Raw genomic sequence first — 110,135 nt, forward strand, 5'->3', positions numbered from 1 at the left:
CATGGCGCTGCTGGCCGACCGCTGGGCCGGGCAGGGGCGGCTGCGCGGCGGCGCGCTGGTCGCCACGGTGATGTCGAACCTCGGGCTGGAACGTTTCCTGCAGGGGCGCGGGCTGCGGCTTGAGCGCACCGCGGTGGGCGACCGCTATGTGGTCGAGCGCATGCGCGGCCAGGGCTTCAACCTGGGCGGCGAGCAGTCGGGCCATATCGTGATGACCGATTATGCCACCACCGGCGATGGGCTGATCGCCGGGCTGCAGCTGTTGGCGGCGCTGAAGGACAGCGGCCGGCGGGCCTCGGAACTGGTGGCGCAGTTCGAGCCGGTGCCGCAACTGCTGAAGAACGTGCGCTATCAGGCCGGGGCCGATCCGCTGGCCGCCGATGCGGTCCAGGCCGAGATCGCCCGCGCCGAGGCGCGGTTGACCGGCCGCGGCCGGGTGCTGATCCGCAAATCCGGCACCGAACCGCTGATCCGCGTCATGGCCGAGGCCGAGGACGAGGGCATGCTGCGCGAGGTGGTCGAGAACATCGTCGCCGCGGTGGAACGCGCCGCCTGAGCCGCAAGAGCCCGTGCGCCCGCCACGGCGCCGGCAGGACCGGCGTCTTGCCACCCGCAGCGGTGGCAAGAGCGTTTTTTCCCGTTGACCCCATGGGGCGGCGCATGAGGCGGCGCGGCGGCCGCCTACAGCTGGCTGTAATGCTGGGCCTCGGCCGTCACGGGGGGGATTTCCGGGCGCCGGCCCCAATACCGCCGCGCGGCATAGGCCACCAGCAGCACGAGCAGGCTGACCACCCCCAGCAGCAGCGGAGTGCGCTGCGAGGGGATGAAGGCCATGGCGACGACGATGCCGACCATGCCGCAGATCGCCACATAGGTCAGATAGGGATAGGCCCACATCTTTACCAGCAGCCGCTCGGGGGCCTCGCGTTCGAGCCGCGCGCGCAGGCGCAGTTCCGAGATCGAGATCAGCACATAGACGAAGATCGCCACCGTGCCATAGGAGTTGACGAGGAACGCGAACACCGTGTCGGGGGACACATAGGACATGATCACCGAGGCATAGCCGAACAGCGTTCCGAACAGGATCGCCCGCACCGGCACGCCGTTTCTGCTGAGCTTGGCCAGGCTCCTGGGCGCATCCCCGCGCTTGGTCAGGGCAAACAGCATCCTCGACGACGCATAAAGCCCCGAGTTCAGCGCCGAGAGCACGGCGGTCAGGACGACCGCATTCATGATCTGCGCCGCGGCCGGGATGCCGATCGCGTTCAGCGCGCTGACATAGGGGGTGGCGATGCCCGGATCGTTCCACGGCACGATGCACACGACCAGGAAAACCGAACCGACATAGAAGAACAGCACCCGGGTGATGACCGAATTGGTCGCCCTGGCCACGGCCTTTTCCGGCTCGGCACATTCGGCCGCGGCGATGGTCACGATCTCGGCGCCGAAATAGAAGCCCGTCGCGGCGACGGCGCCGGTAAAGATCGGCGCGATGCCGTTGGGGGCGAAGCCGCCGTGGCTGGTCAGATAGGAAAAGCCCGGCGTCTCGCCCGGCCACAGCCCCAGCACGAAAAGGGTCCCGAGGAACAGGAACACCACGATGGCCGCCACCTTGATCGAGGCGAACCAGAACTCGAACTCGCCAAAGGACTTGACGGAAAACAGGTTCGTCACGGTCAGCAGCATCATCAGCACCAGGCTGATGATCCACCCCGGCAGATGGGGCAGCCAGAACTGGATGAGCATGGCCCCTGCCACCGCCTCGAGCGCGACGACGATCACCCAGAAATACCAATACATCCAGCCGGTCAGGAACCCGGCCAGATCGCCCACGGCGGTGCGGTCCCCCCAGGCCAGCCGGGCATATTCGTAGAAGGACCCGACCGCCGGCATGGCCACGGCCATTTCTCCCAGCATGCGCATCACCAGCACCACCAGCAGGCCGGTGATCAGGAACGAGATGATGGCGGCCGGCCCGGTGGCCTGGATCAGCACGCCGCTGCCGACGAACAGGCCGGCGCCGATCACCCCGCCCAGGGCGATCATCGTCATGTGTCTTTGTTTCAGGGCGTGTTGCAGTCCGGTATGTTCCGGCACGCTGCCGCCGTGATCACTGTCTTGAGAACGCATGTGTTTTCCCCTTGCAAGAGAAACGGGGGTCCGGCCCCGGATGCGGCAAGAATCCTGTGACGGCGGTATGCCGCCATGTGTGCAGGGTCCGCCTCTTGCCCTGCGGGGTCAAGAAATCCCTGCACCACGTGGCCAGAAAAATGGTGGTGCGGCATCGTCAGCTTGTCGGCGAGACGGTGATTTTATGCGTGAAACCGATCACTTGGATCGCCGCGCGCAGTGCTGCCCGGCTGCAGGCCAGTCGCTTTCCGCGCGCCCGGCCGGCCTGCGATCCGGACGGATCGCCGATTCGCCCAGGGCGCGCGGATCAGCTGTCGTGCCGTTCCAGTGCCGCGGCGATCGCCTGCGGGATCGGCTGGCCGGTGCGATCGCAGACGAACAGGAACTCGCCGGCCGAGTTGATCTCGAAGAAGACATGCTCGCCCTCGGGGGTCAGGCGGAAATCGGCGGCGCCGAACTTCAGCTCCATGCGCGTCATGAGCCTGAGCAGCGCCTCGGCCACCTCATCGGGCAGCGGGTAGGGCCTGACCTCGGCGCTGCCGATGCCGGGGCGGTAATCGGTCTCGAAACCCGCCTCGCTGCGAAAGGAGGTGGCAAAGATCTCGCCATCGACCACGGTCACGCGCAGGTCCAGCGCCAGCGGGACATATTCCTGAAAGATCACCGGCGCAAAGCGTACGCTGTCGATCAGCGCCAGTTCCTCGGGGCCGATGCGCAGCGTCACCCGCGGCGCCTGCGGGATATTGCGGAACGCCTTGCGGACCACGCCCTGCGCGGCATGGGCCTCAATGAAGGCCCGGGCCTCGTCGGGGCCGTTGGTGACCAGCGTTTCGGGCACGCGCAGCCCGGCCTGGCGGGCCAGGCGGTGCTGTGCCACCTTCTTCATCGCGCGCTCGTCGGCATGGGGCGGGTTCATCCAGAAACAGTCCATCGCCGGCCACAGGCCGGGCAGCGCCTCGTTGCATTCCGAGAAGGCGAAGGTGCGCGCCGTGTCGTCGCTGAGCCCGGGATCGAGGGTGAAGGAGCGGATCCGCCGGTGCCAGACCGCCCCCACGCGATCAAGATCAAGCCGGCGGCCCGAGGGCAGGTCGAGAAACAGCGCGTCGCGTTCGCGGCCGGCATGGGCATGCATGCGCATGCGTTCGGGAAACCAGGCCAGGTCGACAACCTCGAAGTCATGCGTCAGGTGCCGGGTGACCCGGCGCACGTGCTCGTTGTCGAGAAACGAGATGATGAGGATCATGGCGCCTCCTGCGCAGGGTGGGGCGGGCCCGGCGGCATGCCGCCGGACCCGGAGCCACGCTATTGCCCGCCAAGCTCGCGGTAGGCGGCATAGGCCTGCTGCCAGGCGGCAAGCCCCTGTGCGTCAAGCAGCCCGCGCTGATAGAGCCCGGCATAGTGCTGCAGGATCTGCGCGTAATGGCCAAGCAGCGGCCCGGCAGCCGGAGCCTCGGGCTTTCCGGTCGCCATGACGAAGGGCTGCTGGCCCACCATCGGGCCGCCGGGCAGCTCGAACGGCGGCTCGAAGCCCTTGGGATCGGGGAAGGGCGGCTCGAAGACCGGCTTGTGCGGGCCGGGGTCGAGGATCGGGTCCTTGCCGCCGTCCTTGAAGATTTCCTTGGGCGGATCCTTCGGAAAGTCCTTCGGGGGATCCTTGGCAAGGTCCTTGAACGGCTCCTTCGGCAGGTCCTTGATCTGGTCCTTGGGCCGGTCCTTGGGGATATCCTTCGGGGGGTCCTTGGCGAGGTCCTTGAACGGCTCCTTCGGCAAGTCCTTGATCAGGTCCTTCGGCCGGTCCTTGGGGATGTCCTTCGGAGGATCCTTCGGAGGATCCTTGGGGGGGTCCTTGGCAAAGTCCTTGAACGGCTCCTTCGGCAGGTCCTTGATCAGGTCCTTCGGCCCCTTCGGTGGCAGGGTGATCCCTCCGCACGAGACCGAAGCGCCGATCGAGCTGCGCGGCCCGTCAAGGCAGGCGTGCATCCGGGTGATCTGTCCCTGCGAGAACATCACCATGGTGTCGTCATCGACATAATCCATGTAGTTCATGAACATGTCGCCATTCGGGCCATTGTTGCACGAGACGGTCGGGAAGCCGGGCTTGCCATAGTTGGGGCCGCCCTGGTTCGGGGTGTCGTCGACGAAATCCGACCCCGAGCAGCCGTCGCCGTCATCGCCCCAGATATGGCGCAGGTTCAGCCAGTGGCCGATCTCATGCGTGGTGGTGCGGCCCAGGTTGAAGGGTGCGGTCGCGGTGCCGGTGGTGCCAAAGCCGGTATGGGTGATGACGACGCCATCGGTATCGGCGGCGCCGCCGGGGAACTGGGCATAGCCCAGCAGACCCCCGCCCAGCTGGCAGACCCAGAGGTTCAGGTATTCGTCCCTTGGCCAGGCATCCGATCCGCCCTGGGCCGAGAACTTCACCCTGTCATCGGTATCGAAGCTGTCGACATTGGTCTGCACCCGGATCACGCCATCGGTCGGGCTGCCGTCCGGGGCGGTCTTCGCCAGTTCGAACTGCAGCCGCGCATCCCCGGCAAGTGGCGCGAACGGCGCCGGGGCATTGGCTGCATCGGCGTTGGTCTTGCGGAAATCGCGGTTCAGCACCGCGATCTGGCTGGTGATCTGGTCCATGGCGATATTCTGCTCGGCGGTCTTGTAGACCACATGCACGACCACCGGGATCAGCGTGCAGCCGGCACGGGCGGCCAGCATGCCCGAGCGCGCCCGGAAGGCCTGTTCCTCGATCCGAGCCAGACGCCGGGCATAGCCGGGATCGGACGCCAGCAGCCGGCGATGCACCTGCATCGTGCCGCATTCGCGTCGGCGTGGAGTTTCATCAGACATGGGACTACTCCTTGATGAAATGACGGCCGCGGGCTGCGGGCCCCGGCCCTGTATGGCGGCCCCCGGACTGGTTTCGGGGGCCGGAATGGCTTGCCCCGGGTGCGCCTAGCGGCGGCGCAGCACCAGGATGTCCGCGCCCAGTTCCTCGATGGCGTAGCTGCCCTGCCAGCCGGCCAGATCCAGCACCAGCGCGTCGCCGGTCAGGCTCCAGCCGCCCTGGTCCTTGCATTCCAGCGCATCCGCCGGGCCCGAACCCAGGGCGCGCACCTGCCCGGCCGGCTGCAGGTCCAGATGCCGCCTGCCGCCGCGGCTGCGCGGCATCGGATAGTCCGGCGGCCGCAGCACGATGCGCCCGTCCCGGCATTCCTCGCTGATCTCGACCCAGCGCCGGGCCAGTTTTGCCTGATCGGTCATCGACGGTCCTTTCGCTCTTGGTGCTGCGGGCCGGCCATGTCACTGCCGCCCCGGTCTGCCGGGCAGGGCGTCATAGGCACGCCATGCCTGCTGTTGCCGCGCCAGATCCGCCGGCCCGATGCGGCCGTCCCGCTGCAGCCGCGCATATTGCGCAAACAGCGCGTGGTAATGGCCCGCCAGCTGGCGCAGCGCTGCCGCCCCGTCCGCCGTCCCGTCCGCCGCCGCCTCTGCCGGGGCGCCGCAGCAGCCGCAGGGCCGCGGCACCGCCGTCCCGTCCGCCGCCGCCCCGGCGCCGGCGCCCGCGGCCAGCGCCAGAAAGCCTGCGTTCATCCGCAGGATCTGCGTGGCAAAGCCGGGGTCGAGGCGATCGGGCGTGTCATTGCCGGAATGGATGGCGTCATTGGCGCTGTCGCCGCCCTCGATGGTCAGCACCGCCGGGATGCCCGCCTCGATGAAGGGCACATGGTCGCTGGCGAAGGGGTTGAGCGATGTCTGCACCGCGAGCCCGGTGAAGGCCGCCGCCGCCGCCGCCAGATCGTCGATCATCGCCTGGCTCAGCGCCGCCCCTTCGAGCATCACCGTCGGGGGCTGGGTGTTCACTGCGCCGATCATGTCCATGTTCAGCACGGCGTCGATGCGCTGGCGCTCGGGCTGGGGCAGGGCGGCGACGAACTGTTGCGATCCGAACAGGCCCTGCTCCTCGCCGCCGAACAGCACGAAGCTGACATCCTGCGCCAGTGTCGCCCCGGCCAGGGCCCGCGCCAGCACCAGCACCCCGGATGCGCCGCTGGCGTTGTCGTCGGCGCCCGGCGCCGGCGCCGCCGGCCCCTCGGCATGGTTCACGGAATCCAGATGGGCGGTGACCAGCAGATGCCGGCGCGCAGCCGCGGTTCCGGGCCGGTGGGCGATGACATTGTGGCTGGGCGCGCCGTTCACCTCGATGGGCTCAAGCCGCGTGGCCAGGCCAAGCGCGGTCAGCTGCGCGCGCATCCATTCCGCCGCCTCGGCATAGCCGGGTCCGGTGGACAGCCGCGAACGGATCGCGGTCAGCCGCGTCAGCGTGGCCAAGAAATCCGCCTGCGACACCGCCGCGACCACCGCCGCCACCTCGGGTGCGGCGCGGCTGCCGGGGGCCTCGCGCGGCAGGTCCCGAAAGACGGTGCGGTTTGCGCCCAGGGGCTCGATGTGAAAGCAGGGCTCGCGCCGCCCGGCCAGGGCGCGGGCGCGACCGGGCGGCAGATCGACGACCAGGAAGCGGCCCTGGTCCAGCAGCACCCGCACCTCGGGGTTTTCCTGCTGAAAGCGGCGACCCTTCTGCACCACCAGATGCAGATTGCCCTTGCGCACCTCGCCGCCGGCCGGCGCGCGACTGACCGCATCCAGGCCGCGCCAGCCGGCGCCGCTGCCAAAGACGAAGGCCCGGCGCCCGAAGCGCACCCAACTGCCCGCCTCGGCGAGGCCAGCCAGTTCGCGCCGTGCAGCCGCGGCTTCGGCCGGAAGATCGAAGATCAGATAGTCCATGACACGCCTCCTGTCGCCAATCGCTGCCGGGGACCGCGCCGCTTCAAATACGCCTGTTCAATGCCGTGCCGGCGGCCTTGGGCCGACTCGTCGCAGGGCGCCGGGACAGGCGCATTATACACCAAGACAGGGCTTTCTGTCTGCCGGATCGGCGGGGGCGGGCGCGAAACCAGTCGACAGCCGGGGGGCTTTCCGGATAGAATGGCCGCAGCTTTGCAGTCATTTCCTGTGCCATGGCCGATCAGCCGGCACGCAACGGACCCGTCCCGACCGAGATCTCCGCCAGCGCGCTGCGGCCAGGAGCCATCGCGCCCGGACCATCGTTTGCGCAAGGAGGCAGCCATGGCGCAGGACCGCTTCGATTTCGCGACAGTCGAGCAGTTTCCCGAGGTGGTCACGCTGAAGGCGGCGCTGATGACGCGCCGGTTGAACGGGGTGCATCTGCACCACAGCTTCATGCCCGACCAGGCGCTGTATCGCGACCTCGCCGGGCCGCAGGACCGCAACGGCGAGGCCGCCGGCGCCGAGATCTGCCGCCGCATCTGGAGCCAGCAGACCGAGCGGCAGGGCTGGGTCGACATCGCCCAGCATGTCACCATCGACCCGGCCGGGCGCATCTGGATCGGCCGCGACTGGAACCTGCCGCCGGCCAGCGCCGCCGGGCACAATGGCAATGCCACGCTGGGCCCGTTCATGCTGGTGCTGGTGGGGAATTTCGAACCCGGGGCCGATCGGCCGGGCGAGGCCCAGCTCGAGGCCGCGGCGGTGGTGATCGCCGCGGTGCAGGCCGCCTTCGACCTTGCCCCCGAGACCCTGGCCACGCATGTCCAGCTTGACGGGCACCGCAGCTGCCCGGGGCAGATCGACCTGGCGGCGCTGACCCGCAGGGTGGCGGCCTTGCGCAAGGCGCAGCCCGCAGCGGCGGGGCGCGGGCCGCTGGGCGACACGCAGCGCGAGGCTTACCGCCTGCTGAACGCCCGCCGCGGTGAGGCGCAGGCCAGCCGCCCGGCGCGCGCCCTTGGCGACGAGGCCGCGACCTGCCGCCCCTGGGAGCCGCCGTCGCCGGTGCTGGCCTCGGCGCGGGGCGCCGCCGCGCGGGGCGGCGACGGTGCCCTGACCCCCGAGATGTTTCGCCTGCTGCGGCCCCATGTCGTGCATCTGGAAAATGGCCGTTTCGTGGACAGCGGCTCCCATGCCACCACGCGGTCGGATGTGCAGCAGCTGGTGGCGGCGATCGGACGCTGGGCCGCGGGCCGGGACAGGCCGCGGGTGCTGATCTGGGCGCATGGCGGGCTGGTGGACGAGGAACGCGCCCTCGCCTACGCTTGGCACAGCCATCGCTGGTGGCTCGACAGCGGCATCTATCCGGTCTTCTTCATCTGGGAGACCGGGGCACTGGAAACGGCGCTGCAGATCGTCGAATCGCAGCTGGGCGCCAGGGCAAGGGACCGGGGCATCGGCGATTGGGTGGTGGAATCGCTGGTCCATGCCGTCGGGCGGCCGTTCTGGCGCCAGATGAAGGGCGCGGCCGCGAATGCGGCGATGGCGCTGCCCGACCGCGGCGCCTTCGTGCTGGCGGAGCTGCTGGCCGGGCTGGCGGCCAAAAAGGGGCCAAGGCCCGAACTGCATGCGGTCGGCCATAGCGCCGGCGCCTTTTTCCAGGGCGATTTCCTGACCGCGGCGACCGGGGCGCCGGGGCTGGCATTCGACAGCCTGACCTTTCTGGCCCCGGCCTGCACCGTGCGCTTCTTCGATGCCTCGGTGGTGCCGCTGCTTGATGCCGGCAAGGTCGGGCGGTTTCGCATGTTCACTCTGGACCGCAGCCACGAGCTGGCCGATCCGACCGTGCCCTTCTACGACAAGTCGCTGCTTTACCTGATCAGCCGCGGCTTCGAGGACCGGCGCGGCGAGCCGATCCTTGGCCTTGAGGAATGCATCCGCCAGGACGACGGGCTGATCGCCCGCTTTGGCCTGGACGGCGGCACGCCTGCCAGCACGCTGGTTCTGTGCCCGACGCCGGCGGGCGCGCCGGCGGCGCTGGCATCGGGGGCGAAGGTGCATGGCGGTTTCGCCCAGGATCCGCAGACGCTTGAGGCGATCCGCGCCGATATCCTGGGCGCGGCGCTGGCGCTGGACGCGCCGCCTGCGCCGGTGCCGATGCAGGCGCAGGGGCGCGGCGACGGCGCGATGTTTCGCAGCTTTCGCGAGGCGCATCCGCTGGTCTTCGACGCCTTGCCGGTGGCCGCGCACATGCCCGCGTCCATGCCCGCCGCGCCGCCGGCCCCCCCGGCGCCCGCGATCCTGCCCTCGCGCGGCATGCGGCGGGCGCTGTCGATCGGCATCGACGCCTATGAGGGCGGCAATGCGCTGGCCGGTTGCGTCGCCGATTCGCAGCTTTGGGCCGGGGTTTTCGCCGGGCTGGGCTTTGAGGTCGCGACGCTGCACGACGGGCAGGCGACGCGCGCCGGCATCATGGCCGCGCTCGAGGCGATGATCCTTGCCGCCCGGCCCGGCGACGTGCTGGCGCTGCATTACTCGGGCCATGGCACGCAATTTCCCGATCTTGACGGCGACGAGGTGGGCGACGACCAGGACGAGGCCTTCGTGCCGATCGACGGGCTGTCGCATGGCGAATACCTGATCGACGACGATGTGCGCATGCTGTTTGGTCAGCTGGATCCGCAGGTCGATTTCACCTTCCTGGCCGATTGCTGCCATTCCGGCACCATCTCGCGCCTGTCGATCGGCAGCGGCGCGGCGCCGCGCTATCGCGAACGCTATATCCGCGCCACGCCCGAGATGGTCGCCGCGCACCGGCAGATGCGCCAGGGCCTGGGCCGCACCCGCGCGCTGCCCCAGGGCGGCGAAGAGCGCATGACGCATCTGCTGTTCTCGGCCTGCAAGGCCAGCCAGACCGCCAAGGAATCGGATGGCAACGGCTGGTTCAGCCGCGCCGCCACCGAGGTCCTGCGCGCCGCGCGCGAGCCGCTGAGCAACCGCGAGTTGCTGCGCCGCATCCAGGCCCGCTTTGCCGAACTGGGCTACGCCGACCGCGAACAGGACCCCCAGATCGAGGGCCGGGACGAGGCCAAGGATCGGCCGGTGCTGGGCGGGCTCTTGCAGGCGCGGCGATGAGTGGGGCGCCGGGTCCAGCCGGCCGGGCCTATGTGATCGGGCCGCAGCTGGCGCGCGATGCCGAGGTCAGGCCCTATGTCTCGCGCGCCGACCTGCCGCTGGGCTGGCGCAGCCTGCGCGTCTTTGCCGTCGACCCATCGCTCTCGGCCAGCGAGGGCGAGGTGCATGTGATCCGCGTGCCCTATGAGCCGCTGGCCCCCGGACCCGAGGGCGGGCTGTTCGCCGTCGACATGCGGGTGGGCGAGGGCGGCACCTGCTATCGCAAGGTGGACCTTGACGACCCGGACCTGCTGCGCCGCCAGGGCGTCACCCCCGACGAGGCCGATGCGCGCTTTCACGGGCAGATGGTCTATGGCATCGCCTCGCTGACCTATGAGGCGTTTCGCAAGGCGCTGGGGCGCCAGCCCGGCTGGGCCTTCGATCCGGCGCGGCCGGGCCAGCCCAGCCGCCTGCTGCTGGTGCCCTTTGCCATGGCCGAGGCCAATGCCTATTACAGCCGCAGCCGGGGCAGCATCAGTTTCGGCTATGCGCAAAGCGGCGGCGGCCGCTGGAGCGGCGATCTGCCGCCGGACGTGACCTTCTTCACCTCGCTTTCGAGCGACATCGTGACGCATGAGGTGACCCATGCCATCCTCGACGGGTTGCGACCGCATTTCGCCGAGGCGACCAGCGCCGACGGCCCGGCCTTTCACGAGGCTTTCGCCGATCTCATGGCGATCTTCCAGCGCTTCGAGTTCGAGCCCTTCGTGCGCTCGCAGATCCGGCGCGCCAATGGCGATCTGGCGCTGGACACGCTGCTCAATGTCATCGCCCCCGAGATCGGCTATCTTGAAGGCGAGCCCTTTGGTGTGCGCCGCTTCATGGCGCAGCGTGGTGAGGAGGCGGCCAATGCCGGCGGCGGCAGGGCGATGCCGGTCGGGCTGGACAGAGTGGGCGAGGACACGCATGCGCGCGGCGCGGTGCTGGCCGAGGCGGTGTTCGAGGCCTTTGTCACCATCGCGCGCCGGCGCACGGTGCGGCTGATCCGCCTTGCCACCGGCGGGCGCGAGCGTCTGGCCGAGGGCGAGCTGTCGCCGGAGCTGCTGGACGAGATCTGCCTCGTCAGCCGCAAGGTCGCCGAGCAGTTCCGCCGCATCTGCATCCGGGCGATGGATTACTGCCCGCCGGTGGACATCACCTTCGGCGACTATCTGCGGGCGATGATCACCGCCGATGCGGTGCTGGTGCGCGACGATCCGCTGAACTACCGCGAGGCGCTGGTCGACGCCTTTCGCCGCCGCCGCATCTATCCCGGCAATGTCGCCACCATGTCGGCGCATTCCCTGGTCTGGAACCCGCCGCAGCGGCCGCTGCCGGCGATCGCCGAGCTGAGCCTGGACCGGCTGCGCTTTGACGGCGACCCGGGCGCGGTGCCAAGGCCGCAGGACGCGGCCTATCACGCCGGCTGTCTGGGCGACGCGATCGCGGCCAGCCCGGCGCTGCGGCGCGAACTGGGGCTTTTGCCGCCCGCCGAGGCCGGGCCCTTCGAGATCGCCTCGCTGCGGCCGACGCGCCGCGCCGGGCCGGACGGGCAGATCGCCTTCGATCTGGTGGCCGAGGTGGTGCAGCGGCGCATGGTGGCTCTGCCCGACGGGCGCGAGGCGCCGTTCCGGGGCGGCGCCACGCTGATCCTGGATGCCTGGGGCCAGATCCAGTTCGTCATCCGCAAGGGCGTCGCCAGCCGCGAGCGTGAGGAAAAGGCGCTGGGCTACATGACTGGTGCCGGGGCCGGCTACTGGACCGGGGCGCAGCGGCTGCAGGCGGTGGAGGACCTGTTCCACCGCTTCTGCCTGCGCCGCCCCGAGGACGGCGCGCCGTGACGCGGCCCCGGGCCTATGTGTCACATCCCGGCAGGTAGTATGGCCATTTCCTGAACAGGCTCGGCTTGAGTTTGTGCCAGTCCTTCATTGCCTGCAATGGCGACTTGCTGCCCAGGGCTGATTGCGGGATCTGCTGGTTGTAGAGCCAGACATAGCGGTGCAGCGTGGCCTCCAGCTCTTCGTCGGACCGGAAGTGGTGGCTTTGCAGCACCTCCTCGATCCGGCCGTTGAAGCGCTCGACCGTGCCGTTGGTCTGCGGCGATTTCTGCGGGGTCAGGCGGTGCTCGATATCAAGGTCAGCGCTGAGCCGGTCGAATTCGTGCCCCCGTCGCGGCGCGCTTGCGCAGGCCGAAGAGCCGGTCGGTGAACTCCTTGCCATTATCGGTCAGGATGGTGCGGATGCGGATCGGGCAGGCGCGTTCCAGGTCACGCAAGAAGCGGCGGCATTGGCCGCAGTCCTGGCCTTGAAGATGCGGATGAACACCCAACGGGTGGCGCGGTCGATGGCCACGAACAGGTAGCACCGCGAGGATTCGTCACGCATCTGCGGCAGATACTTCACGTCGATATGGAGGTAGCCGGAGAGTGCCAGGTATTCTGTGTATCGCTGAACCGGTCCATGCTTCCTGAAGGGAGCACTGACGATGACAATTTCCAACGAACTGCTGGAAGAGTTGCTGAAGGGCTGCACGCGGCCTGAGGATCTGCTTGGCGATGCCGGGTTGGTGAAAGAGCTGAAGGTCCGGCTGATGGAACGGATGCTTGGGGCCGAACTGACGGCGCATCTGGGCTATGATGCCGGCGCGGAGCCGCCGCCCGAACAGGCCAACCGCCGCAACGGGGTTGCCACGAAGCGTGTGAAGGGCTCGGACGGCGAAGTGGCCCTGTCGGTGCCGCGCGACCGGAATGGTAGCTTCGAGCCGGAACTGGTGAAGAAGGGCCAGACCCGGACCTGTGGCATCGACGACAAGATCATCGGCCTTTACGCCGCCGGGCTGATCAGGTCGCGCGACATCCAGGCCCATCTCGAGGAGATCTGCGGGCTTCGGGTGTCGCCCGACCTGATCAGCCGCGTCACCGACGCCGTGCTGGACGAGGTCCGGGACTGGCAGCACCGGGCGCTGGACCGGATGTATCCCATTGTGATCTTTGACGCCCTGCGGGTGAAGATCCGTGACGCCGACAGCCGGATGGTCCGGATCGAGCCAGCGAGTCGCCATCGGTTCGAGACCGCTGGCGAGGGGCGGTCTACCCCGAAGCGCTCCGCCAGCGCCGTGCCGGCCTCGTCGCTCGCCTGGATCGCCGCGCGCACCTTCGGTGTCGTCGTCGCCTGGCTGTGAAGATGGATCAGCATGTTCGCGCCGCGCCCCGAATGCCCCTCAGGACCGACCTTGCCATGAAGAGCGTCGATCGCCGAGGGGAAGGGTGATCATCCGGGATGGAACAGTTATGCCTCGCGCAGCGGGGCCAGCGCCTTGGGAAGCTGGGCCTGCTGGAAGAACTCGTCCAGCAGGAAGGACGACTGCCTGCCCACCTTCTCCAGATTCTGGTCCAGCCAGTCCTGTGCCCAGATGCGGCCGCGCTCGAACAGATGCTGCAGATAGCGCCATTCGGCGTTCAGCTTGCTCGAGGCCGAGAGTTCCTGCACGTCCGTCTCGCAATGGATCATGTGCAGCCGCAGATCGGCGCTTTCGTCCAGTGCCAGCGTGCCGGCGTCGCGCAGCTGGCGCAGCTGGTCGAGCGACTTCAGTTCCTTGATCAGGCTGGTGTTGAAGCTGATCTCGTTCACGCGGTTGATGATGTCGCGCGCGGTCCTGGGCAGTTCGTTGCGGCGCAGCGGGTTCAGGTTCAGGATCAGCAGGTCGCGCGTCGGACTGTCCACGGCCAGCGGCTTCAGCGCCGGATTGGCCGAGAAGCCGCCGTCCCAATAGGCCTCGCCATCGATCTCGACGGCGCGATACATCTGCGGCAGGCAGGCCGAGGCCATGACCGAGTCGACGCTGATTTCGCCGGTCGAGAAGATGCGCGCCTGACCGGTGCGCACATTTGTCGCGGTCAGGTGCAGCCGCACCTGCTTCGAGGCATTGATCGCGTCGAAGTCGATCATCGCCTCGACCAGATTGCGCAGCGGGTTGTAATCCAGCGGATTGAGCACCTGCGGCGGAAGGATCTGGCTCAGCCCGGACATGATCAGATAGCCCGGCGAATTGTCGAGCGTATAGTTGCCCTGCATCCGGTCCCAGAGCGAGCGCTGGATGGGCGAGAATCGCGCCGCGTCGCTGACGGCCTTCCAGAACTGGCGCAGCGCCTGCTTGGCGCCGTCCCGCCCGCCCAGGGCCAGGCCATGCGCCAGCACGGCGGCATTCATCGCCCCGGCGCTGGTGCCGCTGACCTCGGGGAAATGCAGGTGCTTTTCCTCAAGCAGGCGGTCGATGACGCCCCAGGCCAGCGCGCCGTGCGAACCGCCGCCCTGCAGGGCCAGGTTGATCGGTAGACTTGAGCTCGCCATCGGATTCTCCCTCGGGTCGATTGTGGGTCGGGTATCTTGTTGCGCCGCAACATCGACCGGATGCCGCCGCGACGCAATGTGTTTGCGCTGGCCTGACCAGGATTCAGCCGCATTCAGGTCGCGGGCGGCGACCAGGCGCCGCAGGGGTCGTCCAGCAGCCGGTCGCCGCCGACCAGCGCGCCCAGGCGGCCGGGGTCGGTGATGATGACCCGCCGGCCGTCGATCTTGACCCCGTCCGGCTCGAGCGATTTCAGCGCCCGCGACAGGTTCTCGGGGGTCATGCCCAGCCATGAGGCGATGCGCCGCTTTTCAAGCGGCAGCAAAAACCCCTGGCGGTCGCCCTGCTGGCGCGACAGCTGCAACAGGCAGGCGGCGACGCGTTCGCGCGAATTGCGCAGCTTCAGGCTTTTGGCGTGGCGCACCATGCTGCGATAGCTGCCGGCCAGCTCGTCGATCACCGAGACGGCAAAGGCGGCATCCTGGCGAAAGACCGCCTTCAGTTCCTGCGCCGGCACCAGCACGATGCGCGAGCGCGCGACCGTGCGCGCCGACATCAGATAGGGCTCATCGGTGATGCAGGCGGCGATGATGAACGAGGCCACCGGCTCGACGATGGCCATGGTGGTCTGGCGCCCGCCCCGCGTGGCGAAAAGCTCGACCCGGCCCTCGACCAGGACATGCAGGAAATCCGCCGGGTCGCCCTGTTGCAGCAGGTCCAGCCCGGCAGGAAACACCTGGGCATGGGCATGGTTCATCAGCGCCCGGAAATGCGGTTCGGACATGGCGCGAAACAGTGGCAGCGGGCGGATGTCGGGCAGATCGGCCGGGCGCATCATCGGAGCGATTCCTTCGCGGTTTGATAATTATCAATCTAACACGCGGAAAAATTCATGAGCTTGATTGCAAATTTCGTATCACGGCCGGTCGATTATGTCAAACCATGCCGCTTTTCCCGGACCCCGCACCCGAGTTTGATGCAGATCAACCTCGGCGCCGGCCTGTCCGGGCTTCTTGCAGGACAAGGGAGCATTCCCACTGCAGGAGACATGCATGGCATCTCATCCAAGCTTCGATGCGGGCGACCAGAAACGGGCGCTGGGCCTGTCCACGATCGCCTTCACCACCTGTTTTGCGGTCTGGACGATCTTCTCGATCATCGGCGTCGAGATCCAGAAGGAATTGAACCTCAGCGAATTCCAGTTCGGCCTGCTGGTCGCGACGCCGGTGCTGACCGGTTCGGTCGTGCGCCTGATCCTGGGCGTCTGGACCGAGCGCTGGGGCGGTCGCCTGGTCTTTACCCTGCAGATGCTGGCCGCGGCCGCGGCCACATTCGCGCTGACCTATGCCAATTCCTATGTCGGTTATCTGATCGCGGCGCTGGGCGTGGGCCTGGCGGGCGGTTCCTTCATCATCGGCGTGGCCTATGTCAGCCGCTGGTACGAGGCCGGGCGTCAGGGCCTGGCGCTGGGCGTCTTCGGCGCCGGCAATGTCGGTGCGGCGGTGACCAAGTTCCTTGCCCCCTTCGTCATGGTTGCCATGGACTGGCGCGGCGTCGCGGTGGTCTGGGCGACGGCGCTGACCATCATGGCGGTGGTGTTCTTCCTGATGGCCAAGGACGACCCGCAACTGGCCGAGCGCCGCGCCAAGGGCGTCAAGGCGCCGACGCTGGCCGAGCAGTTCGCGCCGCTGAAAAAGCTGCAGGTCTGGCGGTTCTCGCTTTACTACTTCTTCGTCTTCGGCGCCTTCATGGCGCTGGCGCTGTGGCTGCCGCATTACCTGATCAAGGTCTATGATGTCGATGTGCGCACCGCCGGCGTGGCGGCGGCGATGTTCTCGCTCTCGGCCTCGGTGTTTCGCGCCTATGGCGGCTCGCTGAGCGACCGTTTCGGCGCCCGCACCGTGCTTTACTGGTGCTTTGGCTTCAGCCTGGTGCTGCTGTTCATGCTGTCCTATCCGCCGTCGGATTACACCATCCACGGCCGCGACGGCTCGATCACCTTCTCGACCTCGATGGGGCTGTGGCCCTTCGTGGTCACGCTGTTCGCGCTGGGCTTCTTCATGAGCCTCGGCAAGGCCGCGGTGTTCAAGCACATCCCGGTCTATTACCCGCAGAACGTCGGCGCCGTCGGCGGTCTGGTCGGCATGATCGGCGGACTTGGCGGCTTCTTCCTGCCGCTGGTCTTTGGCGTCGTCCTGGACGTGACCGGGATCTATACCTCGTGCTTCATGCTGCTGTTCCTGCTGGTCGGCGTGGCGCTGGGCTGGATGCACCTGTCGATCCGCGTCATGGAGCGCCGTGCCATCGGCCGGGCGCTGGACACGCTGCCCGACCTGCCCGAGATGGCCGAGATCCACCAGCCCGGCAAGACGGTCATGCGCCGCGTGATCGAGGACTGGCAGCCCGAGAACCTCGAGTTCTGGGAAAGCCACGGCCGCAAGATCGCCAGGCGCAACCTGTGGCTGTCTATCCCGGCCCTGACGCTTGGGTTCTCGGTGTGGATGGTCTGGTCGATGGTGGTGGCCAAGCTGCCGCAGATCGGCTTTGCCTTCGACGCGGACCAGCTTTTGTGGCTGGCGGCGGTGCCGGCGCTTTCGGGGGCGACGCTGCGCATCTTCTACGGCTTCATGGTGCCGATCTTTGGCGGTCGGCTGTGGACGACGCTGTCGACCGCCTCGCTGCTGATCCCGGCGCTGGGCATCGGCTATGCGGTGCAGAACCCGAACACGCCCTATGTGATCTTCCTGGTGCTGGCGCTGCTGTGCGGCCTTGGCGGCGGCAATTTCGCCTCGTCCATGGCCAATATCGGCTATTTCTTCCCGAAATCGGAAAAGGGCCATGCGCTGGCGATGAATGCGGGCCTGGGCAACCTTGGCGTCTCGCTGATGCAGTTCCTGGTGCCGATCGTGATCACCATGGGCGTCTTCGGGGTATTCGGCGGCAATCCGCAGCCGCTTGAGGATGGCGGCAAGCTGTGGCTGCAGAACGCGGGCTTTGTCTGGGTGCCCTTCATCCTGGCCTCGACCATCGCGGCCTGGGCGGGCATGAACGACCTTGCGGACGCCAAGGCCAGTTTCGCGCAGCAGGCGGTGATCTTCGGCCGCAAGCAGAACTGGCTGATGTGCGTGCTCTACACCGGCACCTTCGGCAGCTTCATCGGCTTTTCCGCCGCATTCCCGCTCTTGAGCGAGATCACCTTCCCCGAGATCAACGTGCTGCCCTTCGTCTTTCTCGGGCCGCTGGTCGGTGCGCTGGCGCGGGCGGGCGGCGGCGGCATCTCGGATCGCTTCGGCGGCGCGCGGGTGACGCTGTGGGTCTTTGCCGGCATGGCGGTGGCGACGCTCGGGGTGATCCTCGCGCGTGAGGCGCACAGCTTTGTCGGCTATTTCGCCGCCTTCATGTCGCTGTTCCTGTTCACCGGCGTCGGCAATGCCTCGACCTTCCAGATGATCCCGCAGATCATGGCGCGCGAAGTGCCGCGGCTGATGCCGCATCTGTCGGGGGCGGATCTGAACCGCCAGATCACCATGGAATCCTCGGGCATCGTCGCCTTCACCAGCGCCATCGGCGCCTATGGCGGCTTCTTCATTCCCAAGTCCTACGGCACCTCGATCGCGATGACCGGCTCGCCGGCCGGCGCGCTCTGGGCGTTCCTGGTCTTTTACCTCCTCTGCCTTGTCCTGACCTGGGGGATCTATTCCCGGCGCGGCGGGCTGCTTTACGACATCGAGCAAGGGCCCAGCGCAGCCGCGCGGCCCGCCTGAAGAAAGGAAGCGACATGAGCCACCTGCTTGATCGGCTGAATTTCCTGAAGTCCGTCCGCAAGGACACGTTTTCAGGGGGGCATGGCCAGACCACGATCGAGAACCGCGACTGGGAGGACACCTATCGCAACCGCTGGCGCCACGACAAGATCGTGCGCTCGACCCATGGGGTGAACTGCACCGGCTCCTGCAGCTGGAAGATCTATGTCAAGAACGGCATCGTCACCTGGGAAACCCAGCAGACCGACTATCCGCGCACCAGGCCCGACCTGCCCAACCACGAGCCGCGCGGCTGCGCCCGCGGCGCCTCCTACAGCTGGTATCTCTACAGCGCCAACCGGGTGAAGACGCCGCTGATGCGCGGCAGCCTTTATCGCATGTGGCAGGATCTGCGCAAAACCATGTCGCCGGTCCAGGCCTGGCGCGCCATCCAGGACGACGCCGAAAAGCGCGCCAGCTATACCAGGATTCGCGGCAAGGGCGGTTTCGTGCGCGTCAGCTGGGATGACGCGCTGGACATGGTGGCGGCGGCCAATGCCCATACCACGAAGAAATACGGCCCCGACCGCGTGTTCGGCTTTTCGCCGATCCCGGCCATGTCGATGGTGTCCTATGCCGCCGGCGCGCGCTACCTGTCGCTACTGGGCGGCACCTGCCTGTCCTTCTATGACTGGTATTGCGACCTGCCGCCCTCGAGCCCGCAGACCTGGGGCGAACAGACCGACGTGCCGGAATCGGCCGACTGGTACAATGCGGGCTATCTGATCCTCTGGGGTTCGAACGTGCCGCAGACGCGCACGCCGGACGCGCATTTCTATACCGAGGTGCGCTACAAGGGCACGAAATCCGCGGTGGTCTCGCCGGACTATGCCGAGGCGACCAAGTTTTCGGACATCTGGCTGAACGTCAAGCAGGGCACCGATTCGGCGCTGGGCATGGCCATGGGCCATGTCATCCTGCGCGAGTTCCATCTCGATCGCCAGGTCGACTATTTCGAGGATTACTGCCGCCGCTACACCGACATGCCGATGCTGGTCTGCCTCGATGAGCAGGACGGCAACCTGGTCCCCGGCCGGCAGCTGCGCGCCTCGGATCTGGGCGGCCTGGGCGAGACGAACAACCCCGACTGGAAGACTCTGGCCATCGACGAGACCAGCGGCAAGATCGTGGTCCCGAACGGCTCGATCGGCTTCCGCTGGGGCGAACAGGGCAAGTGGAACCTGGAATCCAAAGCCCAGGGCGCCGAGTCGCGGCTGAAGATGACGCTGATCCTCGACGGCGAGAACGACGGTGTGCGCGAGGTGGCCTTCCCGTGGTTCGGCGGCGCCGCCACGAACGGCTTCAAGGTGGACGAACGCCAGCCGATCCTTGGCCGCAACGTGCCGGTGAAGGAAGTGAAGCTGGCCGACGGCCGCACGCAGCTGGTCGCCACCGTCTTTGACCTGCTTTGCGCCAATTACGGGCTGGACCGCGGGCTGGGCGGCGGCAATGTCGCCCGCGACTATGACGAGGACGTGCCCTTCACCCCCGCCTGGGCGGAAAAGATCACCGGCGTGCGTCGCGACAAGATCATCCAGGTGGCGCGCGAATTCGCCGACAATGCCGAAAAGACCAATGGCCGCTCGATGGTGATCATCGGCGCGGGCATGAACCATTGGTTCAACATGGACATGAACTATCGCGCGGTCATCAACATGCTGACCTTCTGCGGCTGCGTCGGCCAGTCGGGCGGCGGCTGGTCGCATTACGTCGGCCAGGAGAAGCTGCGCCCGCAGACCGGCTGGACGGCGCTGGCATTCGCGCTGGACTGGAACCGGCCGCCGCGGCACATGAACGGCACCTCGGCCTTCTATGCCCATTCCGACCAGTGGCGCTACGAGACCGTCAGCTCGAAAGAGATCCTCTCGCCCATTGCGCCCAAGGGCGAATGGGACAAGCTGAGCCTGATCGACTACAACATCCGCGCCGAACGCATGGGCTGGCTGCCCTCGGCGCCGCAGCTGAAGCAGAACCCGCTCGAGGTCGGCCGCGCCGCCAAGGAGGCCGGCGTGCCGGTCAAGGATTACGTGGCCGAACGCCTGAAGTCGGGCGCGCTGGAAATGTCCTGCGAGGACCCGGACGCGCCGGAAAACTGGCCGCGCAACCTGTTCGTCTGGCGCTCGAACCTGCTGGGCTCCTCGGGCAAGGGGCATGAATATTTCCTGAACCACCTCTTGGGCGCCGATCACGGGCATCTGGAGCACGACCTGCACGAGCAGGGCAAGCCCATGCCGGTCGAGGCGCGCTGGCGCGACGACGCGCCCGAGGGCAAGCTGGACCTCTTGGTGTCGATCGATTTCCGCATGTCCACCACCGCGGTCTATGCCGATCTCGTGCTGCCGACCGCCAGCTGGTACGAGAAGGACGACATGAACACGTCCGACATGCACCCGTTCATCCACCCGCTGCAGGCGGCGGTGGACCCGGCCTACGAATCCAAGACCGACTGGGAGATCTTCAAGGCGATCGCCAAACGGTTCTCGGAGGTGGCGCCGGAAATCCTGGGCGTCGAGCAGGACGTGGTGCAGCACCCGCTGCAGCACGACACCCCCGGCGAACTGGCGCAGAACGTGGTCGCGGACTGGAAGCGCGGCGAATGCGACCTGATCCCCGGCGTCACCGCCCCGGATTACATCGCGGTCGAGCGTGACTATCCGAACCTCTACAAGCGCTTCACTTCGATCGGGCCGCTGATGGAGAAGATCGGCAATGGCGGCAAGGGCATCGGCTGGGACACCAAGGAAGAGGTGCACCACCTGCAGGCGCTGAACGGCACCGTCACCGACGAGGGCATCAGCAAGGGCATGGCCAGGCTTGATACCGCCATCGACGCCGCCGAGATGATCCTGATGCTGGCCCCCGAGACCAATGGCGAGGTCGCGGTCAAGGCCTGGGAGGCGCTGGGCAAGGCCACCGGGCGCGATCACACGCATCTGGCGGCCGTCAAGCAGGACGAGAAGATCCGCTTCCGCGACATCGCCGCGCAGCCGCGCAAGATCATCTCCTCGCCCACCTGGTCGGGCATCGAATCCGAGGAGGTCTGCTACAACGCCGGCTATACCAACGTGCATGAGCTGATCCCGTGGCGCACGCTGTCGGGCCGTCAGCAGCTTTACCAGGACCATGAATGGATGCGCGCCTTCGGCGAGACCTTCGTGACCTGGCGCCCGCCGGTCGATCTCAAGACCATCTCGCCGGCGATCAGCCAGCTGAAGTCGGGCGAAAAGCATGTGGTGCTGAACTTCATCACCCCGCACCAGAAATGGGGCATCCATTCGACCTATACCGACAACCTGTTGATGCTGACGCTGAACAGGGGCGGTCCGGTGGTCTGGATTTCCGAGGTGGACGCGCGAAAGGCGGGCATCGTCGACAACGACTGGATCGAGGTCTTCAACTCGAACGGCGTGCTGACGGCGCGTGCGGTGGTCAGCCAGCGCGTCAAGGAAGGCATGACGCTGATGTATCACGCCCAGGAAAAGATCGTGAACACCCCGGGCAGCCAGATCAGCGGCAAGCGCGGCGGCATCCACAACTCGGTCACTCGGGCGGTGATCAAGCCCACGCATATGATCGGCGGCTATGCCCAGCTGAGCTACGGCTTCAACTATTACGGCACCGTCGGCTCGAACCGGGACGAATTCGTGATCGTCCGCAAGATGGAAACCGTGGACTGGCTGGACCGTCCGATCAGTGAACAGACCGCAACCCAAGCTCCGGAGGCAGCGGAATGAAGATTCGTGCACAAATCGGCATGGTGCTGAACCTCGACAAATGCATCGGCTGTCACACCTGCTCGGTCACCTGCAAGAACGTCTGGACCTCGCGCGAAGGTGTCGAATACGCCTGGTTCAACAACGTCGAGACCAAGCCCGGCATCGGCTATCCCAAGGACTGGGAAAACCAGAAGCGCTGGAACGGCGGCTGGACGCGCACGCGTTCGGGCAAGCTGCAACCCAAGCAGGGGGCGAAATGGCGCATCCTGGCCAATATCTTTGCCAACCCGGACCTGCCCGAGATCGACGATTTCTATGAACCCTTCGATTTCGACTATGACCACCTGAAATCGGCCCCGGTGATGGAGGCATTCCCGACCGCGCGCCCGCGCTCCAAGATCTCGGGCGAGCGGATGGAAAAGATCGAATGGGGCCCGAACTGGGAAGAGATCCTCGGCGGCGAATTTGCCAAGCGCAGCAAGGACTACAACTTCGAGGGCATCCAGAAGGACATCTACGGTGAATATGAAAACACCTTCATGATGTACCTGCCGCGCCTGTGCGAGCATTGCCTCAACCCGGCCTGCGTGGCGTCCTGCCCCTCGGGCGCGATCTACAAGCGCGAGGATGACGGCGTCGTCCTGATCGACCAGGAAAAATGCCGCGGCTGGCGGATGTGCGTCTCGGGCTGCCCCTACAAGAAGATCTATTACAACTGGTCCACCGGCAAATCCGAGAAATGCACGCTCTGCTATCCGCGTCTGGAATCGGGCATGCCGACGGTCTGTTCGGAAACCTGCGTCGGCCGCATCCGCTATCTGGGGGTCATGCTCTATGACGCCGACAAGATCGCCGAGGCCGCCGCGACCGAATCGGAAAAGGATCTCTATGACGCGCAGCTGGGCGTGTTCCTTGACCCCAACGACCCCGAGGTGATCGCCGAGGCCCGCGCCGCCGGCATCCCCGAGGACTGGATCAAGGGCGCGCAGAACTCGCCGATCTGGAAGATGGCGATGGAGTGGAAGATCGCCTTCCCGCTGCATCCGGAATACCGGACCCTGCCGATGGTCTGGTATGTGCCGCCGCTGTCGCCGATCCAGAACGCCGCCGAGGCGGGCAAGATCGCGGCGCAGGACAACATGCCGGACGTGAAGAGCCTGCGCATTCCGGTGCGCTACCTCGCCAACATGCTGACCGCCGGCGATGAGCAGCCGGTGATCTCGGCGCTGGAACGGATGCTGGCCATGCGCGCCTACATGCGCTCCAAGACCGTGGACGGCGTGGTGAACCTCGGCGTCGCCAAGCGCGTCGGCCTGACGCCCCTGCAGATCGACGAGATGTATCAGCTGCTGGCCATCGCCAACTACGAGGATCGCTACGTCATCCCGACCACGCATCGCGAACTGGTCGAGGATGCCTATGACCTGCGCGGCGGCTGCGGGTTCACCGACGGCAACGGTTGCTCCTCGGGCAGCGACGGCAAGTCGCTGTTCGGCGGCGGCCGCCGCTTCCGCTCGCCGACGGAGTTCCTGTCATGATCAGCTTCAAGGCACTTTCAGCATTGCTGAGCTATCCGGGCACCGAGCTTGGCGCCGCCATCCCCGAGATCCGCAGGGTTCTTGTCGCCGAGGGGGTCATCCCCCCCCGGCGCCTGCCCGCGCTCGAGCCGCTTCTGGCGCGGCTGGCGACCCAGGACGAGATCGACGCCCAGGAAAACTATGTCCTGCTCTTCGACCGCTCGCGCACGCTCTCGCTCAACCTGTTCGAGCATGTGCATGGCGAGGGCCGCGACCGCGGCGGCGCCATGGTGGACCTGCTGGATACCTATCGTGCGGGCGGCTTTGATCTTGCGGGCACGGAACTGCCCGACCACCTGCCGGTGCTGCTGGAGTTCCTCTCGACCCGCCCGGTCGAAGAGGCGCGCGCCATCCTTGCGGATGCGGGCGCGATCCTGGTGGCATTGTCCGAGCGGCTGGTGCGGCGCGACAGCGACTATGCCGCGGTGCTGCTGGCGCTGGTCGATTTCGCCGGCGCCACCGCGACCAGCGACGAGGCGCAGGCGCTTCTGGCCGAGCCGGTGGACAACCCGCACGACCTCGAGGCGCTGGACGCCGCCTATGCCGAGGCCCAGGTGGTCTTTGGCCCCGACCCGAATGCAGGCTGCCCGGCCACGCGCGACTTGCTGGCCCGCATGGATCCCAACCGCCCGCTGGCGGCAGAATGACCGGAGGCTCGGATGCATAACTTCATTTTCGGCATCTATCCCTATATCGCCATCACCGTGATGGTCATGGCGTCGATCGCCCGCTATGAGCGCGATCCCTTCACCTGGAAGTCGAAGTCCAGCCAGATCCTGCGCAAGCGCCAGTTCGTCATCGGCTCGGTGCTGTTCCATGTCGGCGTGCTGATCATCTTCTTCGGCCATCTGGTCGGGCTGCTGACCCCGGTGGCGGTGTTCGACGCCATCGGCATCTCGCATGGGGCCAAGCAGCTCCTCGCGGTGGTGGTCGGCGGCCTCGCCGGCATCATGGCGCTGGCTGGCGGCGCGATCCTGCTGCAGCGGCGCCTGAACGATCCGCGCATCAAGGCCAATTCCACCTTCGCCGATACCGGCATCCTGGTGCTGCTGATGGTGCAACTGGTGCTGGGCGTGCTGACGATCTTTGTCTCGCTGCAGCATCTGGACGGCGAGGAAATGGTGCGGCTGATGGGCTGGGCGCAGGCGATCATCTATCTGCAGTCCGATCCCGCCAGCTACATGGTCGGCGCCAGCTGGCTGTTCAAGCTGCATATCTTCATCGGCCTGACCATTTTCCTGCTGTTCCCCTTCACTCGGCTCGTGCATATCGTCTCGGCGCCGGTGCGCTATCTGTGGCGCCCGGGCTACCAGATCGTGCGCACGCGCCGTGGCGCGCGCCAGCCGGTCGCCGGCGTGCAGCCGCGGCCGCTGGACCAGCAGCGCCGTCCGGCGAAGTGAGGTGCAGATGAACGCGCTCATGCCCGAGGTCACGGTGAACGGCGTGACCATTTCCTCGGCCCTGATCGGGGCCGAGGCGCAAAACCACCCCGCGCCCAAGGGCAAGCCCGGCTTTGCCTGGCGTGCCGCAGCGCGGGCGCTGGTCACGCGCGAGCTGCTGTTGCAGCAGGCGCGCGCCCATCACCTGTTGGCCGAGCCGGTGGAACTGGCCCCCGGCCAGGTCGAGACCGAAGAGGAGGCGCTGATCCGCCAGCTGCTGGAAACCGCCGTGGTCCCGGCCGAGATCGACGAGGCGCGGCTGCGCGAGATCTATGACAGCAACCCCGACAGGTTCCGCGCGCCCTCGCTTTACGAGGCGGCGCATATCCTGTTCGCCGCCGATCCTTCGGACAAGGCGGCGCGTGCCACGGCGCGGGCCGAGGCCGAGGCGGTGCTGGCGGAACTGCGCCGCCAGCCGCGTCGCTTTGGCGAATTGGCGGCGCAGTCCAGCGCCTGCCCCTCGCGCACGAATGGCGGCATGCTGGGGCAGCTGGCCTCGGGCGATACCGTGCCCGAATTCGAGGCGGCGCTGGCGGTGATGGCCGAGGGCGCGATCTCGGAGCAGCCGGTGGAAAGCCGCTACGGCTATCATCTGATCCGGCTTGACGCCCGCGTGCGCGGCGAGGTGCTGCCCTTCGAGGCCGTGCTGCCGCATCTGCGCGAGGCGCAGGAAAAGGCCGAATGGGTGCGCGCGAGCCAGGCCTATGTCCGCGCCCTGATCGCGGCGGCCGAGGTGACCGGCATCGATCTTGCGCAGCCGGTCGGGGAGCGCCCCACGGCCTCGGCCTGAGCCGCGCGTAGATGCCGCCCGGCGGCGGGAACGGCCCGCCGCCGGGCCAGCGCAGGAAGGAAAAGCGATGAGATTGGCATATGTCAGCCTGCCCGGCCGCGGCCGCATCGACGAGCTGCTCTCGGCGGTGGTGGAGCGGCTCGAGGCGCGCGGTACCCGGCTGGCCGGCACGGTGCAGAGCAATGTGATCCGCCCCGACCGGCCGCGCTGCGACATGGACCTGCGGCTGCTGCCCGACGGGCCGACCATCCGCATCAGCATCGACCGCGGCGCCGAGGCGCGCGGCTGCCGGCTGGATGCGGGCGCGCTGGAACAATCGGTGCTGTGGGTCGGCGGCGCGCTGGAGCGGGCCGAGCTGGTGGTGATCAACAAGTTCGGCAAGCGCGAGGCCGAGGGCAAGGGTCTGGCCGGCATCATCGCCGAGGCCATGGCCCGCGGCCTGCCGGTGCTGGTGGGGGTGAATGCGCTGAACCTGCCGGCCTTCCTCGCTTTCGCCGAGGGCATTGCCGAGCCGCTGGCCGCCGATGTCGAAAGCATCGCCGCGTGGTGCGAGACCGCGCTTGGCCGGCAGCCATGCCCGGCCTGACCGGCCCGGGGCGGCGCTGATGGCGGCGGCCGAGGCAGGGCGACCCGGTCTTGCCGAGATGTCTCCGGCCTATTTTGGCCTGGTCATGGCCACCGGCATCGTGTCGCTGGCGGCGCAGATGATGGACCGGCCGGGGCTGGCGCTGGCGATGTTCTGGCTCAATATCGGCCAATATGCGGTGCTCTGCCTGCTTTACGCGCTGCGCGCCTGGCTGTATCCGCGGCGCTTTTTCGGCGACATGGTGGCCCATGCCACGGGTCCGGGCTATTTCACCACCGTCGCCGGCACCAGCATCCTGGCCAGCCAGTTCATGGTGCTGGCCGGCAATGTCGCAGTGGGCAAGGCGCTGTGGTTGCTGGCGGGGCTGCTGTGGCTGGGGCTGACCTATACGATCTTCACCGCCCTGACCGTCCGGCGCGAAAAGCCGTCACTGGACAAGGGCATCAGCGGCGGCTGGCTGCTGGCGGTGGTGGCCACGCAGTCGGTGGCGGTGGCCAGTGCGCTGCTGGCCGGGCATCTGCAGCAGCCGCACCGGATGGAGCTGAACCTGCTGGCGCTGTCGATGTGGCTCTGGGGCGGGATGCTTTACATCTGGATGATGTCGCTGATCTTTTACCGCTACACCTTCTTTCGCTTTCTGCCGGGCGACCTGTCGCCGCCCTACTGGATCAACATGGGGGCGATGGCGATCTCGACGCTGGCTGGCTCGCTCTTGATCCTGAACGCGCCGCATGCGCCCTTTCTTCTGTCGGTACTGCCGTTTCTCAAGGGCTTTACCGTGTTCTACTGGGCGACCGGGACCTGGTGGATCCCGATGCTGCTGCTGCTGGGCGTCTGGCGCCATGTCTTCCAGCGCTTTCCGCTGCGCTATGACCCGCTTTACTGGGGGGCGGTGTTTCCGCTGGGCATGTATGCCGCCTCGACCTGGCAGATGATCCGGGCCATGGGCTTTGCCTTTCTCGAGCCGCTGCCGCGCGCCTTCCTGCTCATTGCGCTGGCGGCCTGGGGGTTGACCTTCCTCGGCATGGTCTGGACGCTGGCCGGAAACCTGCGCCGGGGTTAGGCCGCGCCGGTCACTGCCGCTGCAGCAGCCGGAAGCCGGCCGAAGCCCCCCAGCCGGCGGCGATGGCCAGCGCCAGCGACATGATGCCATAGACAAAGGGCCGTTCCAGCGCCAGCCGGTAGAGCCAGCGTTCCAGCCCGACCTTGCGCACCTCGATGGGCGCGCGATAGGTGTCGATCACCATGCCCTGGCGCAGCAGGAAGATGCGCACGCTATAGGCGCCCTCGACCAGATTCGCGGGCAGGCGGACATCGGCGCGAAACAGGGTCTGCTCGGCCAGATGCACGGCGCCGTCGTCCTGGCGATAGCTGCCATCCTGCTGGCGCAGACGCACGAAGGCCTCGGTATAGGGCACCACGTCCGGCACATCCGCGACACCGGCGAAGGCGCGCATGGCCAGCGGCACCGAGATACGATAGCGCTGGTCCTGCTCGGGGGTCAGCACCAGCACCAGCGGCCGCGTGCTGGCCACGGCATAGAAGCTGGGCGCGGCGCCGATGCCCACCCGGCCGGTATTCACCCAGATGCCCAGCCGGCGTTCCTTGTGGCGCACGGTGATCGCCTGCGCCGGTCCCTCGACGGTGACGACGACATCCAGCGGCTCGCCGGGGGGGATGGGGGTCTGGCGCTTGACGGCGCCATAGATGATGATCTCGGATCCGTCGAAGCGGGTGGTGATGTCGACATCCTCGCGCGAGAGGCCGGCGACGATCTTCTCGGCCGGATCCTCGGACGGTTCGGCCGGGACCTGGGGCACTGCGACATGGCCCGGACCCGGCACCTGCGCCTGCGCCGGCAGGGCAAGGGCAAGCGCGATCAGGGCGGCGCGCAGGATCATTTCAGGATCCCCTGGGTGATCGAGAACAGGTCGTCGGGCGGCAGGAACAGGTCCAGCGCCAGCTTGCCGCAGACCGCAAGCACCAGCAGCGCCAGCAGGATGCGCAGCTGCTCGGCCCGCAGGCGCGCACCCAGTTGCGTGCCGATCTGCGCCCCGGTGACGCCGCCGACGATCAGCAGCACCGCCAGCATGATGTCCACCGTGTTCGAGGAAACCGCATGCATGAGCGTGGTATAGGCCGACAGGAAGGTGATCTGGAACAGCGAGGTGCCGATGACCACCTTGGTCGGCATCCCCAGCAGATAGATCATCGCCGGCACCATGATGAAGCCGCCGCCGACCCCCATGATCGCCGCCAGCACCCCCACGACCGCGCCGACCAGCAGCACCGGCAGCGCACTGATGTAAAGCCCCGAGATGCGAAAGCGCATCTTCAGCGGCCAGCGGTGCACCCAGCCCTGCTGCTGGCGCCGCTTGGGCACCACCGGGCCGCTGACGCGGCTGCGGCGCAGCGCGCCGAGGCTCTCCTGCAGCATCATCGCGCCGATCAGCCCCAGGAAGACGACATAGCAAAGCTGTACCACCAGGTCGATCTGACCCAGCCGCGACAGGATGTTGAAGATCAGCACCCCCAGCGACGAGCCGACCAGCCCTCCGGCCAGCAGCACCCAGCCCATGCGGAAATCCACGGTCTTGCGCTTGACATGCGCCAGCACCCCGGAAAAGGACGAGGCCACCACCTGGTTGGCGCCGGTGGCTACCGCGATCGGCGGCGGGATGCCGATGAAGAACAGCAGCGGCGTGATCAGAAAGCCGCCGCCCACGCCGAACAGGCCCGACATCAGGCCGACGATGCCGCCCAACCCGATCAGGGTCAGTGAATTGACCGCCACCTCGGCAATGGGAAGATAGATCTGCATGTCCTGCCGCGCCGCCTGCCCTGATCCGATCCTGCCCCGACACCGGCCCGGCGTCAAACGCTCGCACAGCGGCGCATGCGGGTTGTCGCAGGGCTGTGGCGCGGATAATCATTGCGCGACGGGCGGATGCGCGGCAATCCTGCCCGCGGAGCCATGGCGGACATGCACGGAAACGGACGGGAATGCGGATTCTGATCACCAATGACGACGGCATCAACGCGCCCGGGCTTGTGGCGCTGGCCGAGATCGCCGCCGAGGTCGCCGGTCCCACGGGCGAGGTCTGGACCGTGGCCCCGGCCTTTGAACAGTCCGGCGTCGCGCATTGCATCAGCTATGTGCATCCGACGCTGATCGCCGAACTGGGCCCGCGCCGCTTTGCCGCCGAGGGCACGCCCGCCGATTGCGTGCTGGTGGCGATCGCCGACGTGATGCGCGACAGGCCGCCGGACCTGGTGCTGTCGGGGGTGAACCGCGGCAACAATTCCGGCGAGAACGTGATGTATTCCGGCACGATCGGCGCGGCGATGGAGGCGGCGCTGCAGGATCTGCCGGCCATCGCGCTGTCGCAATACATGGGCCCACGCACGGCGCAACTGGCCGACCCGTTCGAGGCGGCGCGCCGGCACGGGCCGCGGCTGATCCGGCAGTTGCTGGATCATGGCGACTGGAGCTCGGGGCCGGATTTCCGGCTGTTCTACAATGTGAATTTTCCGCCCTGCGATGCAGGCTCGGTCCGCGGCACGCGGGTGGCGGCGCAGGGACGCCGGCGCGGCGTGCGCTTCGAGGCCGAGCCCTGCCTGTCGCCGAACGGCCGGCGGTTCCTGTGGGTCATGGGCGGGTCGCAGACCGCCGAGGCCTCGCCGGAAAGCGATGTCGATGCCAATATGCACGATTATGTGTCTCTGACGCCGATGCGCCCCGATCTGACCTGCCATGCGACCCTGGCCGAACTGCGCGGCGTGCTTGAGGAAGGCTGAGCCCCGATGAGCGACGATCCCGAGACCGCCGAACGCAAGATGCGTTTCCTGTTCGCGCTGCGCCAGCACGGGGTCACCGATCCGCGTGTTCTGGAGGCAATGGAGAGCGTGGACCGCGGCGTCTTCGTGCGCGGCCATTTCGAGGATCGCGCCTATGAGGACACGCCGCTGCCCATCGCCTGCGGGCAGACGATCAGCCAGCCCTCGGTCGTGGGGCTGATGACCCAGGCGCTGCAGGTCGGGCCGCGCGACAAGGTGCTCGAGGTCGGCACCGGTTCGGGCTATCAGGCGGCGATCCTGTCGCTGCTGTGCCGCCGCGTCTATACCATGGACCGGCACCGCCGCCTGGTGACCGAGGCCGAGGCGCTGTTTCGCCAGCTGGGCCTGTCCAATATCACCGCGCTGGTCGCCGACGGCTCATACGGGCTGCCCGAACAGGCGCCCTTCGATCGCATCATGGTGACCGCGGCGGCCGAGGACCCGCCCGGCCCGCTCTTGGCGCAGCTCAAGATCGGCGGTATCATGGTGCTGCCGGTCGGGCAGACGGATGCGGTCCAGACCCTGATCCGCGTCCGGCGCGGCGAGAACGGCTTTGATTATGACGAATTGCGGCAGGTGCGCTTCGTGCCGCTGGTCGAGGGGTTGGGGCAGACATGACCCCCGGCAAGACAGAATGAGGAACGGGCAGATGATGAAATTCAGGCAGTTGGCGCTGGCCGCCGGCGCCGCGGCGCTTGTGGCGTCCTGCGGGCCGCAGGGCGAGGTGGATTTCAGCAAGTTCGACCCCGACCTGCGCGGTTGGGGCGGGGGGGGCCTGGACACCGCCCCGGCGGCAGCGCAGGCGGCACCAAGGCCGACGCCCGACCAGCGCGGGGTGATCAGCTATCCCGGCTATCAGGTGGCGATCGCGCGCCAGGGCGATACCACCGCCACCGTTGCGACCCGCCTGGGGCTGAATGCCGGCGAGTTGGCCCGCTACAATGCCGTCGAGCCCAATACCGTGCTGACCCCGGGCGCGGTGATCGCCCTGCCGCGCCGCGTCGCCGCCGCCCCGGCGGTCCCGGGTGCGCCGGCGGCAGCGCCCTTCTCGACCGGCAAGGTCGTCGATCCCTTTGCCGGCCAGGGCATGCGCAAAGCCGCGGTCCCGGCCGCAGCCGCGCCCCAGCCTGCCGCAAGCCAGCCGCGCCAGCATGTCGTCGGCGCGGGCGAGACTGCCTGGTCCATCGCCCGCAAATACAATGTCCCGGTCAAGGATCTGGCCGAGTGGAACGGGCTTGCGGCCGGCATGGGCCTGCGCAAGGGCCAGCGGCTGCTGATCCCGGTCGCGGGCCAGGCGCCCTCGGCCATGGCGACGGTGACCGCGCCCGGCGTCGGCAGCCCGACGCCCCGTCCGCCATCCGCGGCCCAGCCCCTGCCGGGGGAAAGAACCACGCCGATCAGCACCCCGGTCGCAACCCCCGCCAGCCCGGATCTGGGCAAGACCCGCACCGCGGCCTCGGGCAGCGGCAGGCTGCGGATGCCCGCCAATGGCGCAATCATCCGCCCCTATGAGAAGGGCCGCAACGAAGGTATCGACATTTCGGCCGCGCCGGGCAGCAGCGTGTCCGCGGCCGGCAGCGGCACCGTGGCGGCGATCACCCGAGATGTCGACCAGGTGCCGATCATTGTCGTCAGGCACGACAACAACCTGATGACCGTCTATGCCGGGCTGGACGATGTTGCGGTCAGCAAGGGCCAGAAGGTCGATGCCGGCACCATGCTTGGCAAGGCGCGGGACAAGGGTGTGGTGCATTTCGAGGTGCGCAACGGTTTCGACAGCGTCGATCCGGTGAAATACCTGAACTGAACCCGGGCCCATCCCGCGCGTCAGCCGGTCTGGGGTTCAGTCCTGTTCGCACATCTGGCGCAGGGTCAGTTCGACCTCCTGGCGGATCATCGCCTGCAGGTTGCGGCTCAGCCGGTTGCCGATCTCGCCCTGAAGCTCCTGGCGGATCGCCTCGCGGATCATGCCGCGCAGATGCGTGCCCTTTTGCGCGGTCTTTTCGTCCGGGGCAAAGAGATGCACCTCGGAATTGTCGCGACCCTGCGCCTCGGCCGCGAGCGGCAGTTCGGGCATCGGGGCGGTGATCGGGGTCACGGAAGCGTTGGCGTGCAGCATGGTTTCCTCCTCGGTCGGCTGCGCAAGAGGCGGGGCATCGGGCGATGCGCCGCGCAGGGGTTCGTCTGGCAGGCTGGCGCCGGCGTTCACCGGGGACCTGTCTTGCGGTTCAGCCGGGGCGGCATCGCCGGCCGCGGGCACGGGCCAGACCTGCAGCAGCGGCCCCTGCATCTCGCGCAGGGGTGCCGGCCGGATGGTGACAAGGTCGCTGCGGTCAAGCATCAGCGGGGCGAGGCAGGGCACTTCCGGCCCGGGCCCCGGCAGGGGCACGGCCGGGGATACCGCGTTCAGGGTCGCGTCGCTGAGGCGGCATCCGGCCGCATCCTGGGCGATGAGCTGGCGAATCGAGGCCAGCACATCGCCGATCCGGTCCGAGGCGCCGGGCATGGCCGGCAGGCGCATCATCTCATGGTGCATGATGCGCCCCCGGGTCCGGGGTGGGCTCAGTCCTTGCCGATCGCGCGCAGTACGCGGTCGAGGCTTTTGCCCTGCCTGCTGGTGAAGGGTGCGTCGCGCACCGCGTTGTAATAGGCCGAAGGGTCATAGGTCGGGATTCCCAGTTTCAGGTTTTCCACCGTCAACAGACCCATAGCAGACAGAAGTTGATAATGTGCTAACTGCAGATTCGCCTCGGCCGAGATCTTGCTGGCCCGTGCCTCGAGCAGGGCCTGCTCGGCGTCCAGCACATCAAGCGTCGTGCGCGCGCCCAGCGTCGCCTCCTCGCGCACGCCGTCATAGGCCTGTTTCGCGGCGGCGATCTGTTCGTCGATGGCGCCGATCTGGGCCCGGGCCACGTCGATGCCGGCCCAGGCGGTGCCCACGGCCTCGTTGACCTGGCGCGACACGTCCAGCAGGCTGGCGCGCGCCTGGTCGCGCCGGGCCATCGCCCGGCGATGCGCCGAGGGCAGGCGCCCGCCGGAATAGATCGTCTGCGACAGTTCCACCGAAACCGAGCCGCCGGTGATGTCGCTGTGCTGCCCGGTCATGGCCGAGCGGCCGCGGTCGCGGCTGATGCCGGCGCTGCCGCTCAGCAGCGGGCTGCGCTCGGCGGCGGCGGCGGCCACGCCCTGTTCGGATGCGGCGGCCAGGCGCTGCGACTGGTGGATGGCCGGGTGGCTGCGCTGCGCGATTTGGCGCGCCGAATCCAGCGAGGCCGGCAATTTTGGCGTGGGCGGCGGCGGCGCCAGCGTGCCCGGCATCGCGCCGGTGGCGGCAAGATAGGCCTCGCGCGCCACCTGCAATTCGCCCCGGGCCGCGGCCAGGCTGGCGCGTGCCGCGGCCAGCGCGGCATCGGCCTGCGAGACATCGGTGCGGGTGATCTCGCCCACCTCGAAACGGTCGGTGGCGGCTTCCTGTTCCTGGCCGATCACGCGCACGGAATTGGCCTGCAGATCGACCTGCTCAAGCGCGCTGCGCACGTCCAGATAGGCGCGGACCGCATCCAGCAGCACGTTCTGCTCGACCCCGACCAGGGCGGCGCGGGTGGCCAGGACGGTTTCCTTGGCGGCGTTGATGGCGGCGGCATTGCGGCCCCAGTCGAAAAGCGTCACCTGCGCCTGCAGCGCCAGGCTGCTGGAATGGCCGCTGTTGCCCTCGACCCGCTGCTCGGTATGGCTGGCGATCCAGCGCACGATCGGGCGCAGCTGCGCCAGCGCCGCGGCCGCATCCTCATCGGCGGCGCGCAGCACGGCGCGGTTCTGGTCCAGCAGCGCCGAATGGCGATAGGCCGAGACCATGGCATCCGCCAGCGATTCGGCCCCGGCAGGCAACGCCGATGCCCCGGCCAGCAGCGCCGCCAGCATGGGTCGGCGCAGGGATTTAAGCAGGTTGCGAAGCATTGCGTGACCCCTTGCCGCCGCGCTCAAAGGACGAAACCGCGCTGGGCAGCGAAACCGGGCAGCACCGGGGCGAGGGCGTGGAAGGCAAAGCGCCAGTTCACCCGCCCGTCCAGCTTGTGGCCGATGCGCACCGCGCCCAGGTTTCCTTCGCGAAACAGCGCGACGATGCGGCCGCCCTCGCGCAGCTGTTCGGCGATGGCGGCGGGAACCTCCTCGACCGCGCCCTCGATCAGGATGGCGTCATAGGGGGCCTGGCTGGCGCAGCCCTCGGCAAGCGCGCCCCTGACCACGGCGACGTTGAACACATCCTGCGCCGCAAGCCGGCTTTCGGCCTCGGCGGCCATGGCCTCGTCCTCCTCGAGCGCGACGACCGCCTCGGCGATGCGGGCCATGATCGCCGCGGCATAGCCGTAGCCACAGCCCAGGTTCAGCACCAGATCGCCCGACTGCAGGTTCAGGACATCCATCATCCGGCCGATGGTGCGCGGTTCCAGCAGCACGCGGCCCGGGGCGAGGTCGATGTTCTTCTCGGCATAGGCGACATCCTGGCGCGAATCCGGGACGAACTGCTCGCGCGGCACGTTCAGCATCGCGTCGATGACCGGATAGCTGGTCACTTCGTTGGGGCGCACCTGAGTGTCGACCATCATGGTGCGGCGCTGCGCGAAATCGGTCATCTTGCAAACCCTGCTCTCGGTTGGCTTTCAAGCCCTCTTGCCATGGATTTCCGGGCTGGGCAACGGCGGGCTGCGGGATTGCCGCGCGGTCGCGGCTGTGGCAAGCCTTGGGAATGGCCGATTACCTGTTCCCCCCGCCCGCCGTGCCGGCCCTGCCCGTCCTGGGGCGGACGGCGCTTTATCCGGTGAACCGCATCTTTTGCGTCGGTCGCAACTATGCCGCCCATGCCGCCGAGATGGGGGCCGAGGTGGACCGCGAGGCGCCGTTTTTCTTCATCAAGTCGGCGCAGGCGCTGCTGGCCGGCGCCGTGCTGCCCTATCCGCCGGGCACATCCGAGCTGCACCATGAGATCGAGCTGGTGGCGGCGATCGCAGCACCGGCCTTTTGTATCGCGCCCGCGGCGGCGCCGGGCTGCGTTGGTTTTTACGGCTCGGGCCTCGACATGACGCGGCGCGACCTGCAGGCGCGGGCCAAGGACCGCCGCCAGCCCTGGGATCTGGGCAAGAATTTCGAGGGCGCGGCGGTGCTGTCGCCGCTGACCCCGGCGGCGGATTTCACCCCCGCGGCGCAGGGCATCGCGCTGCGGGTGAACGGCGCGCTGCGACAGGATGCCCGACTGTCCGAGATGGTCTGGCCGGTGGCCGAACTGGTGGCGCATCTGTCGCAGTTCTACCACCTGGTGCCGGGTGACCTGATCCTGACCGGCACCCCGGCGGGGGTGGGCGCGGTCCATCCCGGCGACCGGCTGAGCGGCGGTGTCGCAGGGCTCGCCCCGGTCGAGGTCAGCATCGGCCCGGCTGCCTGACGGCATTATGTCACAACGATGCCGGCGGGGCCGGGCGCGCAATGGCCGATCACCGCGGCCAGCGGATGGCCGGCGGCGCGGATCATCGCCAGCACCGCATCGGCGGCCTGCGGCGCGCAGGCGACCAAGAGCCCGCCCGAGGTCTGCGGATCGGTCAGAAGCGCGCGCTGCCACAGCGGCAGGCCCGCGGGCAGGTCCACCTCGGCGCCATAGGCGGTCCAGTTGCGCGTCGAGGCGCCGGTGACATGACCGGCCCCGGCCAGTTCCGCCGCACGCGACAGCAGCGGCAGATCGGCCAGCCGCAGCCGCAATTGCAGGTCCGATCCGCGGGCGATCTCCAGCCCGTGGCCGAGGATGCCAAAGCCGGTGACATCGGTGATCGCATGGACATCGGCGCGTTTCGCCAGATCGCCGCCCACCCGGTTCAGCGTCGTGGCCGAGGCGACCATCTCGTTGATGCCGGCCTGATCCAGCGCCCCTTTCTTGATCGCCGCGGAATAGATGCCGACGCCCAGCCCCTTGCTCAGGATCAGCGCGTCCCCCGGTTTCGCATCGGCATTGCGGCGCAGTTCGGACGGGTGGCACAGGCCGATGACCGCAAGGCCGTAGATCGGCTCGGGCGCGTCGATGGAATGGCCGCCGGCCACGGGGATGCCGGCCTCGAGGCAGATCTCGCGCCCGCCCTCAAGGATCTTGCGGATCTGTTCGGGCGCCAGCTTGTCGATCGGCATGCCGAGAATCGCTAGCGCCATGATCGGCCGGCCGCCCATGGCATAGATGTCGGAAATGGCGTTGGTGGCGGCGATGCGGCCGAAATCGCGCGGATCGTCCACCATGGGCATGAAGAAATCCGTGGTGGCGATGACGCAGGTGCTGTCGTCCACCTGATAGACGGCTGCATCGTCGGCGGTCTCGGTGCCGACCAGCAGCTGCGGGAATGCCTGCGCGGCGGGCTGGCCGGCCAGCAGCTCGCGCAAGACCGAGGGCGCCAGCTTGCAGCCGCAGCCGCCACCATGCGCAAGGCTTGTCAGCCGGGGTTGATCGTTCATCCGCGTGCCCTCCATTGCGTCAGCCGCCGCACCGTAACGTAGAAGGCGGGAACCATGAAGATGCCAAGGAAGGTCGCGGCCATCATGCCCCCCATGACGCCGATGCCGATCGAATTCTGCGCTCCCGCGCCGGCGCCGGTGGCCAGCGCCAGCGGCAGCACGCCCAGGATGAAGGCCAGCGAGGTCATCAGGATCGGGCGCAGCCGCAGCCGCGCCGCCTCGGTCGCGGCCTCGACGGCGCTGCGGCCGCCGTCCTGCAGCTCGCGGGCGAATTCCACGATCAGGATGGCGTTCTTGGCGGCCAGCCCGATGGTGGTGAGGATGCCGACCTTGAAATAGACATCATTGGCCTGGCCCAGCGCCAGCGCCGCCACCACCGCGCCCAGCACGCCCACCGGCACCGCCAGCATGACCGAAAACGGGATCGACCAGCTTTCGTAAAGCGCCGCCAGCGACAAGAACACCACCAGCGCCGACAGCGCGAACAGCCAGGGCGCCTGGCTGCCCGATTGCCGTTCCTGGTATGAAAGCCCGGTCCAGGCCAGGCCGTAGCCGCCCGGCAGCTGCGCCACCAGCTCCTCGATTGCGTCCATGGCGGTGCCGGAACTGATACCGTCGGCAGGCTGGCCGGTGATCTCGACGGCGTCGATGCCGTCCATGCGCGACAGGCGCGGCTCGACCGGCTCCCAGCGGGTGGTCATGAAGGCGTTGAAGGGCACCATCTCGCCCAGGGCGTTGCGGGCATACCAGCTGTCGATGTCCTCGGGCTGCATGCGGTTGTCCGCCGCCGCCTGCACGACCACCGGGCGCAGCTGCGCGCCCAGGGCGAAATCGTTCACCTCGGTGCCGGCAAAGATCGTCGAGAGCATGGCGTTCACCCCCGACAGGCTGACGCCGAGGCTTTCGGCCTTCTGTTGGTCGATGTCGATCTTCAGCGCCGCATCCGCCTCGGGGGCGCCGCTTTCCGTGCCCTGCAGCCGCGGGTCCTGGCGGGCCACCCGCTCCAGCAGGTCGGCGGCCTCAGTGAGTTTCTCGACGCCACCGCCGGTCTGGTCCAGCAGGAACAGGCTGAAACCGGCGGAATTGCCCAGCCGCGGGATCGCCGGCGGCTGCATGAAGCTGATGCGCCCGGCGCGATGGCCCTCGAAGCGCTCATTGGCGCGCGAGGCGACGGCGCCGGCCGACAGTTCGGGGCTGCGGCGCAGGTCGAAGTCGCGCAGCTTGACAAAGATCATCGCCTGGTTCTGGGCCGTGCCGGAAAAGCCGAAGCCCATGGCGACAAAGACCGATTCCACCGCCGCGCTTTCCTCGGTCAGCAGATGCGCCTCGATCTCGGCCACCACGGCGGCGGTCTGCTGCGCGGTCGAGCCTTCGGTCAGCATGATGCGCGACTGCAGCACGCCCTGATCCTCGCCGGGGATGAAGGTGGTGGTCATGCGCCCGAACAGGTTGACCGCGCCGAGGCTGATCGCGGCCAGCAGCAGCATGACCAGCGCCGGCCGGCGCAGGCTGCGGCGCACGGTGGCGGCGTAGCCGCGGGTCAGGCGCGCGAAACCGGCGTTGAACAGCCGCGCCGGGGCAAAGCGCAGCGGGCCATGCGACTGCCGCAAAAGGCTGGCGCACATGGCGGGCGTCAGGATCAGCGCCACCAGCAAGGACAGCACCATGGCGGTGATGATGGTGACCGAGAACTGGCGGTAGATCACCCCGGTCGAGCCGGCCATGAAGCCCATGGGCAGGAACACCGCCGACAGGACCAGGGCGATGCCGATCAGCGCGCCGCCGATCTGGTCCATGCTCTTTTCCGTGGCGGCGACGGGGTCCAGCCCGTCCTCGGCCATCACCCGCTCGACGTTCTCGACCACCACGATGGCGTCGTCGACCAGCAGGCCGATGGCCAGCACCATGGCGAACATGGTGAGCGAGTTCACCGAATATCCCAGTGCCGCCAGCATGGCGAATGTGCCCAGCAGCACCACCGGGATGGCGATCAGCGGGATCAGCGTGGCGCGCCAGTTCTGCAAGAACAGCAAGATGACCAGAAACACCAGGGCGATGGCCTCGGCCAGGGTGTGCCAGACCTTCTCGATCGACAGTTCGACAAAGGGCGCGGTGTCATAGGCGATGTGGATCTCGACGCCCTCGGGCAGCGAGTGGCGCAGCCCGTCCAGCACCTTGCGCACGGCGCTGGCGGTCTCGACCGCATTGGCGCCATCGGCGAGGTTCACCGAAAACCCCGAGGCGTTCATGCCGTTGAAGCGCGAATCGCGGCCATAGCTGGCCTGGCCGATCTCGACTTCGGCCACGTCGCCCAGGCGCACGGCGGCGCCGTCCGCGCCGGTTCTCAACAGGATGTTGCGGAAATCCTCGACCGAGGTCAGCTGGCTTTGCGCGGTGATCGTGGCGGTGAACTGCTGGCCGGCGACCACCGGCTGGTCGCCGAGGCTGCCGACGGACACCGTATTGTTTTGCTGCGCCACGGCGGTGGTGATGTCGGTGGGCGTCAGCTGGAACTGCGCCAGCCGCAGCGGGTCCATCCAGATGCGCATGGCATAGCCCGAGCCAAAGACGTTGACCGAACCCACGCCCTCGGTGCGCTTGATCGGGCCCTCGACCACCTGTTCCAGCAGGTTGCCCAGCTCGATCGTCGAATGCTGGCCCCTGGTCGAGACCAGCGCCCCCACCATCAGCGTCGAGGTCGAGGTGCGCGAGATGTTCACGCCATTGTTCTGCACCGGCGTCGGCAGGCGGCCCTCGACGCCGCGCACCTTGGCCTGCACCTCGTTGAAGGCGTCGACCGGGTCCACGCTGTCGTCGAAGGTCATGGTGATCGACGAACGCCCGGTCGAGGAACTTGAGGTGGTGTAAAGCAGCCCGTCCAGCCCGGTCAGCACGTCCTCGATCGGCGTGGTCACGGAATTCTGCACCGCCCGCGCCGTGGCGCCGGCATAGCTGGCCGAGATGCGGATCGTGGTCGGGGCGATGTCGGGATATTGCGACACCGGCAGGCCGCTCAGCGACCAGATGCCGACCAGCATGGTGACGATGGCCAGCACCCAGGCAAAGACCGGGCGGTGGATGAAGAAACGCGCCATGGATCAGCCCCTTGCGCCGGCCGAGGCCTCGCGCACCACGCCCTGCGCGTCGATGGTGACCGGGACGGTGGTGACCTCGGCGCCGGCACGCAGGTTCTCCAGCCCGTCCAGCACCAGTTTTTCGCCGGGGTCGATGCCCTGGGTGACGATCCAGCTGTTGCGATAACTGCCCTGTTCGCTCAGCGTGACCTGCTGCGCCTTGCCCTCGCGCACCACGAAGGCGGTCAGCGTGCCGTCCGAGGCCCGCCGCGTCGCCCGCTGCGGCACCAGCACCGCGCGCGTGCGGCCCAGCGTCAGCTGCACGCGCAGGAACTGGCCGGGCAGGATCATCCGCTCGGCATTGTCGAACTGCAGGCGGATCGGCACCGTGCCGGTGGTGGCCGAGACGGTGATGCCCGGGCGCACGATGCGGCCCTCGCCGCGGTGTTCCTCGCCGGTCTCGAGGATCAGCCGCGCCTCGAGCCGGCCGTCGGTGGTCAGGGTGCCGGCGCTGATCCTTTCACGGTTGCGCAGCATGCGCGCGCTCGATTCCGAGACATCGACATAGATCGGGTCCAGCTGCGTGATCGTGGTCAGATAGTCGGACTGGCTGGCGGTGACCAGATCGCCGACCGAGACCGCCGCCACATCCGCCACGCCGTCGATCGGGCTGCGGATCTCGGTGTGCTGCAGCGACAGCCGGGCCGCGTCTCGGGCGGCCTCGGCGGATTTCAGCGCCGCCTCGGCCTGTTTCAGCGCCACCTCGGCATCGGCGCGGTCCACGGCGCTGACCCCAGAACCCTCCAGCCGGCGATAACGGGTGACGGTGTTCTGCGCCTGGATCAGGCTGGCCTCGGCGCCGGCGACGCCGGCCTCTGCCGCGGCCAGGGCGGCGGCCAGCGTCTCGGGGTCCAGCCGGAACAGCACATCGCCGGACCGCACCGGCCGGCCGGGGTCATAGGCGATCTCCAGCACCTCGCCGCCGACCTGCGGCCGGATGCCGGTCTTCTGATAGGCGATGGCGCGGCCGGGCAGGGTGACGACATAGGGCACGTCCTCTTCGGCGGCGGTGATCACCCCGACCTCGGTCGGGCCCTGCGGCTCGCCCCAGCCCGGCCCCTGCTGCGCCCCTGCCGGCGCCGCCAGCATCAGCGCCAGCGCCGCCCATCTCAAGATCCCGTTGCGGGAGGTCATCGGCCGTTCCTTGCGGTTTTCCAGTGCCGTTTCTATGCGCCGGCAAAACCCAACGACAGGTAAACGGCGGCACCGGCGACGCGGCGTCGTTCAGAAATCGACGCAGAGGCCCTTCTTCTCATAATCGCCGTAGCGCACCGGTTCGGGGCCGTCGCGGCCACCCAGTTCGGGCGGCAGGGCGGCGACGGCGGCGTTGCGGCGGCGCGCCTCGGCCTCGGCCAGGGCGCGGCGGGCGGCGGGCGGCAGATCCTTGCTCTCGGTCATGGCGGTTCTCGCATCTTCGCGCTAGATGGGGACTATCTAGGCAAGGGGCGGGCTTTGGGCAAGGCGGGACAGGGCAACGTAAGACAAGGACGGCAGGGCAGGGCGGCGGACGGTGCGCGCGAAGGGGCGCTGCGGCTGCTGGCGGCGGTGGCCGAGGGCGCGACCATCGACGAGGCCGCGGCGCTGACCGAGCGCCTTGCCCCCGCCGAGCGTGCCCGCGCCCGCCGCCTGGCGCTTGCGGTGCTGCGGCGCGGGGACCGGGCCGAGGCGCTGCTGGCACCGCTGCTGGCACGCCGCCCCCGCCCCGAGATCGCGCGCATCCTGCGCCTTGCCGCCGTCGAGATGCTGGCGCTGTCCGAGGCGCCGCATGGCGCGGTCAACGCCGCCGTGGCGCTGGCGCGCGGGCTTGGGCCCAAGGGGCAGGCGGCCTCGGGCATGGTGAATGCGGTGCTGCGCAAGGTGGCGGGCGCGGGTGACGCCTGGGCGCGGCTGCCGGCGCAGCGCCTGCCCGACTGGCTGCGCGCGCCCGTGGCGGCGCAATGGGGCGAGGACGTGGCCCTGGCCATCGAGGCCGCGCATGAGGCCGGCGCGCCGCTCGACCTGACCCCGCATGGCGTGACCCCGGGCGAGGCCCTGCCCACCGGCTCGCACCGCCTGCCCTCGGGCACGCAGGTCAGTGCGCTGCCGGGTTATGCCCAGGGCGCGTGGTGGGTGCAGGACGCGGCCGCGGCGCTGGCGGTGCCGGTGCTGGCGCCCATGCCGGACGAGGCGATTGCCGATCTCTGTGCCGCGCCCGGCGGCAAGACGCTGCAGCTGGCCGCGGCCGGGGCCAGGGTCACGGCGCTGGACATTTCCGAAAGCCGGCTGGCGCGGGTGGCGGAAAACCTGGCCCGCTGCGGGCTTGCGGCGGAACTGGTCGCGGGCGATGCGCTGACCTGGCGGCCCGAACGGCCGCTGGACGCGGTGCTGCTGGATGCGCCCTGTTCCGCCAGCGGCACCATCCGCCGGCACCCGGAACTGCCGCTGATCCGCGACGGCGCCGGCCTGCCGGCGCTGCTTGACCTGCAGGCGGCGCTGATCGACCACGCGCTGTCGCTGCTGAAACCCGGCGGGCGGCTGGTCTATGCCACCTGCTCGCTGCTGCCGGCCGAGGGCGAGGCACAGCTGGCCGCAGCGCTGGCCCGCCACCCCGGTCTGGCCGTCGAGCCCCCCGAGGCCCCGGGGATCGAGCCCGGCTGGATCACCGCCCAGGGCGGGCTGCGCCTGCGCCCGGACCTGTGGCCGGAACGCGGTGGCATGGACGGGTTTTTCATCGCGCGCTTGCGAAAATCCGCCCCGGCGACCTAAGCTTGGGCCGTTGCAGGGATTGTGCGTTCCGAAATGACCGAGACCTCCGTCCAGTCCAGGGGCTTTCTGCGCCGCCCCGAACCCAAGACCATCGGCCATGCCGGGCGCGGCGCGCAGATCGTTGCCGGCGAGCTGCATCTGGGCGGCATCGTGCTGGAGGGCGATTTCCTGACCGCCGACCTGCCGGCCAGCGTGCTGGCCGAGCTGCACGGCTTTGGCTGGCTGGACGATCTGGCCGCGCTGGGCACGCCGCGCGCCCGCGCCCTGGCCCAGGAACATGTGATGCGCTGGCTCGGGCACCATCCGCAGCCGCGGCCCGGGGCGCCGGAATGGGCGCCCGAGGTCACCGGCCGGCGGGTGCTGCGCTGGGTGTTTCACGCCGGCATGATCCTGCCCGGGCTGGACCGCGACGGGGCCGAGCCCTATTTCCGCGGCCTCGACCGGCAGCTGCTGCATCTGCGCGACAGCTGGTATGACAGCGCCGACGGCATCCCACGTCTCGAGGCGCTGGCCGGGCTGGCCATCGGCGCCATGTCGCTGCGCGACCGCCAGGCCATGGCGCAGCCGGCGCTGGTTGCGCTGGCCGAAGAGGCCCAGGCCATGGGCCTTGTCCCGCTGGTGCAGTCCCGCGCCCCCGAGGTGCTGCTGGATGCCATGGCGCTGCTGGTCTGGGCCGATGAGGTGGCGGCAGATGCGGGGCTGGCCGCGCCGCCGGAACTGGCCGTGACCATGGGCGCGATCGCCCCGGTGCTGCGGGCGCTGCGTCATGCCGACGGCGCGCTGCCGGCATTCCACGGCGGCGGGCGCGGTGCCGCCGGCCGGCTGGACCACTGCCTGCGCGCCGCGCCGGGCCCGGCGCTGCCCGCGCATGGCCTTGCCATGGGCTTTGCCCGCATGGCGCGCGCGCGAACGACGCTGATTCTGGACGCGGCGCCGCCGCCCGGCGGGCTTGCGGCGGCGCGTGCCCATGCCTCGACGCTGGCCTTCGAACTGACCGTGGCACGCCAGCCGCTGGTGGTGAACTGCGGCCCGGGCGACGGTTTCGGCCCGCTCTGGGCGCGGGCCAGCCGCGCCACGCCCTGCCATTCGGCGCTGTGCCTTGCGGGCCTTTCCAGTTCGCGCCTGGACCCGAACCGGCACGAGGGCGAGCCCGACATCCTGGGCGAGCGCCCGGATCTGGTCTGGGCCGGCGATTGCGACGCGCTGGGCAACCTGACCGCCCCGGATTGCGGCCCGGCGCATGCGCCGCAGGCGGCGCATCTGCTGTCCGGCCATGACGGCTGGCTGGCCAGCCACGGGCTGACGCATCTGCGCGAACTCTGGCTTGAGGCCGACGGCCTGGCGCTGCGGGGCGAGGATTCGCTGGCGGCGCTCGATGCCAGCGCCCAGGCGCGGCTTGAACAGACCCGCCCGGCCGAGGGGCTGGGTTTCGACATCCGCTTTCACCTGCATCCCGACATCGAGCCCCGCCAGCTGGGCCAGGAGGCGCATCTGACCCTGCCCGACGGCGCGCATTGGCTGTTTCGGCACGACGGCGTGGGCGAATTGCGGCTGGAACCCTCATGCCTGCTGGACCGGGCGCTGGCGGCGCCGCGGCCCTCGTGGCAGCTGGTGATTTCCGCGCGGCTGCAGGGGCGTGCCATCCAGATCGGCTGGACCTTGGCGCGTTCCGGGGTTAGGTGACGGGCCAATCCGCCATCTCGACCGCAGGGGGCCAGACCGATGACCGACCGCATTCCGCTGAAACGCGCGCTGATTTCCGTGTCCGACAAGACCGGGCTGATCGACTTTGCCCGCGCCCTGTCCGCCCGCGGCATCGAGTTGCTCTCGACCGGCGGCACGGCACGGGCGCTGCGCGAGGCGGGGCTTGCGGTCATGGACGTGGCCGAGGTCACCGGGTTTCCCGAAATGATGGATGGCCGCGTCAAGACCCTGCACCCGGCGGTGCATGGCGGGCTGCTGGCCCTGCGCGACAACCAGGAACACATGGCCGCCGCCGCCGCGCATGGCATCGGCATGATCGACCTGCTGGTGGTCAACCTCTATCCGTTCGAGGCCACCGTGGCCGCGGGCGCCGGCCATGACGACTGCATCGAGAACATCGACATCGGCGGCCCGGCGATGATCCGCGCCGCGGCCAAGAACCACGCCTTCGTCACCGTGGTGGTGGACGTGCAGGATTATGCCGCCGTTCTGGCCGAGCTTGACGCCCATGACGACATGACCAGCCTGGGCTTTCGCCAGCGCCAGGCGCAGATCGCCTATGCCCGCACCGCCGCCTATGACGCGGCGGTGTCGAACTGGCTGGCCGGCGCCATGGGCGAGGCGAATCCGCGCCGGCGCAACTTTTCGGGCCGGCTGGCCCAGACCCTGCGCTACGGCGAGAACCCGCACCAGTCCGCGGCCTTCTACACGGACGGCTCGGCGCGTCCGGGCGTCGCCACGGCGAAACAGTGGCAGGGCAAGGAACTCAGCTACAACAATATCAACGACACCGACGCGGCCTTTGAACTGGTGGCCGAATTCGACCCGACTGACGGCCCGGCGGTGGCGATCATCAAGCACGCCAACCCCTGCGGCGTGGCGCGCGGCAGCTCGGCCGTCGATGCCTATCGCCGCGCCTTCGACTGCGACCGCACCTCGGCCTTCGGTGGCATCATCGCGCTGAATTGCGTGCTGGACGGCGAGACGGCGCAGGCGATCACCGAGATCTTCACCGAGGTCGTCATCGCCCCCGAGGCCAGTGACGAGGCGCGGGCGGTCTTTGCCGGCAAGAAGAACCTGCGGCTGCTGACCACCGGCGGGCTGCCCGATCCGGCGGCGCCGGGGCTGGCCTTCCGCCAGGTGGCGGGCGGCTTTCTGGTGCAGGGCCGCGACAATGGCCGGGTGCTGCGCGCGGATCTGAAGGTGGTGACCGCACGCCAGCCGAGCGCGCAGGAACTGGACGATCTGCTGTTCGCCTGGACCGTGGCCAAGCATGTGAAATCGAACGCCATCGTCTATGCCAAGGGCATGGCCACCGTGGGCATCGGCGCCGGCCAGATGAGCCGCGTCGATTCCACCCGCATCGGCCGGCGCAAGTCCGAGGACATGGCCGAGGCGCTGGGCCTGTCGCAGGCGCCGACCATCGGCTCGGCGGTGGCGTCGGATGCGTTCTTTCCCTTTGCCGACGGCATCGAGGCGCTGGCCGCGGCAGGCGCCCGGGCGGTGATCCAGCCCGGCGGCTCGATGCGCGACGCCGAGGTGATCGCGGCGGCCGACCGCCTGGGCCTGGCGATGGTCTTTACCGGCCAGCGGCATTTCCGGCACTGATGCCCGCCGCCCCCGCGACCCCCAAGCCGCGCAAGCGCCCGGCCGCCCCGCAGCGGCGCCCGAAAAAGGCGCCGCCGCCGCGTGTCTGGCCTGCCGTGGCAATGACCGCGGCGCTGGTCTTTCTACTGGACCAGGCGCTGAAATTTTTCGTCCTGCAGGTGCTGGACCTGCGCCAGGTGCAGGAGATCGACGTGTTCGATCCCTGGCTGAACCTGCGCATGGCCTGGAATCAGGGCATGAACTTCGGCCTGTTCTCCAGCGAGACCGAGGTCATGCGCTGGGTGCTGATCGCCATCGCCCTGGCCGTCTGTCTTTGGGTGGCGATCTGGATCGGGCGCACGAAACCCTCGCGTTTTGCCCAGATTTCCGCGGGGCTGCTGATCGGCGGCGCGCTGGGCAATGTCGTGGACCGGCTGGTGCATGGGGCGGTCGCCGATTTCCTGAACATGTCGCTGCCCGGCTGGCAAAACCCCTACAGCTTCAACGTGGCCGATATCGCCATCTTCCTGGGCGCGATGGGGCTGGTGCTGCAGCCGCCCGAGAAACGGCCCGCGCCCAAGGCCCGCAAGGCGCCGCCGCGGCCGCGCGCGCCCAAGGTCGCAGGTCCTGGGGCCGCCAGCCCCGAGGCCGCCGCGCCGGGGGCGCAGGCCGAGCTGCCGCTGGACGACAAGCCGCGTGACGGGGCCGGCAATCCGCGCTAGAACGGCGCCAGAATGACATGAGGGACGGATGATGCGGGCGATTGCGCTGACCATGACCACCTTGCTGCTGGCAGCCTGCAGCACCGATCCGCATCTGATGAACATCCAGGCCGGCCGTTCCAGCCCGGATGAATTCGCCATCCTGCCCACCAAGCCGCTGCAGATGCCGACCGATCTGGCCATGCTGCCCACGCCCACGCCCGGCGGCGCGAATCTGACCGATCCGACGCCCGATGCCGATGCTGTCGCGGCGCTGGGCGGCAATCCGGCGCAGCTGGCCATGCAGGGGATCGGCGCGGCGGACGGGGCGCTGGTCGCCCATGCCTCGCGCCGGGGCCGCGATCCGGCGATCCGCCAGATCACCGCCGCCGAGGATCTGGCCTGGCGCGGCCAGCATTCGCGCCGCCTGCTTGAGGTTCTGGCGCGCACCAATGTCTATTACCGCGCCTATGAGCCGATGACGCTGGACAGCTGGGCCGAGGCCGAGCGCTGGCGCCCGACCGGCGTGCGCCTGCCCGCCGCGCCGCCGCGCAACCGCGGCGAAGAGGTTGTGGTGCGCCCGGCCGATCAGGCGCCGAAGATGCACGGCGACTGATCCTCGCGCGCGGTTCACGCCGAGATGAAGCCGCCCGGTCTTGCGCGGCGCCGGGGCTCGGGGCAGGGTCCGCAGGCGATCTTGCAACCGGAGCCTGCCGATGAAACCCGCCCCCGCTCTGGCGTCCCTGGCGCTTGTGCTTGCCGCCACGCCGGCCCCGGCCGAGATGCCCGGCGGCATCAGCCATTTTACCCTGCAAAACGGCCTTGAGGCGGTGGTGATCGAGGATCACCGCGCCCCGGTGGTGGTGCAGATGCTGTGGTACAGGATCGGCTCGGCCGACGAGGCGCCGGGCAAGTCGGGCATCGCGCATTATCTGGAACATCTGATGTTCAAGGGCACCGACCGGCTGGGCCCGGGCCAATTCAGCCGCACGGTGACCGCCAATGGCGGCATGGACAACGCCTTTACCAGCTATGATTTCACCACCTATTTCCAGCGCATCGCCAGCGACCGGCTGGATAAGGTCATGGACATGGAATCCGACCGCATGGCCCATTTGCGCATCGGCGAGGACGACTGGCAGGCGGAACGCCAGGTGGTGCTCGAGGAACGCTCGCAGCGCACCGACAGCGATCCCGGCGCGCAATTCGGCGAGGAACGCAGCGCCGTGCAGTTCTACAACCACCCCTACGGCCGGCCGGTGATCGGCTGGCGCCACGAGATGGAGGCGCTGACGCGTCAGGACGCGCTGGACTGGTATGGCGCGCATTACGCCCCGAATGGCGCGGTGCTGGTCATCGCCGGCGACGTGACCGCCGAAAGGGCCCGCGAACTGGCCGAGAAATACTATGGTCCGGTGCCGGCCCGGCCCGAGGCGCTGCGCAAGCCCCGCCCGCAGGAGCCGGTGCAGCGCTCGCCCCGACGCATGCAGCGCCAGGACGCGCGCGTGGCGCAGCCGGTGCTGCTGCGCACCGTTCTGGCGCCGGAACGCAACGCGGGCGAGCAGAAGACCGCCGCGGCGCTGAGCGTGCTGGCGGAACTGCTGGCCGGCTCGCCGCAGACCTCGGTGCTGGCGCGCGATCTGGTGCTGACCGGCAAGGCGCTTTACGTCGATGCCGCCTATGACGGGCTGTCGGTCGATCCGACCACTTTCGGCCTGTCGCTGGTGCCGGCGCCGGGGATCGGCAATGCCGAGGCCGAGGCGGCGCTGGACGCGGCGCTGGCAAGATTCCTCGCCGAGGGGCCGGATCCGGCGCAGCTGGCGCGCGTCAAGACCCGGATCCGCGCCGCCCGCGTCTTTGCCCAGGATTCGGCGCATGGCCGCGCCTATGACTATGGCCAGGGGCTGGCGACGGGACTGGGCATCGCCGATGTGAACGCCTGGCCCGATCTGCTGGCCGCCGTCACCGCCGAGGATGTCCGCGCCGCCGCCCGCCTGGTGCTGGAAAACCCGGCCAGCGTCACCGGCTGGCTGCTGCCCGAGCCGGCCGGCCCTGCCGCCGCCGAACCCATCACGCAAACCGGGGCCGTCGAATGATCCGTGCAATCGTCAGTTTCGTCTTCCTGGCGCTGGCCGCCTTGCCCGCCCGCGCCATCGACATCCAGCAGATCACCTCGCCGGGTGGCAGCAAGGCCTGGCTGGTCGAGGACCATTCCATCCCCTTCACCGCGGTTTCGCTGCTGTTTCGCGGCGGCGCCAGTCTGGATGCGCCCGGCAGGCGCGGCGCGATCAGCCTGATGACCGCGCTGCTCGAGGAGGGTTCGGGCGAGATGGATTCCGTGGCCTATGCCGAGGCGGTCGAGGCGCTGGGGGCGCAGCTGCGCTTCGATGTCAGCGACGACGCGCTGTCGGTCAGCGCCCGGATGCTGACGGAAAACCGCGACCAGGTTGCTGATCTGCTGGCGCAGGCGCTGGCCAACCCGCGATTCGACGCCGATGCGGTGGAACGGGTGCGGGCGCAGCTTCAGTCGGTGATCCGCAACGAGGCCACCGACCCGCAATCCATCGCCGCCAAGGAACTGGCGCGCCAGGCCTGGGGCGATCACCCCTATGCCAGCTCGATCAACGGCACGGCCGAATCGGTCGCGGCGCTGACGCGCGAGGATCTGGTGGCGGCGCAGGCGCGGGTGCTGGCGCGCGACCGGGTGGTGGTTGCCGCCGCGGGCGACATCAGCGCCGAGGACCTGGGCCGGCTGGTGGACCGGCTGCTGGGCGGGCTGCCCGACAAGGGCAGGGTGCCCATGCCGCCCGAGGCCGGGCTGCAGCTGACCGGCGGCGTCACGGTCATCGACTGGGACAGCCCGCAGACCGTGGTCAGCTTTGCCCAGGCCGGCCTGCCGATGTCGGATCCCGATTATTTCGCCGCCGTCGTCGCCGACCACATCCTGGGCGGCGGCGGGTTTTCCTCGCGGCTGATGGACGAGATCCGGGAAAAGCGCGGCCTGACCTATGGCGTCGGCACCGGCCTTGCCAACGGGCTGTTCGGCCAGACCTGGCAGGGCGGCATGGCCAGCGCCAATGACAAGGTGGCCGAGGCGGTGGCGCTGATCCGCGAGGTTTGGGACCGTTTCGCGCGCGAAGGCGCCACGGAACGGGAACTGGCCGATGCCAAGACCTATCTGACCGGCGAATATCCCCTGCGCTTCGACGGCAATGGCAAGATCGCCTCGATCCTGGCCGGCATGCAGCTGATCGGCCTGCCGGCGGATTACGTCAACACCCGCAACGCGCGCGTCGAGGCGGTGACCCTTGCCGATGTGCGCCGCGTGGCCGCGCGGCTGCTGGATTCCGCCCAGATCCGTTTCGTGCTGGTCGGCAAGCCCGAGGGAATCGCCGCCAGCCACTGACGAATCCTTGGCCGCCGCGCCACAGGATGCTAGATCTGGGGGCATGAACCAGCACGCCCCCAACATGCGCCCAGTCATCCGGCAACTGGATGAGGCCGCCGCCAATCGCATCGCCGCCGGCGAGGTGGTCGAACGCCCGGCCTCGGCGGTGAAGGAACTGGTGGAAAATGCGCTGGATGCCGGCGCCAGCCGCATCGATGTCGCCATCGCCGGGGGGGGCAAGGCGCTGATCCGGGTCAGCGACAACGGCTGCGGCATGACGGCGGATGATCTGCCGCTGGCGCTGGCGCGGCACGCCACCTCCAAGATCGACGGCGGCGATCTGCTGGACATCCGCAGCTTCGGCTTTCGCGGCGAGGCGCTGCCCAGTCTCGGCGCCGTCGCCCGGCTGACCGTCACCAGCCGCGCCGAGGGCCATGACGGCGCGCAGATCGCGCTTGCCGGCGGGCGCGTCAGTCCGGTGCGGCCCGCCGCCGGCAACCGCGGCACGGTGGTCGAACTGCGCGAGCTGTTCTTTGCCACGCCGGCGCGGCTGAAATTCCTGCGCGGCGACCGGGCCGAGACCCAGGCCGTGGCCGAGGTGATCCGCCGTCTTGCCATGGCCGAGCCGCATGTCGGCTTCAGCCTGACCGACGAGGACGAGGGCAGGCTGTTGTTTCGCGCCGATGCCGAGCCGGGCGATCTGTTCGGGGCGCTGCAGGCGCGGCTGGCGCGCGTCATGGGCCGCGACTTCATCGACAATGCCCTGGCCATCGACGCCAGCCGCGACGGCATCAGCCTGACCGGCTTTGCCGCCTTGCCCACCTATTCGCGCGGCGCCGCGGTGGCGCAGCATCTTTACGTCAACGGCCGTCCGGTCAGGGACAAGCTGCTGACCGGGGCCTTGCGCGCCGGCTACATGGACGTGCTGCCCTCCGGGCGGCATCCGGCGGCGGTGCTGTTTGTGACCTGCGAGCCGCATCAGGTGGATGTGAACGTGCATCCGGCCAAGGCCGAGGTGCGCTTTCGCGAACCCGACATCGCCCGCGGGCTGGTGGTCTCGGCCCTGCGCCACGCCCTGGCCGGGGCCGGGCACCGCAGCTCGACCACCCTGGCCATGGCGGCGCTGGATGCCGCCCGGCCGGAACCGGCGGGCCGCAGCTATCAGGCAGGCCATGCCCCGCCCCGGCCCTCGGCCCCGGCGATCGCCGCCAGCCTTGCCTTTCAGGCCCCCGGCTTTGCCGAAAGTGCCAGCGCCCGGGTCGAGCCCGAGCCGACCCCGGGTCCGGACTTGCCGCTGGGCGCGGCGCGGGCGCAACTGCATGAAAACTGGATCGTCGCCCAGACCGCCGATGGCATCGTCATCGTCGACCAGCACGCCGCGCATGAACGCCTGGTCTATGAGCGGCTGAAGGCGCAGGCGGCGGAAAGCGGCATCGCCGGCCAGGCGCTGCTGATCCCCGAGATCGTCGAGCTTTGCGATGCCGATGCTGCCCGCATTCTGGCCATCGCCGGGGATCTGGCGGCGCTGGGGCTGGTGATCGAACCCTTTGGTGGTGGCGCCGTCGCGGTGCGCGAGGTGCCGGCGCTGCTGCGGCGCCTGGACGCCGCGGCGCTGATTCGCGACATCCTGGACGATCTGGCCGAGCAGGGCGCCTCGGACCGGCTGCGGGCGCGGGTCGATGCCGTGATTTCCTCGATGGCTTGCCACGGCTCGGTGCGCGCCGGCCGGCGCCTGAGCGCCGAGGAGATGAACGCGCTGCTGCGCGAGATGGAGCGCGTGCCGAAATCCGGCCAGTGCAACCATGGCCGCCCGACCTGGATCGAGCTGAAGCTGGCCGATATCGAGCGCCTGTTCGGACGCTGAGCCCGGCTCGCCCGGCACAGCCGGTTGACCTGATCCCGCCAGAGCGCGACACTGCGACAAAAGAGGTGGCGCCATGCTGGAGATCAGCCCCGACAAGATTGCGCATGTCATCATCCGGGCCCGCGAATTCGATTCGGGCGTGAATGCCTGGGCGCATAGCGGCCAGCGCACCGGCGACGGCACCCGCGCCGAGCTTGCCGAATTCATCGCCGGCCTGAACGAGGACGAGCAGGCCAGCCTGGTGGCGGTGATGTGGATCGGCCGCGACACCTTCGGCCCCGAGGATCTGGCCGAGGCGATCCAGACCGCGAAATCCGAGCGTCGCAGCCCGACCGAGGACTATCTGATGGGCGAGCCGCAGCTGGCCGACTATCTCGAGGCCGGCCTGGAGGCGCTGGGCTATTCGCCCGAGGACGCCGAGGACGAATTGCACCGCCCGGTCTAGTGCCGCCCTCTCAGGGCTGGCTGCCGCGCCGGCTCAGCCGCAGCAGCTGTCCGGGGTCGGCGTCGATCAGCACCAGAATCGCGCCGTCCTGTTCCACCACGACATCGCGGACGCGGCCGACACCCTCGGCGAGGCGCTGCTCGCCGGTGACGCGGCCATCCTCGATGCTGAGCCGCACCAGCGATTCGGCGCGCAGCCCGCCGATCAGCGCGTCGCCCTGCCATTCCGGGAACATCTCGCCGTCATAGAAGGTCATGCCGCTGGGCGCGATCACCGGGTCCCAGTAATAGACCGGCTGCTCCATGCCCTCCCTGGCGGTGGCGCCGGCACCGATCGGCTGGCCGTCATAGTTCTGGCCATAGGTGATCACCGGCCAGCCATAGTTCCGCCCCGGCTCGGGGCGGTTCAGCTCGTCCCCGCCCATCGGCCCGTGCTCGACCGTCCAGAGCCTGCCCTGCGGATCCAGCGCCGCGGCCTGGATGTTGCGGTGGCCATAGGACCAGATCTCGGGCAGGGCCTTGTCGGCGGCAAAGGGGTTGCCGGCGGCCGGCTTGCCGCTGGCCGCGTCGATGCGCAGCACCTTGCCCAGATGCGACTGCAGGTCCTGCGACACCGCCATGTCCTCGGGCATGCCGCGGTCGCCGGTGGTGACGAACAGCGACCCGTCCGGGGCCGGCACCAGCCGCGAGCCGAAATGGTTCTCCGAGCCGACCGCCGGCTGCACCTGCAAGATGCGCTGCACCCCTTCCAGCGCGGTGCCGTCTTCGGACAGCCGGCCGCTGCCGACGCTGGTGCCGGTCCCGTCCTCGCCGCGCGGTTCGCTGTAGCTGAACCAGACCTGGCGGGTGCTGGCGAAATCCGGCGCGATCGCCACGTCCAGCAGCCCGCCCTGGCCGCGGGAATCGACCTCGGGCAGGCCCTGCAGCGGCGCTGACAGCTTGCCGTCGCGGTAAAGCCGCAGCGTGCCGGGCTTTTCCGTGATCAGCAGTCCGCCGTCGGGCAGCAGCGCCATGCCCCAGGGGCTGTGCAGATCCTCGATCAGCGGCGTGCGGGCCAGGCGCAGGGCGCGCGGGATTACCGGGGCGCGGGTCTGGTTGGCAAAGGCCGGGGTCTGGCCCTGCGCCTCGGGCGGGCGGTCGTTGAAATCCGCCAGGGCCGGGGTCGCGGCCAGGCCCGAGGCCATGAGGGCGGCAAGGATGCGCATACAGGTCAAGACAGCCTCCATCGCGGGAATATCTGTGGGTCAACTGCGGCGCCGCGGCCGCGTTCCATGTCAGGCATGGCCAATATGGCGGTCGAACTCGGCCGCGGCCCGGGCCCAGGCGCCGGAATCGATCTGCCCGAGCTGCAGCAGCCATGGCAGAAGCTGCGCCGCGAAGTCGAGCGAGCTTTCGCGCGGCAGCAATGAGGGCAGGTTGTCGATGGCGATGATGTCGAGGGGCGGCTGAACCGCCACGCGGATCGCCGGCCGCGCCCAGTCGGTCACGCGCCCGTAAAGCCGGATCGGGTTGAAATCGCTGCCCGGGTCGCAGGCCACGTCGCCGACTACCCGCAGCCGGCGCTCGGGGCCGGCGGCCTCGGGCGGCAGCAGCACCGGCGTCTGCGGCCCGGCCAGGATGCAGTTCACGAACAGATCATGCGCAAGGATCTCGGGATAGGGGCCGCCGCCGGCGGTCTCGGCCATGTCCCAGCGCGTCACCGGCACGCCAAGCGCCGCCAGCAGGTCCGAGGCGCCGCTGCCGACGCGGCCAAGCGCGCCCACGACGATGGTGCGCGGCAATGCGGCCCGGGCAAGATCGGCGCGCAGGCCGGTCAGCAGCTGCTCGCGGTCGGGCCATTGCTGGACCGGGCCGCAGATTCCGCCCCGCTGCTGCGCCGCCCAGGCCCGCAGCGCCACCGCCGCCCCGGCATAGCCTGCCCAATAGCCAAAGGCGGCCAGGCGGCGGCCATGGTCGTTCGTGAGGTATTCCAGATCGTAAAGCCTGCCGCCGCCCTGACGAAAGCGGCGCAGCAGCGCCCGGCCGGCGGGCTGGCCCTTGTAGGCATGGCCGAACATGATGTGGCGGTGGCGCAACGCCCCTGCGTCGCCGGGCAGTTCCTTGATGCCAAGGATGATGGCCTCGGTCGGAGCATCGGGCCAGCTGTCGCGGCGGGCGATGGCGGCACCGGCAGCGGCGTAATCGGCGATCGGCAGGATGCGATGCGGGCTTTCCTCGACGGTGACGGCAAAACCGCGGGCGCGCAGTTCGGCGACGCCCGCCGGGGTGAGCGCGGTGCGGGCCTCGTTTTCGCGGCTTTCGCAGCGGATCCAGAGATGCGGCATGCGGGCCTCGCGGCGGGTCAGGGGAAGGCTGCGGTCGGGGCGGGGGGCGGGCGGCGGGCGCCGCGGAACGGCCCCTGGCCGGCGGCGTCGATGCGGGCGATGGCGGCGGCGATCGGCTCGACGATCACCGCCATGGCAAAACCGGTGGCATGGACCATGCTTTCGCCGTCCAGCGCCAGCGCGACATGGCCGGGCCAGAACAGCAGGTCGTTGCGGCGGATGTCGCCTTCGGCCCGGGGGAAAGCGGCCTCCTGCATGTCGCTGTCGCCGGGGCAGGGCCGGGCGCAGGCCGCCATCGCCGCCTGCACCAGGCCCGAACAGTCGATGCCCCAGCGGCTGTTGCCGCCCCACAGATAAGGCGTGCCCAGAAGGCCAAGCGCGACCCCGGCCGGATCCTTGGCCGGCCGTTCGCCGATATGCTGCAGCGGCACGAAGCCGCCCTGCGCCAGCCGGGCGAAGCCGTCCTGCCGGTCGGTGACCGCCAGGCGCGCGCCCAGCGACAGGCCCATGACCTCGGGGGATTTCAGGTCGGGCCGGGAATAGACATGGCTGGCCGGCGCGGTGACGCGATGGCTGACCGGCGGCAGGTCCCGCACCAGCGCATCGGCGCGCAGCCAGCCGCAATAGCCGTCCGCCGCTGCCTGCACGAAGCCCCAGTCGCCTTCGCACTCCAGCAGCGTCAGATCGGCGCCGAAATTCAGCTGCCGGTCGCGCGCCCCCTGCGGCGCACGGCAGAGATCGGCCAGCGGCAGCGCCAGCCGCACCGGCTCGCCCAGCGTATAGGCCGGGCGCTGCACAAGGCCGCGCAACGCCTCCAGCGCCACGCGCTCGGTGGCCGGGGTCAGGCGGCGGTCGCTGAACGGGCCGGTCATGCCAGCACCTCGGGCAGGGCATGCAGCAGCGCGCGCATGGCCTGGCCGGTGCCGCCCTTGGGCCGGCCCGGCGCGGCACTGGGCTGCCAGGCATAGATGTCGAAATGCGCATAGCGCCGCGCCCGCTGGGTGAACCGGCGCAGGAACAACGCCGCGGTGATCGCGCCGGCAAAGCCGCCCGAGGGGGCATTGTCGAGATCGGCGATGCCCGGCTCGATCATGGCCTCATAGGGTTCCCAGAAGGGCAGGCGCCAGACCGGATCGGCATGGGCCAGGCCGGCGCGCTGGATGGCGGCGGCGGCGGTATCGTCGTCGCAAAACATCGCCGGCAGGTCCGGTCCCAGCGCCACCCTTGCGGCGCCGGTCAGCGTCGCCAGCGACACCAGCAGCTCGGGCGCCTCCTCATCGGCCAGCGCCAGGGCGTCGGCCAGCACCAGCCGGCCCTCGGCATCGGTATTGTTGATCTCGACGCTGAGACCCTTGCGGCTGGTCAGGATGTCGCCGGGGCGGAAGGCATTGGCCGAGATGGCGTTTTCCACCGCCGGGATCAGCACGCGCAGCCTGACCTGGCTGCAAAGGCCCAGCCGGGCCAGGGTCTCTGCCAGGCCAAGGACATTGGCTGCGCCGCCCATGTCCTTTTTCATCAGCGCCATCGAGGCCGGCGGCTTGATGTCAAGCCCGCCGGTGTCAAAGCACACGCCCTTGCCGACCAGCGTCAGCCGCGGGCCTTCGCCGGGAAAGCGCAGGTCGATCAGCCGCGGCGCCTGGCCGCCGGCGCGGCCGACGGCGTGGATCAGCGGCAGGTTCGCGCCGTGCAGATCCTCGCCGCGCGTGACCTCGATCGCGGCGCCGTGGCGGCTGGCGAGATCGCGCGCCGCCGCCTCGAGCTGATCGGGCCCCATGTCCGAGGCCGGGGTGTTGATCAGGTCGCGGGCGAGGAATTCCCCCGCCGCCATGGCCTCCAGCCGTGCCGCGTCCACCCCCTCGGGGCAGCGCAGATGCGCGCGCGGCGCCTCGGCCTTGCGGTAGCGATCGAAACGGTATTGCGCGAAGAGCCAGCCCAGGGCGTTGATGGCGGCGTCGAAACCCTCGGGCCGGTTCGCCAGATGCCAGTCGCCGGCCGGCAGGGCCTCGGCGGCGCGGGCCAGCGGATAGCGGTCGCGCGCCGGGCGGCTGCCGGGCTCGCCGATGCCCAGCAGCGCGCCGGTCAGCTCGCCCTCGGGGCCGGGCAGCGGGCAGAGCTGGCCCGGCTTGCCGGCAAAGCCCTGCGCCTGCGCCCAACGGCGGGCGGCGGGGGCGATGGCCGCGGGCAGATCGGCGCCCTCCGGTCCCGGCCGGACCAGCCAGAGCGGCAGCGAGGGGGTGTCGGGGTCGGAAAATCGCGGAATCATCGGCCTGCTCGTCATCATGGTGCCTGGTCGCAGCCTAACTGCGGCGCGGGGCGCCGCAAGCCCCGGCGGCCATGTCCTCAGCCGGTTTCCGCATCCCAGAGCATGGTGAGCGAGCGGTTCCCGATGCGTTCGAGCCGCGCCGAGGTGGCGGCAAGCCCCAGCAGGTTGCGGCCCTCGGCGCAGGCGCCGACATCGACCGCCACCCCGGCCAGCGAGACGAGGCCCAGCTGCCAGGCCAGGCGCGACAGCCGGTCGGCGCCGGCCGCGACCTCGGCCAGGCTTTCCTGCCGCGCCGCCTTGACGGTGCGGCGCAGGCCCGTGGCCAGCTGTTCCAGCGCGGCGCAGACCATCCGGGTCCCCGCATCCTCGCCCAGTTCGAGAAAGATCTGCTCAAGGCGCTGCGCGTCGATGCGGACCGGCTCATCCACGGCCAGAAGGGCAATCTTGGTCATCCGCGTTCCTTGTCCGGTGATCGGCTTCAGGGCTGCAGACTGCGCCAAACCTTTCAAGAAAAGGTTAGGCGGCAAGCGCCAAACCCCTCGAACTTTATCGGTTCTGCCTTTATGAAACGCGCAAACGGTAGATGAGGAAGCCCATGAGATCAGCACGTCCACTGCCGCATTACCTGGTGCAGCGCTATCACGGCTGGCGCGCCACGACCTATCTTGAGAACAGCGTCTGGTATCGCAACCTGGCCCAGCACGGCCAGCATCCGCGCGCCATGGTCATCGCCTGCTGCGATTCACGCGTGCATGTGACCTCGATCTTCGGGGCCGACACCGGCGAATTCTTCATCCATCGCAACGTCGCCAATCTGGTGCCGCCCTATGCGCCGGACGGCAAGCAGCACGGCACCTCGGCGGCGGTGGAATATGCGGTCAACACGCTGGGCGTCGCGCATCTGGTCGTCGTCGGCCATACCGATTGCGGCGGCGTGCACGGCTATCATGCCATGTGTTCGGGCAATGCCCCCGAACTTGAGGAGCCGACCAGCTTCGTCGGCCGCTGGATGGACATCCTCAGCCCCGGCTATGAACGCATCCGCTCCCTGCCGGCCGAAGAGCAACTGCACGCCCTGGCCCGGCAGGCGGTGCTGATCTCGCTGGAAAACCTGATGACCTTCCCCTTCGTGAAAACCGCGGTCGAGGAAGGGCGGCTGTCGCTGCACGGCGTGCTGCACGACATCGCCGACGGCACGCTGGAACAATACGACGGCAGCAAGGACGCTTTCGCGGTTCTGCCCTAGCGGTGCCGGTCAGTCCGGCACCAGCATGTAGCCGGTGCCGCGCACGGTCTGCAGATAGCGCGGCTCTTTCGGGTCGGGCTCGATCTTGCGGCGCAGCCGGGTGATCTGCACGTCGATGGCGCGCTCGGAATTCTCGCCCATGTCCTCGGCCGGGCTGCGGCCGAGATCCTCGATCAGCTCGCTGCGGCTGACCGGCTGGCGCGGCGTGTCGGCCAGCCGCCTGAGCAGCGCCTGCTCGGTGCCGGTCAGGCGCAGCGGCGCCTCGCCCTGCCAGAGCTCGCCCTTGTCGGAATCGTAGCGCAGCGGCCCGAGGCTGAGGAATTTCGGCCCCCGCGCCTCGCTCGCCGGCACGCGGCGCAGGATGGCGGCGATGCGCAGCAAAAGCTCGCGCGGCTCGAAGGGCTTGGCCAGATAGTCGTCGGCGCCGCTTTCCAGGCCGGATATGCGGTCCTCGGTGCCGCCCCTGGCGGTCAGCAACAGGATCGGCGTCGCCATCCGGCGCCGCAGGTCGCGGGTCAGCTCAAAGCCGCTTTCGCCCGGCATCATCACGTCCAGCACGATCAGGTCGAAATCCAGCCCGGCCAGCAGGCGCCTGGCGTGAACTGCGTCGCGGGCGGTGGTGACCAGGAAATCATGGCGCATCAGGAAACGGCGCAGCAGGCTGCGGATGCGTTCGTCGTCGTCGACGACGAGGATATGCGCCGCGGGTGGGGAATCGCTGGCCATCACGATTCCGGCATGTCCTTGAGGGCGCGGAACTGCAGCAGCGTGTCGCGGTCCATCATCGCCTCGAGCACCTGGCGAAAGCCCGCCACCGCCTGCGGGCCGGCGGCGCGATAGGCGGCGCGCATGCGCGCGCGCTGCGCCTCGGACAGGCGCCGTTCCAGGGCGGTGCCCTTCTCGGTCAGGAACAGCTGGCGTTCGCGGCGGTCGCGCCGGCCGATGCGGCTTTCCACCAGCCCGTCGGCGATCAGCATGCGCAGCACGCGATTCAGCGATTGCTTGGTGACGCCCAGCACATCCAGAAGCGCCGTCACCGTCAGCCCCGGCTCGCGATTGATGAAATGCAGCGCCCGGTGATGCGCGCGGCCATAGTCCAGATCGGCCAGGATCAGGTCCGGGTCGGCGGTGAAGGCGCGATAGGCAAAGAACATCGCCTCGATGCCGCGGCGAAGCTGGTCGTCGGTCAGAAACAGCAGGCTTTCGCCCCCGGTCGCGGCGCTGCCCATCTTGCTGTGCATGATTTCTCCGTAACGCATGGCCCTTATTACGTCAGGTTTGTTGACTTTCCAACCATGAACAGCTAGCCCGGAGCGCAAGTTGCGCAACTTTCTTGGCCAGGCCGCGCCTGACAGCGCAACATTCCGAAAATGGAAACTGCCGGAGGTGAACATGGCGGGCGCATATGACGATCGTGACGGAAAGATCTGGATGGACGGCAAGCTGGTGGAATGGCGCGATGCCAATGTCCACCTGCTGACCCATGCGCTGCATTACGCAAGCTCGGTCTTCGAGGGCGAGCGCTGCTACAGCGGCAAGATCTTCAAGGGCCACGAACACTCGCTGCGGCTGATCGAATCGGCGCGGCTGCTGGACATGGCCGCGCCCTATACGGCCGAGGAAATCGACGCCGCGAAAGAGCAGGTGCTGAAGGCGAACGGCTTTACCGACGCCTATGTGCGCGCGGTGATGTGGCGCGGCTCGGGGCTGGACATGGGGGTGTCGGCACGGCGCAACCCGGTGCGCATGGCCATCGCCGCCTGGGAATGGGGCAGCTACTATGGCGATGCGAAATGGCAGGGCGCGAAGCTCGACATCGCGAAATGGAAGCGCCCCAGCCCGGAAACCATCCCCACCGCCGCCAAGGCCGCCGGGCTTTACATGATCTGCACCATGTCCAAACACGCCGCCGAGGAAAAGGGCTGCTCGGACGCGCTGTTCATGGACTGGGAGGGCTATGTCGCCGAGGCCACCGGCGCCAATATCTTCTTCATCAAGGATGGCGAGGTGCACACGCCCCTGGCCGACCGCTTCCTGGACGGCATCACCCGCCGCACGATCATCCAGATGCTGAGGGACGGCGGCACCCCCGTGCATGAGCGCCGCATCCGCCCCGAGGAACTGGACGGGTTCCAGGAATGCTTCCTGACCGGCACCGCCGCCGAAGTGACCCCGGTGGCGCAGATCGGCGACTGGCATTTCCAGGTCGGCCAGGACACGCGAAAGATCTCGGACGATTACGAAAAGCTGGTCCGCGCCTGAGCGCCGCCGAGACAGACGAAGGCCGGCCGCGCGCCCTGCGCGGCCGGCCTTTCCGTTTCCGCGGTCAGACGCGCTTGCCGCGCTCGATCCGGGCGAATTCCGCCGCGCGGCGGTTGCCCGATTCGTCGCGGCCATGCGGCCGGCGGTGCAGCGCCAGCACGGCCGGGTGCAGACCGGATTCGCGGTCCTGCCGGGTGAAATTCTGGACGCGGCTCGCTCCGCCGGTGCGGATGTGATCGGCGAGATGTCTGGTCATCCTGGGTCCTCCTGGCGCCAGTTTAGCGCAGATGCGCGCGGATTTCACCCCCCACGCTCGGGCGGCCGCGCTCAGGCGGCCTTGATGCCCGGGGCCGCGGCCAGGATGGCGTGCAGCGCCACCGGGTCGTCATTGGCGCGCAGCTTGATGCGCAGGTCCTGGTCGCGAAGCGTGCGCGACACCAGCGCCAGCGCCTTGAGATGGTCCACGCCCGAGTTCTTGGGTGCCAGCAGCGCAAAGATCAGGTCCACCGGCTGGCGGTCCACCGCGTCGAAGTCCAGCGGCCTTTCCAGGCGCAGGAACAGGCCGACGACGCGATCCAGCCCGTGCAGCCGCGCATGCGGCAGCGCCACGCCATGGCCGACGCCGGTCGGGCCCAGGGTCTCGCGTTCCTGCAGCGCGTCCAGGGTCTGCGCGGCATCGACGCCATAGATCGTCCGGGCCTGTTCGGCGATCTCGTGAAACAGCCGTTTCTTGCTGGTGGCCTGACTCATCGTCCGCACCGCGGCGGGAGAGAGAATGTCGCTGATCTGCATGTCGCTCGAATTGTGTTGATCCCGGCCGCGACTGCCGCGGCCGGGACGTTTGGTTCTTGTGGGTGCCTCGGGCCAGTCTAGCGCAGATTGCGGGGGTCGATCCAGCCCACGTTGCCATCCTCGCGCCGGTGAACCACGTTCACGCCCCCATGTTTCTCGTTGCGAAAGACCAGCAGCGGGCTGCCGGCCAGTTCCATCTGCATCACCGCATCGCCCACGGAGAGCGTGGGCACACGCGCCTCCATCTCGGCGATGATCATCGGCTGCAGGCCATCGTCCTGCGCCTGCCATTCGTCCTCGTCGGCGGCCAGCACATACATGCCGGCCTGCTCGAAGGCAACCGGCTGGGTCCGGTCCTTGTAATGGTCCTTCAACCGGCGCTTGTAGCGGCGCAGCTGCTTGTCCATGCGCTCGCGGCACTGCTCGAAGGCGGCATAGATGTCCACCGCCCCGCCCTTGGCCTGCACGATCAGTCCGGTCGAGAGATGCACCACGGCATCGCAGATGAATTCATGCGCATTGCGGGAAAAGATCACCGTCGCATCCGTCGGACGCTTGGAATACTTGTCAAGGGTTTCGCCAAGCTGGGTCTTCACATGCGTCGAGAGGGCCTCGCCGACATCGATCTGTTTTCCGCTGATCTGGTAGCGCATGATGCTCCGTCCTTTCGGTTGCCCGGCGGCGGGATGCCTGTCGGCGGGTCGCCGCGCGGGTTTTTCAGGCAGGGCGTTCTTGCCCCGCCATGACATCATTTGGTGACAGCGGGAGGGTCCTGTCAACGGGGCGCGAAAGCGGCCGGGCACGCCGGGCTCAGCCCATGCGGAAACCCTCGCCCAGATAGACGCGGCGCACCTGCGGATCGGCGACGATCTCGGCGGTCGAGCCCGATTTCAGCACCAGCCCGTCGTGCAGGATATAGGCGCGGTCAACGATGCCCAGGGTCTCGCGCACGTTGTGATCGGTGATCAGCACACCGATGCCGCGGCTTTTCAGGTCATGGACCAGGGCGCGGATCTCGCCCACGGCGATCGGATCGACGCCGGCGAAGGGTTCGTCCAGAAGCAGATAGGCGGGATTGGCCGCAAGGCAGCGCGCGATCTCGACCCGGCGCCGTTCGCCGCCCGAAAGCGCCATGGCCGAGGCACCGCGCAGATGTCCGATCGAGAAATCGCCCAAGAGCTCCTCGAGCCGCTCGCGGCGCTGGTGGGTGTCGCGCCCGCCCAGTTCCAGCACCGCCATGATGTTCTGCTCGACGGTGAGGCCGCGAAAGATCGACATCTCCTGCGGCAGATAGCCGATGCCCATCTGCGCGCGGCGATACATCGGCAGGCGCGTGGCGTCCTGGCCGTCGATCAGCACCTGGCCCGAATCGGGTGCGACCAGGCCGGCGATGCAGTAAAAGCAGGTGGTCTTGCCCGAGCCGTTCGGGCCGAGCAGTGCCACCACCTCGCCGCGGTCCAGATGCAGCCCAACATCCCGGATCACCAGGCGGTTGCGATAGGATTTGCGCAGGCCCGAGACCCGCAGCCCCTCAGTTCCCGTCATGGCGTCACTTCCCCGGCTGCAAGACGCTGCGCACCCGGCCCGAGGCGCTGGCGGTGCCGCTGGCCAGATCGACCGTGACCCGGTCGCCCGCCAGCACATTGCCGCCCTGGGTCAGCAGCACGTCGCCGCTCAGCACGACATGGCCCGATTCGACATCGTAATCGGCGGTCCCTGCCTCGGCCGCGTCGCCGCCGCTGACCAGGGTGACATTTCCCTCGGCCTTCAGCGCGCTGATCCGGCGCTGGTCGCCCTGGGCATAGGTCACGCTGACCCGGTCGGCCGAAAGCCGCATCTCGCCCTGGCCGATCAGCACATTGCCGGAAAACACCGCGGTGCCGGTCTTCTGGTCGACGGCCAGCGTCTCGGCGGTGACCTCGACCGGCTGGCCGATGTCCTGGGCGCTGCCGAAACCGCGGTTCTGCGCCAGCGCCGCGCCGCCCGTCAGCGCAAGCGACAGGACTACGGGCAACAGCTGTCCGGGCCGGATCATCGGTCTTCCTTTCTGGCGCCCGGGTGGCGTCGCATCGCGCCACGGGCGCCGGGTCATGGCCGGTATATCAACCGGACTCCGCCGCTCAAATCAAGGAGGTGATCGCCCTTGCCGTCGCCTTCGGGGCGCAAATCCATCCGCCCCGCCGTCAGCTCGCCAAAGGGCGCCTGCACCGTGACCTGCTGATCGGAACGCAGGGTGCCGGCGCGCGTCGAGCCAAGGAACTCGCGGCCGGTCAGCACCCAGCCGTCGCTGGTGGTCATGCGCACCCCGTCGGTCAGCCGCAGGTCGGTGCCCTGCAGCAGCGCCGCCCCGGCCGACAGCAGGGTGACGTGGCCGTCGGCGGCGCGCAGGCGCAGGTCCACATCCTCCAGCCGGCCCGGCTGGCCGGCGACGCCCGGCTGGCCCTCGGCGGCGGTGATGCTCAGCTCGGCCCCGTCGCCGGTCACCCCGGCATAGGTCGGATGCGTCACCGCCTGGCGCTCGGCCAGGTCGCGCGGGTCCACCCTGGCATAGGGGATATTCGCCTCGGGGGCGGGCTTCTGTCCGAAGAGGAACAGCACCGACAGCAGCGCCAGCGCCGCCAGCGGCATCAGCACGCGCAGCCAGGCAACGATGCGCGAGCGCGTCATCGCCTAGACCAGACCCATGCGCAGGAAATCGTGGATATGCACAAGGCCCACCGGCCTGCCCTCGGGGGTGACCACGAACAGGCAGGTGATGCGGCGGGTCTGCATCTCGGCCAGGGCCGATTCGGCCAGGGCATCGGGCTGGATGGTGCGCGGGTGGCGCGTCATCACCTCGCCGGCGCGATGTTCGAGCAGGCCCTGCATGTGCCGGCGCAGGTCGCCGTCGGTGATGATCCCGCTCAGCCGGCCGGCAGCGTCGGTAACGCCGGTGACGCCAAAGCTTTTGCGGCTGATGGTCAGCAGCGCCTCGGCCATCGGCGCGTCTTCCGCCACCAGCGGAATTTCCTCATGCATGAGGTCGGCGACCCGCGATAGCTTGGCCCCCAGCTTGCCGCCGGGGTGGAAGGTGCGGAAATGCTCGGGGGTGAACTTGCGGTGCTCCATCAGCGCCACCGCCAGCGCGTCGCCCAGCGCCAGCGTCATCGTGGTCGAGGTGGTGGGCACGATGCCGGTGCCGCAGGCCTCGGGCGCCTCGGGCAGCACCAGCGCCACATCGGCCTGGCGCAGCAGCGTCGATTGCGGCCGGCTGGCCACGCCGATCAGCGGGATCTGGAAGCGGCGGGTATGGGCGACGATGTCGGCGATCTCGGGGGTCTCGCCGGAATTCGACAGCACCAGCACCACATCGCCCTTGGTCACCATGCCCAGATCGCCATGGCTGGCCTCGGCGGGGTGGACGAATTGCGCCGGCGTGCCGGTCGAGGCCAGTGTCGCGGCGATCTTGCGCCCGACATGGCCGGACTTGCCCATGCCCGAGACGACGACGCGGCCGCGCGCCATCAGGATCGCCTCGACGGCGCGGTCGAAATTCTCGCCAAGGCTGTCGGCCAGCAGGGCAAGCCCCTCGGCCTCGGTGCGGATTACCTGGCGGGCGGTATCAAGATAGACGCTCATGGCCGCTCATCTAGTGGTGGAAGATGTCGTTTTCATCCCCCCAGCCCAGCAGGTCCAGATGGGCGCGGGCGGGAAGAAAGTCGAAACAGGCCTGGGCGAGGCCGCTGCGGCCCTCGCGCGCCAGGCGCTTTTCCAGCTCGACCTTCAGCACATGCAGGTGCAGGACATCCGAGGCGGCATATTCCAGCTGCGCGTCCGACAGCTTTGCCGCGCCCCAGTCGCTGGTCTGCTGCTGCTTCGAGATGTCGACCCCCGCCAGCTCGGCCAGCAGGTATTTCAGCCCGTGCCGGTCGGTGAAGGTGCGCACCATCTTCGAGGCGATCTTGGTGCACCAGACGGGCTTGGTCACCACGCCGAAGGCAGCCTCGAGCATGGCGATGTCGAACCGGCCGAAATGGAACAGCTTCAGCACCGCGGGATCCGAGAGCATCCGCACCAGGTTCGTCGCCTGGCGCTGGCCGCGGGCGATCTGCACCAGATGCGCATTGCCGTCGCCCGAGGACAGCTGCACCAGGCACAGCCGGTCGCGGCGCGGATCCAGCCCCATGGTCTCGGTGTCGATGGCGACGACCGGGCCGAGGTCGAGGCCGTCGGGCAGGTCGCCCTGGTAAAGATGGATGCTCATGGCCTGGCCTTGCGCGATGCGGGTCTGGTCCGGCTTACCCCCATTCGGCCCGGTTGCGCCAGCCCCGTGATCGCTACGGGGCCGGTGCGCGCGGCGTTCCTGACGCTTTCCATCATAACCTGTCCCGGATCCCGACTGAAACACCTGCAAATGCCGCGTCGCCAGCGATAGTCCCGCCCGAACCGGAAACGAAGACAGTGACGTGAAATTGCATCGGATCATCCCGCTGGCGGGGGTGTCCTCGCTGGCGCTGGCAACGGCGCCTTGCGCGCAGGACAGCGCCGCCATGGTGCTGAGCCCGATCACCCAGGTCGCCGACGGCCAGGAGAAGGTCGTGGCCACCGGCGCCGTGCGCCATGAGACCCTGGGCGCGCGCGACCTGCTGGCCGAGGACCCGAGCACGGGCGGCCGCGTCGGCCTGTTCCATGACGACAACGGCCGCGGCCTCTCGGGCTCGCTTGCGGGTTTCGGCCTGCATGAGGGTCTTGACTGGCTTGCGATCATCCATGGCCGGTCTTCTCGGCGGCATTGGCGCGCAAACCCATCACAGAGACCTGAGTGCCGGCTATGGCCGCCTGCTGCGCAATTCTGGAGGTTGCGCAGGCGGCCTAAGCCTCTTCGGCGTATCCATCCCGACTTGCTGTGGCATCGACCTGTCCACCGGCCTGCGCCTCGACCACAAGCGCATTACCGACTGGAATGGCAACCGCCTGACCGGCGCCAGTGCCAATGCCACGCTGTCCCATGAATTCGCCGAGGGCTATGAGGTCTTTGCCGGCGCCTCGCGGTCCTGGCTTGGCTTTGACATCGGCGAATACGGGTTGCTGCACGCCCGCACCGCCGATTTCAGCTATAACGGCGACGAGAGCATGCCCTCGGGCGGCGCCGTTGCCCCGGTCGGCCAGCTGGCGACGCTGTTCGTCGATCAGGAAATCGCGCCATGCAACCTGAAGTTCGGCGGCAGCATCGAATGGGCCGGCATGCTTTCCACCGACGAGACGGCGGCCGCCGGTTTCTCGGCGCATGATTCCTGCACCGTGGTCAATGGCCATGGCGAATGGCGGCCGCAGAACTGCCAGAACATCGCCGTGCATCCGAACGACGATAACCTCTTTGACGAAACCCATTCTCAGCGGCCAAGCTATATGCAGCTCGACCGGCGCGGCGTGCAGCCGCTGTTCGCCCCGGCCGCACCGTCACCCTGGGCGTGAAGGCGGATTTCTGATCCGGCATCGCCGCATGTCCCGCAGAGGGCCCCCATGCAGGACCCATTTTTCTGTCCCGATCACGATGATGATGTTTGATCCATCAATATAGCAGTGCTAGACATGGATCATCACGGAACGGACATCAGCCCATGATGACCTCGGCCCAGATGCGCGCCGCACGCGCCCTGCTTGGCATCGACCAGCGGCAGCTGGCGGCGCTGGCGGGCCTGTCGCTGCCGACGATCCAGCGCATGGAGGCCAGCGACGGCAATGTGCGCGGCGTCGTCGACAGTCTGACCCGCGTCGTCGCCGCGCTCGAGGCCGCCGGCATCGAACTGATCGCCGAAGGCGCGGCCAGCGCCCCGGCCGGTCGCGGCGTGCGGCTGCGATCCGTCCCCGAAGGTTAACCGCGACGGCGACCGCCGGAAGGGCCTCCGGCGGTCCCGCCGCCCAGCCAGCAAAGGCGCGGCGCAGAGATGACCCAGAAGGCGATCCCGGAACCCGGATTCGCGGAGATGTTCACCCCCAAGCTGATCACCGTCCTGCGCGAGGGCTACGGGCTGGCGCAGTTGCGCGCCGATGCGCTGGCCGGGCTGACCGTGGCCGTGGTCGCCCTGCCGCTGAGCATGGCCATCGCCATCGCCTCGGGCGCCGATCCGGCGCAGGGGCTTTATACGGCGATCGTCGGCGGCTTTCTCGTCTCGCTGCTGGGCGGCTCGCGCCACCAGATCGGCGGACCGGCCGGGGCCTTCATCGTGCTGGTGGCAGCGATCGTGGCGCAATACGGCATGTCGGGGCTGATCCTCGCCGCCTTCATGTCGGGGGCGATGATGGTGACCATCGGGCTGTTGCGGCTGGGCAGCTTCATCAAGTTCATCCCCTTTCCGGTGACCATCGGCTTTACCGCCGGCATCGCCATCATCATTTTTGCCAGCCAGATCAAGGAAGTTTTCGGCCTGACCCTGGCGCATGAACCAGGTCCCCTGCTGGAAAAGCTGCCCGCGCTCTGGCAGGCGCGCGACAGCGTGACCCCGGCGGCGCTGGCGTTGGCGCTGGCCAGCGTGACGATCATCCTTGGCCTGCGGAAATACCGGCCGCGCTGGCCCGGCATGCTGATCGCCGTGGCGCTGACCGCGGCGGTGGTGGCGCTGGGCGGCGTCGATGTCGCCACCATTGGCTCGCAATTCGGCGGCATCCCCTCGACCCTGCCGGCGCCGGCGCTGCCCGATCTCGCGCCGGGGCGCATGCTGGAGCTGCTGCCCTCGGCGGTGTCGCTGACGCTGCTCGGCACCATCGAATCGCTTCTGTCGGCGGTGGTGGCCGACGGCATGACCGGGCGGCGGCACCGCTCGAACTGCGAACTGGTGGCGCAGGGGGTGGCGAACATGGGCTCGGCGGTGTTTGGCGGCATCTGCGTCACCGGCACCATCGCCCGCACCGCGACCAATATCCGCGCCGGTGCGCATGGGCCGGTGGCGGGCATCCTGCATGCGGCCTTCCTCTTGGGATTCATGCTGGTGGCGGCGCCGCTGGCCTCCTTCATCCCGCTGGCGGCGCTGGCCGGGGTGCTGGCGGTGGTGGCCTGGAACATGATCGAGCGCCCGGCCATCGCCGTGCTCCTGCGTTCGGGCCGGGCCGAGGCGGCGGTGCTGGCGGTGACCTTCGGCCTGACGGTGTTTCGCGACCTGACCGAGGCCATCGTCACCGGCACGGCGCTGGGCTCGATCCTGTTCATCCAGAAGATGAGCCGCGCCACCGGCATCGAGGCGGAACTGCCGCTGGTCGCCCGCGACCAGGCCGACTCGCGCCAGCCGCGCCCCGACCAGCCGCAGCCCGAGGATACGGTGATCTACCGCATCTCGGGGGCGCTGTTCTTTGGCGCCACCGCCAGCATCGGCTCGGTGCTTGACCGCATCCAGGACAATTACCGCCTGCTGGTGGTGGATTTCAGCGCCGTGCCCTTTCTGGATTCCTCGGGCGCGAAGCTGATCGAGGGCCTCGCCCACAAGGCGCAGCGCAAGGGCGTGGAGCTGTGGCTGACCGGCACGCGCCGCGACATGCGCCGGGTGCTGCTGACGCATGGGCTGCGCCGGCCGCTGGCGCATTACGCCGACAGCATCGACGAGGCGCTGGCGCGGCGCGGCTAGGCCCTTGCCTCAGCCCATGCGCTCGCTGGCATAGCTGCCGGGCGAGGCGGGAAAGACCACGGTCTTGTTGCCGTTCAGGAAGGCGCGGCGGTGGATATGGGCATGCACGGCGCGGGCCAGCACCTGGCTTTCCACATCGCGGCCAAGGCTGACGTAATCCTCGGGCGATTGCGCATGGGTGACGCGGATGATGTCCTGCTCGATGATCGGCCCCTCGTCGAGATCGGCGGTGACGTAATGCGAGGTGGCGCCGATCAGCTTCACGCCGCGCTCATAGGCCTGCTTGTAGGGGTTGGCGCCCTTGAAGCTGGGCAGGAAGGAGTGGTGGATATTGATGATCCGCCCCGACATCCTGCGGCACAGCTCATCCGAGAGCACCTGCATGTAGCGCGCCAGCACCACCAGTTCCGCGCCGGAATCCTCGACCACCGACATCAGCTGCGCCTCGGCCTGCGGCTTGTTGTCCCGGGTGACCTTGATGCAGTGGAACGGAATGTCGTGGTTCACCACCAGCTTCTGATAATCCATGTGGTTCGAGATCACCGCCACGATGTCGATGGGCAGCGCCCCGATGCGCCAGCGATACAGAAGGTCGTTCAGGCAATGGCCAAAGCGGCTGACCATGATCACCACCTTCATCTTCTCGGCCTCGTCATGGACGGCGAAATTCATGGCAAAGGGGCGGGCGGGTTCGACCAGCCCGGCGCGCAACTCCTCGATGCCGACCCCCTGCTCCGAGACGAAGCTGACGCGCATGAAAAACCGCCCGGTCTCGGCATCGTCGAATTGCGAACTGTCGGTGATGTTGCAGCCATGGCCGGCCAGAAAGCCGGCGACGGTGGCGACGATGCCGCGCGTCGTCGGGCAGGTGACGGTCAGCGTGTATTTCTTCATCGGCTTCTCCGCGTCAGGGGCTGGCCCCGGGGTTCCCTGCTGCAAGGAATAGCCGCTGTGCGCGCCGGGGCAAGACGCCCCGCATCCTCAGGCGGTCAGGCCGGCGGGTTCGGGCAGCCCGTTCGCGCGGCAGCAGGCGGTCAGCGTATTGGCCAGAAGGCAGGCGATGGTCATCGGCCCCACGCCGCCCGGCACCGGGGTGATGGCGCCCGCGACCTTGACCGCGCTGTCGAAATCCACGTCGCCGACCAGGCGCGTGCGGCCGCCCTCGTCGATGCGGTTGATGCCCACGTCGATCACCGTGGCGCCGGGCCTGATCCAGTCGCCGGGGATCAGGCCCGGCCGGCCCACGGCGGCAACCAGGATGTCGGCGCCGCGACAGATCCCGGCCAGGTCGCGGCTGCGGCTGTGCGCCACCGTCACCGTGCAGCTCTCGGCCAGCAAGAGCTGCGCCATCGGCTTGCCGACGATATTGCTGCGCCCGACCACCACGGCGTTCAGCCCGGCCAGATCGCCCAGCCGGTCGCGCAGCATCATCAGGCAACCCAGAGGCGTGCAGGGCACCATGGCCTTCTGCCCGGTGCCCAGAAGGCCGACGTTCAGAATGTGGAACCCGTCCACGTCCTTGGCGGGGGCGATGGCATTGATCACCGAATCGGCGTTCACATGCGCGGGCAGCGGCAGTTGCACCAGAATGCCATGCACGGCCGGGTCGGCGTTCAGCCGCGCCACCAGCGCCAGCAGTTCGGCCTCGGGCGTGTCGGCCGGCAGCCGGTGCTCGAACGAGGCCATGCCGGCCTCGCGCGTCTGCACACCCTTGTTCCTGACATAGACCTGCGAGGCGGGGTCCTCGCCCACCAGAACCACGGCCAGGCCCGGCGTGATGCCGGCCTCGGCCTTCAGCCGTGCCACATGCCCGGCCACCTCGGTCCGGATACGGGCGGAAAACGCCTTGCCGTCAATGATCGTCGCACTCATCCTGCCTGCTCCTTCGCGCTCCGCCCCCCATTGCGGATAGCGCCGGCACCGGCAGGCGCAAGCCCCGAGTGCGGGCAGGCGCGGATTCCCTGCGCTTCAGCCGGCCAGATAGCCCCGCACCGTCCAGGCGCCGATGGCCATCAGCGCCAGGGCGATCACCGCCAGCGACCAGGCCAGCATGCGCCAGAGCCCGGTCCAGGGCGACTCGCGGCGCCGCATGCTCAGCCGCAGCCAGCGGCCAAAGCCGTAAAGCAGCAGCCAGGCCGCCGATGCGGCGAGGATCAGCGTGAACCCGATGCCGATCGCCGCCTCCCCCAGCCAGGGCGAGGCCAGCGCGATCAGGAACCCGGCAAGGACCACCAGATAAAGCAGGTTATGCGCCAGCAGCCGCGGCAGGGTCTCGGGCAGGGCGGCGCGCGCCAGGCGGGTCAGCAGCACGCCCGAGGCGCGCAGGAACATGGCCAGCCGGTTCAAAGGCATGCGCAGGATGCCGTCCTCGGGCAGGTCGTCGATCATGCGCGACAGGATGGTCATGCTGCGGCTGGCCCAGGCGGTGACCTGGCGCGGATGCGGGCCGACGGGCTTCAGCGCCTTGTAATGCGCCTCGAAGCGCGCGCGGTCCATCGCCGGCACCGCGCCCGCACCCAGGGCGTGGCGCAGCGTGTCGTCAAAGCTCTGGTCGTCGATGTCTTCCTTGCGCAGCTTGGCCTTGAGCAGCGCCAGCTGGCGGCGGCGGCCGCTGTCGCGGCTGGCGTCGTATTCCTCTTGCAGGATGTGGTCCTGCAGCCTTTCGATCCATTCCCGGCGCTCGGGCTCGGGGCGCTCGGCCATCAGCGCGCCAATGATGCGTTCGGCCCCGTCAAGCCGGCCCCAGAGAATGTCGTGCTCGCGCCAGTCCCGGTCGAGAAAACCGCCGAAGGCCGCGACCCGGATGCCGGCCAGCTTGGCGGGATCGGGGTTCAGGCTGCTGTCGGCCGGGCTGATGCGGAACACGCCGACCTCGGCATGCTCTTGCGATTCCGTGCCCTCGAGGAAGGAAAAGGTCAGCATGTCATGCCAGTGAAAGCTGTCGTAGATGCGCAGCAGATCCTGCATGTCCGGCCGGGCCAGCGCCGCGCGGATGCGCTGGCTGCTGTCGTCGAAGGCCTTGCGCAGCTGTGCGCCCAGCCCCTGCAGCGCGTGATCGACCCGGCCGCGGATGTCGGGATCCTGATAGACCGCGGTCGCCGCATCCCGGCGGGCCGCGTCCGTGGGCATCTGCATCACCCGGGTATAGTGTTCGGAGATGCGCGTGTTCAGCAGTTCGATCCCTTCGGGCTTCAGCAGTTGCTGCGCCGCGCTCTGGTCGGGGTGGAAGCGCCGGCGCAGGCCGGTCAGTTCACGCTCGATCTCGTTGCGCAGATGCATCAGCACCTCGTGCGGCAATCCGGTGCGCAGCGTCTCGCCCGGGGTGCGGGCGCCCGGATCAAGCTGCTCGTCGACATGGGCGCGCAGATGCGTCAGCCGGCGCAGGCGGAAATCCAGATCGAACCAGGCCAGATACAGCAGTTCCGTGCGCTTTCCCCTGGCGTGATAGGCGCTGAAATTCGCGTCGCGCCAGGCGCGCATGATCTGGCGCAGATATTGCGCCACATCCGAATCAGCCTCATGGCCGGCCAGACGCGCCACCATGGCGCAAAGCACGTCGGTGGTGCCATAGACGCGCAGGTGGTGATAAAGCGGATAGCTTTGCGGATAGACATGCGCGCCGGCCGCGGGATCGCGCAGCGCCATCAGCTGGGCCAGGTCCATATCCTCAAGCCCCTCGGGCTTGTTCATCGCCACCATGCTGCGCCCGCTGTCGGCCAGCTGCTGCTGGTCCTCGCGCCAGCGGCCCTGCAGCGCGGCCAGCCGCTCCAGCCGGCGGTTCATCCGGGCTATGCTGCGGATGTCCTCGCGGATGGTTTCATAGCGCGGCAGGTCGGTCAGGGCGAGGCGGGCGTTCTGGACGAAATCCACGCTGCGCGACGGATCGCCCGTGCCCAGCGCCCGGTCGGGGAACGGATCGATGAACAACAGCTTGCGCTCGCCCGGCAGCCGGGTCGGGCGCTGCGGGATCAGTTCGGTTGCATGGCTGAAGGGGCGGTTGTCCAGATAGCCGCCGTCGGCGAACAGGCGCTGCTCGTAATCCGGGATGCCGGCAAAGAAGCGGGCATCGGCCGGCCTGCGCGCCTCCTTCGGCAGGTCGGCATGGCGCATCGGCGCAAAGGCCACCGGGAAGGACGAGGTGCAGCGCGCGGCAAAGGCCAGCATGCCGTCATTGTCCTGAAAATCGTTGCGGATGCCGTCATGGACGAAATGGAACACGGTCTTGTGGATCTTTTCATCCAGCTGCGCCCCCGGCAGCTGCATGGGCGCGTCGCGGCCGCGGATGTCGGTCGCGGTGACGAACAGATCCAGCGATTCGGCCAGCGGCGCGTCGCCCTTCGGCATGGCGGCAAGCGACTCGCGCAGAAGCTGCACCATATGGCCGCCGTCCAGCAGCGACTCGACCGGGCGCAGCATCGCCTGCGCGCCGCCGCGGTCGTTCAGCAGCCCGCCGATGTCGGCCTTTTCCGTCCAGGCCCGGCGCAGGCTGTCGAGGTCGCGGCAGCCCAGCGCCAGGGCCTTGGCCAGCGCGACGCCGTTGATGCCGCCGGCGGAACTGCCCGAGATGATGTCGATGACAAAGCGCTTGCGCCCGCCGCCGCGGCCCAGGGCCTGCGACAGCTGGCGATACAGCCGCTCTCCATCGTTCAGCGCCGTCTCGGGCAGGTCGGCGCTGCCGCGGACCATGCGCAGCAACTCTTGTGCGATGCCGTTCATGTAGATGGCCAGCGATACGCCGCCGTAAAGGACCACGGCCAGGCGCACCTCGCCGGTGACCTGCCGTTCCTGCGTCTGCCCCTGCGTGCCGCTCCGGTCCATGGTCCCCCCGCCGGCCAAGCATAGACCAGGATGCGCGATTCGGTGCCGGGCAATCAGCCGGCGGCGTGCAGAACCTTGCACAATTGCGCCGGGCCGGGCGCGAAGGGATTGCCCTTCATCGAGGAGCTGGTCAGCGCGGCCTCGGCCACGGCTGCATGCGCGGCGGGGTCCAGCCCCTGCTGGCGCAGCCCGGGCAGGCCGGCCTGTCGCGCCCAGCGGGCCAGCGCCTCGGGGGCGTCACCGGGCGCGCAGGCCAGGACGCGGGCGATCTCATGGCAGACCTCGTCGATGCGGGCGGGATCGGGGGCGTATTCGCGGTTCATGCGCAGCACCGGGCCCAGCAGCGCGCCGCAGATCGCGCCATGCGCCGCGCCGGTCACGCCGCCGATCACCCCGGCCAGCCCGTGCACGGCGCCCAGCCCGCCATTGGCCAGCGCCATGCCGCCGCACAGGCTGACCCAGGCCATGCGGTCGCGCGCCGCGCTGTCCTCGGCCTGCATCAGCCGCACGAGCGCCGCCAGCCCGGGGCCGATTGCCGGCCGGGTCAGCGCATCGGTAAAGGGCGTGGCGCGGCCCGAGACCCAGGGCTCGATCACCTGCGCCAGCGCGTCCAGCCCCGAGGCCAGCGTCACCCGGCGCGGGCAATGATCGGTCAGTGCCGGATCGACGATGGCCAGGCGCGGCAGCATGCGCTCGTCGCGGATCGAGACCTTGCGCCCGTGCCCGGGCAGGCCGATCACCGCATTGCGCGTCGCCTCGGCCCCGGTGCCGGCGGTGCTGGGCAGGGCGACGAAGGGCAGGGGCGGCACCGCCAGCGGCAGGCCGCGCCCGACCACCTCGAGATGGTCCATGATGCCGCCAGGGGCCGGGATCAGTGCCGCCAGCGCCTTGCCCATGTCCAGCGCCGCGCCGCCGCCCAGCGCCGCCACCCAGTCGAAACCTTGCCCGCGCAGGCCCTCCAGCGCCGCCTCAAGCATGGGCAGATCCGGCTCGCCCGGGCAGGCGAGGCCGCGCAGTTCGGCGCCTTCGGCCGTCAGCGCCGCGCGCAGCCAGGCGGCGCGGCTGGCATCGGCGCCATGCACCAGCAGGCCGCGGCGGCCGAAAGCCAGCAGCGCCGCCGGCGCCTCTTGCGCCGTGCCGCGGCCAAAGACCACGCGCCCGGGCAGGGCGATCTGGAATGTCGGGATCATCGCAGCTCCTTTGCGGTGGCGGCCAGCGCTGCCGGGCAGGCTGCCCGCTGCCCCGGTTCCGGTCAAGCGGCTTTCGTTTCCCCGGCGATCCGGTCCGATCCGAACATTGGCGCTGGCGCCACGGCCGGCAAGGAAAGCTTGCGCGCAGGCGTGGATGGCATAGATTGGCCGGAACCGTGACAGGAGGCGCGATTGGCCCTCAGCATCCGCCAGGCCGAGATCCTGGAACTGGTCCGCGCCGAGGGCCGGGTGCTGGTCGACGAACTGGCGCAGCGCTTCGATGTCACGCTGCAGACCATCCGCCGCGATCTGGGCGAAATGGCCGAACTTGGGTTGCTCGACCGGGTGCATGGCGGCGCCGTGCCGCGCGCGGGCGCGGTGAACCTTGGCTATGAGGCGCGCCGGCGTCTGAACGCCGAGGCCAAGGCCGCCATCGGCGCCGCCTGCGCCGCCGAGATTCCCGACAACTGCAGCCTGATCCTGAATCTTGGCACCACCACCGAGGCGGTGGCCCAGGCGCTGGTGCATCACTCCAATATCACCGTGGTCACCAACAACATGAACGTGGCCAATATCCTGCTGGCCAATCCGGGCTGCGAGATCATGGTGGCGGGCGGGGCGCTGCGGCGCTCGGACGGCGGGCTGGTGGGGGAACTGACCACGCAGTTCTTCGAACAGTTCAAGGTCGATTACGCGGTGATCGGCACCTCGGCGCTGGACCCGGACGGCGACCTGCTGGATTTCGACCTGGCCGAGGTGCGCGTCAGCCGCGCCATCCTGCGCCAGTCGCGCCGCGCCTTTCTGGTCAGCGACCATTCCAAGCTGGGTCGGCCGGCGCCGGCGCGCATCGCCAGCCTGGCCGAGATCGACACCATGTTCACCGACCGGCCGCTGCCCGTGCCCCTGGCTGAGCGCTGCGCCGCCTGGGGCACGCGGATCCGCCTGTGCCCGCCGCCGCGCGGCTAGGCGGTTCAGGTCACCGCGGCGCGCAGGGCAAAACGCGGGTCCTTCCAGCTTTCGCTTTCCAGCACCTCGGCCAGAACCGTGGCGGCGGTATGGACATCGGCAAAGCGCAGGTAAAGCGGGGCAAAGCCGAAGCGCAGCGTCGCCGGGGCGCGGAAATCGCCGATGACGCCGCGCGCGATCAGCGCCTGCATCACCGGCCAGGCGTGTGCGTGGCGAAACGAGACCTGGCTGCCGCGCCTTTCGCCGTCGCGCGGGGTTTCCAGTTCCAGCCCGTGCCCGGCGCAAAGCCCCTCGACCAGGCGGATGAACAGATCGGTCAGCGCCTGGCTTTTCTTGCGCAGTGCCGCCATGTCCACGCCATCCCAGACCTGCAGCGCGCCTTTCAGCGCGCGCATGGACAGCATCGGCTGCGTGCCGCATTGAAAGCGGCGGATGCCGGGGTCGCCCTCGTAGCCGGTCTCGAAGGCAAAGGGCCGGGCATGGCCCCACCAGCCGCTGAGCGGCTGGTTTGCCGCGCCCAGATGCCGGCTGGCGACATAGATGAAGGCCGGCGATCCTGGGCCGCCGTTCAGGTATTTGTAGGTGCAGCCCACGGCGAAATCGGCCCCTGCCGCATCCAGATCCACCGGCAGCGCCCCGGCGGAATGGCACAGGTCCCAGACGGCAAGGGCGCCGGCATCGTGGATGAGCCGGGTCAGCGCCGCCATGTCGCGCAGTTCGCCGGTCTTGTAATTCACATGGTTGACCAGTACCGCCCCGACATCCGGACCCAGCAGGTCCTCGATTTCCGGCGCGTCCACGCCCTCAAGCCGCAGGCTGGCGCCGGGCAGGGTGGCGACCACGCCCTCGGCCATATAAAGGTCGGTGGGAAAGCTGCCGCTTTCGGCGACGATCGCCTGGCGACCGGGGCGCAGGCCCATGGCGGCATGCAGGGCCTTGAAGACATTGACCGAGGTCGTGTCGGCCACCACCACCTGTCCCGGCGCCGCGCCAATCAGTCGGCCGATGGCGTCGCCCAGTTGCAGCGGCAGGTCGAACCAGCCGGCGCTGTTCCAGCTGCGGATCAACTCGCGCTGCCATTCCTGGCTGGCGGCCAGCGCCAGTTCGTGCTGCGCCGCGCGCGAGGCCGGGCCCAGCGAGTTTCCGTCCAGATAGATCTCGTCCGGGGGCAGCAGGAACGCGTCGCGCAGATCGCGCAGCGGGTCTGCGGCATCCATCGCCTCGATCTCGGCAAGGGCAGGCAGGCTGGTCATCGCAGGCTCCGTGTGGTGGCGGTCATGCGACAAGCTTTAGCACGGCTGCGCGCCCGCGCCAGATCGGATCATGCGCGGGCGGTTTCAGGCCGTCCTCAGGCCAGGGCGCCGTGGCAGTGCTTGAACTTCTGCCCCGAGCCGCAGGGGCAGGGATCGTTGCGCGAGGGGTTGCCCCAGGTGGTCGGATCGGCGGCGTCAAAGCCCGCGACCCGGCCCGAGATCTCGCCGCCCTCGGCCTCCTCGTGCTCGGGCTGCATCTGCGCCTCGGTGGCGGCCTGCTGCTGCATGTAGTCGCGCAGCATCTGTTCGCGCTCGGCATCGGTCAGCGGCCGGATGCGCGCCAGCTGCTGGGTCACGTCGACGCGCAGCCCGTCCAGCATGGTCTCGAACAGCTGGAAACCCTCGGTCTTGTATTCCGACAGCGGGTCGCGCTGCGCATAGCCGCGGAAACCCACGACCGAGCGCAGGTGCTCGAGCGTCACCAGATGCTCGCGCCACTTGCCGTCGATCTGCTGCAGCAGCACCTGCTTTTCGATCTGGCGCATGTTTTCCGGGCCGAACTGTTCGGTCTTCTGCGCCATATAGGCGTCGGTCGCCTGCTGGATGCGCTCGCGCACGGTCTCCTGGTCCACGCCCTCCTCGGCGGCCCATTCGGCGATGGGCAGGTCCATGTTCAGCCGCTCGATCACCGCGCCGTGCAGGCCCTTGACGTTCCACTGCTCGGCATAGGCGCGCGGCGGCAGATATTCGTCCACCAGATCGTCGATGACCTGGCTGCGCATGTCGGCGGCCACCTCCTCGACCTCGTCGGTGTGCATGATTTCCAGGCGCTGGCTGAAGATCGCCTTGCGCTGGTCGTTCATCACGTCGTCGAATTTCAAAAGCTGCTTGCGGATGTCGAAGTTGCGGCCCTCGACCTTGGCCTGGGCGCGTTCCAGCGACTTGTTCACCCAGGGGTGGACGATGGCCTCGCCCTCTTTCATGCCGAGCGTGGACAGCACCTTGTCCAGCCGTTCCGAGCCGAAGATGCGCATCAAATCGTCTTCCAGCGACAGGAAGAACAGCGAGCGGCCCGGGTCGCCCTGCCGGCCCGAGCGGCCGCGCAGCTGGTTGTCGATGCGCCGGCTTTCGTGGCGTTCGGTGGCCAGAACGAACAAGCCCCCGGCGTCCAGCACCGCCTGTTTCTCGGCGGCATGGTCGGCCTCGATCCGGGCGCGCAGCGCGTCGGGATTGGCCTCGGGATCAGCGGCCAGCGCCTCCATCACCTTCATCTCGACATTGCCGCCAAGCTGGATGTCGGTGCCGCGGCCGGCCATGTTGGTGGCGATGGTCACCGCGCCCAGCTTGCCGGCATCGGCGACGATCTGCGCCTCGGCCTCGTGCTGGCGGGCGTTCAGGACGTTATGCGCGATGCCCTCGCGGGTCAGCAGCTGCGACAGCATCTCGGATTTCTCGATGCTGGTGGTGCCCACCAGGATCGGCTGGCCCTTGGCATGGGCCTCGCGGATGGCCTCGATCACCGCGGTGTGCTTTTCCTCGGCGGTGCGATAGACGCGGTCATGTTCGTCCAGGCGCTGGATGGGACGGTTGGTCGGCACCTCGACCACGCCCAGCTTGTAGATCTCGGCGAATTCCTCGGCCTCGGTCGCCGCGGTGCCGGTCATGCCGCCAAGTTTCGCGTAAAGCCGGAAATAGTTCTGGAATGTGACCGAGGCCAGGGTCACGTTCTCGGGCTGGATGGCCACGCGCTCCTTGGCCTCGATGGCCTGGTGCAGCCCGTCCGACAGGCGGCGGCCCTTCATCATCCGGCCGGTGAATTCGTCGATCAAGACCACCTCATCGTCGCGCACGATATAGTGCTGGTCGCGCTGGAACAGCTTGTGCGCGCGCATCGCCTGGTTGGCGTGATGCACGATGGTGGTCGATTCCGGGTCGTAAAGCGTCTGGCCCTGCGGCAGCACGCCCGCGGCCTGCAGGCGCTTTTCCAGATATTCGTTGCCTTCCTCGGTGAAGGTGGCGTTGCGGGTCTTTTCGTCCAGCTTGTAATGCTCGGGCGTCAGTTCCGGCATGAAGGCATCGAGCGTGCGGTAAAGCTCGCTGCGGTCCTGGCTGGGACCCGAGATGATCAGCGGCGTCCTTGCCTCGTCGATCAGGATCGAGTCCACCTCGTCGACGATGGCGTAGAAATGCCCGCGCTGGCTCATCTGGTCGATCGAGCCCTTCATGTTGTCGCGCAGATAGTCGAAGCCCAGTTCGTTGTTGGTGGCATAGGTCACGTCGGCGCGGTAGGCTTGACGCTTTTCCTCGTCCTCCTGAAAGGGATAGACGACGCCGGTGGTCATGCCGAGCTGCGCGAAGACCTTGCCCATCCAGTGCGCGTCGCGCTTGGCCAGGTAGTCGTTGACGGTGACGATATGCACGCCCTTGCCGGCCAGCGCGTTCAGATAGGCCGGGAATGTCGCGACCAGGGTCTTGCCCTCGCCGGTCTTCATCTCGGCGATATTGCCCTGGTGCAGGAAGATGCCGCCCATCAGCTGCGTATCGAAGGCGCGCAGGCCAAGGGCGCGGCGCGCCGCCTCGCGGCAATTGGCGAAGGCCTCGGGCAGAAGCTTGTCCAGATCCTCGCCCGGCCGGTCGTCCGAGCCCTGGGCGCGGCCCTGCAATTCGCGAGTCTTGCCGATGAGCTCGGCGTCGGACATGGCGCGGAACTGTTCCTCCAGCGCATTGACCTGGGCCACCAGCGGGCGGACCGATTTCACCTTGCGGTCGTTGGGCGTTCCAAAGACCAGTTTCGCCAGATTACCAATGCCGAGCATGTGAGCCTTCAAAATCGCGTATCAGGGGGGCGCGGGGCGTTCCGCCACTTGCCGGCACCATTCGCCTTGCCCTATCACGGGGCCGGATAACGGCGACGGGCGCGCATTTTCGGTTGCGCCGGATGTAGGCCCCGTGCGCGCTTCTGTCAACGCTTGCGCCCGTTCACCTCTGCGTGGATGCGGCCGTCCCAATGAAGGTGAACACCATGCTGAAACCGCTTCTCGCCGCCTCGACGCTGATCGCCCTGCCGCTGCTGGCCGCGCCGGCCCTGGCGCAGGACGCCGATACCGTCGTCGCCACCGTCAATGGCGAGGCGATCACCCTGGGCCAGATGGTCGCCATGCGCCAGGGCCTGGACGCGCAGGCGACGCAGGGGCTGACCGATGCGGCGCTGTGGGACCTGATGCTGGACCAGATGATCCGCCAGACCGCGGTGGCCCAGACCGCCACTGACCCGCTGAGCAAGCGCGATGCCGTGGCGCTGGAGATCGAGCGGCGCGCCTATCTGGCCGGCTCGGCCCTGGAAAAGGTCGCGAGCGTCGAGCCGACCGAGGCCGAGCTGAAGGCGCTTTACGACCAGACCTTCGGCGGCGACGCCGCGCCCAAGGTCGAATACAACGCCGCCCATATCCTGGTGAAGACCCGCGACGAGGCCGAGGCCATCGTCAAGGAACTGCAGGGCGGCGCCGATTTCGGCAAGCTGGCCGAGGAGAAATCGACCGACAATTCCGGCCCGAACAAGGGCGATCTGGGCTGGTTCCAGCCCGAACAGATGGTCGCGCCCTTTGCCGAGGCCGTGAAGGCGCTGAAAAAGGACCAGATCTCGGAGCCGGTCGAGACGCAGTTCGGCTGGCATGTCATCAAGCTGCTCGACCAGCGCGAGGTGGTGCCGCCCAAGCTGGACGAGGTCAAGGAGCAACTGGCCGTGCAGGTGCGCCGCGACAAGGTGCAGGCCGCGATCGAGGCGCGCGTGGCCGAATCCAAGATCGACAAGACCGGCGGCCTCAGCCCGGAGCTGCTGAACAAGACCGCCATCCTGGGAGAGTAAGCGATGAGCAAGGCCGAGGAAAAGAAGGCGAAGCTGTCGGATGCCGAAAAGCTGAAGTCGCTGAGAAAGAAGCTGAGGAAGCTGAAAGCCGCCTTCCGCGACGCCGAGGCCAGCATCGGCGCCCGCGCCGGCGGCAAGCCCGCCAATCCGGTCTCGCCGCTGGCGCCCGCGGCCTTTCCCGACCTGCCGGTGATCGCCGGGGCGGAATTCGCCGCCGGTGCCGCCGGGATCAAGTATCAGGGCCGCACCGATGTCATGCTGGTGCGCCTGGCGCCCGGCACGGCGATCGCCGGCGCCTTCACCCGGTCCACGACCCGGGCGGCCTGCGTCCTGGACTGCCAGGAAAAGCTGGGCTGGGCACAGGACACCAGCACCGGCGCGGCCATCGTGGTCAATTCGGGCAATGCCAATGCCTTTACCGGCCGGGCCGGGCAGGAGGCGGTGGATGCCGTCACCGGCGGCGTGGCCGCGGCGCTGGGCATCCCGCGCGAACGGGTGTTCTCCTCCTCGACCGGGGTGATCGGCGAGCCGCTGCCGGCCGAGCGCATCACCGCGATCATCCCCGATCTGGCCCAAGGGCTTGACGCCGGTGCCGCCGCCGCCGCCGCGCGTGCCATCATGACCACCGACACCTTCCCCAAGGGCGCCACCGCCAGCTTTCAGGCCGAGGGCGGCACGGTCAATATCACCGGCATCGCCAAGGGCTCGGGGATGATCGCGCCCGACATGGCGACGATGCTGGTCTATGTCTTTACCGATGCGCAGATCGGCCCGGACTTGCTGCAGCGCATCCTGTCGGCGCAGTTGGACCATACGTTCAACGCCATCACCGTGGACAGCGACACCTCGACCTCGGATGCGCTGATCCTCGCCGCCACCGGAAAATCCGCCGCGGCGCCGATCACCGACCTGCGTTCGGCCCCGGCCAAGGCCTTCGCCCGGGCGCTGGGTCAGGTGATGCTGGACCTGGCGCAGCAGGTGGTCAAGGACGGCGAGGGCGCGACGAAATTCGTCGAGGTGCAGGTCAGTGGGGCGGCCGACGACGCCGACGCGCATCGCGTCGCCATGGCCATCGCCAATTCGCCGCTGGTCAAGACCGCCATAGCCGGCGAGGATGCGAACTGGGGCCGTGTGGTCATGGCGGTGGGCAAGTCCGGCGCCCGGGCCGAGCGCGACCTGCTGACCATCCGCTTTGGCGACATGGTGCTGGCCGAGAAGGGCTGGCGCGCCCCCGGCTATGACGAGGCCGCGGCCAGCGCCTACATGAAGCGCGACCATCTGGTGATCGGCGTCGATCTGGGTCTGGGCAAGGGCCGGCGCACGGTCTGGACCTGCGACCTGACGCATCGCTACATCGACATCAACGCCGACTACCGCTCATGAGGGTGCTGCTGGTCGCGGCGGTGGCGCTGATCGACAGGGATGGCCGCGTGCTGCTGGCGCAGCGCCCCGAGGGCAAGACCCTTGCCGGTCTGTGGGAGTTTCCCGGCGGCAAGGTCGAGCCCGACGAGACCCCCGAGGCGGCGCTGATCCGCGAGCTGCATGAAGAACTGGGCATCGAGACCTGGTCCTCCTGCCTGGCGCCGCTGACCTTCGCCAGCCACGGCTACGGCGATTTCCACCTGCTGATGCCGATGTTCGCCTGCCGCCGCTGGCAGGGCACACCCATCCCGCGCGAGGGGCAGAACCTCGCCTGGGTCGCGGCCCGCGATCTGGCAAAATACCCGATGCCGCCCGCCGATGTGCCGCTGATCCCGATCCTGCGCGACTGGCTGTGACGCGGATGCAACAGCCCGCGGTGACGTGGCTGCGGGTGCGGGCGATCTGTTAACAGATCGCGCCCTTGCGGCGATCCTGCCTGCCGGAGAGAGGGAGGAGATCGGCAGATGATTCGCACCATCACCATCGGCAGCTGCATCCTGGTGCAGGGCCTGTTCGAGCGCGAACAGGCGAACGGCAATGTCGTGGTCCGCGTCGGCAACCGCACCTATGAGGGCAAGCCCGTCAGGCTGAGCTGAAAGGTCCGGCCCGCCCGGAATGTGAAACGGGGCCCCTTTCGGGGCCCCGCTTTCGTTCCAGACGGGCCAGACTGGTCGGGCAGGCCGGCATCACAGCTGGCGCTGCACTTCCTCGCGCTCGAAGATCTCGATGACATCGCCCTTGCGGATGTCGTCGTAGTTTTCAAAGGCCATGCCGCATTCCTGGCCGGAATGCACTTCCTTGACCTCGTCCTTGTACCGCTTGAGCGTCTTCAGCGTGCCTTCATGCGTCACGACGTTGTCGCGCAGCAGGCGCACGCCGGCGGAACGCCGCGCCACGCCCTCGGTGACCAGACAGCCCGCGACATTGCCCACGCCCGAGACGCGGAACACGTCCTTGATCTCGGCATAGCCGATGAAGTTCTCGCGCACCTCGGCCGAGAGCAGGCCCGAGGCCGCCGCCTTGATGTCATCCACGAGGTCGTAGATGATCGAGTAATAGCGGATCTCGACACCCTTCTGGTTGGCGGCACTGCGCGCCGGGGCATTGGCGCGGACGTTGAAGCCGATGACCGGGGCCTGGCTCGCTTCGGCCAGACCGATGTCGGATTCGGTGATCGCGCCGACGCCGTAATGCAGCACGCGCACCCGCACCTCGTCGTTGCCGATCTTTTCCAGCGCCTGCACGATCGCCTCGGCCGAACCCTGCACGTCGGCCTTCACCACCACCGGCAGTTCGGCGACGCTTTCGTCGGCCTTGGCCTTGGCCAGCATCTGGTCAAGGGTGATCGCCGCACCGGCGGCGGCGCGCTTGTCCTTGGCGGCCTGGATGCGGTAATCGGCGATCTCGCGCGCCTGGGCCTCGGTCTCGACGACGTTCAGCACGTCGCCCGCCTCGGGCGTGCCATTGAGGCCCAGCACCTCGACCGGGGCCGAAGGTCCGGCCTCGTCGACGCGCTCGCCCTTGTCGTTGATCAGCGCGCGCACCTTGCCCCACTGTTCGCCGACGACAAAGATGTCGCCGCGCTTCAGCGTGCCGTTCTGCACCAGCACCGTGGCGACCGGGCCGCGGCCCACATCAAGCTGCGCCTCGATCACCGCGCCCTGGGCCGGGCGGTCGGGGTTGGCGGTCAGTTCGAGGATCTCGGCCTGCAGCGCGATCGCCTCGAGCAGGCTGTCCAGCCCGAGGCCGGTCTTGGCCGAGACCTCGACATCCTGCACCTCGCCGGACATGGCCTCGACCACGACGCCCTGTTGCAGCAGATCGGTGCGCACCTTCTGCGGATTCGCCGTCGGCTTGTCGATCTTGTTGATCGCCACGATCATCGGCACCTTGGCGGCCTTGGCGTGGTTGATCGCCTCGATGGTCTGCGGCATCACCGCGTCATCGGCGGCGACCACCAGCACCACGATATCCGTCACCTGCGCGCCGCGGGCGCGCATCGAGGTGAAGGCGGCGTGGCCGGGCGTGTCGAGGAAGGTCAGCGTCGCGCCGTTCGAGGCCTTCACCTGATAGGCGCCGATGTGCTGGGTGATGCCGCCGGCCTCGCCCGAGACGACATTGGCGTGGCGGATCGCGTCCAGAAGCGAGGTCTTGCCGTGGTCGACGTGACCCATGATGGTGACGACCGGCGCGCGCGGCTTCAGATCCTCGGGCTTGTCCTCGACCTGGTCGATGACCTGCTCGACATCGGCATCCGAGACGCGCACGGCGCGGTGGCCGAACTCGTCGATCACCAGTTCGGCGGTGTCGGCGTCGATGGCCTGGTTGGCGGTGACCATCATGCCCATGCGCATCAGCGACTTGACGACATCGGGCGTGCGCTCGGCCATGCGGTTGGCCAGCTCCGAGACCAGGATGGTTTCCGGAAGCTGCACGTCGCGCACCTGCTTTTCGGCGCGATTCGCCCCGCCCATGGCCTTTTGCCGGGCTTTTTCCTGCTTGCGCTTCATCGCGGCCAGGCTGCGCTGGCGGCCGCCCTCGCCGTCGCCCAGCGCCTGGTTCAGCGAAAGCTTGCCGGTGCGGCGGCTGTCGTCGCGGCCCTTGTTGCGGCTGTCGCGGTCATCGGCGCCGCCGCGCGGGTCGCGGTCGCGTTCGGTCTTGCGCGGCGCCGTGGCGCTGACGCCCTTGGTCTCGGCGCGCGCGGCGGCGGCCTCGGCCGCGGCGCGGTCGGCGGGGGCGGCGGGCTTGGCATCGGTCGGCTTGGCGCGGACCTCGGCCTTCTTCTTCTCGCGCAACTCGGCCTCGCGGGCGCGGCGCTCGTCCTCTTCGGCCTTCAGCCGCAGGGCTTCCTCGCGTTCGCGATCCTCGCGTTCCTTCGCCTCCAGTTCCTGGCGGCGGCGTTCGCGCTCTTCCTCGCGGGCCTTTTCCTCGGCCTCGCGCTGCAGGGTTTCCTCGGCCTCGCGGGCACGGGCGGCCTTCAGCGCGGCCAGCCGGCGCTCCATCTCGGCATCCGAGATGCCGGCGGGACGCTTGGAGGGATCGCCGGATACCGCCGAGGGAGAACCCGAGCGGCCGCCACCGGCGCCCGCACCGGACTTGCCCGGCACGACCACGCGCTTGCGCTTGGTCTCGACGACCACGTTATGGGTGCGGCCGTGGCTGAAGCTTTGCTTCACCTGGCCGGAACGGCCGCCACCGACACCCAGGGGTTTCTTTCCGTCGTTATCGCTCATCCGATCTTCATTCCTTCCCGGCGGATGCACCGCCGTCATGCCCGCGCAGACCCGTCAGTCTGCTCGCGTCCCTGATCAATCTTTCGGTCAGGCCCCCCGGCGCAAGCGCGCTGTGTATGACATGATCGCGCCCAAAGGACAAACCCAATTCTGATGCGGTCAGGCAGCCGAACCAGCGCCCGCCGGGCGGGGTCCAGAGCTTGCCCTTGCCACGGTCCGATCCGTCGCTGGCCTGCAAAAGCACCTTCGCCCGGCCCGAGGCCAACCAGTCCTTGACCTTTTCAAAGCCCGCGACCGCAAGCCCCGCCTTGCGCGCCAGCGACAACGTGTCGGTGACGCGCCGGACCAGCCCGGCCTCGATCAGATCGAGAAGCTCGGGCGGGGCGCTGACGCGGGCCTTGGCCCCGCGCGAGAACAGCCCCTTCTGCGCCGCCCTGTCCAGCGCGGCGCGGTCGGCCAGCACCCAGAAGCCGCGTCCGGGCAGTTTTTCGGCCAGATCCGGCACGACCTCGGCCTCGGGGCCGGCGACAAAGCGGATCAGCCCGGCCCGCGGCTGCACCTCGCCGGTGACGATGCAGCGCCGTTCCGGCGTCTCGCGGTCCTTGATGCGGCCCCCGCGTGTCATGCTTGTCCCGGGGCGGTTACACCCCGGCCTCCTCGGTGCTGTCGTCCCCTGAGGGGGTCGCGTCCATTTCCGTCGGATCGACCCAGCCCAGCATGACGCGGGCGGTCATCACCATGCCCTGCGCATCCGCGAGGCTGACGCCGAAGGGTTCAAGCAGGCCGTCGTCCTTGACGCGCTGGCCGTTCTGCGTCGTCCAGCCGCCGGCCAGTTCCCAGTCGGCACAGGTGGCGAAATCCTCGAGCGTCTTGATGCCGTCCTTGGCCAGCGCCTCGACCATCTGCGGGGTCAGGCCCTCGAACTCGATCAGGCTGTCCTCGGCGCCAAGCGCGCGGGCGCTTTCCAGCGCCGCCCGGTTCGCAGCCTCGAGATGTTCGCGGGCGCGGGTCTGCAACTCCTCGGCGGTGCCTTCGTCCACGCCCTCGATCGCCAGCAACTCGTCCTGGTCGACATAGGCCACCTCCTCGAGGTTGGTGAACCCTTCCGCGACCAGAAGCTGGGCAAAGAATTCGTCGAGGTCCAGCGTGTCCATGAACAGCCTGGTGCGGGCGTTGAACTCGGCCTGGCGGCGCTTGCTCTCCTCCTCCTCGGTCAGGATGTCGATGTCGAGCCCGGTCAGCTGGCTGGCGAGGCGCACGTTCTGGCCGCGCCGGCCGATGGCCAGGCTCAGCTGCTCGTCGGGGACGACGACCTCGATGCGGGTCGCGTCCTCGTCGAAGACCACCTTCGCCACCTCGGCCGGCTGCAGCGCGTTCACGAGGAAGGTCGCCTGATCCTCGGACCAGGGGATGATGTCGATCTTTTCGCCCTGCAGCTCGCCCACCACCGCCTGCACGCGCGAGCCGCGCATGCCGACGCAGGCGCCGACCGGGTCGATCGAATTGTCATAGGAAATCACCGCGATCTTGGCGCGCGAGCCCGGATCGCGGGCGCAGGCCTTGATCTCGATCACGCCGTCATAGATTTCCGGCACTTCCATCTTGAACAGCTCGGCCATGAACTGCGGATCGGTGCGCGACAGGAAGATCTGCGGGCCGCGCGTCTCGCGGCGCACATCCTTGACATAGGCGCGGATGCGGTCGTTCGGGCGATAGCTTTCGCGGCCGATCTTCTCGTTGCGGCGCAGGATGGCCTCGCCGCGGCCCACGTCCACGATGATGTTGCCATATTCCTCGCGCTTGACGATGCCATTGATGATCGTGCCGGCGCGGTCCTTGAATTCCTCGTACTGGCGGTCGCGCTCGGCCTCGCGGACCTTCTGCAGGATCACCTGCTTGGCCGATTGCGCGGCGATGCGGCCCAGTTCCACCGGCGGCACCTGATCCACGATCTCGTCGCCGACCTTGGGTTCGGCCAGATACTGCCTGGCCTGGCTGACGGTCAGCTGCGCCTGGTAGTTTTCCACCGCGTCATCCTCGACCACGGTGCGCACGCGGGTGAAGCTGGCATTGCCGGTCTTGCGGTCGATATGGACGCGGATGTCCATCTCGCTGCCGTAGCGCGACTTTGCCGCGCGCGCGAGGCTGTCCTCCATCGCCTCGATCACCAGATCGGGGTCGATCATCTTCTCGCGCGCCACCGCCTCGGCGGTCTGCAGCAGTTCAAGCTGGTTGGCAGAGGTAATGGCCATGCCTCACTCCTTCGCGGCGGCGCTGTGCTCGCCGGCTTCGGTTTCAATCTCGTCAAAGACGGTCTCGTCCAGATGCTCGACCTGCACGCCCGCCTCTTTTCTTTGCCGCAGCATCTCGGCGATCAATTCGTCGGTCAGCACCAGTTTCGCATCCGACAGCCAGTCGAAGTTCAGCCCGATGGTCTGGGTCTCGCCCGCCTCGTCGATGTTGAGCAGCACCTCATCGCCCTCGACCCCGGCAAGGACGCCCTTGAAGCGCTTGCGCCCGTCGATGGGCTGGTTGGTCTCCAGCCGCGCCTCATAGCCCTCGAAAGTGGCGAAATCCTTCATCCGCGTCAGCGGCCGGTCGATGCCGGGGCTGCTGACCTCAAGGTGGTAATTGTCCTCGATCGGGTCCTCGACATCCAGCACCGCGCTGACCGCGGTCGAGATGTCGGCGCAGTCGTCGACATTGATGCCGCCCTCGGGGCGGTCGGCCATGATCTGCAGCGTGGCGGTCCTGCCACCCTGCAGGCGGATGCGGACCAGTTCGAACCCCAGGTCCTCGATGACCGGGGAGATGATCTCGGCCAGGCGCCGGTCGATGGCGGTCTTGGCGATGAGGTCGGTCATGCTGATCCCCCAAATATGAAAAACGGGCCGTTGCGGCCCGTGCGTCTGACCGGTGGGCAGGTTTTGGACACCTGCGCCGCTGTTGAGCCGCATATAGGCCGGGTTGCGGCGAAATGCAAGCGCAAGACGCAGGCCGCCGCCCGCCCTTCCCCTATATCCGGGCGGCGTCGCGCAATTCGTCCATGACGCGCACCAGTTCGGCGGCGATTCGCGGCTCGCTCAGCGCATGGCCCGAGGCCGGGACCAGCAGCAGCTCTGCCCGGTCCCAGCCGTCGGCCAGGTCCCAGGCGGTCTGCGGCGGACAGACCATGTCATAGCGCCCCTGCACGATTACCGCCGGGACATGTTCGATCAGGTGGCGCTCGCGCAGCAGCTGGCCCTCGTCCAGAAAGCAGCCATGGGCGAAATAATGGTTCTCGAGCCGGGCGAAGGCGCGGGCGTAATCGGGGGGCGCATGGCCGGGGCAGTCGATCTCGAGCCCGGCCAGGGCGTTTTCCCAGATCAGCCAGGGCAGGGCAAAGCGCAGCTCTTGCCCGCGGTCGCCGCTGAACAGCCGGCGGTGATAGGCGCCGATCAGGTCGCCGCGCTCGGCTTCGGGGATCGGGGCGACGAATTCCGCCCAGCGGTCGGGAAAGAACCGCGCCACGCCGCCGCCATAGAACCAGTCAAGCTCGCTCCTCCGGCCCAGGAAGACGCCGCGCAGCACCAGGGCCGCGACCGCGTCGGGATGCGCCTGGGCATAGGCCAGCGCCAGGGTCGCGCCCCAGCTGCCGCCGAACAGGATGGCGCGGCCGATGCCCAGGTCGCGGCGCAGCCGCTCGATGTCGGCGATCAGATGGGCGGTGGTGTTCGCCGCCACCTCGGCATGCGGGCGCGAGCGGCCGCAGCCGCGCTGGTCGAACAGTACCACCCGGTAATGCGCCGGATCGAAGAAGCGCCGCATGAACGGGCTGCAGCCGCCGCCGGGCCCGCCATGCAGCACGATTACCGGCACGCCGCGCGGATTTCCGCTTTGCTCGACATGGATCTGGTGGCCGTCGCCCACCGCGATCACCCGCCGGTCGAAGGGCTCGACCATCGGGTGCAGCCTGTCCTGCGGCGCCGTGCCGCCGATTTGCCCTGCCAATCTGTCCATACCCCGACTATATAACGCCTCGCGCAAGCCCGCCACATGAAGGACGGCCCGATGAGTGAAAGAGCAGCCCCGAACAGCATCGACCATGCTGAGGTCGCCAAGTTCCAGGCCATGTCGCGCGAATGGTGGGACCCGAACGGCAAGTTCAAGCCCCTGCACATGCTGAACCCGACGCGGCTGGACTATGTGACGGCGCAGATCGCGGCGCAATTTCGCCGCGACCTTGCCTGCGCGCAGCCGTTCCAGGGGCTGCGCCTGCTGGACATCGGCTGCGGCGGCGGGCTGATGGCCGAGCCGATGGCGCGGCTGGGCGCCGCGGTCACCGGCGCCGATGCCGCGCCCGGCAATATCAGCGTCGCCGCGCTGCATGCCCAGGAACAGGGGCTGGCGATCGACTATCGCACCTGCACCGCCGAGGCCCTGGCCGCCGAGGAGCACAGCTATGACGTGGTCATGGCGCTCGAGATCGTCGAGCATGTCGCGGATCCCGCACAGTTCATCGCCACCTGCCGCGATCTGGTGGCGCCGGGGGGGATGCTGATCGTCTCGACCCTGAACCGCACGGCAAAAAGCTTTGGCGCCGCGATCATCGGCGCGGAATGGATCATGCGCTGGCTGCCCAGGGGCACGCATGAATGGCACCGCTTCATCACCCCTGACGAACTGGCGCAGATGGCCGCCGGCGCCGGGCTGCGCGTGGTCGACCGCTGCGGCATGGTGTTCAACCCGCTGGGCTGGCGCTGGTCGCTGTCGCATCGCGACCTGTCGGTGAACTACGCGATGACGGCGCTGCGCGACGCCTGAGCGCTAGCGCAGGCCGGTGCCGCGGGTCTCGTCGTTCAGGGTTTCCTCGAGCTGCTTGCGCAAAAGGCGCAGCACCGGCAATGCCGCGCGCACCCGGTCGGCGCCGACATCGCGCACCACATCGGCGATGCGCGGCATGAAGGCCGCCAGCGCCGCGTCCCGCGCCGCCCGCCCGGCCGGGCTGATGGCCACGAACTTGCGCCGCGCATCGTCCCAGTCCGGGCGGATATGGATATGGCCGGCCCATTCCAGCCGCGACAGCGTGTTGGTCATCGCGCCGCGGGTGACGTGGAAGGCCTCGGCCAGTTCCGCCGGGGTGCGTTCGACATTCAGATGCGCCAGCAGGTTCAGCACCGAGAAATGCGAGATCTGCATGCCCTTGGGCAGCGCCTTGCCGATCAGGTCGCGCGCCAGCTGGTCGGCGATGAACACCTCGGAAAACAGGCTGGCGGCCAGCGAATCGGCCGAGGCCTCGGCATGGCTCTGCGGGTTGTCCTGGATGTCGTGGGGCTTGTGGATCATGGGCCGGAGAAGTCTTGGTCATGCGTCAGGGACGGGATGCGGGACCGTGCCCTGACAATGGCTTGCGGGTCAAGGGTCACGAATGTGACGCCGGGCTCGCTGCCGCCGTCGGCCATGACCTCGCCCCAGGGATCGACGGCCAGCGAGTGGCCAAAGCTGCGCCGCGGTGGCCGCGCGGGGTCCAGATGCGTCGCATGCAGCCCGCATTGCGCCGGGGCCAGGACGAAGCAGCCGGTCTCGATGGCGCGGGCGCGCAGCAGCACATGCCAATGCGCCGCTCCGGTGGTGTCGTTGAAGGCCGCGGGCACGGTCAGCACCCCGGCGCCGGCCTGGGCCAGGCGCCGGTAAAGCCCGGCAAAGCGCAGGTCATAGCAGATCGACAGGCCGACCGGCAGCGGGCCCTCGGCCAGCACCGCGCGCCGGCCGGGCCGGAAGGCCGCCGATTCGCGATAGGATTCGGTTGCCGACACCGTCACGTCGAACATGTGCAGCTTGTCATAGCGCGCCCTGATGCTGCCGTCGGGTGCGATCAGGAAGCTGCGGTTTGCCAGCCGCGGCTCCTCCGGTTCATCCGCCTTCAGCGCCAGCGAGCCGATGAGCAGCCAGATGCCCAGATCGCGCGCATCGGCGCGCAGCGCCGCCAGCGTCGGGTCAGCGGATTCGTCCTGTATCAGGCGCGCCTGCGCCTCGCGGCTGGCGCCCAGCAGGTTGGTCGCCTCGGGGGTCAGCACCCAGCCCGCGCCGCCGGCCGCGGCCTGGCGGATCAGGTCGCGGGTGACGGGCAGGTTGCGCGCCGGATCGTCCGAGACGCTGAGTTGCACCAGCGCGGCTTGCAGCGCCCGACTCATGCCCGCGGACGCAGCAGCCGGTCCAGCTTGCCCTGGTGGTCAAGCGCATGCAGGTCGTCGCTGCCGCCGACATGCAAGCCGTCGATAAAGATTTGCGGCACCGTGCGACGGCCACCGGCGCGCTGGGTCATCGCCACCCGGATCTGCGGGTCGCGGCTGACATCGGTTTCCTCGTAGCTGACGCCCTTTTTCGCCAGCAGCGTCTTGGCAGCGCGGCAATAGGGGCAGGTGGGGGTGGTGTAGATCTCGATTCTGGCCATCTTCGGGTCCTGACTGCTGCTTTGCCCCTATCTAGGCATCCTTCAGCGCCCGCGCCAGAACCGCGACCGAGATCGGCCCCGCGCCCGCCTGCTGCAAGGCCTGCGCCGCCGCCGCCAGCGTTGCCCCCGAGGCCATCACGTCATCGACCAGCAGCACCGCGCGCCCCTGCAGCCGCGGCCGCTGCCGTGCCGGCACCGCCATGGCCCCCGCGACATTGGCAAAGCGGTCGCCAACACTGCCATGGTCCTGCATCGGCGTATGGCGCAGCCGGCGCAGCGCGTCGGGCAGATGCGCCAGCCCATGCGTGCGCGCCACGCGGCCGGAGAGCACCTCTGCCTGGTTGTATTTGCGCCGCAGCAGGCGGCGCAGATGCACCGGCACCGGCACCACCAGCATGTCGGGCTGCAGCAGCGGCTCGGCCGCCCGCGCCAGCCAGTCCCCCAGCGCCGGCGCCAGGTCCAGCCGGTCGCCATGCTTGAGCATCAGCACCAGCCGGCGCCCGGTGCCGCGATAGGCCAGCGCCGCGCGCCCCTGCTGCCAGGGCCGCGGCATGGCCAGGCATTCGTCGCAGAGCATCAGCCCGGCACCGGCATCGCCGGGCTCGACCTCGGTCCCGTCGGGCAGCGGTGCGCCGCAGCGCCTGCAGCAGGCGTCGTGGATGAACTCCGCCTCGCGCCAGCAGGCAGGGCACAACCCGCCTTCCTCGGCTACCGGCGCGGCGCAGCCCAGGCATTGCGGCGGATAGAACAGCCGCAATGCGCCTTTCATCAGGGCGCGAAGCCCCCTATGTTCTGCCCCCATGATGTCCGAACCTGCCGCCCCCCTTCCGAACCTGACCGACCGCCCGGCGCTGGAGCGCAACCGCGCCCGCGCCCGCCGCTTCGCGCCGGCCGATTTCCTGCATCGAATCGTCGCTGACGAGATCCAGGATAGGCTCGCCGAGATTAACAGAAGCTTTACCGCCGCCGCCGTCGTCACCGGCCTGCCGGAATTCTGGCAGACCGTCCTTCCCGGCGCCCGCATCGTTCCCGACAGCGCGGACCTGGACCTGCGGCCCGGCGCGCATGACCTGGTGATTCACGCCATGGCGCTGCACTGGGCCGAGGATCCGGTCGGCCAGATCGCGCAATGCGCCCGCGCGCTGCGCCCCGACGGGCTGTTCGTCGCCGCCTGCCCGGGCGGGCGCACCCTGGCGGAACTGCGCGACGCGCTGACCCGCGCCGAGGCCGAGATCAGCGGCGGCCTCTCGCCCCGGGTGCTGCCCATGGGCGAGATCCGCGATCTGGGCGGGCTGCTGTCGCGGGCCGGGCTGGCGCTGCCGGTCGCCGACCTGATCAGCCAGACCGCCAGCTATCGCGACCTGATGCATCTGGCGCGCGACCTGCGCGCCATGGGCGAGGGCAATGCCCTGGCCGGGCGGCTGCGACGCCCGACGCGGCGCGGGGTGCTGGCGCGCGCCGCCGCGATCTATGCCACCGACCACCCCGACCCGCAGGACCCCCAGCGCATCCGCGCCAGTTTCGATCTGGTGTTCCTGACCGGCTGGGCGCCCGATGACAGCCAGCAAAAACCGCTTCGCCCCGGCTCGGCCAGGATGCCGCTGGCCGAGGCCCTTGCCAGCACCGGAAAACCCGCATGACCGCAGCCAGCCCCGCACCCCATCGCCAGCCCGCGCCGCGTCGCATCGGCGTGCTGATCGCCAATCTGGGCACGCCGGATGCGACGGATTACTGGTCGATGCGGCGCTATCTGAACGAGTTCCTCTCGGACAGGCGGGTGATCGACTATCCGGCGTGGAAATGGCAGCCGCTGCTGCAGACGGTGATCCTGGGCAAGCGGCCCTTCACCTCGGGGGCGAATTACAAGCTGATCTGGAACCACGAGGCCGACGAAAGCCCGCTGATGACCATCACCAAACAGCAGGTGGCGGCGCTGCGCGAACGCGCGCAGGCGCTGTGGGGCGAGCGGGTGGCGGTCGATTTCTGCATGCGCTACGGCAATCCCTCGACGCCCACGGTGGTCGATCGCATGGTCAAGGCGGGCTGCGACCGCATCCTGTTCCTGCCGCTTTACCCGCAATATGCCGGCGCCACCTCGGCCACGGCGAACGACCAGTTCTTTCGCGCGCTGATGGCGCAGAAATTCCAGCCGGCGGCGCGCACCGTTGCGGCCTATTTCGACCGCCCGGACTATATCGCCGCGCTGGCCGGCTCGGTCGAGCGGGCGCTGCAGGGGCGGGTGCCGCGAAAGCTGGTGGTCAGCTATCACGGCATGCCGCGGCGCTATTTCGAGGAGGGCGACCCCTATTACCTGCAATGCCTGGAAACCTCGCGCCTGCTGGGGGCGCGGCTGGGCTGGCCCGAGGGGGTGATCGACAGCAGCTTCCAGTCGGTCTTTGGCCGCGAGGAATGGCTGCGCCCCTATACGGTCGAGCATGTGGCCGAACTGGCGCGCCAGGGTATCAGCGAGATCGCGGTGGTCTCGCCCGCCTTCGCCGCCGATTGCATCGAGACCCTCGAAGAGATCCAGGGCGAGATCCGCGAGGCGTTCATCCATGCCGGCGGGCGCGAATTCACCTATGTCCCCTGTCTGAACGCCGAGCCCGCGCATGTCGATGTGCTGACCGCGATCATCGCGGAAAACCTGGCCGGCTGGCTCTGAGCGCGGCTAGCGGCGCACCTGCGGGATGCGCGAGGGCGCGAATTCCGCCCCGCCCGGCGGACGGCCGCCGGCGCGGCGCCAGAAGGCGGGGCCGCCGCGGCGCAGAAACAGCGGCAACGCTAGCGCGATGCCGGCCAGAAACCCCGCGGCATGCGCGACATAGGCCACGCCGTCATCGGCCATGCGCGCGCCCGAATAGACCTGCAGCGCGAACCAGGCCAGCAGCAGCACCCAGGCCGGGATGACAAAGCGGCGGATGATGATGACGATGATGGCGATGACCTCGACCCGCGCGCGGGGAAACATCAGCAGATAGCCCCCCATGACCCCGGCGATCGCCCCCGAGGCCCCGACCATCGGCACGGTGCCCGCGGGATCGGCGGCGATCTCGCCCGCGGCGGCGGCAAGCCCGCAGGCCAGATAGAAGGCCAGAAAGCCCCATGGCCCCATCTGGTCCTCGAGGTTGTCGCCAAAGACCCACAGAAACAGCATGTTGCCGGCGATATGCATGATGCCGGCATGCAGGAACATATGCGTCAGCAGCCCCCACAGCCACCGGCCATGCGCGATCGCGGCCGGATACAGCGCCAGCCGGTGCCACAGCCCGACCTCGCCGCCGGCCCAGGGCGCGGTCAGAAGAAACATCGCGACATTCAGCATGATCAGCGCAAGCGTCACATGCGGCGTGCGTCCCGAGGGATTGTGGTCGCGGATCGGAAACATCGTCTGGCTCGGCCTGGCTTGCCCCAGCGTGGCGCAGCACCGCGCCGGGTGCAAGCGCGGCTGTTCGCCTGCCCGGGCCGCGTATAGCATCGAGGGCGAATCGCAGCGAGGAGAGGCCGATGACCAGTCTGACCGAACGCAAGAATGCCGCCATCGCCCGCGGCGTCGGCATGACCACGCAGATCTACGCCGAACGTGCCGAGAATGCCGAGATCTGGGACCGCGACGGGCGGCGCTATATCGACTTTGCCGCCGGCATCGCCGTGGTCAATACCGGTCACCGCCATCCCCGGGTGATCGCCGCGGTCAAGGCGCAGCTCGACCGCTTTACCCATACCTGCCACCAGGTCGTGCCCTATGAAAGCTATGTCGCCCTGGCCGAGCGGCTGAACGCACTGGTGCCGGGCGAGGGACCGAAGAAGACCACCTTCTACACCACCGGCGCCGAGGCGGTGGAAAACGCCATCAAGATCGCCCGCCACCATACCGGCCGCGCCGGCATCATCGCCTTCTCGGGCGCCTTTCACGGCCGCACCTTCCTTGGCATGTCGCTGACCGGCAAGGTCCAGCCCTACAAGGCCGGGTTCGGGCCGATGATGAACGACATCTGGCATCTGCCCTTTCCCTGCGAGCTGCAGGGGGTCAGCCAGGACGATGCCCTGGCCGCGCTGGAGCGGCTGTTTCGGGCCGATGTGGACCCCGCCCGCGTCGCGGCGATCATCATCGAGCCGGTGCAGGGCGAGGGCGGCTTCTACGAGGTCCCGGCCGGGTTCATGCGCCGCCTGCGCGAGATCTGCGACCGCCACGCCATCCTCCTGATCGCCGACGAGGTGCAGACGGGATTCGCCCGCACCGGCAAGCTGTTCGCCATGGAGCATCACGGCGTTGCCGCCGACATCACCACCATGGCCAAGGGCCTGGGCGGCGGGTTGCCGATCAGCGCCGTCACCGGTCGCGCCGAGGTGATGGACAGCCCCGATCCCGGCGGCCTGGGCGGTACCTATGCCGGCAACCCGCTGGCCGTCGCCGCCGCCCATGCCGTGCTGGACGTGATCGCCGACGAGGATCTGTGCAACCGCGCCACCCGCCTTGGCCAGCGCCTGAAGCAGCGCCTGGCCGGCATCGCCGAATCGGTGCCCGAGATCGCCGACATCCGCGGCCCCGGCTTCATGAATGCGGTCGAGTTCAATGTCGCGGGCTCGGACCGGCCCGATGCCGGGATGGCCGGCCGCGTACGCGAGGAGGCGTTGGCGCGCGGGCTGATCCTGCTGACCTGCGGCGTGCATGGCAATGTGATCCGTTTCCTTGCGCCGCTGACTATCCCCGACGCGGTCTTCGACGAGGCGCTGGACATTCTCGAGCAATCCGTCATCGCGGCGCGCGGCTGAGCCCTCAGGGCTGCGGGTGCTCGCCCAGGTCCGGCAACGGGGTCCCGGCCGGCTGCGCCTCGGGCGCAGGGGCCGCCGATTTGCCGAAGGGCCGCAGCCGCCTGCGGCGCGGCCGCGCGGGGGCGGCGTCGCTCAGCGCCCCGGTCAGCAGCGCGGGGCCCGTATAGGGGCGCGCCACCGAAACATGCAGCGCCTCGGACGGGTCGGCGCCCGCCAGTCGCGGGCTGCGCGCCAGGAATGCCTTGCCCCAGTTGCGCCATGAGCCGACCGAGGGCGCGGTGGCATCGCAGGGGAAATGCTGCTGCCAGTCCGCGGGCAGCGGCAGGCCGATCGCCTCGGCCCGCGACAGCATCCAGACCAGCGGGATATTGGCCAGCGGCCGCGCATATTCCAGCCCGCCCAATTGCCCGCCGATGTCGGGATGGCAGCCGCGAAACCACATCTGCTCGACCCGGCCCGGAGTGGTCTGGCTGTTCCAGATCAGCGGCTGGAAGGCGGCGCGGGTCTCGTCCAGGGCCAGCGCCTGCAGGCCGTGCTCGACATGGCTGCCCAGCTGTTCGTCGTGGAAGCGAAAGCGCGGCTCGGTCAGCATCCACAGGATCGGCAGGCGTACGCCCAGTGCCATCACCGTGTCGAACACCCCGATCATGCGGATCGGCACCTGCGCATGGCACAGCGCCGGGTCCATCCGGTCGGTCTCGGCGTCGCTGCCGTTGCGGTAAAGGTCCCAGGCCTGCTGCACGTTCTTGCGGCTGGCATTGGCATGCGTCAGCAGCCCGACCCGCCCGATCATGCCCGCAAGCGAGCGCACGCCGAAGGCGCCGCGCGAATAGCCGAAGAAGAACAGCGGATTGCCCGGCCGCCATTCCCGCGCCAGCCAGGAATAGGCGGCGCAGATATGGCGGTCCATGGTCGCGCCGGTGGCCAGTTCCGGCAGGGTGCGCCAGTTGTCCCATTGCTGACCGGGCGCGTAATGCACGCTGACCTGCGCCGGCAGCGGCCCGAATCCCTGGGTCAACAGAGTGCGGATGCGGGCGATCGAGGACCTTCGCCCCTCATGCAGTGAGGCGAAGGTGCCGTCCATCAGGACGATCTGGCAGATCGGTGGTCGCGTCGATTCCATGGGCCAACGCTAACACGGAAATGCGAACGATCGATTAGCGCCTTATTCCAATGCGTTCACGGTGAGGTGCGCCATCTGCCCGAATCCGTTGAAGCGGGTGTTCGTCACCGTCGAATAGGCGCCGGCGCCATGGAAGATCACATAGTCGCCCTCCTCGATGCCGGCCGGCAGCGGCAGTTCGCCCGGCAGCCGGTCCACCGAATCGCAGGTCGGGCCGAAGATGACGCGCGGCTGCGCCTCGCCTGTGCGCGGGCTGCCCGCGGCGGTCAGCACCTGCAGCCGGTCAAGATTGCCGACGATCGGCAGTTCGAACAGCCCGCCATAGACGCCGTCGTTCAGAAACACGTTCACCCCGTCGCGCACCGCCTTGACGCGGGTGATCAGCGAAAATGCGTCGGCGCACATGCCGCGGCCGGGTTCGCAGACCAGTTGCGGCGCCTCGGGGCCGAAGGTGGCGGCGGTGACGCGGCCGATCAGTTCGAAGATGGCATCCAGGTCGGGCGCGACGCCGCTGACGCGATGCGAGGGAAAGCCGCCGCCCACGTTCAGCCGTCTGGCCCGCACCCCGGCGATGCGGCAGATCTCGGCCGCGGTGGCGATATAGCTTTCCCAGGCATGCGGATCGAGGCATTGCGTGCCGGGGTGGAAGGTCAGCGAGGGCACATAGCCGCGCTCGGCCACCAGGCGCAGCAGTTCCGCCGCCAGCTCCGGCGTGGCGCCGAACTTCGAGCCGAAATCATAGGCCGCGCCCTGCACCGGCAGCTTGAAGCGGGGCGAGATCTCGCAGCCCTCGGCGGGCACCACGGCAAGGATCTTGTCCAGTTCGCTGCGGCTGTCCACCGACCAGGCCCGGATGCCGGCGCGCGCGGCATGGGCGATCTCGGCCTGCGAGCGCACGGGGTTGTGGTAATGGCGCGCCGCATCGGGCGCCAGCCGGCCGATCAGGTCGATCTCATGGGGCGAGGCCACGTCGAACCCCTCGATCCCGGCCGCGGAAAGGGTGCGGATCACCCCCTCGTCGGGGTTCGACTTCACTGCATAGGTGACGATGCCGGGAAAACCCCGCACAAAGCGCTGCGCCGTGGCGCGCAGCACCGAGGGGGCAAAGGCCATCACCGGGTTTTCCGGCGCAAGAACGCGGATGATTTCGGCGGGGTTGGCCCAGACGGTCTTGGGGCCGCGGCCCTCGGTCAGTCCCATCGGCAAGTCCTTCGGATTGGCGTGGCAGAGAGAAAAGCAAGTCTGCGCCCTATGGGTTCCGATTGAAGCAATGAAAAGGCTGGAAATGGGGGTAGGATCGGTTATTCTGCCATAACTGCCGTTAAAATGACAGGGGCCGGGTGTGGACGAGCTGGACCGGGGCATCCTTGCCCATCTCGCGCAGGACGCGCGCATGTCGGTGGCGGTGCTGGCGCGGCGGCTGCGGGTGGCGCGCTCGACGGTGCAGGCCCGGCTCGAGCGGCTCGAGACCTCGGGCGCCATCGCCGGCTACACGCTGCGGCTGGGCGACTTGGCGCGCGAGCACCGCATCCGCGCCACCTGCCTGCTGACCATCGAGCCGCGGGCGCAGGCGGCGATCCTGGCGCGGCTGCGCAGCCTGCCCGAGGTCGAGCGCATCCATACCACCAGCGGCCGCGTCGATCTTTTGCTGCAACTTGCCGCCAGTTCGACCAGCCAGCTTGACGATGTGCTGGATCAGATCGGCGGATTGACCGGGATCAGGTCCAGCGAAAGCCTGATCCACCTGTCGACGAAACTGGACCGCGCCACCTAGGCGCGGCCATCTAGGCAGGGCTACCTAAGCTGGGGCGGCGCGCAAAAGCGTCACCAGCGTGTCGCCATAGCGGCGCTGGTCGATCTGCGCCAGCCCGGCGACCGGGGCAGGGGCGGCGGCTTCCTCCCAGACGATCACCGCGCCGGGGGCGATCCAGCCGCCGGCGCGTGCGGACTCCAGTGCCAGCCCGCCCAGGTCGCGGCCATAGGGCGGATCGAGGAACACCAGCCCATAGGGGGCGCCGCGGTTCTCGCCCAGGCGGGTGGCGTCGCGGCGCCAGACATCGGTGGCGCCCATGGCGCGGGCGCGCTCGATATTGGCGCGCAGCAGCGCCCGCGCGGCCAGCCCGTCATCGACGAAAGCCACGCGCGCCGCGCCGCGCGACAGCGCCTCGAGCCCCAGCGCCCCGGTGCCGGCGAACAGGTCCAGCACCCGCGCGCCGGGAATCGGATTGCCATGCGTGCCGTTCACCAGCAGGTTGAAGACCGCCTCGCGCACGCGGTCGCTGGTCGGGCGCAGCTGCGCCTGCGGATCACCCGCGCCGACCTCGGCCAGTTTCAGTCCGCGCAGGCTGCCGCCGACGATCCTCATGCCATCAGCGCCTTCAGGTCGGGGGCCGAGGCCACTGCCTCGGGGTCGGGCGAGGCGCCGGCTTCGATCAGGCGCTTGCCGATCATATAGGCGCGGGCGTCGTTCAGCGCGTCGACGGCGATCAGGCGGCCGTCGCGGAAATACCAGACCGAGCCGGTGCCGACGCCGGTGCGCGTCACCACCCGGTCATGGCCGTGGTTCAGCCCGGCGATCTGCAGCTTGGCGTCGAACTGGTCCGACCAGAACCACGGCCGGGGCAGATAGTCGGTGCCGGCGCCCAGCATGTTCGCGGCCACTGCCTCGGCCATGTCGATGGCGTTGCCGACGCTCTCCAGCCGCAGCCGGCCCTGCGGCGTCGGAAAGCTGGCGCAGTCGCCCGCCGCCCAGATCGCAGGATCGGAGCTGCGGCCCTGCGCATCGGTGGCGATGCCATTGTCGATCGCCAGCCCGGCGGCGGCGGCCAGCGCGGTCTCGGGGTCGATGCCGATGCCGCAGATCACCAGATCGGCGGGCAGGTGCCGGCCGTCGGCCAGGTCCACCCCGTCCGCCCTGGCGCTGCCGGTGATGCGGGCGATGCCGGTGCCCTCCAGGATGGTGCTGCCGTGGCGCAGGTGCAGATCGCGGATCATGTCGGCGGTCTCGGGGGCGGCGACGCGACCCAGGATGCGTGGCGCCGCCTCGATCAGCGTCACCGCAAGGCCCAGCTTGCGCGCCACCGCCGCCGCCTCGAGCCCGATATAGCCGCCGCCGATCACCGCCAGGCGCTGGCCGGGTTGCAGCCCCGGTCGCAGCGCCGCGATGTCGGCAAGGTTGCGCACCACATGCACGCCGGGCAGATGCCCGCCGATGGCCGCAGGCAGCCGGCGCGGCGTGGCGCCCAGCGTCAGGGCCAGCGCGTCATAGGGGTGCTCGCCCCGGTCGGTGACCACGATGCGGCGGGCGCGGTCGATGGCGGTGGCGCGTTCGCCGAGGCGCAGCGCGATGTCGTTCTCGGGCCACCATTCCGGGCCGCGCAGCACCAGCCGCTCCAGCCCCATCTCGCCCAGAAGATAGGCTTTCGACAGCGGCGGGCGCTGATAGGGCGGGGCGGGTTCCGCGCCAATCACGGTGACCGGGCCGCGATGCCCCAGCCCGCGCAGCCGCGCCGCCAGCGAGGCCGCCGCCTGTCCCGCCCCAAGGATCACGATGTTCATTCTTCGCCCTCGCTGGCCTGCTTCGGGCGCAGAGCCTATAGTCGGGGCCGCGACGATGCAATTGACGGAGGAAACGCACATGTCCATCGCCAAAGGTGACAAGCTGCCCGCGGGCCAACTGATGATTCTGGGCGCCAACGGTCCCGAGCCGGTCGATGCCGCCGGCCTGTCGAAGGGGCTCGTGGTGATCTTCGGCCTGCCCGGCGCCTATACGCCACCCTGCACCAGCCTGCACATGCCGAGCTTCGTCAAGACCGCCGAAAAGCTGCGCGCCAAGGGCGTCGCGCGCGTGGTCTGCATTGCCGTGAACGACCCGTTCGTGGCCGACCGCTGGGCCGGGGATACCGGCGCCAAGGCGGCCGGGATCGAGGTCCTGGCCGATGCCGACGGCAGCTACACCCGGGCGCTGGGCATGAACATCGAGGCCGAGGGCTGGATCAAGGGCCGCTCGAAACGCTATGCGATGATCGTCGAGGACGGCAAGGTGACGGCACTTCAGCTTGAGGAGGCGCCGGGAACCTGTTCGGTCAGCTCGGGCGAATCGGTGCTGGCGCTGCTCTGAGGCGCAAGGCTGAACAGGCCGGTGAACTCTTGCGCGGCGGCCCGCTCGCCGCGCAGCACGATCAGCCCGGCCGCGGCCAGCGCCGCCGGCCCCGGGCCATAGATCGCCGCAGCCAGCGCATTGCCGCTGCCTTCCAGCAGGAAATCTGCCTCTGGGGTGCGGCATGCGCGCACCATGGGCTGGCCTCGCAGGGAAAATGTCACCTCGAACCCCTCGCGCCCCGACAGAAAGCCCGCGCGCAGCGCCAGGCCGGCGGCGCGCGGCGCATCCACCGTGGCCGAGATCGAGATCATCAGCGCCGTGACGCTGATGAAGCGGCTGGGGTCATGGCCGGGCAGCAGCAGCGCCCAGCGGCACAGCTCGCGCAAGGCAGGATGCAGCGCCCGGCCAAGGTCCGTCAGCGCGTAGCTGCCCAGCACATCGTCATGCATGACGACGCCCGCCCGGCCGAGCTGTTCCAGCCGCTGCGTCAACACGCTGGCCGAGACCCCCGGCAGGCCGGCGCGCAGCATCTGGAAGCGCTTGGGCCGGAACATCAGCTCGCGCACCACCATCAGCGCCCAGCGGTCGCCGATGGCGTTCAGCGCATGGGCGCCAAGGCAGCCCTCGTCATAGCGCGGGCGGGGGGATGCGGCATCAGTCATGTTTCAAGGATATTAGTTGCTTTTTACGACTGCAAGTGACAGCCTGCGACTCGGCGCCTTCAGTGCCGAAAAGGAGGATTGCGATGGCCTATGTTTCCGGCTTCCTTCTGGCGGTGCCGACCGCAAACCGGCAGAAATACCTTGAACTGGCGCAGACCGCCTGGCCGATGTTCCGGGATATGGGCGCGCTGCGGCTGGTCGAGGCCTGGGGCGATGACGTGCCCCATGGCAAGGTCACCGATTTTTTCATGGCGACCAAGGCCAGCGCGGATGAGACGGTGGTGTTTTCCTGGGTCGAATGGCCCGACCGGGCCACGGCCGAGGCGGGTTTCGCCAGGATGGGCGCCGAACAGGGGGCGCAGCCCCCCGAGATGCCCTTCGACGGCATGCGCATGATGTGGGGCGGCTTTGTGCCGATCCTCGACGAGAAAGCCTGAGGATCGCGGCATGTATCACGGAAAACCCTGCTGGTTCGAGCTTTCCACCGCCCCGGAGGCGCTGGCGGCTGCAGGCGCCTTCTATGGCCGCGTCCTGGGCTGGAGCGTGGCGGATGCAGGCATGCCGGGCTTTACCTATCACCTGGCCAGCGCCGCCCGCGAGATGGTCGCCGGACTGATGCAGATGCCCGAGGATTGCGCCGGCACCCCGCCGCACTGGATGATCTATCTGGACGTGGACGATGTCGATGCCGCCGCCGCCAGGGTGACGGCGCTGGGCGGCAGGGTGCATCGCCCGCCCTCCGACATTCCCGGTACCGGCCGCTTTGCCGTCGTGACCGATCCGCAGGGCGCGGCCTTTGGCCTGCTGCAGCCGATGCCGATGCAGCCGCAGCCCCCCGCCGAAAGCGGCGCCTTCGACCAGAAAAAGCCCGGGCACGGCAACTGGATCGAACTGATGTCCAGCGACCCGGCGGCGGCGCTGGATTTCTATGCGGCGCTCCTGGGCTGGACGCGTGCCCGCGCCGTCGACATGGGTGAGATGGGCAGCTATCAGCTGTTTTCCTGGCAGGGCAGGGACATCGGCGGCATGATGGGCCTGGGCCAAGCGCCTTCGCCTTGCTGGCTGCCCTATTTCGGGGTGGATGGCGTCAATGCCGCGGTCGTGCGCATCGCCGAGGCCGGCGGCAAGCTGGCCCATGGCCCGATCGAGGTGCCGGGCGAGGCCCATATCGCCGTGGCCCAGGACCCGCAGGGCGCCTGGTTTGCCGTCGTCGGCCCGGCCGGGCCGGCCGCCTAGACCCGCAATACGGCAAGGGTGCCAGCCATGACCTGCGTGATCACCACCCATGACCGCGTGCCCGAGATGGCAGTGGGCTTTTTGCGCGTCCTGCGCATCCGCTGGGCCTGCGAGGAGGCGGGCCTGCCCTATCGCATCGACACCACCAGCCTGCGCGACAAGGGCCCGGCGCATTTCGCGGGGGCGGTGTGATGCTGACGCTTTTTGGCCATCCGCTGTCCTCCTATACGCAGAAGGTCCTGACCGGACTTTACGAAACCGGCGTGGCCTTCAATTTTCACCACATCGACCTCGGCAGGGACGAGGACCGGGCGCAGATGGCGCGGATCGAGCCGATGGGCCGCATGCCCGGCCTGCAGGACGCGGCGCGCGGTGTGATCCTGTCGCAATCCTCGGTGATGATCGAATATGTCGACCGGCATTACCCCGGCCGGCAGCGGCTGCTGCCCATGGACCCGGACGCGGTGCTGCTGGCGCGGCAATGGGACCGCTTCTTCGACTTCCAGATCAACGGCATGATGCAGCAGATCGTCGATGCGCGCCTGTTCATGGCCCCCGAGGCCGAGGCCGCGGTCACAGCCCTGGTCAGGGCCAGGCTTGACCTGGCCTATGCGGCGCTGGAACGCCACCTGCGGGGTCGCGAATGGGCGGCGGGGGATTTCGGCCTGGCCGATTGCGCCGCGGCGCCGGCGCTTTACTACGCCGGCATCCTGCAGCCTTTCGAGGCTCATCCGGCGCTGGCGGCCTATTTCGAGCGGCTGCTCGCCCGGCCATCCTTTCACCGCGCCCGGACCGAGGCGCTGCCCTGGCTGCATCTGTTTCCCTTCGCCGATCTGCTGCCGGCGCGGTTCCGGCCCTGAGCAGAGTCAGGACTGTGCAAAGGTACTGCCGCCCGAACCTGCGGTCAGCGGATCCGGGCCGAAGCGGTTCGGGCCACCCTCGCCCCTGGTACAATGCCAGACCAGCAGGACGATCCAGCCGACCAGCGGGACCAGGATGACCAGCAGCCACCAACCGCTGCGGCCGATGTCATGCAACCGCCGGACACTGACCCCCAGGCCGGGCAGCAGCACCGCCAGAGCATAAAGATCGGCCATGCCGATTTCATGGCCAAGACCGCCCTGAAGCAGGCTCAGAACACTAGATACGATGACGTTGAACAGCGTAAACCACCAATATTCGGAGCGCGAGGCCCGGCCCTCGAAACTGGCGTATTTGGAAAAGCAGGTGGTGACTGCCTGGACAAGGTTCATCAACGACTCCTGTGAACGACCGCGCCTGCGATAGTTCATAGCGATTAAGATCACCCTAACGCCACCTCGATATTCAGCGCCCCCCTTGGCCTTTTCGCAGCTTTTCGCTATCCCTTCAGGCGATTGAAGGGGTGATCAGATGGCCATGGACAAGAATTTTGACGCCGCTGCCGCCGAGGCGCGGATTGCCGGCGAGTGGGCGGCGGGCAATGCCTTTGCCGCCGGCGCCAATGCAAAACCGGGCGCCGAGAGCTTCTCGGTGCTGATCCCGCCCCCGAACGTCACCGGCAGCCTGCATATCGGCCACGCACTGAACAACACGCTGCAGGACATCCTGGTGCGCTGGCACCGCATGCGCGGCTTTGACGTGCTGTGGCAGCCCGGCCAGGACCACGCCGGCATCGCCACGCAGATGGTGGTCGAGCGCCAGATGGCAGAGCGCGGCGAGCCGAACCGCCGCGAAATCGGCCGCAAGGCGTTTCTGGACAAGGTCTGGGCCTGGAAACAGGAATCGGGCGACACCATCATCGGGCAGCTGAAGCGGCTCGGCGCCTCCTGCGACTGGTCGAGGAATGCCTTCACCATGTCGGGTGCGCCCGGCGCGCCGGCCGGGCAGGAAGGAAATTTCCATGATGCGGTGATCCGGGTCTTTGTCGATCTGCATGACAAGGGCCTGATCTATCGCGGCAAGCGCCTGGTGAACTGGGACCCGCATTTCGAGACGGCGATTTCCGATCTCGAGGTCGAGAACCGCGAGGTTCCCGGCCATATGTGGCATTTCAAATATCCACTGGCGGATGGCGCCACCTATGAATATGTCGAGCGCGACGCGGACGGCAATGTGACGCTGCGCGAGACGCGCGATTACATCTCCATCGTCACCACCCGGCCCGAGACCATGCTGGGCGACGGCGCCGTGGCCGTGCATCCGGATGACGCGCGCTATGCCCCGATCGTCGGCCAGCTTTGCGAGATCCCGGTCGGGCCGAAGGAACACCGCCGCTTGATCCCGATCATCATCGACGAATATCCGGACCCGGATTTCGGCTCGGGCGCGGTCAAGATCACCGGCGCGCATGATTTCAACGACTACGGCGTGGCCATGCGCGCCGGCATCCCGCTTTACGCGCTGATGGACGGCAAGGGCCGCATGCGCGAGGACGGGCTGCCCTATGCCGAAAGTGCCGCGATCGCCACCCGTGCCGCCCGCGGCGAGGAGGTGGGCGATGTCTCGAACGTGAACCTTGTTCCGGACGATCTGCGCGGGCTGGACCGCTTTGATGCCCGCCAGCGGGTGATCGCCGCGATCAATGCCGAGGGGCTGAACGTCACCTATCTGCACAAGGAAATCGACCGCGAAACCGGCGCCGAGCATCTGGAGCGCCGGCCGCTGGTGGACAGCAAGCCGATCACGCAGCCCTTCGGTGACCGCTCGGGCGTGGTGATCGAGCCGATGCTGACCGATCAGTGGTTCGTCGACACGCCACGGATCGTCGGCCCGGCGCTGCAGGCGGTGCGAGATGGCCGCACCCGCATCCTGCCCGAGCAGCATGAGAAGGTCTATTTCCACTGGCTGGAGAATATCGAGCCCTGGACGATCAGCCGCCAGCTGTGGTGGGGCCATCAGATCCCGGTCTGGTATGGCCTTGACCTGCGCCCCGAGGGCCAGGTCGATGACGACCATGACGGCGAACTGGACAATGTGGAAATCTTTGCCCTGCTGGAAGAAGGTCTGGTCCACAGCGACGAGATCCACCATGCCGCCGCCAGCTTTGCCGAGGTGGTCGAGAAATTCCGCGACGCCATCGCCGGCCTGCCGCAGCCGCTGGAAATCTCGCGCGTGGTCGAGGTCGCGGACCGCGAGGCGGCGGTGGATGCCTTTGCCGCCGGGCTGGCCGAATACAACCTGAGCCAGGACCCGACGAAGCTGGTCTATCCGGTCTGGCGCGACCCGGACGTGCTGGACACCTGGTTCAGCTCGGGCCTCTGGCCGATCGGCACGCTGGGTTGGCCGGAAAAGACCCCGGAACTGGCGCGCTATTTCCCGACCTCGGTGCTGGTCACCGGTTTCGACATCATCTTCTTCTGGGTCGCCCGGATGATGATGATGCAGCTGGCGGTGGTCGGCGACGTGCCCTTCCGCAATGTCTATGTCCACGGGCTGGTGCGCGATGAAAAGGGCGCCAAGATGTCGAAGTCCAAGGGCAATGTCATCGACCCGCTGGTGCTGATCGACCAGTTCGGCGCGGATGCGCTGCGATTCACCCTGACCTCGATGGCCGCCATGGGGCGTGACCCGAAGCTGGGGCCGAAGCACGTCGAAGCCAACCGCAATTTCGTGACGAAGATCTGGAACGCCAGCCGCTTCGCCGAGATGAACGGTGTGCACGGCGGCGTGGCGCGGCCCCAACCCCGGCATGTGGTGAACCGCTGGATCATCGGCGAGGTTGCCCGCATCCGCATGGCCACCGACGAGGCGCTGGCGTCGTATCGCTTCAACGATGCCGCGACCGGGCTTTACGCCTTCGTCTGGGGCAAGGTCTGCGACTGGTATGTGGAATTCTCGAAGCCGTTGTTCGATGGCGAGTTTCGCGAGGAAACGCAGGCGACGATGGGCTGGGTGCTGGACCAGTGCTATGCGCTGCTGCACCCGATCATGCCCTTCGTCACCGAGGAGCTTTGGGCGCTGACCGGGGATCGCAGCCGGATGCTGGTACATGGCGACTGGCCGGATTGCGGCGCCGAACTGATCGACGCCGAGGCCGACCGGCAGATGAACTGGGTGATCCAGCTCATCGAGAACATCCGTTCGGCCCGGGCGCAGATCGGCGTTCCGGCCGGTGCGCGTCCCGATCTGGTGGTGACCGAGGCTGACGCTGCCGCCCGCGCTGCACTGGCCGCCAATGGCCCGCTGATCGAGCGGCTGGCGCGGGTGAACCCGCCTGCGGATGGCGCGATGGGGCCGGGGATGATCTCGGTCGCCGCACTCGGGGCGAGTTTCGCCCTGCCGGTGGGCGCGATGATCGACGCCAGGGCCGAGAGCGCGCGGCTGGAGAAATCCGCCGCCAAGGCCGAGAAGGATGCCGCGGGCCTGCGCGGGCGGCTGTCGAACCCGAAATTCGTCGAGAACGCCGAGGCGGAAGTGATCGAGGAAACCCGCGACAAGCTGGCGGCGCTGGAGGACGATCTGTCCCGTATCCGCGCGGCGCTGGCGCAGCTGGCGGCGATGTAACCCCGACGCCGCGCCAGTAGCGCGGTCGCATGAGTATTTGGAGAACGAAGAAGATCGGCGCCGCTTTTACAGGGCGGCCCTGATGCTTGCGGCGATCATTGCCGGCACGGCAGGGGCAAGGCCGACCGGAGGCAGGAGTGTGCCGGCGAAGCCGGCCTGCGCCAGCGCATGCGGCAGGTCGTCGGTGACATGCTCGGCCGCGGTGGCAAAAAGCGGCAGGCAGAGCGTGGGTTCGGGCAGGTCCCGGGCGGCGTCGGTGATGAAGGGCGCCTCCTCGATGAAGCCGCAGCGGGTCGCGGAGACATGCGGGGCCAGCCGGGCCGCCATGGCCTGCGCCGCCGCGGCCGGCGCGCGCGAGCGGCCCGAGCCATGCGCTGCCAGCAGCAGATGCGTTTGCGCCAGATGCCTGCCCCGGGCGGATGCGGCATCGGCGATCAGCCGCAGGCACAGGCCGGGCAGGCCGGGATCCGAGCCGAAGGGCGGCAGGATGCGGGCCTGTGTCGCCCCGGTGCGCGCCAGCCGGCGCGGCAGTTCGGTCTGCGTGAACCAGCCGGCGGCCATGAACAGCGGATAGATCAGGCTGTCATTGCCGGCGATGGCCAGCGCCCCCGGCATGGCCAGTGTGGCGCCCCGCAGTTGCACATCGGGCAGCAGGGTGGCGACCTGCGCGGCCAACGCCTCGATCGCCCGCTGCTGCGGGGCGGGGTCTCCGGGCTGGCCATGGGCGACGATCAGGACTCTAGGCACGGAAGGCGGCGGCGAAGGGTTCCGGGATGGCGAATTCCCGCAGCGCCCGGGTTCGCGCCGTGGCGGACATCTTGCGCGCGGTGCGCTCGACGATGCGCTGCATCTCGGCGGGGTCTCGGTCCTTGCCGAAGGGCTGCATGTACCAGCGCATGAAGGTGAAGCAGGCCACGTCCTCGAGCGCCTGCACCTCGTCGTCGCGCTTGATGCCCTGTTTGGTCAGCATGCGTTCGGCCTGGCTGATCTCGGGCGCGTCATAGCCGGCATCGCGCATGATCTGCGCCACCCGCGCGGCGTGGCGGCGGCCCTGTTCCGTGCGCCAGGCCAGATAGCCGGCGCGGTCCATGGGAAAGGCGTCGCGCGCCAGCAGCCAGCGTTCGACATGCTGGCCGCGGCAGGCGATGCGCAGCGCCTCGGAGGCCCCGGGGTAAAGCGCCTGCTGCTCGGCGCTCATGCGCTGGCCGTAGAGCAGGGCCTCGGGCTGGCCGTCGGTCAGTTGCGGGTCGGCGGCATTGGCGCGGTCGATGGCGTCAAGGGCGGCTTGCAGGCGGGTCATGGGGCTCCTCGTGTTTGGCGCCATCATGGCCGTGGCGGGCGCGGGGTCAATGCGCATTGCCGAGGGCGGGCGGCGCGGATAGACAGGCGTGCATGGACTGGATGGAATTCATTCTGGCGCTGGCCGTCTTTCTGGGATCGCATGTGATCCCGGCGCGGTTCCGGGCGCCGCTGATCGCGCGGCTGGGCCAGCGCGGCTATGTCATCGGCTATAGCCTGCTGTCGCTGGCGCTGCTTTACTGGCTGGTGGTCGCCTCGGCCCGCGCCCCCTTTGTCGAGATCTGGCCGCAAGAGTCCTGGATGCGCTGGCTGGTCAATCTGGCCATGCCCTTTGCGGTGCTGGCGCCGCTGGTTGGCGGCATGACCGGGCTGATGGCCGGGTTCGTGCTGTGGGCCGGGGCGCATCTGCTGGCCAATGGCGATCTGGCGCATGTGATCCTGTTCGGGCTGCTGCTGGCCTATGCCCTGCTGGGGCTGGTGCTGATGGCGCGGCGCCGCGGCCTGGCGCTGCGTCTGGACTGGTGGCGCATCGCGCTGGCCGTGGCGGTCTGGGCGGGGCTGTTCTATCTGCATCCG

General features: G+C 68.8%; 103 protein-coding genes and 1 pseudogene (2 of these 104 cut by a window edge). 47 read left to right on the forward strand and 57 right to left on the reverse strand.

All coding sequences use genetic code 11. The annotated features are described in order from the left end of the window. A protein-coding gene (glmM, locus tag WMK75_RS00290) for a phosphoglucosamine mutase (RefSeq protein ID WP_347265652.1) crosses the window boundary here: on the forward strand, positions 1–556 show its 3' portion. Its footprint begins 788 nt before the window's first position; only the last 556 of its 1,344 coding nucleotides appear in the window; its start codon lies off the left edge, out of view; its stop codon occupies positions 554–556. 125 nt (positions 557–681) lie between these two features. Here glmM and WMK75_RS00295 read toward each other — a convergent pair whose 3' ends face one another. The 5 genes from WMK75_RS00295 to WMK75_RS00315 form a co-directional block, all read right to left on the reverse strand. Continuing rightward, complete coding sequence (locus tag WMK75_RS00295; protein ID WP_347265653.1) at positions 682–2,052, reverse strand: amino acid permease; 1,371 nt, start codon at positions 2,050–2,052, stop codon at positions 682–684. Positions 2,053–2,437: 385 nt separating this feature from the next. After that, entirely contained in the window at positions 2,438–3,373 is a 936-nt protein-coding gene (locus WMK75_RS00300; protein ID WP_347265654.1) for an MvdC/MvdD family ATP grasp protein, read from the reverse strand. Between the two features lie 59 nt (positions 3,374–3,432). Further along, a complete protein-coding gene (locus WMK75_RS00305) occupies positions 3,433–4,974 on the reverse strand; it encodes a zinc metalloprotease (RefSeq protein WP_347265655.1) in 1,542 nt (513 codons plus the stop codon). Between the two features lie 105 nt (positions 4,975–5,079). Further along, a complete protein-coding gene (locus WMK75_RS00310; protein ID WP_347265656.1) occupies positions 5,080–5,388 on the reverse strand; it encodes a hypothetical protein in 309 nt (102 codons plus the stop codon). A gap of 39 nt (positions 5,389–5,427) precedes the next feature. Further along, a complete protein-coding gene (locus tag WMK75_RS00315) occupies positions 5,428–6,909 on the reverse strand; it encodes a M28 family metallopeptidase (protein ID WP_347265657.1) in 1,482 nt (493 codons plus the stop codon). Positions 6,910–7,251: 342 nt separating this feature from the next. Between WMK75_RS00315 and WMK75_RS00320 the strand changes: the two genes are divergently transcribed. Both WMK75_RS00320 and WMK75_RS00325 read left to right on the forward strand, forming a co-directional pair. Beyond that, positions 7,252–10,044 carry a caspase family protein gene (locus WMK75_RS00320; RefSeq protein WP_347265658.1) on the forward strand — a complete coding sequence of 931 codons (2,793 nt, stop codon included), beginning with the start codon at positions 7,252–7,254 and terminating at the stop codon, positions 10,042–10,044. Continuing rightward, on the forward strand, positions 10,041–11,903 hold the full coding sequence (locus WMK75_RS00325; protein WP_347265659.1) for a hypothetical protein: 1,863 nt from the start codon (positions 10,041–10,043) through the stop codon (positions 11,901–11,903). The genes WMK75_RS00320 and WMK75_RS00325 overlap by 4 nt, the downstream gene beginning before the upstream one ends. Positions 11,904–11,916: 13 nt before the next feature. On the opposite strand, the pseudogene WMK75_RS00330 reads toward WMK75_RS00325, so the two are convergent. Continuing rightward, a pseudogene (locus tag WMK75_RS00330) lies at positions 11,917–12,483 on the reverse strand (integrase core domain-containing protein); the annotation flags it as partial. A 64-nt stretch (positions 12,484–12,547) separates the two neighbouring features. On the opposite strand from WMK75_RS00330, the gene WMK75_RS00335 reads away from it, so the two are divergent. Next, positions 12,548–13,243: a transposase gene (locus WMK75_RS00335; RefSeq protein ID WP_347265660.1), complete on the forward strand. Its 696-nt coding sequence runs from the start codon at positions 12,548–12,550 to the stop codon at positions 13,241–13,243. Between the two features lie 107 nt (positions 13,244–13,350). Here WMK75_RS00335 and WMK75_RS00340 read toward each other — a convergent pair whose 3' ends face one another. Together WMK75_RS00340 and WMK75_RS00345 are read right to left on the reverse strand one after the other, a co-directional pair. After that, positions 13,351–14,412, reverse strand: a complete 1,062-nt coding sequence (locus WMK75_RS00340) for a patatin-like phospholipase family protein (RefSeq protein WP_347265661.1) — start codon at positions 14,410–14,412, stop codon at positions 13,351–13,353. Between the two features lie 113 nt (positions 14,413–14,525). Continuing rightward, on the reverse strand, positions 14,526–15,248 hold the full coding sequence (locus tag WMK75_RS00345; protein ID WP_347265662.1) for a helix-turn-helix domain-containing protein: 723 nt from the start codon (positions 15,246–15,248) through the stop codon (positions 14,526–14,528). 214 nt (positions 15,249–15,462) lie between these two features. On the opposite strand from WMK75_RS00345, the gene WMK75_RS00350 reads away from it, so the two are divergent. The 8 genes from WMK75_RS00350 (at position 15,463) to WMK75_RS00385 (ending at position 27,384) form a co-directional block, all read left to right on the forward strand. Continuing rightward, positions 15,463–18,174, forward strand: coding sequence for an MFS transporter (locus WMK75_RS00350; RefSeq protein ID WP_347265663.1), 2,712 nt, complete (start codon positions 15,463–15,465; stop codon positions 18,172–18,174). Positions 18,175–18,188: 14 nt separating this feature from the next. Beyond that, positions 18,189–21,947, forward strand: coding sequence for a nitrate reductase subunit alpha (locus WMK75_RS00355; RefSeq protein WP_347265664.1), 3,759 nt, complete (start codon positions 18,189–18,191; stop codon positions 21,945–21,947). Next, positions 21,944–23,467: a nitrate reductase subunit beta gene (narH, locus tag WMK75_RS00360; protein ID WP_347265665.1), complete on the forward strand. Its 1,524-nt coding sequence runs from the start codon at positions 21,944–21,946 to the stop codon at positions 23,465–23,467. Before WMK75_RS00355 ends, narH begins: the two co-directional genes overlap by 4 nt. Further along, a complete protein-coding gene (narJ, locus tag WMK75_RS00365; RefSeq protein WP_347265666.1) occupies positions 23,464–24,153 on the forward strand; it encodes a nitrate reductase molybdenum cofactor assembly chaperone in 690 nt (229 codons plus the stop codon). Before narH ends, narJ begins: the two co-directional genes overlap by 4 nt. Before the next feature lie 12 nt (positions 24,154–24,165). Then, positions 24,166–24,906: a respiratory nitrate reductase subunit gamma gene (gene narI, locus WMK75_RS00370; RefSeq protein WP_347265667.1), complete on the forward strand. Its 741-nt coding sequence runs from the start codon at positions 24,166–24,168 to the stop codon at positions 24,904–24,906. A gap of 7 nt (positions 24,907–24,913) precedes the next feature. Next, positions 24,914–25,735, forward strand: a complete 822-nt coding sequence (locus WMK75_RS00375) for a peptidylprolyl isomerase (RefSeq protein ID WP_347265668.1) — start codon at positions 24,914–24,916, stop codon at positions 25,733–25,735. 67 nt (positions 25,736–25,802) lie between these two features. Next, the gene (locus WMK75_RS00380; protein WP_347265669.1) at positions 25,803–26,321 is read left to right on the forward strand and encodes a DUF2478 domain-containing protein; all 519 of its coding nucleotides are present in this window, start codon (positions 25,803–25,805) and stop codon (positions 26,319–26,321) included. Continuing rightward, a complete protein-coding gene (locus WMK75_RS00385) occupies positions 26,296–27,384 on the forward strand; it encodes a tellurite resistance/C4-dicarboxylate transporter family protein (protein WP_347265670.1) in 1,089 nt (362 codons plus the stop codon). The genes WMK75_RS00380 and WMK75_RS00385 overlap by 26 nt, the downstream gene beginning before the upstream one ends. A gap of 10 nt (positions 27,385–27,394) precedes the next feature. On the opposite strand, the gene WMK75_RS00390 is transcribed toward WMK75_RS00385, so the two are convergent. After that, a complete protein-coding gene (locus WMK75_RS00390) occupies positions 27,395–28,222 on the reverse strand; it encodes a TIGR02186 family protein (RefSeq protein WP_347265671.1) in 828 nt (275 codons plus the stop codon). Then, positions 28,219–29,142, reverse strand: coding sequence for a sulfite exporter TauE/SafE family protein (locus tag WMK75_RS00395; RefSeq protein ID WP_347265672.1), 924 nt, complete (start codon positions 29,140–29,142; stop codon positions 28,219–28,221). Before WMK75_RS00395 ends, WMK75_RS00390 begins: the two co-directional genes overlap by 4 nt. A 182-nt stretch (positions 29,143–29,324) precedes the next feature. On the opposite strand from WMK75_RS00395, the gene surE reads away from it, so the two are divergent. The 3 genes from surE to WMK75_RS00410 are packed head-to-tail and all read left to right on the forward strand — an operon-like array spanning position 29,325 to position 31,965. Continuing rightward, positions 29,325–30,119: a 5'/3'-nucleotidase SurE gene (surE, locus tag WMK75_RS00400; RefSeq protein ID WP_347265673.1), complete on the forward strand. Its 795-nt coding sequence runs from the start codon at positions 29,325–29,327 to the stop codon at positions 30,117–30,119. 6 nt (positions 30,120–30,125) lie between these two features. Next, on the forward strand, positions 30,126–30,776 hold the full coding sequence (locus tag WMK75_RS00405; protein WP_347265674.1) for a protein-L-isoaspartate(D-aspartate) O-methyltransferase: 651 nt from the start codon (positions 30,126–30,128) through the stop codon (positions 30,774–30,776). Between the two features lie 31 nt (positions 30,777–30,807). Continuing rightward, a complete protein-coding gene (locus WMK75_RS00410; protein WP_347265675.1) occupies positions 30,808–31,965 on the forward strand; it encodes a LysM peptidoglycan-binding domain-containing protein in 1,158 nt (385 codons plus the stop codon). A 36-nt stretch (positions 31,966–32,001) separates the two neighbouring features. Here the strand turns inward: WMK75_RS00410 and WMK75_RS00415 are convergent, their stop codons facing one another. From WMK75_RS00415 to WMK75_RS00425, 3 genes are read right to left on the reverse strand one after another with little or no spacing between them, the layout of a single operon-like run. Then, positions 32,002–32,694, reverse strand: coding sequence for a hypothetical protein (locus WMK75_RS00415; protein ID WP_347265676.1), 693 nt, complete (start codon positions 32,692–32,694; stop codon positions 32,002–32,004). 26 nt (positions 32,695–32,720) lie between these two features. Further along, positions 32,721–34,115: a TolC family outer membrane protein gene (locus tag WMK75_RS00420; protein ID WP_347265677.1), complete on the reverse strand. Its 1,395-nt coding sequence runs from the start codon at positions 34,113–34,115 to the stop codon at positions 32,721–32,723. A 23-nt stretch (positions 34,116–34,138) separates the two neighbouring features. Then, the gene (locus WMK75_RS00425; protein WP_347265678.1) at positions 34,139–34,792 is read right to left on the reverse strand and encodes a protein-L-isoaspartate O-methyltransferase; all 654 of its coding nucleotides are present in this window, start codon (positions 34,790–34,792) and stop codon (positions 34,139–34,141) included. A gap of 113 nt (positions 34,793–34,905) precedes the next feature. Here WMK75_RS00425 and WMK75_RS00430 point away from each other — a divergent pair, with 113 nt between their 5' ends. Then, a complete protein-coding gene (locus tag WMK75_RS00430; RefSeq protein ID WP_347265679.1) occupies positions 34,906–35,598 on the forward strand; it encodes a fumarylacetoacetate hydrolase family protein in 693 nt (230 codons plus the stop codon). A gap of 5 nt (positions 35,599–35,603) precedes the next feature. On the opposite strand, the gene selD is transcribed toward WMK75_RS00430, so the two are convergent. The 4 genes from selD to WMK75_RS00450 all read right to left on the reverse strand — a co-directional run bounded on the left by selD (position 35,604) and on the right by WMK75_RS00450 (position 41,179). After that, positions 35,604–36,647, reverse strand: a complete 1,044-nt coding sequence (gene selD / locus WMK75_RS00435; RefSeq protein WP_347265680.1) for a selenide, water dikinase SelD — start codon at positions 36,645–36,647, stop codon at positions 35,604–35,606. Further along, the gene (locus WMK75_RS00440) at positions 36,644–39,742 is read right to left on the reverse strand and encodes an efflux RND transporter permease subunit (protein WP_347265681.1); all 3,099 of its coding nucleotides are present in this window, start codon (positions 39,740–39,742) and stop codon (positions 36,644–36,646) included. Before WMK75_RS00440 ends, selD begins: the two co-directional genes overlap by 4 nt. Positions 39,743–39,745: 3 nt before the next feature. Continuing rightward, a complete protein-coding gene (locus WMK75_RS00445; RefSeq protein WP_347265682.1) occupies positions 39,746–40,915 on the reverse strand; it encodes an efflux RND transporter periplasmic adaptor subunit in 1,170 nt (389 codons plus the stop codon). Between the two features lie 90 nt (positions 40,916–41,005). Continuing rightward, on the reverse strand, positions 41,006–41,179 hold the full coding sequence (locus WMK75_RS00450; RefSeq protein WP_347265683.1) for a DUF1674 domain-containing protein: 174 nt from the start codon (positions 41,177–41,179) through the stop codon (positions 41,006–41,008). A 54-nt stretch (positions 41,180–41,233) separates the two neighbouring features. Here WMK75_RS00450 and WMK75_RS00455 point away from each other — a divergent pair, with 54 nt between their 5' ends. From WMK75_RS00455 to WMK75_RS00495, 9 genes are all read left to right on the forward strand, one after another. Beyond that, complete coding sequence (locus WMK75_RS00455; protein ID WP_347265684.1) at positions 41,234–42,526, forward strand: RsmB/NOP family class I SAM-dependent RNA methyltransferase; 1,293 nt, start codon at positions 41,234–41,236, stop codon at positions 42,524–42,526. A gap of 33 nt (positions 42,527–42,559) precedes the next feature. Beyond that, on the forward strand, positions 42,560–44,209 hold the full coding sequence (locus WMK75_RS00460) for a heparinase II/III family protein (RefSeq protein WP_347265685.1): 1,650 nt from the start codon (positions 42,560–42,562) through the stop codon (positions 44,207–44,209). Positions 44,210–44,248: 39 nt separating this feature from the next. After that, entirely contained in the window at positions 44,249–45,838 is a 1,590-nt protein-coding gene (gene purH, locus WMK75_RS00465) for a bifunctional phosphoribosylaminoimidazolecarboxamide formyltransferase/IMP cyclohydrolase (RefSeq protein WP_347265686.1), read from the forward strand. Then, positions 45,838–46,539, forward strand: coding sequence for a signal peptidase II (lspA, locus tag WMK75_RS00470; protein ID WP_347265687.1), 702 nt, complete (start codon positions 45,838–45,840; stop codon positions 46,537–46,539). Before purH ends, lspA begins: the two co-directional genes overlap by 1 nt. Positions 46,540–46,570: 31 nt before the next feature. Beyond that, a complete protein-coding gene (locus tag WMK75_RS00475; protein ID WP_347265773.1) occupies positions 46,571–47,134 on the forward strand; it encodes a DUF3035 domain-containing protein in 564 nt (187 codons plus the stop codon). Positions 47,135–47,234: 100 nt separating this feature from the next. After that, positions 47,235–48,614, forward strand: coding sequence for a pitrilysin family protein (locus WMK75_RS00480; protein ID WP_347265688.1), 1,380 nt, complete (start codon positions 47,235–47,237; stop codon positions 48,612–48,614). Beyond that, positions 48,611–49,924: a pitrilysin family protein gene (locus WMK75_RS00485; RefSeq protein WP_347265689.1), complete on the forward strand. Its 1,314-nt coding sequence runs from the start codon at positions 48,611–48,613 to the stop codon at positions 49,922–49,924. The genes WMK75_RS00480 and WMK75_RS00485 overlap by 4 nt, the downstream gene beginning before the upstream one ends. A 43-nt stretch (positions 49,925–49,967) precedes the next feature. Beyond that, on the forward strand, positions 49,968–51,770 hold the full coding sequence (gene mutL, locus WMK75_RS00490) for a DNA mismatch repair endonuclease MutL (protein ID WP_347265690.1): 1,803 nt from the start codon (positions 49,968–49,970) through the stop codon (positions 51,768–51,770). Between the two features lie 73 nt (positions 51,771–51,843). Then, positions 51,844–52,215 (forward strand): DUF3775 domain-containing protein, encoded by a 372-nt coding sequence (locus tag WMK75_RS00495; protein ID WP_347265691.1) that lies wholly within the window; start codon positions 51,844–51,846, stop codon positions 52,213–52,215. 10 nt (positions 52,216–52,225) lie between these two features. Here the strand turns inward: WMK75_RS00495 and WMK75_RS00500 are convergent, their stop codons facing one another. The 5 genes from WMK75_RS00500 to WMK75_RS00520 all read right to left on the reverse strand — a co-directional run bounded on the left by WMK75_RS00500 (position 52,226) and on the right by WMK75_RS00520 (position 57,253). Beyond that, the gene (locus WMK75_RS00500; protein WP_347265774.1) at positions 52,226–53,419 is read right to left on the reverse strand and encodes a PQQ-dependent sugar dehydrogenase; all 1,194 of its coding nucleotides are present in this window, start codon (positions 53,417–53,419) and stop codon (positions 52,226–52,228) included. 69 nt (positions 53,420–53,488) lie between these two features. After that, entirely contained in the window at positions 53,489–54,538 is a 1,050-nt protein-coding gene (locus tag WMK75_RS00505; protein ID WP_347265692.1) for a saccharopine dehydrogenase, read from the reverse strand. A 17-nt stretch (positions 54,539–54,555) separates the two neighbouring features. Beyond that, complete coding sequence (locus tag WMK75_RS00510; RefSeq protein WP_347265693.1) at positions 54,556–55,410, reverse strand: NlpC/P60 family protein; 855 nt, start codon at positions 55,408–55,410, stop codon at positions 54,556–54,558. Continuing rightward, positions 55,407–56,801, reverse strand: a complete 1,395-nt coding sequence (locus tag WMK75_RS00515) for a leucyl aminopeptidase family protein (protein WP_347265694.1) — start codon at positions 56,799–56,801, stop codon at positions 55,407–55,409. Before WMK75_RS00515 ends, WMK75_RS00510 begins: the two co-directional genes overlap by 4 nt. Positions 56,802–56,878: 77 nt before the next feature. Further along, the gene (locus WMK75_RS00520; protein ID WP_347265695.1) at positions 56,879–57,253 is read right to left on the reverse strand and encodes a hypothetical protein; all 375 of its coding nucleotides are present in this window, start codon (positions 57,251–57,253) and stop codon (positions 56,879–56,881) included. A gap of 143 nt (positions 57,254–57,396) precedes the next feature. Here WMK75_RS00520 and WMK75_RS00525 point away from each other — a divergent pair, with 143 nt between their 5' ends. Further along, positions 57,397–58,047: a carbonic anhydrase gene (locus WMK75_RS00525; RefSeq protein ID WP_347265696.1), complete on the forward strand. Its 651-nt coding sequence runs from the start codon at positions 57,397–57,399 to the stop codon at positions 58,045–58,047. 9 nt (positions 58,048–58,056) lie between these two features. On the opposite strand, the gene WMK75_RS00530 is transcribed toward WMK75_RS00525, so the two are convergent. Together WMK75_RS00530 and WMK75_RS00535 are read right to left on the reverse strand one after the other, a co-directional pair. Continuing rightward, positions 58,057–58,773 carry a response regulator gene (locus WMK75_RS00530; RefSeq protein WP_347265697.1) on the reverse strand — a complete coding sequence of 239 codons (717 nt, stop codon included), beginning with the start codon at positions 58,771–58,773 and terminating at the stop codon, positions 58,057–58,059. Then, positions 58,773–59,288 (reverse strand): MarR family transcriptional regulator, encoded by a 516-nt coding sequence (locus tag WMK75_RS00535; protein ID WP_347265698.1) that lies wholly within the window; start codon positions 59,286–59,288, stop codon positions 58,773–58,775. Before WMK75_RS00535 ends, WMK75_RS00530 begins: the two co-directional genes overlap by 1 nt. A 151-nt stretch (positions 59,289–59,439) precedes the next feature. Here WMK75_RS00535 and WMK75_RS00540 point away from each other — a divergent pair, with 151 nt between their 5' ends. Then, positions 59,440–60,309 (forward strand): branched-chain amino acid aminotransferase, encoded by an 870-nt coding sequence (locus tag WMK75_RS00540; protein WP_347265699.1) that lies wholly within the window; start codon positions 59,440–59,442, stop codon positions 60,307–60,309. A gap of 64 nt (positions 60,310–60,373) precedes the next feature. Here WMK75_RS00540 and WMK75_RS00545 read toward each other — a convergent pair whose 3' ends face one another. The 9 genes from WMK75_RS00545 to WMK75_RS00585 form a co-directional block, all read right to left on the reverse strand. Then, a complete protein-coding gene (locus WMK75_RS00545) occupies positions 60,374–60,565 on the reverse strand; it encodes a hypothetical protein (RefSeq protein ID WP_347265700.1) in 192 nt (63 codons plus the stop codon). Between the two features lie 71 nt (positions 60,566–60,636). Next, complete coding sequence (locus tag WMK75_RS00550) at positions 60,637–61,101, reverse strand: PTS sugar transporter subunit IIA (protein ID WP_347265701.1); 465 nt, start codon at positions 61,099–61,101, stop codon at positions 60,637–60,639. Between the two features lie 77 nt (positions 61,102–61,178). Beyond that, positions 61,179–61,754 carry a ribosome-associated translation inhibitor RaiA gene (raiA, locus tag WMK75_RS00555; protein WP_347265702.1) on the reverse strand — a complete coding sequence of 192 codons (576 nt, stop codon included), beginning with the start codon at positions 61,752–61,754 and terminating at the stop codon, positions 61,179–61,181. A 157-nt stretch (positions 61,755–61,911) separates the two neighbouring features. Further along, a complete protein-coding gene (lptB, locus tag WMK75_RS00560) occupies positions 61,912–62,646 on the reverse strand; it encodes an LPS export ABC transporter ATP-binding protein (protein WP_347265703.1) in 735 nt (244 codons plus the stop codon). Positions 62,647–62,650: 4 nt separating this feature from the next. Next, positions 62,651–63,136, reverse strand: coding sequence for a lipopolysaccharide transport periplasmic protein LptA (gene lptA, locus WMK75_RS00565; RefSeq protein ID WP_347265704.1), 486 nt, complete (start codon positions 63,134–63,136; stop codon positions 62,651–62,653). A gap of 53 nt (positions 63,137–63,189) precedes the next feature. Next, complete coding sequence (locus tag WMK75_RS00570) at positions 63,190–63,768, reverse strand: hypothetical protein (RefSeq protein WP_347265705.1); 579 nt, start codon at positions 63,766–63,768, stop codon at positions 63,190–63,192. A 3-nt stretch (positions 63,769–63,771) separates the two neighbouring features. Next, on the reverse strand, positions 63,772–64,719 hold the full coding sequence (locus WMK75_RS00575; protein ID WP_347265706.1) for a KpsF/GutQ family sugar-phosphate isomerase: 948 nt from the start codon (positions 64,717–64,719) through the stop codon (positions 63,772–63,774). A 10-nt stretch (positions 64,720–64,729) separates the two neighbouring features. Continuing rightward, entirely contained in the window at positions 64,730–65,344 is a 615-nt protein-coding gene (locus tag WMK75_RS00580; protein ID WP_347265707.1) for a ribonuclease H-like domain-containing protein, read from the reverse strand. Between the two features lie 112 nt (positions 65,345–65,456). Then, positions 65,457–65,852, reverse strand: a complete 396-nt coding sequence (locus WMK75_RS00585; protein ID WP_347265708.1) for a hypothetical protein — start codon at positions 65,850–65,852, stop codon at positions 65,457–65,459. Here WMK75_RS00585 and WMK75_RS00590 point away from each other — a divergent pair. From WMK75_RS00590 to WMK75_RS00600, 3 genes are all read left to right on the forward strand, one after another. Further along, positions 65,851–66,555 (forward strand): hypothetical protein, encoded by a 705-nt coding sequence (locus WMK75_RS00590; protein WP_347265709.1) that lies wholly within the window; start codon positions 65,851–65,853, stop codon positions 66,553–66,555. The two genes, WMK75_RS00585 and WMK75_RS00590, sit on opposite strands and share 2 nt — an antisense overlap. A gap of 146 nt (positions 66,556–66,701) precedes the next feature. Next, positions 66,702–66,959 carry a helix-turn-helix transcriptional regulator gene (locus tag WMK75_RS00595; RefSeq protein WP_347265710.1) on the forward strand — a complete coding sequence of 86 codons (258 nt, stop codon included), beginning with the start codon at positions 66,702–66,704 and terminating at the stop codon, positions 66,957–66,959. A 69-nt stretch (positions 66,960–67,028) separates the two neighbouring features. Next, positions 67,029–68,699 (forward strand): SulP family inorganic anion transporter, encoded by a 1,671-nt coding sequence (locus tag WMK75_RS00600; protein WP_347265711.1) that lies wholly within the window; start codon positions 67,029–67,031, stop codon positions 68,697–68,699. 9 nt (positions 68,700–68,708) lie between these two features. Here the strand turns inward: WMK75_RS00600 and purU are convergent, their stop codons facing one another. The 4 genes from purU to WMK75_RS00620 all read right to left on the reverse strand — a co-directional run bounded on the left by purU (position 68,709) and on the right by WMK75_RS00620 (position 74,707). After that, entirely contained in the window at positions 68,709–69,593 is an 885-nt protein-coding gene (gene purU, locus WMK75_RS00605) for a formyltetrahydrofolate deformylase (protein ID WP_347265712.1), read from the reverse strand. 87 nt (positions 69,594–69,680) lie between these two features. Next, the gene (gene folD / locus WMK75_RS00610) at positions 69,681–70,571 is read right to left on the reverse strand and encodes a bifunctional methylenetetrahydrofolate dehydrogenase/methenyltetrahydrofolate cyclohydrolase FolD (protein WP_347265713.1); all 891 of its coding nucleotides are present in this window, start codon (positions 70,569–70,571) and stop codon (positions 69,681–69,683) included. 96 nt (positions 70,572–70,667) lie between these two features. Further along, positions 70,668–73,517 carry a patatin-like protein gene (locus tag WMK75_RS00615; protein ID WP_347265714.1) on the reverse strand — a complete coding sequence of 950 codons (2,850 nt, stop codon included), beginning with the start codon at positions 73,515–73,517 and terminating at the stop codon, positions 70,668–70,670. A 53-nt stretch (positions 73,518–73,570) separates the two neighbouring features. Continuing rightward, positions 73,571–74,707, reverse strand: a complete 1,137-nt coding sequence (locus WMK75_RS00620) for an iron-containing alcohol dehydrogenase (protein ID WP_347265715.1) — start codon at positions 74,705–74,707, stop codon at positions 73,571–73,573. 192 nt (positions 74,708–74,899) lie between these two features. Here WMK75_RS00620 and WMK75_RS00625 point away from each other — a divergent pair, with 192 nt between their 5' ends. After that, positions 74,900–75,673 (forward strand): DeoR/GlpR family DNA-binding transcription regulator, encoded by a 774-nt coding sequence (locus WMK75_RS00625; protein WP_347265716.1) that lies wholly within the window; start codon positions 74,900–74,902, stop codon positions 75,671–75,673. A gap of 5 nt (positions 75,674–75,678) precedes the next feature. Here WMK75_RS00625 and kynU read toward each other — a convergent pair whose 3' ends face one another. Both kynU and secA read right to left on the reverse strand, forming a co-directional pair. Continuing rightward, complete coding sequence (kynU, locus tag WMK75_RS00630) at positions 75,679–76,926, reverse strand: kynureninase (protein ID WP_347265717.1); 1,248 nt, start codon at positions 76,924–76,926, stop codon at positions 75,679–75,681. 95 nt (positions 76,927–77,021) lie between these two features. Next, on the reverse strand, positions 77,022–79,742 hold the full coding sequence (secA, locus tag WMK75_RS00635; RefSeq protein ID WP_347265718.1) for a preprotein translocase subunit SecA: 2,721 nt from the start codon (positions 79,740–79,742) through the stop codon (positions 77,022–77,024). A 206-nt stretch (positions 79,743–79,948) separates the two neighbouring features. On the opposite strand from secA, the gene WMK75_RS00640 reads away from it, so the two are divergent. The 4 genes from WMK75_RS00640 to WMK75_RS00655 all read left to right on the forward strand — a co-directional run bounded on the left by WMK75_RS00640 (position 79,949) and on the right by WMK75_RS00655 (position 82,809). After that, entirely contained in the window at positions 79,949–80,791 is an 843-nt protein-coding gene (locus WMK75_RS00640) for a peptidylprolyl isomerase (protein ID WP_347265719.1), read from the forward strand. A gap of 3 nt (positions 80,792–80,794) precedes the next feature. After that, complete coding sequence (argJ, locus tag WMK75_RS00645; protein ID WP_347265720.1) at positions 80,795–82,174, forward strand: bifunctional glutamate N-acetyltransferase/amino-acid acetyltransferase ArgJ; 1,380 nt, start codon at positions 80,795–80,797, stop codon at positions 82,172–82,174. Then, on the forward strand, positions 82,171–82,569 hold the full coding sequence (locus WMK75_RS00650) for a (deoxy)nucleoside triphosphate pyrophosphohydrolase (protein ID WP_347265721.1): 399 nt from the start codon (positions 82,171–82,173) through the stop codon (positions 82,567–82,569). The genes argJ and WMK75_RS00650 overlap by 4 nt, the downstream gene beginning before the upstream one ends. A 108-nt stretch (positions 82,570–82,677) precedes the next feature. Beyond that, positions 82,678–82,809, forward strand: coding sequence for a hypothetical protein (locus WMK75_RS00655; protein ID WP_347265722.1), 132 nt, complete (start codon positions 82,678–82,680; stop codon positions 82,807–82,809). 90 nt (positions 82,810–82,899) lie between these two features. Here WMK75_RS00655 and infB read toward each other — a convergent pair whose 3' ends face one another. From infB to pip, 5 genes are all read right to left on the reverse strand, one after another. Next, entirely contained in the window at positions 82,900–85,446 is a 2,547-nt protein-coding gene (gene infB / locus WMK75_RS00660; protein ID WP_347265723.1) for a translation initiation factor IF-2, read from the reverse strand. 7 nt (positions 85,447–85,453) lie between these two features. After that, a complete protein-coding gene (locus WMK75_RS00665) occupies positions 85,454–86,071 on the reverse strand; it encodes an RNA-binding protein (protein ID WP_347265724.1) in 618 nt (205 codons plus the stop codon). Between the two features lie 16 nt (positions 86,072–86,087). Beyond that, positions 86,088–87,698: a transcription termination factor NusA gene (gene nusA, locus WMK75_RS00670; RefSeq protein WP_347265725.1), complete on the reverse strand. Its 1,611-nt coding sequence runs from the start codon at positions 87,696–87,698 to the stop codon at positions 86,088–86,090. A gap of 3 nt (positions 87,699–87,701) precedes the next feature. After that, positions 87,702–88,310 carry a ribosome maturation factor RimP gene (gene rimP, locus WMK75_RS00675; RefSeq protein ID WP_347265726.1) on the reverse strand — a complete coding sequence of 203 codons (609 nt, stop codon included), beginning with the start codon at positions 88,308–88,310 and terminating at the stop codon, positions 87,702–87,704. 151 nt (positions 88,311–88,461) lie between these two features. Next, positions 88,462–89,445: a prolyl aminopeptidase gene (gene pip / locus WMK75_RS00680; protein ID WP_347265727.1), complete on the reverse strand. Its 984-nt coding sequence runs from the start codon at positions 89,443–89,445 to the stop codon at positions 88,462–88,464. 51 nt (positions 89,446–89,496) lie between these two features. On the opposite strand from pip, the gene ubiG reads away from it, so the two are divergent. Beyond that, a complete protein-coding gene (gene ubiG / locus WMK75_RS00685) occupies positions 89,497–90,249 on the forward strand; it encodes a bifunctional 2-polyprenyl-6-hydroxyphenol methylase/3-demethylubiquinol 3-O-methyltransferase UbiG (protein WP_347265728.1) in 753 nt (250 codons plus the stop codon). Between the two features lie 3 nt (positions 90,250–90,252). On the opposite strand, the gene WMK75_RS00690 is transcribed toward ubiG, so the two are convergent. The 4 genes from WMK75_RS00690 to WMK75_RS00705 are packed head-to-tail and all read right to left on the reverse strand — an operon-like array spanning position 90,253 to position 92,648. Next, positions 90,253–90,771, reverse strand: coding sequence for a helix-turn-helix domain-containing protein (locus WMK75_RS00690; protein WP_347265729.1), 519 nt, complete (start codon positions 90,769–90,771; stop codon positions 90,253–90,255). Beyond that, on the reverse strand, positions 90,768–91,619 hold the full coding sequence (locus tag WMK75_RS00695; protein WP_347265730.1) for a carbon-nitrogen hydrolase family protein: 852 nt from the start codon (positions 91,617–91,619) through the stop codon (positions 90,768–90,770). The genes WMK75_RS00690 and WMK75_RS00695 overlap by 4 nt, the downstream gene beginning before the upstream one ends. Beyond that, positions 91,616–91,879 carry a glutaredoxin 3 gene (gene grxC / locus WMK75_RS00700; RefSeq protein ID WP_347265731.1) on the reverse strand — a complete coding sequence of 88 codons (264 nt, stop codon included), beginning with the start codon at positions 91,877–91,879 and terminating at the stop codon, positions 91,616–91,618. The genes WMK75_RS00695 and grxC overlap by 4 nt, the downstream gene beginning before the upstream one ends. A 31-nt stretch (positions 91,880–91,910) precedes the next feature. After that, a complete protein-coding gene (locus tag WMK75_RS00705; protein ID WP_347265732.1) occupies positions 91,911–92,648 on the reverse strand; it encodes a ComF family protein in 738 nt (245 codons plus the stop codon). A gap of 31 nt (positions 92,649–92,679) precedes the next feature. Between WMK75_RS00705 and WMK75_RS00710 the strand changes: the two genes are divergently transcribed. Beyond that, positions 92,680–93,519 (forward strand): methyltransferase domain-containing protein, encoded by an 840-nt coding sequence (locus tag WMK75_RS00710; RefSeq protein ID WP_347265733.1) that lies wholly within the window; start codon positions 92,680–92,682, stop codon positions 93,517–93,519. Beyond that, positions 93,516–94,541, forward strand: coding sequence for a ferrochelatase (gene hemH, locus WMK75_RS00715; protein ID WP_347265734.1), 1,026 nt, complete (start codon positions 93,516–93,518; stop codon positions 94,539–94,541). The genes WMK75_RS00710 and hemH overlap by 4 nt, the downstream gene beginning before the upstream one ends. 6 nt (positions 94,542–94,547) lie before the next feature. Here the strand turns inward: hemH and WMK75_RS00720 are convergent, their stop codons facing one another. Continuing rightward, a complete protein-coding gene (locus WMK75_RS00720; RefSeq protein ID WP_347265735.1) occupies positions 94,548–95,264 on the reverse strand; it encodes a rhomboid family intramembrane serine protease in 717 nt (238 codons plus the stop codon). 119 nt (positions 95,265–95,383) lie between these two features. Between WMK75_RS00720 and WMK75_RS00725 the strand changes: the two genes are divergently transcribed. After that, positions 95,384–96,652: a 4-aminobutyrate--2-oxoglutarate transaminase gene (locus WMK75_RS00725; protein ID WP_347265736.1), complete on the forward strand. Its 1,269-nt coding sequence runs from the start codon at positions 95,384–95,386 to the stop codon at positions 96,650–96,652. 4 nt (positions 96,653–96,656) lie between these two features. Here the strand turns inward: WMK75_RS00725 and WMK75_RS00730 are convergent, their stop codons facing one another. Then, positions 96,657–97,775 (reverse strand): DUF2235 domain-containing protein, encoded by a 1,119-nt coding sequence (locus WMK75_RS00730; protein WP_347265737.1) that lies wholly within the window; start codon positions 97,773–97,775, stop codon positions 96,657–96,659. 42 nt (positions 97,776–97,817) lie between these two features. Beyond that, entirely contained in the window at positions 97,818–98,975 is a 1,158-nt protein-coding gene (locus WMK75_RS00735; protein WP_347265738.1) for a type III PLP-dependent enzyme, read from the reverse strand. 142 nt (positions 98,976–99,117) lie between these two features. Between WMK75_RS00735 and WMK75_RS00740 the strand changes: the two genes are divergently transcribed. Continuing rightward, on the forward strand, positions 99,118–99,549 hold the full coding sequence (locus tag WMK75_RS00740) for an Lrp/AsnC family transcriptional regulator (RefSeq protein ID WP_347265739.1): 432 nt from the start codon (positions 99,118–99,120) through the stop codon (positions 99,547–99,549). Positions 99,550–99,573: 24 nt separating this feature from the next. Here the strand turns inward: WMK75_RS00740 and rsmD are convergent, their stop codons facing one another. Together rsmD and WMK75_RS00750 are read right to left on the reverse strand one after the other, a co-directional pair. Then, on the reverse strand, positions 99,574–100,140 hold the full coding sequence (gene rsmD, locus WMK75_RS00745; protein WP_347265740.1) for a 16S rRNA (guanine(966)-N(2))-methyltransferase RsmD: 567 nt from the start codon (positions 100,138–100,140) through the stop codon (positions 99,574–99,576). Further along, positions 100,137–101,333, reverse strand: coding sequence for an FAD/NAD(P)-binding oxidoreductase (locus WMK75_RS00750; protein WP_347265741.1), 1,197 nt, complete (start codon positions 101,331–101,333; stop codon positions 100,137–100,139). The genes rsmD and WMK75_RS00750 overlap by 4 nt, the downstream gene beginning before the upstream one ends. Before the next feature lie 79 nt (positions 101,334–101,412). On the opposite strand from WMK75_RS00750, the gene WMK75_RS00755 reads away from it, so the two are divergent. Next, positions 101,413–101,895, forward strand: a complete 483-nt coding sequence (locus WMK75_RS00755) for a peroxiredoxin (RefSeq protein ID WP_347265742.1) — start codon at positions 101,413–101,415, stop codon at positions 101,893–101,895. Here the strand turns inward: WMK75_RS00755 and WMK75_RS00760 are convergent. Next, positions 101,829–102,539 (reverse strand): helix-turn-helix domain-containing protein, encoded by a 711-nt coding sequence (locus WMK75_RS00760; RefSeq protein ID WP_347265743.1) that lies wholly within the window; start codon positions 102,537–102,539, stop codon positions 101,829–101,831. The two genes, WMK75_RS00755 and WMK75_RS00760, sit on opposite strands and share 67 nt — an antisense overlap. An 83-nt stretch (positions 102,540–102,622) precedes the next feature. Here WMK75_RS00760 and WMK75_RS00765 point away from each other — a divergent pair, with 83 nt between their 5' ends. Genes WMK75_RS00765 through WMK75_RS00780 form a run of 4 tightly spaced genes read left to right on the forward strand, consistent with a single transcriptional unit; the run spans position 102,623 to position 104,635 of the window. Beyond that, positions 102,623–102,976, forward strand: coding sequence for a DUF1428 domain-containing protein (locus WMK75_RS00765; RefSeq protein ID WP_347265744.1), 354 nt, complete (start codon positions 102,623–102,625; stop codon positions 102,974–102,976). Positions 102,977–102,986: 10 nt separating this feature from the next. Further along, positions 102,987–103,775, forward strand: coding sequence for a VOC family protein (locus WMK75_RS00770; RefSeq protein ID WP_347265745.1), 789 nt, complete (start codon positions 102,987–102,989; stop codon positions 103,773–103,775). Between the two features lie 27 nt (positions 103,776–103,802). Further along, positions 103,803–103,967, forward strand: coding sequence for a hypothetical protein (locus WMK75_RS00775; RefSeq protein WP_347265746.1), 165 nt, complete (start codon positions 103,803–103,805; stop codon positions 103,965–103,967). Continuing rightward, on the forward strand, positions 103,967–104,635 hold the full coding sequence (locus WMK75_RS00780; protein ID WP_347265747.1) for a glutathione S-transferase family protein: 669 nt from the start codon (positions 103,967–103,969) through the stop codon (positions 104,633–104,635). The genes WMK75_RS00775 and WMK75_RS00780 overlap by 1 nt, the downstream gene beginning before the upstream one ends. 6 nt (positions 104,636–104,641) lie before the next feature. Here WMK75_RS00780 and WMK75_RS00785 read toward each other — a convergent pair whose 3' ends face one another. Next, the gene (locus WMK75_RS00785; RefSeq protein ID WP_347265748.1) at positions 104,642–105,028 is read right to left on the reverse strand and encodes a DUF805 domain-containing protein; all 387 of its coding nucleotides are present in this window, start codon (positions 105,026–105,028) and stop codon (positions 104,642–104,644) included. 139 nt (positions 105,029–105,167) lie between these two features. Here WMK75_RS00785 and WMK75_RS00790 point away from each other — a divergent pair, with 139 nt between their 5' ends. Further along, entirely contained in the window at positions 105,168–108,260 is a 3,093-nt protein-coding gene (locus WMK75_RS00790) for a valine--tRNA ligase (RefSeq protein WP_347265749.1), read from the forward strand. Between the two features lie 66 nt (positions 108,261–108,326). Here WMK75_RS00790 and WMK75_RS00795 read toward each other — a convergent pair whose 3' ends face one another. Then, the gene (locus WMK75_RS00795; RefSeq protein WP_347265750.1) at positions 108,327–109,007 is read right to left on the reverse strand and encodes a cobalamin biosynthesis protein CbiX; all 681 of its coding nucleotides are present in this window, start codon (positions 109,005–109,007) and stop codon (positions 108,327–108,329) included. Next, on the reverse strand, positions 109,000–109,560 hold the full coding sequence (locus WMK75_RS00800) for a DUF4202 domain-containing protein (protein ID WP_347265751.1): 561 nt from the start codon (positions 109,558–109,560) through the stop codon (positions 109,000–109,002). Before WMK75_RS00800 ends, WMK75_RS00795 begins: the two co-directional genes overlap by 8 nt. A 92-nt stretch (positions 109,561–109,652) precedes the next feature. Between WMK75_RS00800 and WMK75_RS00805 the strand changes: the two genes are divergently transcribed. Next, positions 109,653–110,135: the 5' portion of an NnrU family protein gene (locus tag WMK75_RS00805; RefSeq protein WP_347265752.1), read on the forward strand. It continues 30 nt past the right edge of the window; only the first 483 of its 513 coding nucleotides appear in the window; it begins with the start codon at positions 109,653–109,655; its stop codon lies beyond the right edge, outside the window.

This window comes from Paracoccus sp. (in: a-proteobacteria), assembly GCF_039808215.1.
Taxonomy (GTDB): domain Bacteria; phylum Pseudomonadota; class Alphaproteobacteria; order Rhodobacterales; family Rhodobacteraceae; genus Paracoccus.

What these genes read in the sequence shown, in the direction of transcription:
- WMK75_RS00305 (WP_347265655.1), bottom strand. Translation starts at nt 4,974, where the DNA reads ATGTCTGATGAAACTCCACGCCGACGCGAATGCGGCACGATGCAGGTG.
- lptA (WP_347265704.1), bottom strand. Translation starts at nt 63,136, where the DNA reads ATGATCCGGCCCGGACAGCTGTTGCCCGTAGTCCTGTCGCTTGCGCTG.
- WMK75_RS00495 (WP_347265691.1), top strand. Translation starts at nt 51,844, where the DNA reads ATGCTGGAGATCAGCCCCGACAAGATTGCGCATGTCATCATCCGGGCC.
- ubiG (WP_347265728.1), top strand. Translation starts at nt 89,497, where the DNA reads ATGAGTGAAAGAGCAGCCCCGAACAGCATCGACCATGCTGAGGTCGCC.
- selD (WP_347265680.1), bottom strand. Translation starts at nt 36,647, where the DNA reads ATGAACGATCAACCCCGGCTGACAAGCCTTGCGCATGGTGGCGGCTGC.
- WMK75_RS00300 (WP_347265654.1), bottom strand. Translation starts at nt 3,373, where the DNA reads ATGATCCTCATCATCTCGTTTCTCGACAACGAGCACGTGCGCCGGGTC.
- WMK75_RS00710 (WP_347265733.1), top strand. Translation starts at nt 92,680, where the DNA reads ATGATGTCCGAACCTGCCGCCCCCCTTCCGAACCTGACCGACCGCCCG.
- WMK75_RS00395 (WP_347265672.1), bottom strand. Translation starts at nt 29,142, where the DNA reads ATGCAGATCTATCTTCCCATTGCCGAGGTGGCGGTCAATTCACTGACC.
- WMK75_RS00320 (WP_347265658.1), top strand. Translation starts at nt 7,252, where the DNA reads ATGGCGCAGGACCGCTTCGATTTCGCGACAGTCGAGCAGTTTCCCGAG.
- WMK75_RS00570 (WP_347265705.1), bottom strand. Translation starts at nt 63,768, where the DNA reads ATGACGCGCTCGCGCATCGTTGCCTGGCTGCGCGTGCTGATGCCGCTG.
- secA (WP_347265718.1), bottom strand. Translation starts at nt 79,742, where the DNA reads ATGCTCGGCATTGGTAATCTGGCGAAACTGGTCTTTGGAACGCCCAAC.
- purU (WP_347265712.1), bottom strand. Translation starts at nt 69,593, where the DNA reads ATGAAGAAATACACGCTGACCGTCACCTGCCCGACGACGCGCGGCATC.
- nusA (WP_347265725.1), bottom strand. Translation starts at nt 87,698, where the DNA reads ATGGCCATTACCTCTGCCAACCAGCTTGAACTGCTGCAGACCGCCGAG.
- surE (WP_347265673.1), top strand. Translation starts at nt 29,325, where the DNA reads ATGCGGATTCTGATCACCAATGACGACGGCATCAACGCGCCCGGGCTT.
- WMK75_RS00590 (WP_347265709.1), top strand. Translation starts at nt 65,851, where the DNA reads ATGGCCGGTCTTCTCGGCGGCATTGGCGCGCAAACCCATCACAGAGAC.
- mutL (WP_347265690.1), top strand. Translation starts at nt 49,968, where the DNA reads ATGAACCAGCACGCCCCCAACATGCGCCCAGTCATCCGGCAACTGGAT.
- WMK75_RS00770 (WP_347265745.1), top strand. Translation starts at nt 102,987, where the DNA reads ATGTATCACGGAAAACCCTGCTGGTTCGAGCTTTCCACCGCCCCGGAG.
- hemH (WP_347265734.1), top strand. Translation starts at nt 93,516, where the DNA reads ATGACCGCAGCCAGCCCCGCACCCCATCGCCAGCCCGCGCCGCGTCGC.
- WMK75_RS00615 (WP_347265714.1), bottom strand. Translation starts at nt 73,517, where the DNA reads ATGGACCGGAGCGGCACGCAGGGGCAGACGCAGGAACGGCAGGTCACC.
- infB (WP_347265723.1), bottom strand. Translation starts at nt 85,446, where the DNA reads ATGAGCGATAACGACGGAAAGAAACCCCTGGGTGTCGGTGGCGGCCGT.
- WMK75_RS00415 (WP_347265676.1), bottom strand. Translation starts at nt 32,694, where the DNA reads ATGCACCATGAGATGATGCGCCTGCCGGCCATGCCCGGCGCCTCGGAC.
- WMK75_RS00510 (WP_347265693.1), bottom strand. Translation starts at nt 55,410, where the DNA reads ATGACCGGCCCGTTCAGCGACCGCCGCCTGACCCCGGCCACCGAGCGC.
- WMK75_RS00520 (WP_347265695.1), bottom strand. Translation starts at nt 57,253, where the DNA reads ATGACCAAGATTGCCCTTCTGGCCGTGGATGAGCCGGTCCGCATCGAC.
- WMK75_RS00535 (WP_347265698.1), bottom strand. Translation starts at nt 59,288, where the DNA reads ATGCACAGCAAGATGGGCAGCGCCGCGACCGGGGGCGAAAGCCTGCTG.
- WMK75_RS00440 (WP_347265681.1), bottom strand. Translation starts at nt 39,742, where the DNA reads ATGGCGCGTTTCTTCATCCACCGCCCGGTCTTTGCCTGGGTGCTGGCC.
- WMK75_RS00420 (WP_347265677.1), bottom strand. Translation starts at nt 34,115, where the DNA reads ATGCTTCGCAACCTGCTTAAATCCCTGCGCCGACCCATGCTGGCGGCG.
- WMK75_RS00355 (WP_347265664.1), top strand. Translation starts at nt 18,189, where the DNA reads ATGAGCCACCTGCTTGATCGGCTGAATTTCCTGAAGTCCGTCCGCAAG.
- WMK75_RS00350 (WP_347265663.1), top strand. Translation starts at nt 15,463, where the DNA reads ATGGCATCTCATCCAAGCTTCGATGCGGGCGACCAGAAACGGGCGCTG.
- WMK75_RS00545 (WP_347265700.1), bottom strand. Translation starts at nt 60,565, where the DNA reads ATGACCAGACATCTCGCCGATCACATCCGCACCGGCGGAGCGAGCCGC.
- WMK75_RS00705 (WP_347265732.1), bottom strand. Translation starts at nt 92,648, where the DNA reads ATGAAAGGCGCATTGCGGCTGTTCTATCCGCCGCAATGCCTGGGCTGC.
- purH (WP_347265686.1), top strand. Translation starts at nt 44,249, where the DNA reads ATGACCGACCGCATTCCGCTGAAACGCGCGCTGATTTCCGTGTCCGAC.
- WMK75_RS00665 (WP_347265724.1), bottom strand. Translation starts at nt 86,071, where the DNA reads ATGACACGCGGGGGCCGCATCAAGGACCGCGAGACGCCGGAACGGCGC.
- WMK75_RS00540 (WP_347265699.1), top strand. Translation starts at nt 59,440, where the DNA reads ATGGCGGGCGCATATGACGATCGTGACGGAAAGATCTGGATGGACGGC.
- WMK75_RS00690 (WP_347265729.1), bottom strand. Translation starts at nt 90,771, where the DNA reads ATGATCCACAAGCCCCACGACATCCAGGACAACCCGCAGAGCCATGCC.
- WMK75_RS00515 (WP_347265694.1), bottom strand. Translation starts at nt 56,801, where the DNA reads ATGATTCCGCGATTTTCCGACCCCGACACCCCCTCGCTGCCGCTCTGG.
- WMK75_RS00620 (WP_347265715.1), bottom strand. Translation starts at nt 74,707, where the DNA reads ATGATCCCGACATTCCAGATCGCCCTGCCCGGGCGCGTGGTCTTTGGC.
- WMK75_RS00525 (WP_347265696.1), top strand. Translation starts at nt 57,397, where the DNA reads ATGAGATCAGCACGTCCACTGCCGCATTACCTGGTGCAGCGCTATCAC.
- WMK75_RS00410 (WP_347265675.1), top strand. Translation starts at nt 30,808, where the DNA reads ATGATGAAATTCAGGCAGTTGGCGCTGGCCGCCGGCGCCGCGGCGCTT.
- pip (WP_347265727.1), bottom strand. Translation starts at nt 89,445, where the DNA reads ATGGACAGATTGGCAGGGCAAATCGGCGGCACGGCGCCGCAGGACAGG.
- WMK75_RS00430 (WP_347265679.1), top strand. Translation starts at nt 34,906, where the DNA reads ATGGCCGATTACCTGTTCCCCCCGCCCGCCGTGCCGGCCCTGCCCGTC.
- WMK75_RS00760 (WP_347265743.1), bottom strand. Translation starts at nt 102,539, where the DNA reads ATGACTGATGCCGCATCCCCCCGCCCGCGCTATGACGAGGGCTGCCTT.
- WMK75_RS00585 (WP_347265708.1), bottom strand. Translation starts at nt 65,852, where the DNA reads ATGGATGATCGCAAGCCAGTCAAGACCCTCATGCAGGCCGAAACCCGC.
- WMK75_RS00780 (WP_347265747.1), top strand. Translation starts at nt 103,967, where the DNA reads ATGCTGACGCTTTTTGGCCATCCGCTGTCCTCCTATACGCAGAAGGTC.
- WMK75_RS00325 (WP_347265659.1), top strand. Translation starts at nt 10,041, where the DNA reads ATGAGTGGGGCGCCGGGTCCAGCCGGCCGGGCCTATGTGATCGGGCCG.
- WMK75_RS00310 (WP_347265656.1), bottom strand. Translation starts at nt 5,388, where the DNA reads ATGACCGATCAGGCAAAACTGGCCCGGCGCTGGGTCGAGATCAGCGAG.
- WMK75_RS00575 (WP_347265706.1), bottom strand. Translation starts at nt 64,719, where the DNA reads ATGAGCGTCTATCTTGATACCGCCCGCCAGGTAATCCGCACCGAGGCC.
- narJ (WP_347265666.1), top strand. Translation starts at nt 23,464, where the DNA reads ATGATCAGCTTCAAGGCACTTTCAGCATTGCTGAGCTATCCGGGCACC.
- kynU (WP_347265717.1), bottom strand. Translation starts at nt 76,926, where the DNA reads ATGACCAGCCTGCCTGCCCTTGCCGAGATCGAGGCGATGGATGCCGCA.
- WMK75_RS00460 (WP_347265685.1), top strand. Translation starts at nt 42,560, where the DNA reads ATGACCGAGACCTCCGTCCAGTCCAGGGGCTTTCTGCGCCGCCCCGAA.
- WMK75_RS00390 (WP_347265671.1), bottom strand. Translation starts at nt 28,222, where the DNA reads ATGATCCTGCGCGCCGCCCTGATCGCGCTTGCCCTTGCCCTGCCGGCG.
- WMK75_RS00785 (WP_347265748.1), bottom strand. Translation starts at nt 105,028, where the DNA reads ATGAACCTTGTCCAGGCAGTCACCACCTGCTTTTCCAAATACGCCAGT.
- WMK75_RS00720 (WP_347265735.1), bottom strand. Translation starts at nt 95,264, where the DNA reads ATGTTTCCGATCCGCGACCACAATCCCTCGGGACGCACGCCGCATGTG.
- WMK75_RS00790 (WP_347265749.1), top strand. Translation starts at nt 105,168, where the DNA reads ATGGCCATGGACAAGAATTTTGACGCCGCTGCCGCCGAGGCGCGGATT.
- WMK75_RS00445 (WP_347265682.1), bottom strand. Translation starts at nt 40,915, where the DNA reads ATGACCTCCCGCAACGGGATCTTGAGATGGGCGGCGCTGGCGCTGATG.
- WMK75_RS00640 (WP_347265719.1), top strand. Translation starts at nt 79,949, where the DNA reads ATGCTGAAACCGCTTCTCGCCGCCTCGACGCTGATCGCCCTGCCGCTG.
- WMK75_RS00295 (WP_347265653.1), bottom strand. Translation starts at nt 2,052, where the DNA reads ATGACGATGATCGCCCTGGGCGGGGTGATCGGCGCCGGCCTGTTCGTC.
- WMK75_RS00480 (WP_347265688.1), top strand. Translation starts at nt 47,235, where the DNA reads ATGAAACCCGCCCCCGCTCTGGCGTCCCTGGCGCTTGTGCTTGCCGCC.
- WMK75_RS00530 (WP_347265697.1), bottom strand. Translation starts at nt 58,773, where the DNA reads ATGGCCAGCGATTCCCCACCCGCGGCGCATATCCTCGTCGTCGACGAC.
- lptB (WP_347265703.1), bottom strand. Translation starts at nt 62,646, where the DNA reads ATGACGGGAACTGAGGGGCTGCGGGTCTCGGGCCTGCGCAAATCCTAT.
- WMK75_RS00475 (WP_347265773.1), top strand. Translation starts at nt 46,571, where the DNA reads ATGCGGGCGATTGCGCTGACCATGACCACCTTGCTGCTGGCAGCCTGC.
- WMK75_RS00345 (WP_347265662.1), bottom strand. Translation starts at nt 15,248, where the DNA reads ATGATGCGCCCGGCCGATCTGCCCGACATCCGCCCGCTGCCACTGTTT.
- narI (WP_347265667.1), top strand. Translation starts at nt 24,166, where the DNA reads ATGCATAACTTCATTTTCGGCATCTATCCCTATATCGCCATCACCGTG.
- WMK75_RS00505 (WP_347265692.1), bottom strand. Translation starts at nt 54,538, where the DNA reads ATGCCGCATCTCTGGATCCGCTGCGAAAGCCGCGAAAACGAGGCCCGC.
- folD (WP_347265713.1), bottom strand. Translation starts at nt 70,571, where the DNA reads ATGAGTGCGACGATCATTGACGGCAAGGCGTTTTCCGCCCGTATCCGG.
- WMK75_RS00425 (WP_347265678.1), bottom strand. Translation starts at nt 34,792, where the DNA reads ATGACCGATTTCGCGCAGCGCCGCACCATGATGGTCGACACTCAGGTG.
- WMK75_RS00730 (WP_347265737.1), bottom strand. Translation starts at nt 97,775, where the DNA reads ATGGAATCGACGCGACCACCGATCTGCCAGATCGTCCTGATGGACGGC.
- narH (WP_347265665.1), top strand. Translation starts at nt 21,944, where the DNA reads ATGAAGATTCGTGCACAAATCGGCATGGTGCTGAACCTCGACAAATGC.
- WMK75_RS00550 (WP_347265701.1), bottom strand. Translation starts at nt 61,101, where the DNA reads ATGCAGATCAGCGACATTCTCTCTCCCGCCGCGGTGCGGACGATGAGT.
- rsmD (WP_347265740.1), bottom strand. Translation starts at nt 100,140, where the DNA reads ATGAGGATCGTCGGCGGCAGCCTGCGCGGACTGAAACTGGCCGAGGTC.
- WMK75_RS00340 (WP_347265661.1), bottom strand. Translation starts at nt 14,412, where the DNA reads ATGGCGAGCTCAAGTCTACCGATCAACCTGGCCCTGCAGGGCGGCGGT.
- WMK75_RS00735 (WP_347265738.1), bottom strand. Translation starts at nt 98,975, where the DNA reads ATGGGACTGACCGAGGGCCGCGGCCCCAAGACCGTCTGGGCCAACCCC.
- WMK75_RS00800 (WP_347265751.1), bottom strand. Translation starts at nt 109,560, where the DNA reads ATGACCCGCCTGCAAGCCGCCCTTGACGCCATCGACCGCGCCAATGCC.
- WMK75_RS00500 (WP_347265774.1), bottom strand. Translation starts at nt 53,419, where the DNA reads ATGCGCATCCTTGCCGCCCTCATGGCCTCGGGCCTGGCCGCGACCCCG.
- lspA (WP_347265687.1), top strand. Translation starts at nt 45,838, where the DNA reads ATGCCCGCCGCCCCCGCGACCCCCAAGCCGCGCAAGCGCCCGGCCGCC.
- WMK75_RS00750 (WP_347265741.1), bottom strand. Translation starts at nt 101,333, where the DNA reads ATGAACATCGTGATCCTTGGGGCGGGACAGGCGGCGGCCTCGCTGGCG.
- WMK75_RS00595 (WP_347265710.1), top strand. Translation starts at nt 66,702, where the DNA reads ATGATGACCTCGGCCCAGATGCGCGCCGCACGCGCCCTGCTTGGCATC.
- WMK75_RS00315 (WP_347265657.1), bottom strand. Translation starts at nt 6,909, where the DNA reads ATGGACTATCTGATCTTCGATCTTCCGGCCGAAGCCGCGGCTGCACGG.
- WMK75_RS00755 (WP_347265742.1), top strand. Translation starts at nt 101,413, where the DNA reads ATGTCCATCGCCAAAGGTGACAAGCTGCCCGCGGGCCAACTGATGATT.
- WMK75_RS00650 (WP_347265721.1), top strand. Translation starts at nt 82,171, where the DNA reads ATGAGGGTGCTGCTGGTCGCGGCGGTGGCGCTGATCGACAGGGATGGC.
- WMK75_RS00655 (WP_347265722.1), top strand. Translation starts at nt 82,678, where the DNA reads ATGATTCGCACCATCACCATCGGCAGCTGCATCCTGGTGCAGGGCCTG.
- WMK75_RS00695 (WP_347265730.1), bottom strand. Translation starts at nt 91,619, where the DNA reads ATGAGTCGGGCGCTGCAAGCCGCGCTGGTGCAACTCAGCGTCTCGGAC.
- grxC (WP_347265731.1), bottom strand. Translation starts at nt 91,879, where the DNA reads ATGGCCAGAATCGAGATCTACACCACCCCCACCTGCCCCTATTGCCGC.
- argJ (WP_347265720.1), top strand. Translation starts at nt 80,795, where the DNA reads ATGAGCAAGGCCGAGGAAAAGAAGGCGAAGCTGTCGGATGCCGAAAAG.
- WMK75_RS00485 (WP_347265689.1), top strand. Translation starts at nt 48,611, where the DNA reads ATGATCCGTGCAATCGTCAGTTTCGTCTTCCTGGCGCTGGCCGCCTTG.
- WMK75_RS00600 (WP_347265711.1), top strand. Translation starts at nt 67,029, where the DNA reads ATGACCCAGAAGGCGATCCCGGAACCCGGATTCGCGGAGATGTTCACC.
- WMK75_RS00580 (WP_347265707.1), bottom strand. Translation starts at nt 65,344, where the DNA reads ATGAGCATCCATCTTTACCAGGGCGACCTGCCCGACGGCCTCGACCTC.
- WMK75_RS00450 (WP_347265683.1), bottom strand. Translation starts at nt 41,179, where the DNA reads ATGACCGAGAGCAAGGATCTGCCGCCCGCCGCCCGCCGCGCCCTGGCC.
- WMK75_RS00380 (WP_347265669.1), top strand. Translation starts at nt 25,803, where the DNA reads ATGAGATTGGCATATGTCAGCCTGCCCGGCCGCGGCCGCATCGACGAG.
- rimP (WP_347265726.1), bottom strand. Translation starts at nt 88,310, where the DNA reads ATGACCGACCTCATCGCCAAGACCGCCATCGACCGGCGCCTGGCCGAG.
- WMK75_RS00725 (WP_347265736.1), top strand. Translation starts at nt 95,384, where the DNA reads ATGACCAGTCTGACCGAACGCAAGAATGCCGCCATCGCCCGCGGCGTC.
- WMK75_RS00335 (WP_347265660.1), top strand. Translation starts at nt 12,548, where the DNA reads ATGACAATTTCCAACGAACTGCTGGAAGAGTTGCTGAAGGGCTGCACG.
- WMK75_RS00775 (WP_347265746.1), top strand. Translation starts at nt 103,803, where the DNA reads ATGACCTGCGTGATCACCACCCATGACCGCGTGCCCGAGATGGCAGTG.
- WMK75_RS00405 (WP_347265674.1), top strand. Translation starts at nt 30,126, where the DNA reads ATGAGCGACGATCCCGAGACCGCCGAACGCAAGATGCGTTTCCTGTTC.
- WMK75_RS00765 (WP_347265744.1), top strand. Translation starts at nt 102,623, where the DNA reads ATGGCCTATGTTTCCGGCTTCCTTCTGGCGGTGCCGACCGCAAACCGG.
- WMK75_RS00375 (WP_347265668.1), top strand. Translation starts at nt 24,914, where the DNA reads ATGAACGCGCTCATGCCCGAGGTCACGGTGAACGGCGTGACCATTTCC.
- raiA (WP_347265702.1), bottom strand. Translation starts at nt 61,754, where the DNA reads ATGCGCTACCAGATCAGCGGAAAACAGATCGATGTCGGCGAGGCCCTC.